Annotated in this window: 105 protein-coding genes and 4 tRNA genes (2 of these 109 cut by a window edge); 43 read left to right on the top strand and 66 right to left on the bottom strand. The window is 34.4% G+C overall.

Features of this window, described 5'->3' with window-relative positions; translation table 11 throughout:
* The 5 genes from asnB to ACNO7W_RS04360 form a co-directional block, all read right to left on the bottom strand.
* Positions 1 to 1,377, bottom strand: partial view of an asparagine synthase B gene (gene asnB, locus ACNO7W_RS04380; protein WP_417937164.1) — the 5' portion only. It extends 300 nt beyond the left edge of the window; only the first 1,377 of its 1,677 coding nucleotides appear in the window; the start codon lies at positions 1,375 to 1,377; the stop codon falls past the left edge of the window.
* 239 nt (positions 1,378 to 1,616) lie between these two features.
* Positions 1,617 to 2,066, bottom strand: coding sequence for a hypothetical protein (locus tag ACNO7W_RS04375; protein ID WP_417937163.1), 450 nt, complete (start codon positions 2,064 to 2,066; stop codon positions 1,617 to 1,619).
* Between the two features lie 136 nt (positions 2,067 to 2,202).
* Positions 2,203 to 4,014: a TonB-dependent receptor gene (locus ACNO7W_RS04370; RefSeq protein WP_417937162.1), complete on the bottom strand. Its 1,812-nt coding sequence runs from the start codon at positions 4,012 to 4,014 to the stop codon at positions 2,203 to 2,205.
* A 66-nt stretch (positions 4,015 to 4,080) separates the two neighbouring features.
* A complete protein-coding gene (locus tag ACNO7W_RS04365) occupies positions 4,081 to 4,944 on the bottom strand; it encodes a PhzF family phenazine biosynthesis protein (RefSeq protein WP_417937161.1) in 864 nt (287 codons plus the stop codon).
* An 82-nt stretch (positions 4,945 to 5,026) separates the two neighbouring features.
* Entirely contained in the window at positions 5,027 to 8,041 is a 3,015-nt protein-coding gene (locus tag ACNO7W_RS04360; protein ID WP_417937160.1) for a tetratricopeptide repeat protein, read from the bottom strand.
* A 258-nt stretch (positions 8,042 to 8,299) separates the two neighbouring features.
* Here ACNO7W_RS04360 and ACNO7W_RS04355 point away from each other — a divergent pair, with 258 nt between their 5' ends.
* Both ACNO7W_RS04355 and ACNO7W_RS04350 read left to right on the top strand, forming a co-directional pair.
* Positions 8,300 to 8,983 carry a cell division ATP-binding protein FtsE gene (locus tag ACNO7W_RS04355; protein WP_143387748.1) on the top strand — a complete coding sequence of 228 codons (684 nt, stop codon included), beginning with the start codon at positions 8,300 to 8,302 and terminating at the stop codon, positions 8,981 to 8,983.
* Positions 8,983 to 9,864 carry a glycosyltransferase family 2 protein gene (locus ACNO7W_RS04350; protein WP_417937159.1) on the top strand — a complete coding sequence of 294 codons (882 nt, stop codon included), beginning with the start codon at positions 8,983 to 8,985 and terminating at the stop codon, positions 9,862 to 9,864. The genes ACNO7W_RS04355 and ACNO7W_RS04350 overlap by 1 nt, the downstream gene beginning before the upstream one ends.
* A gap of 5 nt (positions 9,865 to 9,869) precedes the next feature.
* Here ACNO7W_RS04350 and ACNO7W_RS04345 read toward each other — a convergent pair whose 3' ends face one another.
* From ACNO7W_RS04345 to ACNO7W_RS04330, 4 genes are all read right to left on the bottom strand, one after another.
* Positions 9,870 to 10,793 (bottom strand): glycosyltransferase, encoded by a 924-nt coding sequence (locus tag ACNO7W_RS04345; protein ID WP_417937158.1) that lies wholly within the window; start codon positions 10,791 to 10,793, stop codon positions 9,870 to 9,872.
* 106 nt (positions 10,794 to 10,899) lie between these two features.
* Positions 10,900 to 12,032 (bottom strand): IS630 family transposase gene (locus ACNO7W_RS04340; RefSeq protein ID WP_417937157.1). Its coding sequence is split into 2 segments (ribosomal slippage): positions 10,900 to 11,615 and positions 11,615 to 12,032, totalling 1,134 coding nucleotides; the frame shifts between segments, so codons are not numbered across the junction.
* Between the two features lie 53 nt (positions 12,033 to 12,085).
* Entirely contained in the window at positions 12,086 to 12,616 is a 531-nt protein-coding gene (locus ACNO7W_RS04335) for a hypothetical protein (RefSeq protein ID WP_417937156.1), read from the bottom strand.
* A 35-nt stretch (positions 12,617 to 12,651) separates the two neighbouring features.
* Positions 12,652 to 13,254 (bottom strand): trimeric intracellular cation channel family protein, encoded by a 603-nt coding sequence (locus ACNO7W_RS04330; protein ID WP_143387735.1) that lies wholly within the window; start codon positions 13,252 to 13,254, stop codon positions 12,652 to 12,654.
* 178 nt (positions 13,255 to 13,432) lie between these two features.
* Between ACNO7W_RS04330 and ACNO7W_RS04325 the strand changes: the two genes are divergently transcribed.
* The 6 genes from ACNO7W_RS04325 (at position 13,433) to ACNO7W_RS04300 (ending at position 20,097) form a co-directional block, all read left to right on the top strand.
* Positions 13,433 to 14,218, top strand: coding sequence for a TrmH family RNA methyltransferase (locus ACNO7W_RS04325; protein ID WP_417937155.1), 786 nt, complete (start codon positions 13,433 to 13,435; stop codon positions 14,216 to 14,218).
* A 219-nt stretch (positions 14,219 to 14,437) separates the two neighbouring features.
* Positions 14,438 to 16,660: a RelA/SpoT family protein gene (locus tag ACNO7W_RS04320; RefSeq protein ID WP_417937154.1), complete on the top strand. Its 2,223-nt coding sequence runs from the start codon at positions 14,438 to 14,440 to the stop codon at positions 16,658 to 16,660.
* Between the two features lie 119 nt (positions 16,661 to 16,779).
* Positions 16,780 to 17,235 (top strand): Fur family transcriptional regulator, encoded by a 456-nt coding sequence (locus ACNO7W_RS04315; RefSeq protein WP_035670620.1) that lies wholly within the window; start codon positions 16,780 to 16,782, stop codon positions 17,233 to 17,235.
* A gap of 59 nt (positions 17,236 to 17,294) precedes the next feature.
* Positions 17,295 to 18,566 carry an adenylosuccinate synthase gene (locus ACNO7W_RS04310; RefSeq protein ID WP_143387729.1) on the top strand — a complete coding sequence of 424 codons (1,272 nt, stop codon included), beginning with the start codon at positions 17,295 to 17,297 and terminating at the stop codon, positions 18,564 to 18,566.
* Between the two features lie 61 nt (positions 18,567 to 18,627).
* Positions 18,628 to 19,209, top strand: a complete 582-nt coding sequence (gene nudK, locus ACNO7W_RS04305; protein WP_143387728.1) for a GDP-mannose pyrophosphatase NudK — start codon at positions 18,628 to 18,630, stop codon at positions 19,207 to 19,209.
* Positions 19,210 to 19,215: 6 nt separating this feature from the next.
* Entirely contained in the window at positions 19,216 to 20,097 is an 882-nt protein-coding gene (locus ACNO7W_RS04300; RefSeq protein WP_143387726.1) for a DMT family transporter, read from the top strand.
* 92 nt (positions 20,098 to 20,189) lie between these two features.
* Here the strand turns inward: ACNO7W_RS04300 and ACNO7W_RS04295 are convergent, their stop codons facing one another.
* The 3 genes from ACNO7W_RS04295 to ACNO7W_RS04285 form a co-directional block, all read right to left on the bottom strand.
* Positions 20,190 to 20,828, bottom strand: a complete 639-nt coding sequence (locus ACNO7W_RS04295; protein ID WP_417937153.1) for a peroxiredoxin — start codon at positions 20,826 to 20,828, stop codon at positions 20,190 to 20,192.
* Positions 20,829 to 20,910: 82 nt separating this feature from the next.
* A complete protein-coding gene (locus tag ACNO7W_RS04290) occupies positions 20,911 to 22,134 on the bottom strand; it encodes an MFS transporter (protein ID WP_417937152.1) in 1,224 nt (407 codons plus the stop codon).
* A 26-nt stretch (positions 22,135 to 22,160) separates the two neighbouring features.
* A complete protein-coding gene (locus tag ACNO7W_RS04285) occupies positions 22,161 to 23,072 on the bottom strand; it encodes an AEC family transporter (protein WP_417937151.1) in 912 nt (303 codons plus the stop codon).
* A gap of 145 nt (positions 23,073 to 23,217) precedes the next feature.
* Between ACNO7W_RS04285 and ACNO7W_RS04280 the strand changes: the two genes are divergently transcribed.
* From ACNO7W_RS04280 to meaB, 3 genes are all read left to right on the top strand, one after another.
* Positions 23,218 to 23,625, top strand: a complete 408-nt coding sequence (locus ACNO7W_RS04280; RefSeq protein ID WP_144064741.1) for an RrF2 family transcriptional regulator — start codon at positions 23,218 to 23,220, stop codon at positions 23,623 to 23,625.
* Between the two features lie 57 nt (positions 23,626 to 23,682).
* Positions 23,683 to 24,330 carry an NAD(P)-dependent oxidoreductase gene (locus tag ACNO7W_RS04275; protein WP_417937150.1) on the top strand — a complete coding sequence of 216 codons (648 nt, stop codon included), beginning with the start codon at positions 23,683 to 23,685 and terminating at the stop codon, positions 24,328 to 24,330.
* Positions 24,331 to 24,425: 95 nt separating this feature from the next.
* Entirely contained in the window at positions 24,426 to 25,514 is a 1,089-nt protein-coding gene (gene meaB, locus ACNO7W_RS04270; protein ID WP_185963440.1) for a methylmalonyl Co-A mutase-associated GTPase MeaB, read from the top strand.
* A 34-nt stretch (positions 25,515 to 25,548) separates the two neighbouring features.
* Here the strand turns inward: meaB and ACNO7W_RS04265 are convergent, their stop codons facing one another.
* From ACNO7W_RS04265 to ACNO7W_RS04250, 4 genes are all read right to left on the bottom strand, one after another.
* Positions 25,549 to 26,274: a hypothetical protein gene (locus tag ACNO7W_RS04265; protein ID WP_417937149.1), complete on the bottom strand. Its 726-nt coding sequence runs from the start codon at positions 26,272 to 26,274 to the stop codon at positions 25,549 to 25,551.
* A gap of 451 nt (positions 26,275 to 26,725) precedes the next feature.
* Positions 26,726 to 26,956, bottom strand: coding sequence for a hypothetical protein (locus ACNO7W_RS04260; RefSeq protein ID WP_039110009.1), 231 nt, complete (start codon positions 26,954 to 26,956; stop codon positions 26,726 to 26,728).
* A 76-nt stretch (positions 26,957 to 27,032) separates the two neighbouring features.
* A complete protein-coding gene (locus ACNO7W_RS04255) occupies positions 27,033 to 27,941 on the bottom strand; it encodes a prohibitin family protein (RefSeq protein WP_417937148.1) in 909 nt (302 codons plus the stop codon).
* 68 nt (positions 27,942 to 28,009) lie between these two features.
* A complete protein-coding gene (locus ACNO7W_RS04250; protein ID WP_417937147.1) occupies positions 28,010 to 29,392 on the bottom strand; it encodes an MATE family efflux transporter in 1,383 nt (460 codons plus the stop codon).
* A gap of 228 nt (positions 29,393 to 29,620) precedes the next feature.
* On the opposite strand from ACNO7W_RS04250, the gene ACNO7W_RS04245 reads away from it, so the two are divergent.
* Positions 29,621 to 30,172 carry a hypothetical protein gene (locus ACNO7W_RS04245; protein WP_417937146.1) on the top strand — a complete coding sequence of 184 codons (552 nt, stop codon included), beginning with the start codon at positions 29,621 to 29,623 and terminating at the stop codon, positions 30,170 to 30,172.
* Between the two features lie 396 nt (positions 30,173 to 30,568).
* Here the strand turns inward: ACNO7W_RS04245 and ACNO7W_RS04240 are convergent, their stop codons facing one another.
* Positions 30,569 to 31,450: a PPK2 family polyphosphate kinase gene (locus tag ACNO7W_RS04240; protein WP_417937145.1), complete on the bottom strand. Its 882-nt coding sequence runs from the start codon at positions 31,448 to 31,450 to the stop codon at positions 30,569 to 30,571.
* A gap of 197 nt (positions 31,451 to 31,647) precedes the next feature.
* Here ACNO7W_RS04240 and ACNO7W_RS04235 point away from each other — a divergent pair, with 197 nt between their 5' ends.
* Together ACNO7W_RS04235 and ACNO7W_RS04230 are read left to right on the top strand one after the other, a co-directional pair.
* Complete coding sequence (locus tag ACNO7W_RS04235; protein WP_417937144.1) at positions 31,648 to 32,484, top strand: DUF6929 family protein; 837 nt, start codon at positions 31,648 to 31,650, stop codon at positions 32,482 to 32,484.
* Between the two features lie 2 nt (positions 32,485 to 32,486).
* A complete protein-coding gene (locus ACNO7W_RS04230) occupies positions 32,487 to 33,203 on the top strand; it encodes a 3-ketoacyl-ACP reductase (RefSeq protein WP_143388465.1) in 717 nt (238 codons plus the stop codon).
* Positions 33,204 to 33,821: 618 nt separating this feature from the next.
* Here ACNO7W_RS04230 and mtaB read toward each other — a convergent pair.
* Positions 33,822 to 35,150, bottom strand: a complete 1,329-nt coding sequence (gene mtaB, locus ACNO7W_RS04225; protein WP_417937143.1) for a tRNA (N(6)-L-threonylcarbamoyladenosine(37)-C(2))-methylthiotransferase MtaB — start codon at positions 35,148 to 35,150, stop codon at positions 33,822 to 33,824.
* Between the two features lie 159 nt (positions 35,151 to 35,309).
* Between mtaB and ACNO7W_RS04220 the strand changes: the two genes are divergently transcribed.
* Positions 35,310 to 37,343, top strand: coding sequence for an alpha/beta fold hydrolase (locus tag ACNO7W_RS04220; RefSeq protein WP_417937142.1), 2,034 nt, complete (start codon positions 35,310 to 35,312; stop codon positions 37,341 to 37,343).
* A gap of 117 nt (positions 37,344 to 37,460) precedes the next feature.
* On the opposite strand, the gene ACNO7W_RS04215 is transcribed toward ACNO7W_RS04220, so the two are convergent.
* From ACNO7W_RS04215 to hisS, 9 genes are all read right to left on the bottom strand, one after another.
* The gene (locus ACNO7W_RS04215; RefSeq protein ID WP_314896499.1) at positions 37,461 to 38,258 is read right to left on the bottom strand and encodes a Cof-type HAD-IIB family hydrolase; all 798 of its coding nucleotides are present in this window, start codon (positions 38,256 to 38,258) and stop codon (positions 37,461 to 37,463) included.
* Between the two features lie 23 nt (positions 38,259 to 38,281).
* Complete coding sequence (locus ACNO7W_RS04210) at positions 38,282 to 38,500, bottom strand: DUF2007 domain-containing protein (RefSeq protein WP_035670567.1); 219 nt, start codon at positions 38,498 to 38,500, stop codon at positions 38,282 to 38,284.
* A gap of 17 nt (positions 38,501 to 38,517) precedes the next feature.
* Complete coding sequence (locus tag ACNO7W_RS04205) at positions 38,518 to 39,249, bottom strand: DEAD/DEAH box helicase (protein WP_417937141.1); 732 nt, start codon at positions 39,247 to 39,249, stop codon at positions 38,518 to 38,520.
* 96 nt (positions 39,250 to 39,345) lie between these two features.
* Positions 39,346 to 40,509: a sigma-54-dependent transcriptional regulator gene (locus ACNO7W_RS04200; protein WP_417937140.1), complete on the bottom strand. Its 1,164-nt coding sequence runs from the start codon at positions 40,507 to 40,509 to the stop codon at positions 39,346 to 39,348.
* A gap of 135 nt (positions 40,510 to 40,644) precedes the next feature.
* Entirely contained in the window at positions 40,645 to 41,961 is a 1,317-nt protein-coding gene (locus ACNO7W_RS04195; protein WP_417937139.1) for an ABC transporter permease, read from the bottom strand.
* Positions 41,962 to 42,058: 97 nt separating this feature from the next.
* Entirely contained in the window at positions 42,059 to 42,979 is a 921-nt protein-coding gene (locus tag ACNO7W_RS04190) for an ABC transporter ATP-binding protein (RefSeq protein ID WP_143388456.1), read from the bottom strand.
* Between the two features lie 143 nt (positions 42,980 to 43,122).
* Positions 43,123 to 44,238 carry a molecular chaperone DnaJ gene (gene dnaJ / locus ACNO7W_RS04185; protein WP_417937138.1) on the bottom strand — a complete coding sequence of 372 codons (1,116 nt, stop codon included), beginning with the start codon at positions 44,236 to 44,238 and terminating at the stop codon, positions 43,123 to 43,125.
* A 106-nt stretch (positions 44,239 to 44,344) separates the two neighbouring features.
* Positions 44,345 to 44,920: a nucleotide exchange factor GrpE gene (locus ACNO7W_RS04180; protein ID WP_143388454.1), complete on the bottom strand. Its 576-nt coding sequence runs from the start codon at positions 44,918 to 44,920 to the stop codon at positions 44,345 to 44,347.
* 304 nt (positions 44,921 to 45,224) lie between these two features.
* Positions 45,225 to 46,595 carry a histidine--tRNA ligase gene (hisS, locus tag ACNO7W_RS04175; protein ID WP_417937137.1) on the bottom strand — a complete coding sequence of 457 codons (1,371 nt, stop codon included), beginning with the start codon at positions 46,593 to 46,595 and terminating at the stop codon, positions 45,225 to 45,227.
* 296 nt (positions 46,596 to 46,891) lie between these two features.
* On the opposite strand from hisS, the gene ACNO7W_RS04170 reads away from it, so the two are divergent.
* The gene (locus ACNO7W_RS04170) at positions 46,892 to 48,136 is read left to right on the top strand and encodes an ABC transporter permease (RefSeq protein ID WP_417937203.1); all 1,245 of its coding nucleotides are present in this window, start codon (positions 46,892 to 46,894) and stop codon (positions 48,134 to 48,136) included.
* 74 nt (positions 48,137 to 48,210) lie between these two features.
* Here ACNO7W_RS04170 and prmC read toward each other — a convergent pair whose 3' ends face one another.
* Both prmC and ACNO7W_RS04160 read right to left on the bottom strand, forming a co-directional pair.
* A complete protein-coding gene (prmC, locus tag ACNO7W_RS04165; RefSeq protein ID WP_143388452.1) occupies positions 48,211 to 49,071 on the bottom strand; it encodes a peptide chain release factor N(5)-glutamine methyltransferase in 861 nt (286 codons plus the stop codon).
* Positions 49,072 to 49,131: 60 nt separating this feature from the next.
* Positions 49,132 to 49,617, bottom strand: a complete 486-nt coding sequence (locus ACNO7W_RS04160; protein WP_417937136.1) for a GNAT family N-acetyltransferase — start codon at positions 49,615 to 49,617, stop codon at positions 49,132 to 49,134.
* Between the two features lie 118 nt (positions 49,618 to 49,735).
* Between ACNO7W_RS04160 and ribD the strand changes: the two genes are divergently transcribed.
* Genes ribD through ACNO7W_RS04145 form a run of 3 tightly spaced genes read left to right on the top strand, consistent with a single transcriptional unit; the run spans position 49,736 to position 52,043 of the window.
* Positions 49,736 to 50,812, top strand: a complete 1,077-nt coding sequence (ribD, locus tag ACNO7W_RS04155; RefSeq protein WP_417937135.1) for a bifunctional diaminohydroxyphosphoribosylaminopyrimidine deaminase/5-amino-6-(5-phosphoribosylamino)uracil reductase RibD — start codon at positions 49,736 to 49,738, stop codon at positions 50,810 to 50,812.
* Positions 50,805 to 51,407, top strand: coding sequence for an HAD family hydrolase (locus ACNO7W_RS04150; protein ID WP_417937134.1), 603 nt, complete (start codon positions 50,805 to 50,807; stop codon positions 51,405 to 51,407). The genes ribD and ACNO7W_RS04150 overlap by 8 nt, the downstream gene beginning before the upstream one ends.
* Before the next feature lie 6 nt (positions 51,408 to 51,413).
* Positions 51,414 to 52,043, top strand: coding sequence for an IMPACT family protein (locus ACNO7W_RS04145; RefSeq protein ID WP_417937133.1), 630 nt, complete (start codon positions 51,414 to 51,416; stop codon positions 52,041 to 52,043).
* 29 nt (positions 52,044 to 52,072) lie between these two features.
* On the opposite strand, the gene ACNO7W_RS04140 is transcribed toward ACNO7W_RS04145, so the two are convergent.
* A complete protein-coding gene (locus ACNO7W_RS04140; RefSeq protein ID WP_417937132.1) occupies positions 52,073 to 52,477 on the bottom strand; it encodes an acyl-CoA thioesterase in 405 nt (134 codons plus the stop codon).
* A 184-nt stretch (positions 52,478 to 52,661) separates the two neighbouring features.
* On the opposite strand from ACNO7W_RS04140, the gene dnaA reads away from it, so the two are divergent.
* The 6 genes from dnaA to ACNO7W_RS04110 all read left to right on the top strand — a co-directional run bounded on the left by dnaA (position 52,662) and on the right by ACNO7W_RS04110 (position 58,717).
* Positions 52,662 to 54,089: a chromosomal replication initiator protein DnaA gene (gene dnaA / locus ACNO7W_RS04135; protein WP_035674283.1), complete on the top strand. Its 1,428-nt coding sequence runs from the start codon at positions 52,662 to 52,664 to the stop codon at positions 54,087 to 54,089.
* Positions 54,090 to 54,097: 8 nt separating this feature from the next.
* The gene (locus ACNO7W_RS04130) at positions 54,098 to 54,565 is read left to right on the top strand and encodes a low molecular weight protein-tyrosine-phosphatase (RefSeq protein ID WP_417937131.1); all 468 of its coding nucleotides are present in this window, start codon (positions 54,098 to 54,100) and stop codon (positions 54,563 to 54,565) included.
* Positions 54,566 to 54,679: 114 nt separating this feature from the next.
* Positions 54,680 to 55,402: an SAM-dependent methyltransferase gene (locus ACNO7W_RS04125; RefSeq protein WP_143388445.1), complete on the top strand. Its 723-nt coding sequence runs from the start codon at positions 54,680 to 54,682 to the stop codon at positions 55,400 to 55,402.
* Positions 55,403 to 55,919: 517 nt separating this feature from the next.
* Positions 55,920 to 56,438 (top strand): hypothetical protein, encoded by a 519-nt coding sequence (locus tag ACNO7W_RS04120; RefSeq protein ID WP_417937130.1) that lies wholly within the window; start codon positions 55,920 to 55,922, stop codon positions 56,436 to 56,438.
* A 191-nt stretch (positions 56,439 to 56,629) separates the two neighbouring features.
* Positions 56,630 to 57,757: a methionine aminotransferase gene (locus ACNO7W_RS04115; protein ID WP_417937129.1), complete on the top strand. Its 1,128-nt coding sequence runs from the start codon at positions 56,630 to 56,632 to the stop codon at positions 57,755 to 57,757.
* Positions 57,758 to 57,835: 78 nt separating this feature from the next.
* Positions 57,836 to 58,717: an SDR family oxidoreductase gene (locus ACNO7W_RS04110; protein ID WP_185963099.1), complete on the top strand. Its 882-nt coding sequence runs from the start codon at positions 57,836 to 57,838 to the stop codon at positions 58,715 to 58,717.
* 239 nt (positions 58,718 to 58,956) lie between these two features.
* Here ACNO7W_RS04110 and ACNO7W_RS04105 read toward each other — a convergent pair whose 3' ends face one another.
* The 4 genes from ACNO7W_RS04105 to ACNO7W_RS04090 all read right to left on the bottom strand — a co-directional run bounded on the left by ACNO7W_RS04105 (position 58,957) and on the right by ACNO7W_RS04090 (position 61,336).
* On the bottom strand, positions 58,957 to 59,268 hold the full coding sequence (locus ACNO7W_RS04105) for a hypothetical protein (protein WP_235890160.1): 312 nt from the start codon (positions 59,266 to 59,268) through the stop codon (positions 58,957 to 58,959).
* A 76-nt stretch (positions 59,269 to 59,344) separates the two neighbouring features.
* Complete coding sequence (locus ACNO7W_RS04100; RefSeq protein WP_143388441.1) at positions 59,345 to 59,875, bottom strand: YceI family protein; 531 nt, start codon at positions 59,873 to 59,875, stop codon at positions 59,345 to 59,347.
* A gap of 36 nt (positions 59,876 to 59,911) precedes the next feature.
* Positions 59,912 to 60,664 carry a pirin family protein gene (locus ACNO7W_RS04095; RefSeq protein ID WP_417937128.1) on the bottom strand — a complete coding sequence of 251 codons (753 nt, stop codon included), beginning with the start codon at positions 60,662 to 60,664 and terminating at the stop codon, positions 59,912 to 59,914.
* Between the two features lie 90 nt (positions 60,665 to 60,754).
* On the bottom strand, positions 60,755 to 61,336 hold the full coding sequence (locus ACNO7W_RS04090) for a Crp/Fnr family transcriptional regulator (protein ID WP_417937127.1): 582 nt from the start codon (positions 61,334 to 61,336) through the stop codon (positions 60,755 to 60,757).
* A gap of 153 nt (positions 61,337 to 61,489) precedes the next feature.
* Between ACNO7W_RS04090 and udk the strand changes: the two genes are divergently transcribed.
* The 5 genes from udk (at position 61,490) to ACNO7W_RS04065 (ending at position 67,151) form a co-directional block, all read left to right on the top strand.
* The gene (udk, locus tag ACNO7W_RS04085) at positions 61,490 to 62,098 is read left to right on the top strand and encodes a uridine kinase (RefSeq protein WP_143388438.1); all 609 of its coding nucleotides are present in this window, start codon (positions 61,490 to 61,492) and stop codon (positions 62,096 to 62,098) included.
* A 172-nt stretch (positions 62,099 to 62,270) separates the two neighbouring features.
* Positions 62,271 to 62,591 carry an FtsB family cell division protein gene (locus ACNO7W_RS04080; protein WP_417937126.1) on the top strand — a complete coding sequence of 107 codons (321 nt, stop codon included), beginning with the start codon at positions 62,271 to 62,273 and terminating at the stop codon, positions 62,589 to 62,591.
* A gap of 126 nt (positions 62,592 to 62,717) precedes the next feature.
* Positions 62,718 to 64,085 (top strand): methylmalonyl-CoA mutase subunit beta, encoded by a 1,368-nt coding sequence (locus ACNO7W_RS04075; protein WP_417937125.1) that lies wholly within the window; start codon positions 62,718 to 62,720, stop codon positions 64,083 to 64,085.
* A gap of 57 nt (positions 64,086 to 64,142) precedes the next feature.
* Positions 64,143 to 66,281 carry a methylmalonyl-CoA mutase gene (scpA, locus tag ACNO7W_RS04070; protein WP_417937124.1) on the top strand — a complete coding sequence of 713 codons (2,139 nt, stop codon included), beginning with the start codon at positions 64,143 to 64,145 and terminating at the stop codon, positions 66,279 to 66,281.
* A 354-nt stretch (positions 66,282 to 66,635) separates the two neighbouring features.
* A complete protein-coding gene (locus tag ACNO7W_RS04065) occupies positions 66,636 to 67,151 on the top strand; it encodes a hypothetical protein (protein ID WP_314896522.1) in 516 nt (171 codons plus the stop codon).
* 80 nt (positions 67,152 to 67,231) lie between these two features.
* Here ACNO7W_RS04065 and ACNO7W_RS04060 read toward each other — a convergent pair whose 3' ends face one another.
* From ACNO7W_RS04060 to dapF, 5 genes are all read right to left on the bottom strand, one after another.
* Positions 67,232 to 67,873: a peptidoglycan-binding protein LysM gene (locus ACNO7W_RS04060; protein ID WP_417937123.1), complete on the bottom strand. Its 642-nt coding sequence runs from the start codon at positions 67,871 to 67,873 to the stop codon at positions 67,232 to 67,234.
* Between the two features lie 97 nt (positions 67,874 to 67,970).
* Positions 67,971 to 68,888 (bottom strand): DUF2279 domain-containing protein, encoded by a 918-nt coding sequence (locus ACNO7W_RS04055; protein ID WP_417937122.1) that lies wholly within the window; start codon positions 68,886 to 68,888, stop codon positions 67,971 to 67,973.
* Between the two features lie 2 nt (positions 68,889 to 68,890).
* Entirely contained in the window at positions 68,891 to 69,931 is a 1,041-nt protein-coding gene (gene mltG / locus ACNO7W_RS04050) for an endolytic transglycosylase MltG (RefSeq protein ID WP_417937121.1), read from the bottom strand.
* A gap of 14 nt (positions 69,932 to 69,945) precedes the next feature.
* Positions 69,946 to 70,506 carry a GNAT family N-acetyltransferase gene (locus ACNO7W_RS04045; RefSeq protein ID WP_417937120.1) on the bottom strand — a complete coding sequence of 187 codons (561 nt, stop codon included), beginning with the start codon at positions 70,504 to 70,506 and terminating at the stop codon, positions 69,946 to 69,948.
* Positions 70,507 to 70,677: 171 nt separating this feature from the next.
* Entirely contained in the window at positions 70,678 to 71,460 is a 783-nt protein-coding gene (gene dapF, locus ACNO7W_RS04040) for a diaminopimelate epimerase (RefSeq protein ID WP_143388429.1), read from the bottom strand.
* Positions 71,461 to 71,595: 135 nt separating this feature from the next.
* Here dapF and ACNO7W_RS04035 point away from each other — a divergent pair, with 135 nt between their 5' ends.
* Both ACNO7W_RS04035 and ACNO7W_RS04030 read left to right on the top strand, forming a co-directional pair.
* Positions 71,596 to 72,996, top strand: a complete 1,401-nt coding sequence (locus ACNO7W_RS04035; protein WP_417937202.1) for a S1C family serine protease — start codon at positions 71,596 to 71,598, stop codon at positions 72,994 to 72,996.
* A gap of 154 nt (positions 72,997 to 73,150) precedes the next feature.
* A complete protein-coding gene (locus ACNO7W_RS04030) occupies positions 73,151 to 74,593 on the top strand; it encodes a glyceraldehyde-3-phosphate dehydrogenase (protein WP_417937119.1) in 1,443 nt (480 codons plus the stop codon).
* 479 nt (positions 74,594 to 75,072) lie between these two features.
* Here the strand turns inward: ACNO7W_RS04030 and ACNO7W_RS04025 are convergent, their stop codons facing one another.
* Positions 75,073 to 75,531 (bottom strand): Lrp/AsnC family transcriptional regulator, encoded by a 459-nt coding sequence (locus ACNO7W_RS04025; RefSeq protein WP_417937118.1) that lies wholly within the window; start codon positions 75,529 to 75,531, stop codon positions 75,073 to 75,075.
* A gap of 200 nt (positions 75,532 to 75,731) precedes the next feature.
* Here ACNO7W_RS04025 and ald point away from each other — a divergent pair, with 200 nt between their 5' ends.
* Complete coding sequence (gene ald, locus ACNO7W_RS04020; protein ID WP_417937117.1) at positions 75,732 to 76,844, top strand: alanine dehydrogenase; 1,113 nt, start codon at positions 75,732 to 75,734, stop codon at positions 76,842 to 76,844.
* Positions 76,845 to 77,189: 345 nt separating this feature from the next.
* On the opposite strand, the gene ACNO7W_RS04015 is transcribed toward ald, so the two are convergent.
* Positions 77,190 to 78,596 carry an APC family permease gene (locus ACNO7W_RS04015; protein ID WP_417937116.1) on the bottom strand — a complete coding sequence of 469 codons (1,407 nt, stop codon included), beginning with the start codon at positions 78,594 to 78,596 and terminating at the stop codon, positions 77,190 to 77,192.
* Positions 78,597 to 78,997: 401 nt separating this feature from the next.
* Between ACNO7W_RS04015 and ACNO7W_RS04010 the strand changes: the two genes are divergently transcribed.
* The 6 genes from ACNO7W_RS04010 to ACNO7W_RS03985 all read left to right on the top strand — a co-directional run bounded on the left by ACNO7W_RS04010 (position 78,998) and on the right by ACNO7W_RS03985 (position 82,493).
* Positions 78,998 to 79,579, top strand: coding sequence for a Crp/Fnr family transcriptional regulator (locus tag ACNO7W_RS04010; protein ID WP_417937115.1), 582 nt, complete (start codon positions 78,998 to 79,000; stop codon positions 79,577 to 79,579).
* Positions 79,580 to 79,739: 160 nt separating this feature from the next.
* Positions 79,740 to 79,988, top strand: a complete 249-nt coding sequence (locus tag ACNO7W_RS04005; RefSeq protein WP_417937201.1) for an ester cyclase — start codon at positions 79,740 to 79,742, stop codon at positions 79,986 to 79,988.
* A 134-nt stretch (positions 79,989 to 80,122) separates the two neighbouring features.
* Positions 80,123 to 80,386, top strand: a complete 264-nt coding sequence (locus ACNO7W_RS04000; RefSeq protein ID WP_417937114.1) for a nicotinamide mononucleotide transporter — start codon at positions 80,123 to 80,125, stop codon at positions 80,384 to 80,386.
* A gap of 3 nt (positions 80,387 to 80,389) precedes the next feature.
* Positions 80,390 to 80,707, top strand: a complete 318-nt coding sequence (locus ACNO7W_RS03995) for a cupin domain-containing protein (RefSeq protein ID WP_417937113.1) — start codon at positions 80,390 to 80,392, stop codon at positions 80,705 to 80,707.
* Positions 80,708 to 80,735: 28 nt separating this feature from the next.
* Positions 80,736 to 81,518, top strand: a complete 783-nt coding sequence (locus ACNO7W_RS03990) for an alpha/beta fold hydrolase (protein ID WP_417937112.1) — start codon at positions 80,736 to 80,738, stop codon at positions 81,516 to 81,518.
* 108 nt (positions 81,519 to 81,626) lie between these two features.
* Entirely contained in the window at positions 81,627 to 82,493 is an 867-nt protein-coding gene (locus ACNO7W_RS03985; protein WP_417937111.1) for an alpha/beta fold hydrolase, read from the top strand.
* Positions 82,494 to 82,768: 275 nt separating this feature from the next.
* Here ACNO7W_RS03985 and ACNO7W_RS03980 read toward each other — a convergent pair whose 3' ends face one another.
* Entirely contained in the window at positions 82,769 to 82,996 is a 228-nt protein-coding gene (locus ACNO7W_RS03980) for a CDGSH iron-sulfur domain-containing protein (protein ID WP_417937110.1), read from the bottom strand.
* A 410-nt stretch (positions 82,997 to 83,406) separates the two neighbouring features.
* Here ACNO7W_RS03980 and ACNO7W_RS03975 point away from each other — a divergent pair, with 410 nt between their 5' ends.
* Positions 83,407 to 84,459, top strand: a complete 1,053-nt coding sequence (locus ACNO7W_RS03975; protein WP_417937109.1) for a glycosyltransferase family 9 protein — start codon at positions 83,407 to 83,409, stop codon at positions 84,457 to 84,459.
* A 44-nt stretch (positions 84,460 to 84,503) separates the two neighbouring features.
* Entirely contained in the window at positions 84,504 to 84,962 is a 459-nt protein-coding gene (locus ACNO7W_RS03970) for a VOC family protein (RefSeq protein WP_417937108.1), read from the top strand.
* Positions 84,963 to 85,034: 72 nt separating this feature from the next.
* Here ACNO7W_RS03970 and ACNO7W_RS03965 read toward each other — a convergent pair whose 3' ends face one another.
* From ACNO7W_RS03965 to ACNO7W_RS03935, 7 genes are all read right to left on the bottom strand, one after another.
* On the bottom strand, positions 85,035 to 86,570 hold the full coding sequence (locus ACNO7W_RS03965; RefSeq protein WP_417937107.1) for a LysM peptidoglycan-binding domain-containing protein: 1,536 nt from the start codon (positions 86,568 to 86,570) through the stop codon (positions 85,035 to 85,037).
* Positions 86,571 to 86,980: 410 nt separating this feature from the next.
* Positions 86,981 to 87,196 (bottom strand): hypothetical protein, encoded by a 216-nt coding sequence (locus ACNO7W_RS03960; protein ID WP_417937106.1) that lies wholly within the window; start codon positions 87,194 to 87,196, stop codon positions 86,981 to 86,983.
* Positions 87,197 to 87,320: 124 nt separating this feature from the next.
* Entirely contained in the window at positions 87,321 to 87,641 is a 321-nt protein-coding gene (locus tag ACNO7W_RS03955) for a panthothenate synthetase (protein WP_417937105.1), read from the bottom strand.
* 200 nt (positions 87,642 to 87,841) lie between these two features.
* Positions 87,842 to 90,109: an aconitate hydratase gene (locus ACNO7W_RS03950; protein ID WP_143386203.1), complete on the bottom strand. Its 2,268-nt coding sequence runs from the start codon at positions 90,107 to 90,109 to the stop codon at positions 87,842 to 87,844.
* 128 nt (positions 90,110 to 90,237) lie between these two features.
* The gene (locus ACNO7W_RS03945; protein ID WP_417937104.1) at positions 90,238 to 93,009 is read right to left on the bottom strand and encodes a bifunctional aconitate hydratase 2/2-methylisocitrate dehydratase; all 2,772 of its coding nucleotides are present in this window, start codon (positions 93,007 to 93,009) and stop codon (positions 90,238 to 90,240) included.
* A gap of 356 nt (positions 93,010 to 93,365) precedes the next feature.
* A complete protein-coding gene (locus tag ACNO7W_RS03940; RefSeq protein WP_144065065.1) occupies positions 93,366 to 94,319 on the bottom strand; it encodes an AAA family ATPase in 954 nt (317 codons plus the stop codon).
* A gap of 78 nt (positions 94,320 to 94,397) precedes the next feature.
* Positions 94,398 to 95,825, bottom strand: coding sequence for a peptidylprolyl isomerase (locus tag ACNO7W_RS03935; protein ID WP_417937103.1), 1,428 nt, complete (start codon positions 95,823 to 95,825; stop codon positions 94,398 to 94,400).
* A 1,036-nt stretch (positions 95,826 to 96,861) separates the two neighbouring features.
* On the opposite strand from ACNO7W_RS03935, the gene ACNO7W_RS03930 reads away from it, so the two are divergent.
* Positions 96,862 to 98,304, top strand: coding sequence for an alpha-amylase (locus ACNO7W_RS03930; RefSeq protein WP_417937102.1), 1,443 nt, complete (start codon positions 96,862 to 96,864; stop codon positions 98,302 to 98,304).
* 218 nt (positions 98,305 to 98,522) lie between these two features.
* Entirely contained in the window at positions 98,523 to 100,112 is a 1,590-nt protein-coding gene (locus ACNO7W_RS03925; protein ID WP_417937101.1) for a peptide chain release factor 3, read from the top strand.
* An 86-nt stretch (positions 100,113 to 100,198) separates the two neighbouring features.
* Here the strand turns inward: ACNO7W_RS03925 and ACNO7W_RS03920 are convergent, their stop codons facing one another.
* The 17 genes from ACNO7W_RS03920 to ACNO7W_RS03840 form a co-directional block, all read right to left on the bottom strand.
* Positions 100,199 to 100,558, bottom strand: a complete 360-nt coding sequence (locus ACNO7W_RS03920; protein ID WP_417937100.1) for a hypothetical protein — start codon at positions 100,556 to 100,558, stop codon at positions 100,199 to 100,201.
* A 341-nt stretch (positions 100,559 to 100,899) separates the two neighbouring features.
* A complete protein-coding gene (locus ACNO7W_RS03915) occupies positions 100,900 to 101,211 on the bottom strand; it encodes a DUF3467 domain-containing protein (RefSeq protein ID WP_143386194.1) in 312 nt (103 codons plus the stop codon).
* A gap of 3 nt (positions 101,212 to 101,214) precedes the next feature.
* Entirely contained in the window at positions 101,215 to 105,528 is a 4,314-nt protein-coding gene (rpoC, locus tag ACNO7W_RS03910; RefSeq protein ID WP_417937099.1) for a DNA-directed RNA polymerase subunit beta', read from the bottom strand.
* 280 nt (positions 105,529 to 105,808) lie between these two features.
* Positions 105,809 to 109,621, bottom strand: a complete 3,813-nt coding sequence (gene rpoB / locus ACNO7W_RS03905) for a DNA-directed RNA polymerase subunit beta (protein WP_417937098.1) — start codon at positions 109,619 to 109,621, stop codon at positions 105,809 to 105,811.
* Positions 109,622 to 109,744: 123 nt separating this feature from the next.
* Positions 109,745 to 110,113 (bottom strand): 50S ribosomal protein L7/L12, encoded by a 369-nt coding sequence (rplL, locus tag ACNO7W_RS03900; protein ID WP_143386191.1) that lies wholly within the window; start codon positions 110,111 to 110,113, stop codon positions 109,745 to 109,747.
* Positions 110,114 to 110,206: 93 nt separating this feature from the next.
* Positions 110,207 to 110,719 carry a 50S ribosomal protein L10 gene (gene rplJ, locus ACNO7W_RS03895; protein WP_073203487.1) on the bottom strand — a complete coding sequence of 171 codons (513 nt, stop codon included), beginning with the start codon at positions 110,717 to 110,719 and terminating at the stop codon, positions 110,207 to 110,209.
* 22 nt (positions 110,720 to 110,741) lie between these two features.
* A complete protein-coding gene (gene rplA, locus ACNO7W_RS03890; RefSeq protein WP_143386190.1) occupies positions 110,742 to 111,431 on the bottom strand; it encodes a 50S ribosomal protein L1 in 690 nt (229 codons plus the stop codon).
* Positions 111,432 to 111,444: 13 nt separating this feature from the next.
* A complete protein-coding gene (rplK, locus tag ACNO7W_RS03885) occupies positions 111,445 to 111,882 on the bottom strand; it encodes a 50S ribosomal protein L11 (RefSeq protein ID WP_066082293.1) in 438 nt (145 codons plus the stop codon).
* Between the two features lie 68 nt (positions 111,883 to 111,950).
* On the bottom strand, positions 111,951 to 112,502 hold the full coding sequence (gene nusG / locus ACNO7W_RS03880; protein ID WP_039109060.1) for a transcription termination/antitermination protein NusG: 552 nt from the start codon (positions 112,500 to 112,502) through the stop codon (positions 111,951 to 111,953).
* A 10-nt stretch (positions 112,503 to 112,512) separates the two neighbouring features.
* A complete protein-coding gene (secE, locus tag ACNO7W_RS03875; protein ID WP_039109059.1) occupies positions 112,513 to 112,710 on the bottom strand; it encodes a preprotein translocase subunit SecE in 198 nt (65 codons plus the stop codon).
* A gap of 18 nt (positions 112,711 to 112,728) precedes the next feature.
* A tRNA-Trp gene (locus ACNO7W_RS03870) sits at positions 112,729 to 112,799 on the bottom strand.
* A gap of 58 nt (positions 112,800 to 112,857) precedes the next feature.
* Positions 112,858 to 114,045, bottom strand: a complete 1,188-nt coding sequence (tuf, locus tag ACNO7W_RS03865) for an elongation factor Tu (RefSeq protein ID WP_417937097.1) — start codon at positions 114,043 to 114,045, stop codon at positions 112,858 to 112,860.
* A gap of 54 nt (positions 114,046 to 114,099) precedes the next feature.
* Positions 114,100 to 114,171 (bottom strand) — tRNA-Thr (locus ACNO7W_RS03860).
* 69 nt (positions 114,172 to 114,240) lie between these two features.
* Positions 114,241 to 114,321 (bottom strand) — tRNA-Tyr (locus ACNO7W_RS03855).
* 132 nt (positions 114,322 to 114,453) lie between these two features.
* A tRNA-Thr gene (locus tag ACNO7W_RS03850) sits at positions 114,454 to 114,527 on the bottom strand.
* A gap of 91 nt (positions 114,528 to 114,618) precedes the next feature.
* A complete protein-coding gene (gene hpf / locus ACNO7W_RS03845; RefSeq protein WP_143386188.1) occupies positions 114,619 to 114,921 on the bottom strand; it encodes a ribosome hibernation-promoting factor, HPF/YfiA family in 303 nt (100 codons plus the stop codon).
* 34 nt (positions 114,922 to 114,955) lie between these two features.
* A protein-coding gene (locus ACNO7W_RS03840) for a tyrosine-type recombinase/integrase (protein WP_417937096.1) crosses the window boundary here: on the bottom strand, positions 114,956 to 115,343 show its 3' end. 509 nt of this gene lie beyond the right edge of the window; the window shows 388 of its 897 coding nt (coding positions 510-897); the start codon falls outside the window, past its right edge; its stop codon occupies positions 114,956 to 114,958.

Below are 115,343 nucleotides of genomic sequence, written 5' to 3'. Positions count from 1 at the left end.
TCCTACTCCATCACTAAATTGTTCTTTTTGCCTCCAAGCTACACTTTCCGGCAACATGTCTTCAAAAGCCTTACGAACCACCCATTTTTCCATTGGATGCTCTTTATTTATCATTTTATCTTGTGGGTTGATTCGCATCGCCACATCCATAAATTCTTTATCCAAAAACGGAACACGTCCTTCGATACCCCAAGCCGCTAAACTCTTGTTGGCACGCAAACAGTCATACATGTGCAATTTACTTAATTTACGTACGGTTTCTTCATGAAATTCTCTTGCGTTTGGTGCTTTGTGAAAATACAAATACCCACCAAATAACTCATCTGCACCTTCACCTGACAATACCATTTTAATCCCCATTGATTTAATAACTCTCGCCATTAACCACATTGGAGTTGATGCTCTAACAGTAGTCACATCATAGGTTTCCAGACTATAAATCACATCACGAACCGCATCTAAACCTTCTTGAATGGTGAATTTAATTTCATGGTGAATGGTTCCAATATGTTTTGCTACTACTTGAGCCGCAGCTAAATCAGGAGAACCTTCTAATCCTACTGAAAAAGAGTGCAATTGTGGATACCAAGCATCAGCAACATCTCCTGATTCAATACGTTTTTGTGCGTATTTTTTGGCTACAGCCGAAGTAATTGAAGAATCCAAACCTCCTGAAAGCAATACTCCGTAAGGAACGTCACTCATCAATTGTCTGTGAACCGCTGCCTCCAATGCTTCTTTAATAGCTGAAATACTAGTTTCGTTATCCTTTACCGCATCATAATCGGTCCATTCTCTTTTATACCATTGTACAAATTCTCCATCTTTACTAGTCAAATAATGTCCTGGAGGAAACAATTCGATTTTTGTACAATATCCTTCTAATGCTTTCAATTCTGAAGCAACATAAAAAGTTCCGTGTTGATCCCAACCGATGTACAATGGAATAATTCCCATGTGGTCACGAGCAACAAAATACTCATCTTTTTCTACATCATAAATGGCAAATCCAAAAATCCCGTTCATTTCATCTATAAAATGAGGTCCTTTTTCTTTGTAAAGCGCTAAAATAACCTCACAGTCACTTTCAGTTTGAAAGTTGTATTTCCCTTCAAATTGTTTACGCAATTCTCTGTGGTTGTAAATTTCACCATTTGCCGCTAAAACAAGTTGTTTATCTTCACTGAATAAAGGTTGTTTCCCTGAAGCCGGATCAACGATTGCCAAACGCTCATGAGACATAATAGCTTTATCATTACTAAAAATTCCGCTCCAGTCTGGTCCACGATGACGGATAATTTTAGACATTTCTAATACTTGCGGTCTTAAAACTTCCGCTTTTTGTTTCAAATCAAAGGCACATACTATTCCGCACATAACTATATATTTTTATTATTTTATTTATTTTGACAGGGCAAAGATGCGACAACAGTTACATTCATAAAACACTAATAGTTATTTTAGTTATAAATCAAAAGCAAATACTGTGTTTTACACTTAAATTGTAATCGAAAAACAACAAAAATAGTTTTGAAGTTGAAAAATTTAATTTAATCCCAATCAAAACTGCTTTATTAAAACCTAACGTATCCAAAACAAGCTAAATCAATTGTATTTTATAGAATCTCTTTTATCAAATACTTCGTACCATTAATCTCGAAAGTAAACCCGATTGAATTCCCCATTAGTTTATTTCCTAAAGGCGATTGTGGTGATAATGCGATAATATTGATTCCTTCTATACTAATTTTAGGGAGTGCCACACTCAGGTACAAATAAATCCCGTTGGCTTTTACTAAACTTCCAACAATAATAGTTTGTGCAATCGTAGTGGCATCTATTTTGTCTAAAACAGCTTTTTGAGTCATCACTTCCCTAAGCTTACTATTGAGTTTCTCTTGTTCAATATGCATCATGGACAAGGCGGTTTCGTGTTTATCCCCCGCAGAACCTTTGGCATCGTTCTTAGAATCTTCGGTGAGTGCAACTATCATGTCTTTGAAAACATCGATTCGATCCTGAACTAATTGCAGATAATGGGTATGTATTTTTTGTTTGAAAGTCATAGTTAAATGGGAAAATAAAAAAATCACCACAAAAGGCACAAAGGAATTAAAAAAGACACAAAGATTGTTTCGTTATTTTGGATTATCCTTTTGCGTCTTTTGTGTTAAACTTTGTGCCTTTTGTGGTTAAAAAAAACTAAAAATCAAATTTATAGTTCGCTCCTAAAATCACTTGAAAACCTTGAACCGGATAATTCAACCATTTTTCATAGGCTTTATTGGTAATATTATTTGCTCTTAAAAAAGCAGTCAATCGGTCGCTATATTTGAATCCAACATTTGCATTTACATCAAAATAAGAGGATAAAGTAACAGGCGTTGGCTGAACCACATAAACCAAATCCCTATTAATTTGAAAATCTTTACGCTCGCCTACGTAAAACACATTTGCACCAGCGAACCATTTTTCAGTTATATTAAAATCCAAACTTGAATTAATTTTCACAGCTGGTAAATTCCAGGCTTCTTGTTGAAAATCGTTTGTAAAACTGCTGAAAGTTCCATTGATTCCAAAAGACACATCTTTAGAAAAGTCAGCTTTCAATTCCCCATAAAAACTCAATGTTCTCATATCGTCATACACTACTTGAAAGGAATTCCCATAAGCATAGTCCCGATTGCTTGTGTTTTCATTATAATCATTGCTTTTAAATAAGGCTTTATTTCTTTCATTCACATACGAACCTCTAATATTATAACTTACATTATTAGTCAATTTCCCTTTTAATCCGGCATAAATATCATATTGCTGATCCGTTGGCGCAATATTTAATGTTGGAGACAGAAACGGATTGTCGTCGACAAAATCCTGATAGGAATTTTGTTCCAAATTCCCTTCGGCTCCCGCGTAGAAAATCATCAAATCACCAACGACTTTGTAAGAAGCGTTGATTTGTGGATACACAAAAAACGTATTATTACTATTCTCATTGTCTAAACTATAGAATAAACCAGCTCCAATATTCAGCGTCCAATCATCTTTCTGCATTACAAAACTTGGTACTATACCAAAATTAGTGAAACCATATTTTATAGGTTCTATATTTGTATTTGAATAATTTTTCTTAAAGCTTCCACCAACATAATCAACAATTATATCTGTTTTCACAGCACTATCCATGATATCAAATTGCACTGTTGGCTTAGCATAAAATCTATTTTCTGAAGACTCAAAAGTATCCGAAAAATGACTGAATTTAAGGCTCATTTTATTAAAAATACTTTCGTTAAACGCTACATTCCCTCCTAACGATATTGTGCTATATACTTGCTGTGGTTTTATACCGTTAACTAGAATCAACCTGGCCTGAGTTGACAAAGCACTACCAAAACCAGCTGGCAATCCATACCAGTTGTAAATTTGATTTTGGTATCCCAAATCTACATTCCAGGAAAGATCGTCTTGGTTTGAACCATACATCAAATCAATCGATGTGTCATAAAAACGATCATCTAATTCTACCTTTTTAATCCCTCCTTGTGACGAATGGTGACGAAACATTCCACCTACATAATCTGTATTATTAAGATCATGATTTACGAACAATTCACCGATAAAAGTTCCGTAATTCCCAACTCCAAAAGTGGCATAGTTTTTAAATAAATGTTCTTGTTTTTCTTTCTCCACTCCTTCTGCTTTTCCTTTAGACGGAGTAAAAGTCGATGCTACCGGAAAAGAGAAAATGGTATATTTTACTGTTTCTTTTTTAGTGTTTCCTTCTTCATCAAGCGAAGGCGTTTCCTTCACTTTGAAAGCATCCGAAATAGTTGGCGTATAAGGCTTCACAACATTTACTGTTTCTGTTCCAATTTGATCCTTTTTTTGTGCAAACGAAAATTGAAAGAGGAAGAAGAACAAAATCCCCACCCCAACCCTCCCCGAAGGGAAGGGAGTCGAGAACGTTACGATATTATTTATAAACGATATTACTTTATTTTTAAATGTCATGTTTTATTTTTTTACTTCTATCTTCATACTTCTGATCTTTTTACTTCTAACTTTTAACCTTGTAATTTAAACTTCCCATTCGCCTTTTGCGATAAATTGCGTTTTTCCACCAATTTTTATATCAAAATGATCATTAGCTAATTTTCCATCGAAATAAATTTGAGAAGATCTATTAATAAAATCTCCCTGATAATTAATCATTCGAATTTCAGAAGAATGATATTTTAAAAGAAAAGCTTGTAAACAAGTACTGGCACTACCTGTGGCAGCATCTTCTTTAAGCTGATTCTCTTCCACATACAACATTCTGCTAATAAGCTTTGTTTCTTCTAAATAATAAAAATACAAGGCTCTATGATTTGTTTTACAATGCCCATGCAACCATTCATTCATTTTAATCTTGTCAAGAATTAAATGCTCCAATGCTTTTTTATTTCTGAGAGGAACAATCACAAAAGCGCTTCCTGTAGTAACTTCCTGAATGGGAAATTTATCATCAAAATCAGTACTACTTAAATTGCTGAAGGATAAAAAATCTTCCGCTGAAAAAACATCCAAAAAATCCGGTTGAGCCGCCTGCAACCATACCAAATCTCCCGATTGATGAATTGGGATTTCACCAATTGGAACCGATAACGTAATCTTTTGAGGTTGATTTTCAAATATTCTATTCATCAAAACCCAAGAAGTTCCAATGATTGGATGTCCCGCAAACTGCATTTCGTGTTCTGGAGTAAAAATTCTAATTTCCGCGACTTTATTTTCTGGTTCAAGCTTAGTAATAAAAGTGCTTTCCGCAAAGTTGATTTCGCGGGCAATTTTTTGCATCTCTTCGGCACTTAAGGCATCTGCCCCTAAGAAAACAGCCAATTGATTGCCTGCATATTTTTTCTCTGCAAAAACATCAACGATGTAAAAAGGTATATTCATTCCATTTATTTTTTGGCTTTCAATTATTTTAAAAATTTCACGCCTATTTTTCTTGTTTTCTGACTTCCAATCTCTGACTTCTTTATTTAATAATCGATGAGTTTGTTTTGGATTCTTCAGTTTTAATGTAGTCCAATTCTGTTTGTGCTTCTGAGATAACATCTGGAAAATCAGTGAAATTTTGGATTACATTTTCTAAAATATATGTGGCCTGATAACTGTCCTTCAGTCCGTAAAAGTTTTTCGCCATCAAGATTAATCCTTTGGCTCCAAAATATTTATAGCTCGAATAATTCTTTGCCAATTTTTGAACTGCAGTATTAGAAGCTTCAAACTTTTCGTCTTTATTTTTAAAATAGGCATCATAATACAAAGCTTCGGCTGCCAATTCTCCTTTGGCAATCGTCATAACTTTTGCGTAAGCAACTCGCGCTTTGTTTTCATCCCCCGTTTGCATTGCCGCACGTGCTATTATAATTTGCGCGTCACTTTTTACATTATCATCCGTTTTTGGATTCATCAAAACTTTCTCCGCATAAATTACCGAATTTGGATAATCTTTTTTATCATAGTATAATTTCATCAGATTGGACTGTGCAAATGTTTTATTCTGGGAAATATCAGCTTCATCTTCTAAACGAGATAATACCGGAATTGCTTTGTTGTAGTCTTTGTTTTTAAGAAAAATTTGCGCCAATCTCGACAAAGATTGTTCTGTAAATTCACTTCTGGGTTGATCAACCACATATTCATAATTTGGAATCGATTTACTTTCAGATCCTTCAGAAAAATAGGATTGCGCAAGGTAAAAATTAGCATGTAAAGCATGAATTCCTCTTGGAAAACTAGAAATATAACCACTAAATCCTGCAATAGCCTGCTTGGTGTTATTTTGTTGAAATTGTTTTTCAGCAGCTTCATATGTATCATTATCAAGTTCTGCATCTGTAACGGCAACAAAATCTAAAGTACGCACCCAATTAGCATATTCATCTACTCTTCCATTGTCTACATAAATCAATCGCGCGGTGGCAACGGCTTCTAATGCTTCCGGAGTTCTAGGGAAATCTGCGGCTACTTTTTTAAATTTCAATAATGCCTGATCATCTTTATCTGAATTATAATAAATTAATCCCTGACGCAAAATAGATTTTGAAGTAAAAGAACTCTTTTTAAATTCGAGATTCAATCGATCGTACGTTTTTATCGCAAGGTCATTTTTATTCTCAGCTACGTAAGTATTTCCAAGTTCAAAAAGCGCATCATCACGATAGGCTGACTTTGGATACAATTGTAAGAAAGCATTTAGCTCATCAATTTTCTTATCATTTTTAGAAATAAAACCATAGGAAATTGCTTTTTGGAAATACGCATAATCCGCATCAACACTTTTAGATTCTATCACTTTAGAATATGCGTCCATTGCCGGTCCGTATTTTGAAGTTACAAAACGACAATCCGCTAAACGCAAATACGAATCATTCAAACGTACTTTGTCATCCTTCACTTTTTCTATTTGGCTTTGGAAATAATTCCCAGCCTGATCGTACTCTTTCAATTTGAAATACGTATAGGCAATATTATAATTGTGGTTTTTATATTCTGGTGTTGTTGTGGCTTGAGCCAAACCTGCAAATTGTTTAAAACTCAACAGCGCCTCTTTAAAATCATTTAAAACATATTCGGTTTCTCCTTTCCAGAAAGTGGCTCGTGCAGTAAAAACAGCATCTTTTTGTTCGTTTATAGATTTGGTGAACATTTTCAAAGCTTCCGGATAATTTCCATCCGTATACAATTCCAACCCTCTGTAAAATGTTACTTTTTGATACGCTAATTTATTTTCGGGAGTTTTATTTTTTTCCAATAAAGCAAACGCTTCCTTGTAGTTTTTAGACGAAATATATGAATCAATCAACAATCTTTCAATCTCTGAACGGTTTGCGTTATCAGGATATTTTTTCAAAAAAGCCTGTAAAACTGCCGGTACACTTTGATAAGAATTCCCTAATTCGTAACTCAATTTCGCATAATTCAAACTCGCGTCTTCCTGAATTGCGGCGTCAAACTCCATTTCAGAAGCATTTTTAAAAGCATTCAAAGCTTGTTGTTTTTTATCAGTATTCAGGTAACTTTCTCCCAAATGATAATAGGCATTTTGCGCCACGAAATCTTTTCCGCCTATAATTTTATTAAACTGAGAAATTGCGTTTTCATAGTCTTTTTGTTTGTAATAAGCATAACCCAATTGGTAAAAATCAGTGTTATTCCATCTTCCTTTTTTCCCTTTATAAGCAACTAAATACGGAATTGCTTTATCATATTTGTTTAAATTAAAATAGCTTTCACCAATGATTTTATTCAATTCTGATTTTTCTAAAACAGTGGATTTAGCCATCGCTTTTTCGCCCAAATCAATTGCTTTTTGGAAATTTCCCAATTTGAAATTCATGTCGGCTTGATAATACGAAAGCTTTTCTTTGTACTTTTCTTCACCTGAAACTTCGTCAAAATATTTTGTGGCTCGCTTATAATCATCTCCTTCGTATGCCATGAATCCCAAATAATACTTGGCTTGTGAACCATATTCCGCTGAATTCACCACTTTATTCAAATAGACCGCGGCTTCTTTTTTCTTTTTGGCATTAAAAAAACTATACCCTTTCTGGAAATTGAATTTATCCTGGTCCTTTCTGCTTAAACTGCTTTCGTCTACTTTATCAAACCATTGCAACGCTTGCGGATAATTCCCCTGATTAAAATGATAATGCGCTACTTCAATATAAGCTTGGTTTTGTTTTACACTCGTAGGATAATCCGAAACAAAACGTTCCATCAATTCATCAGCGTTAGATTGATTGGTTCGAATAGCACAATTAGCGGCATAATACGCACAATCCGATTTTAGTTCTTCAGTAGTCGCCGTCTCTTTTACTTTATTAAAAATAATTTGTGCTGATGCATATTGTGCATCTTTAAACAACGAAACTGCTTTATTAAAATCTTTTGAATCGTGAGTGTAAATGGTAGACTTTTGTGCCGAAATGGTAGCAGTTATAATAAAAAAGAAAAAGAAGTAGCCCCAGGAAATTTTACGCATTGCAATTTTATTTTAAGAATTCAAATGTATCATATTCTGAACTCTATAACGAATCGCAATTCGTTTTTATTATGAACATTTTTTTAAACACTGTAAAATTTAACTTTCATTGCAATACATTCATACAATATTTATCGTCGTAAACTATATGACTTACGTATATTATTTGTAATTACCCGAATTCTATTTAATTGAATAGAATTTATTTTGAATAGAACCGTTATCTTATTACTTTTACCCCATAAACAAATGCAAATTATGTCACAATCCGTACTGTCTTTAAAAAACGTTACCATTTATCAAGAAGAAAAAACTATTTTATCTGAGGTAAACTTGGATGTAAAACATGGTGAATTCCTTTACATCATTGGAAAAACAGGCTCCGGAAAAAGTAGTTTAATGAAAACCTTATATGGCGATTTACCTTTGACAGAAGGTGAAGGAAACATTGTAGATTTTGATTTAGCCACTTTAAAAGAAGATGACATTCCGTTTTTGAGAAGAAAGATTGGAATTGTTTTTCAGGATTTCAAATTACTTCCAGATCGTACTGTAAATAACAATATGTTGTTTGTACTTAAAGCAACAGGATGGACAGACAATGTAGAAATGCAAACAAAAATCGATGAAGTTTTAAATAAAGTCGGCATGAAAGAATTTGGCAATAAAATGCCACATCAACTTTCTGGTGGTGAACAGCAACGTGTGGCGATAGCCAGAGCTTTGCTTAACGATCCAGAACTAATTCTTGCTGATGAACCTACCGGAAACCTTGATCCACAAACGAGTGCCGAAGTATTGGAAGTATTAAAAAAAATTAATGCCAACGGAAAAACAATCATTATGGCAACGCACGATTACGCATTATTGATGAAATTCCCTTCAAAAACATTGAAATGTGAAGATGCCAAAATTTTTGAAGTAGTTCAAAGAACTGCATAATGATTTCCATTCTTGTTCCAATATACAATTGCAACGTTTATCCTCTTGTTTTAGAGTTGCACAAACAATGTTCGGATTGCGGAATAAATTTTGAGATTTTATGCCAGGATGACGCTTCACAATCGAGTTTGAATATATTCAATAAAAATGTAAATGCGTTATCGGATTGCAGTTTTGTTTCATTAAAAGAAAACATCGCCCATCGCGAAAACAGAAATTCCCTTGCCGAACAAGCAAAATATCAATATTTACTTTTTATTGATGGCGACTCCATTATTATTGACAACAATTATATAAAAAAACACATCGACAATCTTCCTGATTTTGATGTTATTTATGGAGGCCGGTTGCATCCCGAAAATTGCCCATCCGACAATCAAAAACTACGTTGGAAATACGGAAGATTCATTGAAGATAAAACTTCTGAAAACAGAAGAAAAAAGCCCTATAAATCATTACTATTCAATAATACCGTAATTAAAAAAGACTGTTTCAACAAAGTAAAATTTGATAAAAACATAAAAAAATACGGTCATGATGACACCCAACTTTCGTATCAATTAAATTTATTACAAGTCAAAATAAATCATATAGAAAACCCAGTTGAACACGGAGATATTGACACTAATTTAGATTATTTAAACAAAACAAAAGAGTCGCTAGAAAATTTGATTTCGTTATACCAAGAAGAGAAAATTGATGTTGAATTTGTACGATTGATTCAACTGTATTATTTAAAAAAAAAAACAAAATCAGCTTTTATTATTTCGAAATTATATGCTGTTTTTGAAAAATCATTATTAAAAAATTTGACAGGAAACAATCCTAATTTATTAGCTTTTAATATGTTTAGAGTCGGGTATTTGTGTACGATAAATTAGAAAATCTAACTCTTTTTGATTCCAATAAATAGTTGATTCCAGGTTTGCATAATTTCGTCAATATTGTATTTTTCACTAGACAACTTTGCCTTTTTTCCCATTTCTTTTCTTAATGTCGCATTTTCGATTAAAGTCTCAACTGCTTTGATATATTCCGTTTCGTTTCTATTTTCAATTAAAAAACTGTCTTCGTTTTGAGACAAAACGCCTCTTGGTCCACACGGACAATCGTAAGCAACACAAGGTAATCCCGAAGCCATCGCCTCAATTAAGACCATTCCAAAACCTTCAAATCGAGATGTCATCAGATAAAAAGAAGCTTCTAAATATTTTTCGTCAATATTTTGGATCGGTTCGTGAAAAACAACATTATTCGAAACATTTAGGTTTTCAGCCAACAATCTTAAATCAATATTTTCATTTGATTTTCCGTAAATTTCCAATATCCAATCCGGATGTTTGGCAACTACTTTTTTCCAGATTTGCAACATTCTGTCAAATCCTTTTTCATACGTATGCCGTCCAACAGCAATTACTTTTTTACTTTCTAAATCACTGGATTTTTCTGAAGCAAACCATAAGGGATTCGGAATTACAATTGTATTATTTATGTTCCATTCTGAAATGCTTCCGCTCGTTTCAACGACAAATCGATCGTATTTCTTTATTCCTATTCTTTTAAAAAGATGAATACAATTAGACGCTACTTTCGTCAAAATATTTTTTTCTGATTCTCTTTCCTCGATAAATTTAGAACTGTGTATTTCTAAAATAAGAGGGGTTTTATTTTTTAAAATAAAAGGAATAGAATATGCCTTTAAACCATTATCACAAACAATAATAACATCCGGTTGTATTGTTTTAATTTTACTTTTTAAGGCTTTTGCAAAAGAATTAAAAAACTGAAAGACATTGCCTTTCAAGATCATATCGTGAAAAATAATATTGGAATTAAAAGAATAAAACAAAGGGGAAAAACCTTCATTTTGAGTCAAAATATGGACTTCATATCCTAATTTTTCAACTAGTGTTATGTTAATTATGAAATGACGGATAAAGCCTTTTGAGTTTTACCCTTGCATCTTTAGTTGTAAACTGCCAATTTATTTTACTTGTTCTGTTATTCCGATGGTCTTGCCATGCATCAACTTCTTCTTTTATTTTGGCCATATTATCAATATGCCGATTTAGACATTGTCCGTTTAATACATGCAATTCAATTTCCGCCATATTTAGCCAGCTTCCGTGTTTAGGTGTGAAAACAAATTCGAACCTATCCCACAATCGTTTTGCTTGCGAAGGCTCAAAAGCTTCGTAAAAAGCGGATGGAGAATGAGTTTTAAAATTATCCATCACCAAAATGATTTTTTCAGCCTTTGGATACATTTCATCTGCTATTCGTTTCACAAATAAAGCCCAATCCTTCTTTGTTTTTGTTTCGGTTACTTCGGCTAATCTTTTGCCATTTAACGGCTCGTTTGCCATGAAAATATTCACCACTCCATGTCGGATATACTCATAATCAACTCTTAAATCTTGTCCCGGTTTGGCCGGAATGCTCGGTTTACCTTCCCCTATTAGTTGTTTTGGAGATTCATCCATACAAACAACAGGAAATCGCTCATCATAGGGTCTTTTGTAAACGTCCAATACATTTTCCATGTTGGCAACGAACTCGCTATTTTGATGTGGTGGGATGACCCAACCTTTTACTTTCCAAGGCTTAAGTTCATTTTTTTTAAAACATTGCCAACGGTGACATAGGAAATGCTTTCTATGTAATTCAATTCCACCATTTTGTCTGCCAAAAGTCTCAAAGACCATTTCGCAAATCCCTTTGGAGGCTCGCTACAACACAAAGAAATTAATTTTGCCTCAATATCTCCGTCAACTTTAGGGGTATAGACCCTACTTGTGGGTCTTCTCTCTAAAACATTTTCGAAGCCTAATTCGATAAATTTCTTTTTAACCCTATCGATGGTTCTCATTCCGATTTTCAATATTTTGCTTATTTCCTCATTGGTAACCTTGTCTGAAAACTCTCCCTCGTCACAATTTAGAAGAATATAAGCAGTTCTAAATGTCTGTGAGGAATGTGAACCTTTACTTATTATTGCATGTAATTCCTCAACCTCTGTTTTTGTTAGTTTAATTGTATATTTTATCATTTCCTTTTTTTTCAAAGGTAATGATTATTTATTATTAATACGTCATATTAAACTTAACTTAACACTAGTTGTAAATCAAGCCCTTCAATTTTTCTAAAATGCTTTAATTTACTTTTTGAAATCGCTAAAGGCATCACTAGATTAATAGCTAAATTCATTTCTTTTTTGTCCAAAAAAGCTCCTTTTTTAAGCACGAAAAAATCCATTTCAGCGTTGCCTTTTGAAGAATAGAATAAAGGAATTGGTTTAAAATAAAATGATTTTATCAAATTTTCTTTAAAAAAATTTAAAAGAGAGTCTAAAATCCCTTCTACTCTTTCTCCATTAATTTTATGGGAATAAACCAACCCTCCATAGGTCAATCCTTGATGTGAATAAATTGCATCTCCAACCCTATTTGCCGGTAAAACTGCAACCAACTTTTCAGTCTCAAAAATCATCAACGAGAAATCCTCAAATCGATCCTTGTGATATTCCATAAAATCACGATGGAATAAGAAAGTAGCATTTTTGGCCTGACCAATAAAGGCATTCCAATTCGTATAATCACTTTTCTGATATTGCTTGACAAAGTACTTATTCACTATTCGATTTTAAACTTTGTGAAAGTAATCAATTTTTATTTATGTTCTAAAGTGGGCAAATACCATTTGAATTTCACGGCCATCAAGCGAACCGAAATGATAACCAGTGAAGTTGTTAAGTATAAAACATCGTTCTCCAAATTCAATTTTCGAAGTAGAAAAAAAACAATTCCGCCCAAAATGCATATTGTGGCGTAAATTTCTCTTCTGAAAATAACAGGTATTTCGGTACATAAAATATCGCGGATAACGCCTCCAAAACAGGCCGTCATTGTTCCTAATGCAATACAAATAACAGGATGAAGTCCAATATTTATTCCTTTTTCAAGACCAATTAAAGTAAAAACACCCAATCCAATGGTGTCAAATAAAAACAAAGAAGTTCGTAATCGGTCGAATTTTTTTCTAAAAATAATGGCCAGGACAAAGCCAATAATGATTACATAAACGTACTTCAAGTCCAGCATCCATCCCACGGGCGTTCTGCCAATCATGATATCCCGCAACGTTCCTCCACCAACAGCCGTAACAAAAGCAATGATAAAAACACCAAAAGGATCCAGTTTTTTACTCATGGCGGTCAATGCGCCTGACATGGCAAAAGCCATCGTACCGATGATGTCTAATAAATGAAACATTCGAATTGGGATTTTTGAATTTCGGATTTTGACAAAAATAAAGAAAATACTCGTGAAACCGACCTGAAACACCTATAATTAATCGACGTATTCCCGACAAATAAATATTCGAATCGAATAAGAAAAACTGAATTTTCTCTATGTATCTTTGTAACTATTAATTAAATAGTTGAAAGTCTTGAAACAAATCACTTCGATACAAAATCCATACATAAAATCTTTAGTGCAATTGCAGGAAAAAGCGAAAGCACGTAAACAATCCGGAACATTTTTAATTGAGGGAAAACGTGAAATTTCAATTGCCATTAAAGGCGGTTATGAACTGGAAACGCTATTGTTTTTACCTGAAATTTGTTCCGAAGCCGAAGCCAGACAATTATCTAAAAATGCTGAACTGATAGAAATCAACAAGGAAGTGTATCAAAAACTGGCGTATCGGGATACTACTGAAGGTGTTTTGGCTGTAGCCAAAACCAAATCGTTACAATTATCCGATTTGGAATTATCTGAAAACCCATTGATTCTTGTTGCCGAAACGCCCGAAAAACCAGGCAATATTGGGGCTTTATTACGAACTGCCGATGCTGCTAATCTGGACGCCGTAATTATTGCCAATCCAAAAAGCGATTTATACAATCCAAATATTGTGCGTTCCAGCGTGGGTTGTTTGTTTACCAACCAAATTGCTACCGGAACAACATCGGAAATTATTGCTTTTTTGAAAGAAAGAAAAATCAATTTTTATTGTGCGACTTTGCAAAACTCCACTTTCTATCATACGCAAGATTACACGACACCAACTGCTTTGGTCGTGGGAACTGAAGCCACTGGATTGACTGAAGAATGGAGAAAAGAAGCAACCCAAAATATTATTATTCCAATGCAAGGCGAAATCGATTCTATGAATGTTTCGGTTGCTGCAGCGATTTTGATTTTTGAAGCCAAAAGACAAAGAGGGTTTTAGATTTAAGATTTTAAATTGCAGAAAATAAAAAAATAAATTAACCTGAAAATGAGTCCAATACCTGAATCAACCGATTTCAGTTATGATTTTCAGGATTTGGATTTCAAAAGAGTCCAATACAAATCTTAATGATTTTATTTCGGGTTTTAGCCTCAGAAACCTTTTTTACTTGCATATCTCCTAACTAATTTCTATTTTTAGGAATTGAACCATGCCGTTATGATTGAAATAGATATAGAAAAAGAAAACAAAGCAATTGCTCAAGAATACAAAGAGCTACTCCGTATAAGCTATCAAACTCTAAGTGATGAAGATAAAAAACTAATCCGTAAAGCTTTTGATGTTGCCGTAGATGCTCATAAAGATCAACGAAGAAAATCAGGCGAAGCCTATATTTTCCATCCCATTGCTGTCGCAAAAATTGTTGCTTCCGAAATCGGTTTGGGAGCCACATCCATTGCTGCTGCACTATTGCACGATGTCGTTGAAGACACGCTCATGACAGTGCAAGATATTGAACGATTATTCAATCCTAAAGTAGCACAACTTGTTGAAGGATTGACAAAAATCTCAATGGTGCAAAAGGATTTAAATGCCTCAATACAAGCGGAAAACTTCCGTAAAATGATATTAACCCTCAATGATGATGTACGTGTAATTCTTATAAAATTAGCCGATCGTTTGCATAATATGCAAACGATGGATTCGATGCAAGAAGACAAACAAACCAAAATTGCATCTGAAACTTTATACATATATGCACCACTTGCTCATCGATTGGGTTTATACAACATTAAAACAAAACTCGAAGATTTAGGATTAAAATATACAGAACCTGCTATTTACAATGAAATTGTAAGCAAAATAAAAGAGACTAAAGAAGAACAGGATGCCTACATAAAAGACATTTCAGATGTGCTAAAAACAGCATTGGATGCTGAAGGAATCGATTATATCATAAAAGGCCGTCCAAAATCTATCTATTCCATTCGTAGAAAAATGAAAGCGCAAAACGTAGGCTTCGATGAAGTTTATGATAAGTTTGCACTTCGCATCGTATACAAATCAACTCCACACGAAGAAAAATTCCTTGCTTGGAAAATCTATTCCATAGTAACCGATTATTACAGACCGAGTCCAAGTCGTTTACGGGATTGGATTTCTTCGCCTAAATCCACTGGTTATGAAGCCCTGCACATTACCGTTATGGGACCAAAAGGCCGCTGGGTAGAAGTTCAGGTACGAAGCGAACGTATGGATGAAATTGCAGAAAAAGGATACGCTGCACATTACAAATATAAAAATGGAGCTACTGAGGAAAGTGAACTGGATGTGTGGCTGAATTTACTAAAAGAAGCCTTAGAAAGTTCAGAAACCAACGCGGTAGATTTTGTGGAAGATTTCAAAATGAATTTATATTCAAAAGAAATCTTTGTCTTTACTCCAAAAGGGGAAATAAAATCATTACCTAAAGGAGCAACTTCACTAGATTTTGCTTTCAGCATTCACTCCGAAATAGGAATTCGCACCAGAGGAACGCGTGTCAATGGGAAATTAGTTCCTTTGAACTTCGAATTAAAAAGCGGGGATCAAATTGAAGTTATCACCTCACAACATCAAAAACCGACTTCTAACTGGCTCGATTATGTAACGACTTCGAGAGCAAAAACGAAAATTAAAAACGTTTTAAACGAAAACACCAAGAAAATTGGCGAAGAAGGAAAAGAACTACTTACCCGAAAGTTAAAACATTTAAAAATAACTTTAAACGAATCAGTTGTTAATGAATTGGTTAACTTTTTCAAATTAAAAACGAGTTTAGATTTATTTTACAGAGTGGGAATTGGCGCCATAGAAAATCAGCAACTCAAAGATTATGCTGCTCAAAAAAGTAACACTTTTATTAATTTTTTCAAAAATAAAATAAAACGTTCCGCAAGTAGTACAGCCGATGAAGATATTCATAAACCAATAATAAGCAGTAACTATGATTTACTTGTTTTTGGAAAGGAACATGACAAACTGGATTACAAATTATCCCCTTGCTGTAATCCGATTCCTGGAGATGATGTATTTGGATTTGTAACCATCAACGAAGGGATAAAAGTGCATAAAAAAGATTGTCCAAATGCCATTGGAATGCAATCCAACTATGCTTACAGAATAATGACTGCCAAATGGATTGACTCTTCACAAGAAGAATTCAAAGCCATAATAAACATAACTGGAATGGATGTTTTAGGGCTTACGAACCAGTTAACAAAAGTGATTTCAAACAATATGCATGTTAATATTCAGAGCATTTCGTTGAGTACAGATGCAGGAATATTTCATGGTCAAGTGACGGTAATTGTTCAAAATAATACAATTTTGAAAAAAATGATCAATAATATTAAAAAAATTGACGGAATCGATAAGGTCACAAGAGTTTATAAAACTTAGAAAAGTTTCGAGTTTTTTTGTTTCAGGCTTCAGATTACTCGCTTGAGACTAAAAAAACTTAAAACTAAACAAACCTGAAACTTTAAACTTTAAACTAAAAAATTTATCTTTGCCAGCATATGACACTCATTTCCACAGATAACACCAAAAACCAAGAAATTGTAAAAAATGTATTTACAATGTATCTTGAAAAAAAAGGACATCGCAAAACTCCTGAGCGTTATGCTATCCTTCAGGAAATATACGATAGTGAAGAACATTTTGATGTAGAAAATCTTTATATCAAAATGAAAAATAAAAACTATCGTGTCAGTAGAGCAACGCTTTACAATACTATTGAATTGCTATTGGACTGCGCTTTAGTCCGTAAACACCAATTTGGACAAAATCAGGCACATTACGAAAAATCATACTTTGACAAACAGCACGATCATATTATCATGACCGATACTGGCGAAGTAATCGAGTTTTGTGATCCTAGAATTCAAAGTATCAAAAAAACAATCGAAGAAATATTCGATATAGAAATCACAAACCATTCCTTATATCTATATGGAATAAAAAAGCAAAAATAATACGGACAGCTTATTAGTTGTCCTTTGAATAATATAACTAACTACAAATAACAGATAGAATGACCGTAGATTTATTACTAGGATTACAATGGGGAGATGAAGGAAAAGGAAAAATTGTTGATGTTCTTACTTCAAATTATGATATTATTGCTCGTTTTCAAGGAGGCCCAAATGCAGGACATACTTTGGAATTTGATGGAATAAAACATGTTCTTAGAACTATTCCTTCAGGTATTTTTCATAAAACTGCCGTAAATATCATTGGAAACGGAGTAGTAATCGATCCTGTTGTTTTTCAAAAAGAAATCGAAGGTCTTGAAAAATTTAATTTAGACATCAAAAGCAAATTAATCATTTCAAGAAAAGCGCATTTAATTTTACCTACGCACCGTTTGTTAGACGCAGCTTCAGAAGCTTCTAAAGGCAAAGCTAAAATAGGTTCTACATTAAAAGGTATTGGTCCAACTTATATGGACAAAACAGGAAGAAATGGTCTTCGTGTGGGTGATATCGAATTGGAAGATTTTGCAGATCGTTACAGAGCTTTGGCTGACAAGCACGAAGCCATGATTAAATTCTACGATGTTGCTATCCAATATAACTTAGAAGAATTAGAAAAAGAATTTTTTGAAGCTATCGAAGAATTAAAAAAATTAGATTTTATTGATAGTGAAGAATATTTACACCAAGCACAAAAAGCTGGAAAATCAATATTATGTGAAGGAGCTCAAGGTTCATTATTGGATGTTGATTTTGGAACGTATCCATTTGTAACTTCGTCCAATACAACTGCCGCTGGTGCTTGTACTGGTTTAGGAATTGCTCCAAATAAAATAAAAGAAGTGTACGGAATTTTCAAAGCTTACGTAACTCGCGTAGGAAGTGGTCCATTCCCAACTGAACTTTTTGACGAAGATGGTGCAACTATGGCTCGTGTAGGAAATGAATTTGGATCTGTTACAGGAAGACAAAGACGTTGTGGCTGGTTAGACTTAGTAGCACTTAAATATGCTGTTCAAGTAAATGGCGTAACACAATTAATGATGATGAAAGGCGATGTCCTTTCAGGATTTGAAACTTTAAAAGTGTGTACAGAATACAACTATAAAGGAAAAAACATCTCTCACTTCCCTTATAACATCGAACCGGAAAATGTAACTCCAGTGTATCAGGATTTCAAAGGATGGCATCAAGATTTAACCGGTATGACTACTTATGATGAATTACCAAGCGAATTGAAAGAATACATTGAATTCATAGAAAAAGAAGTGGAAGTTCCTATCAAAATAGTTTCTGTAGGACCAGACAGAAAGCAAACTATTCTAAAATAAGATTACTAAACGCTCTGAAAATTCAGAGCGTTTTTTTTAGTTCATAAACCAATCCCAACGAATGAAAAACCCAGCTATTAAAATACAAAAAACCGAATTACTTTCTGATAATTGGTACATCTTAAACAAAGTAACTTTTGATTATCAAAAAAAAGACGACTCCTGGATTACCCAAAAAAGGGAAGTTTATGATCGAGGAAATGGTGCTGCCATTTTACTTTACAACGCACAACAAAAAACAGTTATTCTAACGCGTCAGTTTCGCTTGCCAACTTACCTTAACGGAAATGAAACTGGAATGATGATTGAAGTTTGTGCAGGACTTTTAGACGAAGACCATCCCGAACAATGCATCATTCGAGAAACCGAAGAAGAAACAGGATACCGCATTACTAAAGTTGATAAAGTAATGGAAACGTATATGTCTCCCGGAGCAGTAACCGAAATCCTATACCTGTTTGTTGGAGAATATGACGAATCCATGAAAGTCAGTGACGGTGGTGGAGTCGAACACGAAGAGGAAAATATAGATGTCATCGAAATGTCCTATGACGAAGCCTACGCAATGATTGAATCTGGGGAAATAAAAGATGCCAAGACCATTATGTTGTTACAGTACGCCAAAATAAAAAATCTCGTTTAATTAACGATGAACAATCAAACTAAAGGGGTATTTTTTGCCTTATTAGCCACTTTACTTTGGTCAGTAAATATGGTAATTGCCAGCGGTATTAAAGGGCACATTCCTCCAATTGGATTGGCTTTTTGGCGCTGGACAATTGCTTGTATCGTTTTGGCTCCATTAGCAATTAAAAGTACTATTGAAAGTTTTACCATTATAAAGAAACACATTCGTTATCTTATGCTTACGGCGGTATTAGGCATCACTATTTTTAACACGTTAATCTATTTTGCAGGAAAAACAACAAGTGCAGTCAATTTATCTTTAATAGCCATTTCGATTCCGCTATTTATTGTCGTCCTCTCCAGAATTGCTTTTAAAGAAAAAGTGTCCACTATAAAAATAATTGGAATTGTAACCATAATTACAGGAGTTTTGGTTCTTATTACCAAAGGTTCCCTACAAGCATTGCTGCATATTAACTTTACAATTGGAGATGTATTGATGCTCGTGTCTTGTTTCTTTTTTGCCTGTTACACCATATTAGTCCGACAAAAACCAGATGGGTTAACCCCAAAAGTATTTTTATTTAGTGTTTTTGTAATCGGTACTATTATGCTGTTTCCTTTTTATATTTGGGAACATATTCTCTATAAAAAGGTGATTTTTGATTCTAAAACAGTACTGATTACCACGTATGTTGGCATCTTTGCTTCCCTAGTTTCTTTCTATTTATGGAATGAAGCGATTCGGTTGATAGGGACCTCGAAAACAGCATTGATTTATTATTTAATTCCTGTATTCAGTGGAATTTTAGCTTATTTTTTTCTGGGCCAGGCTATTGTAATAACGCAGATTATAAGCATGGGAATCATTATTAGCGGTTTATTGATAACCAATCGGAAGTAACTGTTTCATGGCTCAATAGAAATAAAAAAAGTGCAATGAAAATATTCTCATTGCACTTTTTTTATGCTCAAATTAGTATTCCAGAAAAATAATTACCTATTAGGCTGCGGAGTCATTCTTAAATACGGTTTTACTCTTTCATATCCTTTTGGGAATTTTTCGGCAATATCTTCATCTTTAACAGCTGTTGAAATAACCACTTTTTCTCCATCTTTCCAATTTGCAGGGGTTGCAACGCTATAATGTGCTGTCAGCTGTAAACTATCAATTACACGAAGTAATTCATCAAAATTTCTTCCGGTTGATGCAGGATAAGTGAGCGTTAATTTTATTTTTTTGTCAGGTCCAATTATAAAAACGGAACGAACCGTAAAGTTCTCATTGGCATTGGGATGAATCATATCATACAATTTTGCTACATGCTTATCTTCATCAGCAATAATTGGAAAGTTAACTGTGGTGTTTTGAGTTTCGTTTATGTCTTTAATCCATTCCATATGAGAATCTAATCCGTCAACGCTCAACGCGATCACTTTTACATTTCTCTTTTCAAATTCAGGATAATAATTAGCGACAGTCCCTAATTCAGTGGTACAAACAGGTGTAAAATCAGCAGGGTGCGAAAATAACACGCCCCAAGAATCACCTAGCCATTCATGAAATTTTATTTTTCCTTGAGTAGTTTCTGCCTCAAAATCTGGAGCTATATCTCCTAATCGTAATGTTGCCATGAGTTTTTGTTTTTATCTTTTAAAATTAAATAAAAAAACAATAGCACCTACAATGAAAATTATAAATAAAGTATAAATTAACTTAAGCAACTTTCTTTTTCATATTGGGCAAGAAATAAGTAAAAACGCCAATCAGCGGCAGAAAAGAACTTAATTTATAAACGTATTCAATACTGGTTTGATCTGCAACATAACCAAGAATTGCAGAACCTAAACCTCCCATTCCAAAGGCAAAACCGAAAAAAAGTCCGGAAATCATTCCAACTTTTCCTGGCATTAATTCTTGTGCAAAAACTAAAATTGCTGAAAACGCTGAAGCGATAACGATTCCGATGATAACCGATAATACTCCTGTCCAAAATAAATCAGCATAAGGCAATAATAAAGTGAATGGCGCAGCTCCAAGTATCGAAATCCAAATGATATACTTTCTGCCAAAACGATCTCCCAAAGGCCCACCAATCAATGTTCCTGCAGCTACCGAAGCTAAAAACAGAAACAAATGAAACTGCGATTCTTGTATCGTAAGCCCAAATTTATGCATGAGATAAAAAGTAAAATAACTTGACATACTCGCCATATAGAAAAACTTGGAAAATATCAACAACAATAAAACCGCTAATGCAATATTAATTTTTCTTTTGGATAAGGGGACAGCAAATTCTTCAGCAACTATTTTTTTTGCAGCTCGAAGATTCAAATGATTTTGATACCACAGCGCAATTTGGGACAAAATAATGATTCCTAAAATACCCACTATTACAAACCATATTATATTCGATTGTCCAAAAGGAGCAACAACCAGTGCTACTAATAAAGGACCAATTGCACTTCCTGAATTCCCACCCAATTGAAAAATAGATTGTGCCAAACCTCGCTTTCCTCCTGATCCTAAATAAGCAACACGAGACGCTTCCGGATGAAATATGGAAGAACCAATTCCTACAAATGCAACTGACACCAACAACATCCAAAAAGAAGTTGAAATCGATAAAAATCCCAATCCAGTAATAGTAAATAACATCGCAATTACTAAAGAATACGGTTTTGGATATTTATCCGTATAAAAACCTATAAAAGGTTGTAAAATAGAAGCTGTAAGTTGGAAAACGAATGTTATTAATCCAATTTGAGTGAAACTAAGATTAAAATTTTCTTTTAATATTGGATAGGTCGAAGGGATAACCGACTGCATTAAATCATTTAACAAATGTGCAAAAGCTATTGAAAATAAGACAGAATAAACTGTTTTTTGAACAATTGGAGCGTTGATGGTTTGTGATACTGTTGCTGAGGAAATATTCATATTCTAATAATAAAAGGTGCTGAAAATTAAATAAACTGTGCCACGAAATACCAAAACACCAATGTTACGAAAGATAATGGTATGCCAAAACCAATCATCATGCTACTCAATCTGGGTTTTAAACCATGAGAAGTGGCTAGAATACTTGCTGTAATCATTGGAGCCATAGCAGCTTCCATTATGGATACTTGAATCGTTTTTGAATTTTGTTCTAAAATTACAACATACAATAAATATATTAGAGCCGGAGTCAACATTAATTTATACAAAAGTCCCAATCCTAAAAATTTCCAATGTTGGCTTTTCCTATCAAATCGTAATTGCAATCCAACGGAAAGCATTGCCAAGGGAGTCATTAAACTTCCAGTTTTTTGTAAAACAAATTGAATATATTCGTGGAAATCAAAATTGAAGACATTCATTAAACAAGCCAACAGAAAAGTAATAAATGGAGGGAAGAACACTATTTTTTTTGCAATATGAAATCCACTTGGACTTCCAGAAGAATACAAAGTTGCCACAAGAATTCCTAAGGTTGAAAGCACTACAAAAGTACCCGGCTGATCTACCAGAATTGCGGTCTTTAAACCTTCTTCGCCATATAAAGCTTGGATAATTGGAAACCCTAAAAATGAAGTATTGCCTAAACCGGCAGTTATAATTAAACAACCCGTAAGTTTTTTTGACCAACCCAATTTATTTCCTAAAAAGCTAAAAAACAAATACGAAACTATAAAACCAATCCATGTTACGCCGATTGGATACAACAGCTTATTATTCCATTCAATTTTTGGAATATAATATAAGGCTAAGGCGGGAAGACAAAAATAAATAACCACATTATTTAACACCTTGTAAGTATTGGACGGAAAACGTTTCACCTTTTGCAATACGATTCCAAGAAATAAACAAACGAAGATTAAAATAATGTTATTCATAGTGTAGAATTGAATGCAAAAATACCACTTAAATTTATTTAGAAAAGAGTGAAATCATCATTTTGATTTTTCCATTATGTTAAAAAAATAAAAAACTTGGTAATTCCATTTTTAATTGTAAATTTGTAATATATTTTATTACAGTATGATTTCAGGTAAATTTGCAATAACAATTCACATCCTTACTTTACTCTCTAAATTTCCAGACGAATATTTATCTTCTGAATTTATAGCGGGAAGCATGAATTTACATCCTGTTTTGGTAAGAAAGGAAATAGCAAACTTGAAGAAAAACAATATTGTAGAAAGTAAAGAAGGCAAAAATGGCGGAACAAGATTGTTGAAATCCGCCTCAAATATTTCATTGGATGCCATTTTTAAAATGACTTTTGACACGGTTACTTTAGGTTTTTCTAAAAACGAACCCAATCCAGATTGCCCTGTTGGAAAACAAATCAATAAAAACTTAGAAAACTTATATGAAAACATCAACGAAAAAATCAGTTTGCAATTAAGTGGTATTTCCTTGGAAGATTTTTCTAATAAATTTTAAAACTATTTTTTTGAATTAAACTGTAACATTTTTTATTACTTTTAAATACATACAATTATGAAAATCGCAATTATCGGAGCCACAGGATTTGTAGGTTCAACCATTTTAAATGAATTAGTAAATCGTAATCACGAGGTTACTGCCATAGCAAGAAATCCTAAAAATGATGAAAACGCAACTGTCAAACGGGAGAAAGCAGACATAAATAACGTTGAAAAACTATCTAAAATTATTGCAGGAAATGATGTGGTAATAAGTGCTTTCAATGCTGGATGGACCAATCCAAATTTATACACTGATTTTCTTGAAGGTTCAAAAGCGATTCAAGAAGCGGTTAAAAAATCAGGAGTCAAACGATTTATTACCATTGGCGGTGGAGGAAGTTTGTTTGTTGCTCCAAATCTACAAGCAGTAGACACACCCGATTTTCCAAAAGAATATTATGCAGGAGCAACAGCAGCAAGGGATTATTTAAACATCATTAAAGAAGAAAAAGATTTAGACTGGGCATTTTTTAGTCCGGCTTTTGAAATGCACCAAGGAATTACTACAGGAAGAACCGGGAAATATCGTTTGGGATTAGACAATCCTGTTTTTGATGAAAATCAAAGAAGTATTTTATCTGTAGAAGATTTAGCAGTTGTTATTGCTGATGAAGTTGAAAATCCAAAACATCATCAAGTACGTTTTACAGCAGCATACTAATTCGCATCCTAATTCTAAATAAAACAGTTTCATAAGGCAATCGCTTTTTGAAACTGTTTTTGTTTTCACTACTTTTACTTTTCAAAAAAATAGTTTTGTCGAATAAAAAAAATCACCCTAGCGCCTTACACGAAAAACCTGGAATTTCTCCCCCTGAAATTATCAGTCCAATTGCTGTTGAGAACATCAAAAAAATTAGAAAAGTTCAGCCTTCTTCTCAAGAATTGGTCGGTGGAATTTTAGCAGGAAACATAACAGCGTTGAGTCGAGCGATTACACTGGTTGAAAGCACAAATAGCAATCATTTGGCGAAAGCCAATGAAGTAATAAATGCTTGTTTACCTCATGCCAATAAATCCGTAAGAATAGGAGTTACAGGAGTTCCAGGTGTTGGAAAAAGTACTTTTATTGAAGCTTTTGGAAAATATTTGACCAGTTTAGGCAAGAAAGTGGCTGTTTTGGCTGTTGATCCCAGCAGCACCATATCGCATGGAAGTATTTTGGGTGACAAAACCCGAATGGAAGAATTGGTCAAAGATGAAAATGCTTTTATTCGTCCTTCGGCATCAGGAGAAACATTGGGTGGTGTTGCCCGAAAAACCCGAGAAACGATTACCCTTTGTGAAGCAGCAGGTTTTGACACGATTATTATAGAAACCGTTGGTGTTGGACAAAGCGAAACTGCGGTCCACAGCATGGTTGACTTTTTTTTATTATTAAAAATCTCTGGTGCTGGTGATGAATTGCAAGGCATCAAACGCGGCATTATGGAAATGGCGGACGCCATTGTCATCAATAAAGCAGATGGTGACAATATTAGAAAAGCCAATTTAGCAAAACTAGAATTCAACAGAGCACTGCATCTTTTTCCCGCAAAAAAATCAGGTTGGATTCCCACAACTGCCACTTGCAGCGCGATTACTCATGAAGGAATAAGTGATGTTTGGAAAACTATTGAGCAATTTCTTGAGCTGACAAAAGAGAACAATTATTTCTTTGAAAAACGAAAAGAACAAAACCAATATTGGATGTTAGAGACCATCAACGAGCAGTTGAAATTGAATTTTTACAATCATCCCCAAATTCACCAATTATTGGATTCAACTAAAAAAGCGGTGCAAAATGATGAAACTTCACCCTTTGCAGCCGCTAAATTATTATTGGAAAAGTATTTTAAATTTTAGTCACGAATAGCTCAAATTTTAGAAATATTATTTTTTAACGAATGTTACCCACGGAATTTTTAGCCGTATCATGTTTCGTTTTTAAAACCCCATTTTCTATAGTAAAACCAACGCGAACCTGAGTTTTTAAGGTGTCTTTTAATCCAGAAGTCGCTTTTTCAACTATAACAAATGATAATTCAAATTCACCATCTTGCAATTCCAACATCGAATCACTACTACCCTTATCTTCCATTTTCCAAACCAGTTTACCGGTTCTTGCATAGGAGGCTGCAGCTGCACCACCCCCGACCCCTCCTGCTAAATTACCCACACTCGAAACTACAGCCGAAATAATAGCACCACCAGGCAAAGCCCCACCCAATAACGAAGCACCTTGTGATAGCGCACTACCAGCAGCATGTAACCCTTGATTTACTTTTTCACCAAAAGCGAGACTCTCATTTCTCGACAATTCAACAATGCTACTATTGGCTGTATTAATTTTGTATCCTGTAGCAGAAGGAAATAAAACGACACAACCTCCCTCAATTAATGCAACATTTATTTTACCAGCATTTACTTTTTCGCCAAATGTTGCGCCTTGTGTTTGTTTTGGGACGGTAACATTCATCGAAATCCTATTTGGCATCCCCCCATTTATGTTGTTTATATTGCTTTTACCATTTACTATCGTTCCTCCTTTTACCTGAGCAAAACTATTTTGCGTCAACAAAAGCAGAACGATAAGAACTTTTGAAATTGTTTTTGTATGTATCATCGTAATTTAATTTTAATGGTTTATAGTAGTATATCAATAAAGATCCATTTTTGTTACCCAGAGTTTTATTTTTTTATCCAAAAAAAATAAAACGAAACTATCTCAAAATTAAAACATTAAAGTTAAACTAATAATCTGAGTTCGATTATTAAAGTATTGATTTTTATTACCGTTTATAATCCTGCAAGGTTTCCAAAACCTTGTAGGTATCATTTTTTAGATTTACATACCTACAAGGTCAAAAAAAGACCTTGCAGGAAAACCAGTTAACCGCAAATTAATGATATACAATTTATTAGTAGTAAAATAATAATCGAATTCAGGTTAATATTATTTATAACTAGAATCATCAAAAACAAAATTAAACGAAAATAAAAAAACGGTGCAAATGATGAAATTTCATCCTTTGCAACCGCCCCCACTATTATTGAAAACATATTTAAAAACAAACTTACTCTTTTTCGTAACGTTCCATTTCCCTATCGTAAAATTCATTCGCTAGAACAATCAATCCTTCCATTTCAGCATTCAATTCGCCTTCATCAAGATCTTCCGCTTCTTCCATGAACTCAACTTCGTCATCTTTCAGATTGATTATAAATCGAGGATAATCAAGGTGTATGATGAAAATATCTTCCGGAAAATCAGTATTGTCGCCTAGTAAAAATTTTGGTAATTCCATTTTTTTATGTTTAATCGGTTAATCGTTGTTTTTGTTTATCCGATTAAACAAATAACCGAATAAACTTTTTTAAAATCTATTTATCAGAAAGTATAACTGGTGTATTTCCTCTACCATTCATAAAAATGATTTTAGTATTAGGAGAAGCAGCTAGTTCTTTTTGTGCTTTTATTTGTTCGTATTGCAATTGTTTATCTGATAAGCCAGTTGAAATAATTCTTTGATAATCCGCAATACCTTGCGCTTCCACTCTTTTTCGTTCTGCTTCCTGTTTTTCTTTTTGAAGTACAAAAGTCATTTTTTGTGCATCTTGTTCGGCATTTATTTTACTTTCAATAGTTGTTTTTACAGAAGTAGGAAGATTGATATTTCTAATTAATAATTGCTCTAAAACTAATCCTCTAGTTTTAAAATCGGCCTCAATAGTTTTGAAAATTCGTTGTTGAAATTCATTCCTTTTGGTAGAATATAAGGCTACTGCATCATAATAAACCGCGTTATCACGAATACGGGTTCTTGTTACGGGACGAACAATTTTATCCGAATAATTTACCCCAATTTGTTTGAAAATTTTCGGCGCTGATTCTGGTGAAACACGGAACAAAACTGTCAAATCAATCACCACTTCCAGACCGTCATTTGACAAAACACGAATCGCATCATCACCTTCTTGAACACCTTCTCCGTGGACTGCTGACATGGTGTAGTTTTGGGTTTGAATATCAAATTCAGTAACATCCAATAATGGATTTATTAAATGTAAACCACTTTCCAGAACATCGGGCTGTACACTTCCGTACAGCGATTTAACTCCCACTTTACCAGCATCAATTTGTTTAAACATTGAAGAAAAAAGTCCCAAAGCGATTAGTAAAACTCCAATAATTTTAAGAGTATTCGCAAATTTAGAAAACGGATTTACATTGCTTTTTAATGTAAAACTTAAAATTAATAAAATTATTCCAAGAATAATAAATAGTATCATTTTTTTGTTTGATTGGTTTGTACGCTTATTATACGAGTAAAGAAATTAGAAATTACATAAGAACAATATTAGTTTTTATGATTCTTTAAAACCAATTTTCTTGTTAATCCCGCAAAGCGAATATACAAAAATAAAGCGGCTGCTGTTAATCCTGCTAAAAGTCCTATCCAAATCCCCACCGCTTTCAGTTCCGTGTATTTTCCTAAATAATACGAAATTGGAAAACCTATAATCCAATACGCCACAAACGTTATATACATTGGTATTTTTACATCTTGCAAACCACGTAATGCACCCAGAACAACGACTTGGATACCATCGGAAATTTGGAAAATAGCTGCTATCAAAAGTAATTTTGAAGTTATGATGATAATTTCTTTGTTGTCTGCCATTTGAGCTGAATCGGACATATTTAGGAACAAATGCGGTAAAAAATTATGGAATACCACAAAAATTATTGCAAAAAAGGTTTCCAGAATAATGGCTAATAGAAAAATAGATCTCGCTACTATAATCAAATTTTTATAATCATACATTCCTTTGGTATGACTTACTCTGATCATTGCCGTAACGCTCAAACCCATAGCTACCATAAAGGTAGATGATGCCAGAATAAGTGCAATTTGATTGGCTGCCTGACTGTTTTTTCCTAAAGAACCTGAAAGCCAAATCGCAGCTGTAAACAAGGTTACTTCAAACAACATTTGCATCGCCGAAGGCAAACCAAGATTGATGATTTTTTTTAAAACTGATTTTCGTATTTCTTTAAAACTAAAATTCTTAAAATATTTTTCCAACACTGCATTTCTTTTCATAAGATAATGCATAAAAACTACCATCATTATCCTTGACAGTACTGTTCCTAATGCTGCACCTAGAATCCCTAATTTGGGGAAAATCCAAATTCCGTAAATCAGTACATAATTAAAAAATACGTGCACCACATTTGCCATAAAAATAGCGTACATCGAATATTTTGTTTTGGCTAAGCCATCAGCAAATTGTTTGTACCCCTGATACATAATCACTGGAATTAAAGAAAACGCAACCCAATCAATATAAGGAGCAGCGAGATCAGCCACTGCTTTGGGTTGGTGCATTAAGTACATGATTTGTTTGGATAACACTGTCAAAATGAATAGTGCAACTCCTAGAACCGTACACAAAAGCAATCCATGATGAAAAGTAGAACGAATTTTTTTATCATCGTTTTCGGCATCAGCCTCAGCAGTCAACGGAGTGATTGCAGTAGAAAATCCTATTCCTAAAGATAAAGCTATGAATATAAAGCTGTTACCCAGAGAAACGGCCGCCAACTCCGTAGAACCCAATTTCCCAACCATAAAATTATCGACTATTCCTATCAAAGTATGACCGAGCATTCCTAAAATAACAGGATATGCTAATTTAATATTATAAGAAAACTCTTTGGTATATTGAGATAAATTCACTTTTGTTTTTTTGTAGGCAAAGATAATTAGAAGCTTTCAATTCTATCGATACTATTGCATATATAACACCCCTTTTTTATTGGTTTTTTGAACAAAAAAAGGAATTCTATAACAAAACCAAATAATTCTGTAACATTTCGAGCAATTGCGGGCTATACATTTGTAACGTTGTTTTGTGCCAATTAAAAAATCAGAATGACGACAAAAATTATTTAAAAAAAAACAATTATGGAAATCGCAGGAAAAATTAAAACAGTATTTGTATTAGCAATCTCAATGATGTTTGCTAGCAACGTAGAAGCACAAGAAACAACAGAAGTTGAAAATTACGATCAAGGATTCCGTTTAGGATTTGGTGTAAATGCAGGATATTCAGTTAATGATCCATACAAATTGGCACTAGGAGCTGATGCAAGAGTTCAATACGATTTGTCAAAAAGATACTCTTTAACTTTGACAACTGGTTATAGTAACTTATTTGTAAGTAAAGCAGACGGTAATGATTTAGGATTTATTCCAGCTAAAGCAGGTTTTAAAGCTTTCGTATGGAATGACCAATTTTATGTAATGGGAGAAGCTGGTGCTGCTTTTGCAGTAACTAATGATTACAACAAAACGTCTTTATTATTAGCACCTAGTGTTGGTTACGCTTCAAAATACATTGACGTATCATTGCATTATGAGCACTATTCTGACTTTGTAAAATTGAACAATAATGGTTCTATAGGAAAAGGTGTTGGACAAGTAGGAGTTCGTGTAGCTTATGGTTTCAAACTATAAAACATATAATTTTAAATGCTTGTCCACAATGTCACCTAGCAACAAAAAATAGCACACAGATTGTACAGATTAAACGGATTAGCACAGATTTTTTTATTATTTTTATTTAAAATTGGTGCTGATTTGTGTAATTCGTGGCGAAAAAAAATTTTAGGTATTATTACGGACAAGCATATAAATTTAAAAAAATGCCCTGAATTTTCACGAGGGCACTGAAAAAGTCCTTAAAGAATTAGATTTCATTAAAAGAGTAGAAAAATAAGATTTTCTACTCTTTTTTTCATCCTGAAAATGAAATACTTAAGCAAAACTCGAATTTTCCTTAATTGCCTTAAAATGTCTAATTACTAAAAAGAGATACTTTTTCAGTGGCCTCATTTTCACTCAGGGCATTTTCTATTTCTCTTTCTTCAACATTTCCTTATACATTTCAATATTCTCCCTGATTTTTTCATCCATTTCAGGTTCCTGAATATCAGTGTGTTTTTGCATTTCTTCCCAAATAATTTCGGCTACAATATAACGAGCCATTTCCTTATCGTCAGCAGGAATAATATACCAAGGCGCATATTCAGTAGATGTTTTATTAATTGCTTCTTCGTAACAATGCATATAATCACCCCAACGTTCTCTCTCTTTCAAATCACCAGTAGAGAATTTCCAGTTGTGCTTTTGTTCTTCCAGTCGGCGTAACAAGCGTTGCCTTTGCTCTTCTTTACTCATGTGCAAAAAGAATTTCAGCATGATAATTCCATTTTGAGTAATGTGCTTTTCAAAATTATTGATTTGTTCCATTCTATTTTCCCAAAACTGTGGCGTAATAGCGGAAACATTTTCAATTCCCGGCAAATTTTCATTCAGTATATATTCTGGATGTACACGTGTTACCAAAACATTTTCATAATGCGATCTGTTAAAAACCGTAAATTTTCCTTTTTCAGGCAAAACCAAATAATGCCTCCATAAATAATCATGTTCTAATTCACTTGGGTTAGGCGTTTTAAAACTATGTACCACGACACCGCGCGAATTAAATTCCTTAAAAACTTCCCGAATCAAACTATCCTTTCCTGATGTATCCATGCCTTGCAAACAAATCAAAACGCCATACCGATTGTGAGCATACATCACATCTTGTATTTCACTCAATTTCACTTGAACTTTATCTAATTTATCTTCCTTTTCATCATCACTGTTCCCATTAAATAGGTTAGTAGGAATGCTGGACAAATCAATTTTGCCAACCACTTTAAAATCATCTGGATTTATGGACTTCATAAGAAATAATTTATCTTTGTTAACTCAAATATAACAAATAATAAGGAGCATTTTCCAGCTATTCGTTTCAATTTTTTATTATTTTAAAGAAAAATAATAAAAAGATTTCCACTGCAAACGGAGTTTACTGAACTCCGATGAAAATAGAAATTAAGTGAAGTAATCTGGGCTAGGCACTCGTTTACAAAACAAATACAATGGAAAAATTCACACTCGAATTACTATTTCAAATCATCGGAATTGGTTCTGCTTCAGGACTCATTTACAAAGACAATACCCTTCTGATTATTGGGGACAACAGCGGTTTTCTTTATGAATATTATGTTGATTCCGGCGATTTAAAACGACATCCATTAATAGAAAATCCTTCTGAAAACATTCTTAAAAAAGAAAAACCAGATTTTGAGTCGATTACGCATTTCGGTGATAACCTGTATGTTTTTGGTTCCGGTTCCACCGAAAAAAGAAACAAAATGGTGCAAGTTAACTCCGAAAATAAAAAAGTAATTACCACAACTGATTTGGCTGACTTGTATTTAGTCATGCAAAGTTTCGGAAAAATAAAACCCGAAGATTTTAACATCGAAGGCGCAATTTATAATGGCGAAAGCTGGTTTTTATTCAATAGAGGAAACGGAAGCTCAAATAAAAACGTCCTTTTCACTATCGAAGGAGAAAATTTGATAAACGATTTCAATATTCTTTCAAACGAATATAAACTCCCTAAAATAATAGGAGTTCGCAGCAGTTTTACAGATGCGGTTTTAGTGGATAATAAAATTTATTTTTTGGCGACAGCCGAAGACACTCAATCCACTTATGATGACGGCGAAGTTTTAGGAAGTCTTATTGGTAGTATTAACCTGAAAACCATGGAAATCGATTTTACTGAAAAAATCAGTAGCACCCATAAGTTCGAAGGATTGACTTTATTCAAAAACTCCAATGAAAAAATCGAGTTCCTGCTCTGTGAAGACAAGGATACTGATGTATTAGAAACGGATATTTATAAATTAACATTAGATAAAAAATGAAAATGAACGACTTAAAAAATAAAAATGCCCTGATTACTGGCGCAGGGAAAGGAATTGGAAAAGCAGTTGCCATTGCTTTGGCAAAAGAAGGTGTAAATGTTATTTTATTGGCACGAACGCAAGCTGATTTAGATGAAGTAGCTCAAGAAGTAAATGCTTTGGGAGTAAAATCATTGGCATTAACCGCCGATGTTGCTGATATCAATTCTGTAAACTCAGCTGTTGAAAAAGCGTTAGACGATTTCAAAACCGTTGATATCTTAATCAATAATGCAGGAATTGCCGCTTTTGGAAATTTTTTAGAATTAGAGCCAGCTGCTTGGGAACGCATCATTCAGGTAAATTTAATGGGAACGTATTATGTAACACGTGCTGTTTTGCCTAATATGATTGAAAGACAAACAGGGGATATTATCAATATTTCCTCAACAGCAGGATTAAGCGGAAATGCTTTAACCAGTGCCTATAGCGCCTCAAAATTTGCCGTTTTAGGATTAACGGAATCGTTGATGCAAGAAGTGCGCAAACACAATATTCGAGTAACGGCTCTAACGCCAAGTACGGTTGCCACTGATATGGCCAAAGATTTAAAATTGACCGATGGAAATCCCGAAAAAGTAATGCAATCAGAAGATATGGCCGAATTAATCATCGCACAACTCAAATTAAACCGACGCGTTTTTATAAAAAACAGCAGTATTTGGTCTACGAATCCTTAAATTATTTACCGTTTTTTGAATCTTTAAAAATATTTTATTTACTTCTAAACCATTGAAATAAATTAAGAATATTAAGCACTTAATGATTAAGTCAAATACTTTTAGATCTTTTTTTGAATGAAGTAGAATTATAATTTTTTTTCTGCGTAAATCTGTAAAATCTGCGTGAAAATTGCACGCAGATTTTACAGATTTACGCAGATTTCAATCTAAAAAAGAATGAATCAAAACTATTATTTATATTTAGATAACCCGTTGGGTGCAATTATTCAAAACGTCAGTTCGAGTGTTTTTTGTGGAGTAAAACGGAACAAAAAATGTATCGAGAACCGTTTTTAATAATAATTTTCTAGTTCTCGATATAATTTTCTGATGAAAATCACTGAACTGACGAAAATTAAAATTAAAAACTAATTACACCCAACAGGTTATAATATAAAAATAAGTTTACTGTCTTTTTTGTGTACCGGCAAACGGAACACTAAAAAAAGAGACTTAACTAGTTAACCATATAAGAAATATAAGTTCATTTAAGTATTGACTTAAATGAACTTATATTTCTTATATGGTTAAAATTGTATTTAAACTATAGAATTACGAAATTCGTGTTTAATTTTTTTAAACTAAAACATTTACAAAATCCATTCGTACACTTCCATCTTCATCAATTTTTGTCAAATTAATTTCATGCAAGGTATTTACTAATTCTGGATTCCAAGGTGTTTTTACTTTCACGTAATTTTCAGTAAAACCGTGGATATACCCTTCTTTGTTTTCGCTTTCAAACAAAACTGTTCTATTGGTTCCTACCTGACTTTCATAAAAAGCACGACGTTTTTTAACAGACAAACCACGCAACATTTTGCTGCGTTTCGCACGAACATTAGCGGGAACAACACCTTCCATTGCTGCAGCTTCCGTATTATCACGTTCCGAATACGTAAAAACATGCAAATACGAAATATCCATATCATTCAAGAAATGATAAGTTTCCAAGAAATGTTCGTCAGTTTCACCAGGAAAACCAACAATCACATCCACACCAATACAAGCGTGTGGCATTACCTCCCGTATTTTATTCACTCTTTCGGTATATACTTCCCGTTGGTAACGACGCTTCATCAACTTCAGAATATCATTGCTTCCGGATTGCAACGGAATGTGAAAATGCGGTACAAAAATTCTGCTTTTCGACACAAATTCTATGGTTTCATTTTTCAATAAATTCGGTTCAATCGACGAAATTCGCAATCTTTCGATTCCTTCCACTTTGTCTAATTCCTGAACCAATTCCAAGAAAGTGTGTTCGTGTTTTTTATTTCCAAATTCCCCTTTACCATAATCTCCAATATTTACTCCAGTAAGAACAATTTCTTTAATATTTTGTCCCGAAATATCTTTAGCGTTTTTCAACACATTTTCGAGTTCATCACTTCGCGAAATTCCTCTCGCCAATGGAATCGTACAATAGGTACATTTATAATCACAACCATCCTGCACTTTCAAGAAAGCACGTGTTCTATCCCCAATCGAGTAACTACCCACATAAAAATCGGCTTCAGCAATTTCACAAGAATGCACTTCCCCAAAATCATTTTTAGACAAATCATTGATATAATCCGCCAATTTAAATTTTTCAGTTGCACCAAGAACTAAATCCACACCATCAACTGCCGCTAATTCTTCCGGTTTCAATTGTGCATAACAACCCACCGCCGCAACAAAGGCCTTATCATTCAATTTCATTGCTTTTCGCACCACTTGCTTGAATTGCTTATCTGCATTTTCCGTCACTGAACACGTATTAATAACATACATATCAGCCACTTCCTCAAAATCTACACGATCAAAACCCTCGTCTTGTAAATTACGAGCAATCGTAGAAGTTTCTGAAAAATTCAGTTTGCAACCAAGCGTATAAAAAGCAACTTTTTTTCTGTTTTCCATAATGGTAATCAACTACTTACATAATTTATTATTATATTTATATCCATGTAAGTATAGTTTGCAAATTTACAAAGAAAACCCTAGAAATAAAAAGATAAAATTTTGTAACTTTTTTTTTACAACAGTGACTAACCTTTAAACCATTTAAAACTTTATTTTATGAAAAAACAAACCTTATGCCTCTTTGTATTCCTAATCACTATTAGTAGTATGATGGCTCAAACCGAAACAAATCAAACAACAATTCCAGTTTTAGACAGAGAATTATTTTTTGGTAATCCCGAAATTTCTGGCGGACAATTAAGCCCAGATGGAAAATGGATTTCTTTTATGAAAGTATATGAAGGGATAATGAATATTTGGGTTAAAAAATTTGACGAACCTTTTGAAAAAGCACGTCCGCTTACCAATAGCAAACGTCCAATGTATGGCTATTTCTGGTCGAACGATGGCAAATATATCTTGTACGTAAAAGATGAAAATGGCGACGAAAACGTTAATGTCTTTGCCGTTGACCCAATGACAACAGCAGAAGTAAACACGGTTCCTGTTTCTAGAAATCTAACCCCCTTAAAAGAAATTACAGCACAAATAAACTTGGTTAGCAAGAAAAATCCAGATTTGATGATGGTTTCTTTAAATGATAGAGATAAGGCTTGGCACGATTTATACCAACTTAAAATTTCTACAGGCGAACTTACTAAAATATACGAAAACAAAGACAGGGTTACAGGTTATGACTTTGACTGGGAGGAAAATTTAAGAGTACTTTCTAAAACCGATAACAAAGGAACTACAACAATATTTAAAAAAGAAGGAGATAAACTCACTCAGATTTATGAAACATCAGTAACAGAACAAGCTTATATCGCCAGCTGGACACCTGACAACAAACAAGCCTATTTTGTAACCAATAAAGGGGATTTAAATCTTTCAACCCTGTTTTTAATGGATTTGGACACTCAAAAAATGACCAAAATAGAAAGTGATCCGAAAAACAGAGTCGATTTCGGAAATCTAAACGTTAGTGAATTAACCCGAAAATTAATTTCTACATCCTATACCGATGACAAAACCGTTTATAGATGGAAAGATAAAAAATGGAAAGAAAATTACAAATTCTTACAATCAAAATTTCCAGGTAGAGAAGTAGATTTTCAAAGCAAAACTAAAGACGAGAAGAAATTTTTGGTAGCAGTTTGGGGAGACAAATATGCGCCTGAAGTTTATTTTTTTAATTCAGAAACCAAAGAATTACTTTCACAATATGTACCAAGACCTGCTTTAAAAAAGGCTGAACAATATTTAGCTCCAATGAAATCGATTCGTTATAAAAGTAGCGATGGTTTAGAAATTACAGGATATTTAACTTTACCCGTTGGAAAAAGCAGTATGAATTTACCAACAGTAATTTTAGTTCATGGTGGACCAAAAGGACCAAGAGATACTTGGGGTTATGATGCCGAGGCACAATTTTTAGCCAATAGAGGATATGCCGTTCTACAACCTAACTTTAGAGCTAGTGGCGGTTATGGAAAAGAATTTTTAAATGCTGGTGATTTACAATGGGGGAAACTGATGCAGGACGATATTACTTGGGGTGTTAAGCGTTTAATTTCTGAAGGTATTGCAAATAAAGACAAAGTGGCTATTATGGGAGGAAGCTACGGAGGTTATGCTACTTTGGCTGGTTTAGCTTTTACTCCAGATTTATATGCATGTGGTATTGATATTGTTGGACCAAGTAATATCTTCACATTATTAGAGTCAATACCAGCTTATTGGGAATCTGGCAGAGCATTTTTATACGGAATGGTTGGTGATCCAAATACAGAAGAAGGTAAAAAAAGAATGCATGAAGCAAGCCCTTTATTTAGTGCCGATAAAATTGTAAAACCACTACTAATTATTCAGGGGGCAAACGACCCAAGAGTTAAAAAAGCAGAAGCAGATCAAATTGCTATAGCTTTGAGAGACAAAGGAAAACAAGTTTCCTATCTTTTAGCCGATGATGAGGGTCATGGATTTGCAAAACCGATAAACAGAATGGCAATGTATGCCGAAACCGAAAAATTCTTAGCAGGAGTTTTAGGTGGGCAATTTCAAGAAGAAATGCCTGAGAAAGTTGCAAAAAGATTAAAGGAAATTACTGTTGATATTAACATGGTAACTTACGAATCTAAAAAGGAATAAAATCTTTTAAATTAATCAGCAAGAAGGAGTTATTATTTGGTACAACTCCTTCTTCTTTTTAATTATACTAATCCAATTGCGTGTAGTTAAAATCAGGTCATTTAGTATAAGAAATTTTTAGTTTAAAATAAATCGGCGTACTACTTCAGCCACGCCATGATTATTATTTGAGGCAACAATAACATCTCCTTTATCTCTCAATTTCGGATCTACATTATCGACCCAAACACCCAATCCTGCATATTGGATCATCGTTAAATCATTACCCGCGTTTCCGACAGCTATAATTTCACTTTGAAGAATGTTCAGTTTTTCTGCCAAAAATTTTATACTGGCTCCTTTATCAATCCCATTTTGTGCTACTTCAAGAAAAAAGGGTTTTGACATACTTACACTAAGATGTGGCATGGCAATTTTCAAATCTTCCTCTACTTGTTTTAGATAACTTGGCTCTTCTAATAAAATACATTTTACAGCTGCGGATTTAACCTCATCTTTAAAACTAAGCACTTTATTATGTTCTAAACCTGTGATGTTTTTTTCAATTTCAATATATTCAGAATCAGTTTCGCTGACAATTTTCCCATCTAAATAAGTAATAATATGTGTTTTACTTTTTAAACTGTAATCGTATAAATCATGGATTTGTTCCTGAGTCAAGGTTTGCTCGAAAATGACTTTATCTTCTTTTAGATCCGTAATAACAGCTCCATTATAAGATATCATATACGAATTATGCAGTTGTAATTCTTTGGCATAAGCAGTCATTGCCGGTGTTGGCCTACCGGAAGCCAGAATAACATGCACACCCAATTCCTGTGCTTTAAGCAGCATTTCTTTATTCTCGTTTGAAATGGTATGGTCATCGGTTAACAAAGTGTCATCCATGTCCAAAACTAACATTTTATATTTCATTATATTTTTTATTGCGAATATCTTTAAATACTCATTCTGAATTCTTCAATAACTGGATTCACTTTTGCAAATTCCGTTTCCTGAACGAATAATTCTACTGCTAAATCTGAATTTCCAAAACCTCCCAATCGAGCTGATTGTATGTTGTTTTTTAAAACTGTATCAACTCCTATTGCTTCAATTCTCTGTTGTAACGCTAAAGCTAAAATTTCACTTCCCGAAAACACCTTCATTAATCCCATCTTATTGTATATTAAAATTATTTATTACCATTTTCTTCATCACCTTCCTGTTCCTCGAAATCATCTCCAGCTTCAGGTTCAAAATTTTCTTCCTCCTCAAAATCTTCTTCTCCGTCTTCGTCTTCCTCTTCTCCGTCTTCATCAATTTCGAATAGAAAAGGCTCCACCAACATTTTTTCTGCAAGGATTTCTATTCTTTCAGTTAGTTGTTCCGAAAAAATAATGCGTTGCGTTTTAGTAATACTATTCGAAATACGCATGATTTTAGTTTCATGACGCAATTTCAAAATTGGATCTGCATCATCCAGAATAAACATTTTTAGTCGGTTTACATTAAAACCTGCAGTAGTAAACATTTCACTTAATTTATTTGGAGTACCAATCAACACATCGATTCCGGTTGAAATATAATTCTTATCGTATTCCATATCCCCTTTGTCATGCACACCATACACACGCAAATCAGTATAATTTCCAAACTTTTCAAAAAGTTCTTCCATTTCCAATACTTTGGTTTTGTCTTCGACGATTATCAAAGCACGAGGCGATTCTTCTCCTTCACAAACCAATTGTTGAATTACATTCAGCACAATTGTGGTAGATTTCCCACTTGATTTTGGTGCAATAATAATACAATCCGAACCGCTTTTTAGTGTCGAAAAGGTTTCTTGTTGCATTGCATTGGCCTCGGTTAAACCGTTTTCAATGAGAGCCTGTTGTAACTTTTCGTTTATTTTTTTTAGTTTCATTTCTTATGATTGAAAGATTAAAAAATGAAAAGATTGAAAGATTAAAACAGATGCCAAATCTTTAAATCATTAAATTTTTAAATCATTAAATTAGTTTTATTTACTTGCGAATAACTTCACATCATTTTCGGAAATTTCGTTTCCGCCAAGGATAATCAAACGTTCTACCACATTTCGTAATTCACGGATGTTCCCTGTCCAATCGTAATCTTGTAATAAATGGATCGCTTCTTTTGAAAACTTTTTTATAGCATTTCCTTGCTCTGATGCAATTTTATCTGCAAAATACGAAATCAACATCGGAATATCATCTCGTCTATCATTCAATGATGGAACTTTTATCAAGATAACTGCCAAACGATGGTATAAATCCTCCCGAAAACGACCTTCGGCAATTTCTTTTTTCAAATCTTTATTAGTTGCCGCAACGACACGGACATCCACTTTGATGTCTTTGTCTGCTCCTACTCTGGTAATCATACTTTCTTGTAAAGCACGTAATACTTTGGCTTGCGCCGAAAGACTCATATCACCAATTTCATCCAAGAAAATTGTGCCTTTATCAGCTGCTTCAAATTTTCCTGCGCGGTCTTTTACCGCCGATGTAAAGGCGCCTTTTACGTGACCGAATAATTCGCTTTCTATCAATTCTGATGGAATAGCAGCACAATTCACCTCGATTAATGGGAAATTAGCTCTTTCGCTTCTTTCGTGTAATTGATGGGCAACGAGTTCTTTTCCGGTTCCGTTTGGCCCCGTGATTAAAACTCTGGCTTCAGTTTGTGCCACTTTGTCAATCATCAGTTTGATATGATTGATAGCTTCGCTTTCGCCAATCATTTCGTAGTTTTTACTGACTTTTTTCTTCAGAATTTTATTTTCAACTACGAGTTGTTTTTTGTCTAAAGCATTACGAACCGTATTCAATAATCGATTCAAATCTGGTGGTTTTGAGATATAATCAAATGCACCCAGACGCATCGTATTGATAGCGGTTTCCATATCCCCATGACCAGAAATCATAACCATAGGAATTTCAGGTTTGATTTTTTTGACTGCTTCCAAAACTTCGACACCATCCATTTTTGGCATTTTGATATCACACAAAACCAAATCGTAATCGTTATTTTTTATTTTTTCATAACCCGCAGCGCCGTCTTCGGCTTCTTCAACCTGATAGGTGTCATTTTCTTCGGTGAGTATTTTTGTGAGTACTCTACGAATAGCGGCCTCGTCTTCTATGATTAGTATTTTTGACATATTTTTATTTTTTAGCCCCGCTTATAGTGGAAATCCTTTTTATTTTTCTTTAAAAATAAAAAGATTGCAACGGAAAGCGGGAAATAGCTCCATAAATTAATTAAATTTTAACGGATACTGAAACAACCCAAGTTATTAATATTTCAACCATCGGTACAATTCGTTCCATGTTGGTTTTTTGCCGTACATGAGTATTCCTACTCGATATATTTTGGCGGCAAACCAAACCACTGAAAAGAAGGTACCGAATAATAATGTTACTGATATTGCAATTTGCCACAAAGGTACGCCAAACGGAATTCGCATCAGCATTACGATTGGGGAGGTAAGCGGAATCATTGAAAAGATAACGGCGATTGTCCCGTGCGGATCATTTATAACTGTAAAAAATCCTACATAAACACTCAACATTAATGGCATGATGATAGGTAACAGAAATTGTTGTGAGTCGGTTTGATTGTCGACTGCAGCCCCAATTGCCGCATAAAATGAACTGTACAGAAAATAGCCGCCTATGAAATAAATCACAAATCCAATCAAGATGCTTGCAATGGGTAAATTCCATAATTCCTTGATATACATTTGGGCGGTTCCTGCAAATTCTTGTTGGGCGGTATGCATTAATTCGGGTGAAATTCTGGCTGTTGGCCCCACATTTACGCCAAAAAACACCGAAGCAGCAAACATTAATGATAGTCCGATTATTGCCCAAATAAAGAATTGCAGCAATCCTGCTAATGCAGTTCCTATAATTTTTCCCATCATCAGTTGAAATGGTTTTACTGAGGAAATAATGATTTCTACAATTCGACTGGTTTTTTCTTCGATGACGCTGCGCATCACCATGTTTCCATAGATGATAATAAACATCATAATCAAATATCCAAAAGCTCCGCCAATGCCTATTTTGATTTCGTTAAGTCCTTTTACACTTTCTTCGCCTGATGCTTTTGTCAAACTAATATTCACTTTAGATTCTGCATTTTTAATAGCTAGTGTATCCAGATGTGCATTTACCAAATTGGTTTTGGTGAGTTTACTTGCAACTATATCCTGAATATTTTCAATAAATGAAATACTTGGGCTGTTATTCGAAATAAATTGGATTTTATTTTCAAAATCCTTCGTGCTGTTGGCTTTTGGGATATATAGCAATCCTTGATAACTTTCGTTTGCAATACTGTCTTTCAGGAATTTTAAATCTATTAAAGACAAATCAAGGTATTTGTACTCGCTTTTTACATCATTTTTAGAAGTAAATTCTTTGACAAACAAACCCGATTCATCATGGATGGCTATTCGTTTGGCATCGGCTTTCATAGAGCTTAAATAACCTACAAACGCTGCTATTCCCACAAATAGTAACGGACTTAAAAAAGTCATAACAATAAAAGATTTATTACGCACCTTGGCAATAAATTCTCTTTTTATGATTAATGAAATGATGCTCATTTTTTAGACTGCTTAGATTTTTAGATTACTTAGATTATTTAGAACAATTAGATTAGAAGATTACAAAAAAGCCTAACAATCTAAGAAGTCTAACAATCTATTGTGTTACTGTTTGGATGAAAATATCATTTACACTTGGTATTTTTTCTACAAAGTGCGTTACTTGTCCACGTTGTGTAAGGATATTCAACAACTCATTTGGCGTGGCATTTCCTAGTTGAATTTCCAGTTTTAATTCGTTGTTCAGTGATTTAAAATTAGCCGGTCCGACAGTGAATTTTTGTGTAATAGCATACATCAAACCTTCTACATTATCCGATAAAATGCCCACTTCAAAACTATTGGCTTTAAATTGTCTTTTGACATCGTCCAGTTTTCCTTCAATCAGTTTATTCGATTTATGGATCAGCGCAATATGATCACATAATTCTTCTACACTTTCCATGCGGTGTGTCGAGAAAATTATAGTAGCTCCTTCTTCTCTTAACGCCAGAATTTCATCTTTGATAATAGTAGCATTTACAGGATCAAAACCCGAAAATGGTTCGTCAAAGATCAACAGTTTTGGTTTGTGCAAAACACAAACTACAAACTGAATTTTCTGTGCCATTCCTTTAGAAAGTTCCTGAATTTTCTTGTTCCACCACCCTTGAATTTCTAATCTATCAAACCAATATTCGAGTTGTTTCTTGGCTTCAGCCTTAGAAAGTCCTTTCATTTGAGCCAAATACAAGCATTGCTCTCCTACTTTCATAGTGTTGTACAATCCTCTTTCTTCGGGTAAATAACCTATGTATTGAACATGTTTGGGTTGCAGTTTTTCACCGTCCAGAATAATTTCGCCACTATCAGGTAAAGTAATTTGATTTATTATTCGGATAAGTGATGTTTTTCCTGCTCCATTTGGACCTAAAAGCCCGTAGATACTCCCTTTAGGAACAGTTAATGAAACTTCGTTAAGCGCCACATAATCACCGTATTGCTTCACGACTTTATTAACTTCAAGTATGTTACTCATGCTCATTTTTTAATTTGTGTAAAAGTAAATAATTAGTACCGAAATACTTAGAATTGTTTCATAAAAAACCCATCCTTATTTTAACAAGGATGGGGATTATATTTCTTAATCAGACGCGATAAATCGCATCTCTACGTGTTTTATTATGAAAACATATCTTTTACTTTCTCGAAAAATGATTTGTCTGATTTTTCAGGATTTGGAATAAAATTCTCATCGGTAAGATTTTTTTCAAAAAACTGTTTTTGGTCTTTGTTTAGTATTTTCGGTGTCCAAACATTAACATGTACCAGTAAATCTCCGTTACCATATCCGTTTAAACTCGGAATTCCTTTTCCTTTAAGTCTTAGAATTTTACCCGACTGAATTCCTTCTTCCAGTTTAATTCTGACTTTTCCGTTTATGGCTTCAATATCTTTTGAAATTCCTAATACTGCTTCAGCAAAACTGATGTATAAATCATAATGCAAATTCTCCCCTTCACGTTTCAAAAATTCATGCTCAATCTCTTCAATAGCTACAATTAAATCTCCTGGAATACTATTCCCCGGAGCATCATTCCCTTTATTGGAAACTTTTAATTGCATTCCGTCAACTACACCTGCAGGTATTTTTATTGAAACGGTTTCGTCTTCAAGAATCATCCCTTGTGAATCCGAATTTGCTGGTTTTTTATCTAAAATTTGACCTGAACCACTACAAGTTGGACAAGTTGAAGCGGATTGCATTCTACCTAAAATCGTATTGGTAACACGCATTACCTGTCCTTGACCATTACAGGTAGAACATGTTTTATAAGCAACTCCAGGTGCTTGAACCTTACGTTTTACTTTTACTTTTTTCTCTACTCCATTAGCAATTTCTTCCAATGTCAATTTTACTTTGATACGAAGGTTGCTTCCTTTAGCACGACGAACTCCGCCGCCTCCGCCACCTCCGAAACCACCAAAACCGCCTCCGAAAATATCACCAAACTGACTGAAAATATCATCCATATTCATTCCGCCGTGACCGCCTCCACCAAAACCGCCTGAACCATCAAAAGCTTGATGACCGTATTGATCGTATTTGGCTTTTTTCTGAGGATCACTTAGTATTTCGTATGCCTCGGCTGCTAATTTAAATTTTTCTTCTGCCGATTTGTCTCCAGGATTTTTGTCAGGATGATGTGCTATTGCTTGTTTTCTATATGCTTTTTTAATTTCGGCTGCATCAGCATTTTTTGAAATGCCTAATATTTCGTAAAAATCTTTTTTCATTTTTAATTTTTTATGAAACAGACACGTGATAAATCGCGTAACTGCCCTATATTAAGACGCGGTAGATTGCTTCTTTCCTAAACTTAAGACATGATAAATCGCGTCTTTATTGTCCAATAACAACTTTTGGAAAACGAATGATTTTGTCTCCCAATTTGTATCCTTTTTCAAGAACATCAACAATTTTACCTTTCATCTTGGCTGACGGCGCAGGAATTTGAGTTATTGCTTCGGCAAAATCCGCATCAAAAGGATCTCCAGCTTTAACCTCAACTTGTTCTAATCCTTTAGAAACTAATGTGTTTTTTAATTTCTCATGAATAAGCTCCACCCCTTTCAATAAAATTTCATCTTCGGATTTGCTTATTTCCACAATAGCTCTGTCAAAATCATCTAAAACAGGCAACATAGCAAGTAAAACTTCTTGATTTGCTGTTTTAAACAACTCAATACGTTCTTTAGAAGTTCTTCGTTTGTAATTTTCAAATTCAGCAAATAATCGTAAATACTTATCTTTTTCTTTGGCTAAGTCTTGAGTTAATTGCTCTTCAACACTTAATTCCTCAATAATAAGCTGCTCACCATTCGCATTTTTTTCTAATGTTACTTCGTCTATTTCTTGATCGATTTCTGTATTTTCAGTAGTCATATTACTTGTATTTTTAAAAAAATTCTTAAACATCGTTTTTATTCTTTTCTTTGGATTGCAAAAGTACTGCCAAATCTTATAAAATGTCAAATTGTCATCTTAATATTGAAACACTCTTTTATTTTTAATTAATTACAACAAAATAATTTTAATGCGTCGCGCTAAAAATTTAATATAATTTTAAGACTATCTCGATATAGATTACATAAATTTGTTAATGTTTTTTTGAAGAAAACACAAAAGGTTGCCCACTAAAAAATTATTAATTCATATTACCCTATATTAAAAAAAGCTTCGTTTTATAAAACGAAGCTTTTTTTATGTTTTAAATCTCACTTTATGAAAGTGCGTTTTTAAGACCTCCAAAATCCAGCAAAACCTGTTCTCCTGTCACTAAATTTTTAAGCGAAAAAGAATTAGAATCCATTTCTTGCTCCCCTACAATTACAGCAAAAGGAATTCCTCGTTTATCCGCATGTTGAAACTGTTTGGCCACCTTCGCATTATCCGGGTACAATTCAACTTTTATTCCGGAAGCTCTTAATTTTTGTATGGCTTGCAATCCATAAAAAGCTTCTGTGTCACCATAATTAATAAACAACGCTTTGGAAGTTGCCGTTACGGTTTCAGGAAATAAATTCAATTCTTCGATAACCAAATAGATTCGGTCCAATCCAAAAGAAATTCCAACACCGCTCATGTTTTTGAGCCCAAAAATTCCAGTCAAATCATCATATCTTCCACCGCCGCCAATAGATCCCATGGCAACTGATTTTGGCGGAGCCACTTCAAAAATAGCTCCTGTATAATAATTTAAACCTCTCGCCAGTGTCACATCCAAATCTAAAATGGAAGTGTTTAATCCAAGTTTCATTACGTTATCACAAATGAAACGCAACTCTTCTACGCCTTTCATTCCTTCACTGGATTCAGCAAGCAAAACAGAAAGTTGGTTTATTTTCTCCGAAATGGTTCCGATAAAATTAAATAGCGGTTGTACTTTTAGAATGGCTTCTTCAGAAATGCCTTTCTCTATCATTTCCTTTTTCACACCATCCTCTCCTATTTTATCTAGTTTGTCCAACGCAACAGTGAAATCTATTAATTTATCTGACGCGCCAATTACCTCGGCAATACCCGAAAGAATCTTTCTGTTATTAATTTTGATAGTTACTCCACTCAATCCCAAAGCCGTAAAAACAGTATCATATAATTGCACCAACTCTACTTCCTGCCATAAGGATTTAGAACCCACCACATCAGCATCACATTGAAAAAACTCTCTGAAACGTCCTTTTTGTGGACGGTCAGCTCTCCATACGGGTTGAATTTGGTATCTTTTGAATGGAAATTCAATTTCGTTTTGATGTTGTACTACATAACGAGCAAACGGAACAGTTAAATCATAACGCAAGGCTTTTTCAGAAATACTTGGCGTCAATTTAGTACTGTCTTTATTTTCTAAATGAGTTGCATTGGCTTTCGCCAAATAATCTCCGGAATTTAATATTTTGAAAATCAATCGATCGCCTTCTTCTCCGTATTTTCCCATTAAGGTTTCGGAATTTTCGAATGAAGGCGTTTCTATAGGTTGGAAACCAAATTTCTCGAAATTACTTTTTATAATCTGAATGATATATTGACGTTTTGCCACCTCAGTTGGTGAAAAATCTCTAGTCCCTTTTGGAATGCTCGGTTTTGATGCCATTTTTTGATTATTGGATTTTTAGATTTTCAGATTTAGGAATTGTTGAAAAATTCCAAATTCTGATTCTTTGCAAATATCTTATTTTTAAAATAAATCTGTTTACAAATTCCCGCATTTTATTGCATAATGACTAGCCCACAGTGAAGCGAAAATATAGAAGTAAAAAATAATATTGTTTTTACTGACAGATTGTAGTGAAAAGCTGGAAATAGATCCAAGGAAAAAGAGATTGGAATAAATTAGAATTTTTGAAAAGAAAACTTGTAACAAAAATTGTATTTTCGTGTCAAACTCGTATGATGCTAAAATTATTCAAAGAAAATATCCGAATTGCCTTTGGTTCTATCAGAACACAATTGTTACGAACCATACTTACAGTGCTGATTATTGCGATTGGAATTACCGCTTTAGTCGGAATCCTAACCGTTGTTTCTGCTTTAGAAAATACTATTTCATCTGATTTTGCTTCGATGGGAGCCAATACTTTTAATATCAATCAGTATGAAAACGAAATAAGAAATCGCGGTGGACAGGAACGTGAAATTATAAATCCAATCATTTCCTATCCCGAAGCTGTTGCTTTCCAAAATAAATTCAACTATCCTTTTACCGAAACCTCAGTTTCTTTTACGGCAACTTCTACTGCCGAAGTGAAATATGAAGCCACAGAAACCGATCCCGAAATTAGCATCTTAGGTGTTGATCAGCATTTTATTACTAATTCCGGTTTAGAAACCAATTTGGGACGAAATTTTACCGGATTTGATATCGACAACAATTCTTATGTTTGTGTTGTGGGGTCTGATTTTGAAAAAGGATTGTTGAAAGATGTGAATCCTATTGATAAAACAATTTCTATTCGTGGCGCTAAATTTAAAGTTATCGGCGTACTGAAAGAAAAGGGATCAACCTTTGGAAACAGCCAGGATTTAAGAGTTTTAATTCCCATTCAGGTAGCTCGTTCCTTGTTTACGACACCTAACATCAATTACACGATGAGCGTTATGGTTGCCAAAAAAGAATTATTGGATCAGGCGATTGACAACGCAACAAGCACTATGCGCAGAGTTCGTAAATTAAGTCCTGTGAAAGACAATAATTTTGGAGTCGTCCGTAGTGATGACTTGATCAATAGAATCCTTGGAATTACTAAATATCTTGGACTTGCATCCTGGCTTATTGGTATTATCACCGTTCTTGGTTCTTCGATCGCTTTGATGAATATCATGATTGTTTCGGTAACGGAACGCACTAGAGAAATTGGAGTTCGAAAAGCCTTGGGAGCCAAAAAAACTACGATTGCTTTTCAGTTTTTCATAGAAACATTACTTATCGGCCAATTAGGCGGATTGGTCGGAATTATTTTTGGAATCTTAATTGGATTTGGAGTCGCTACCGCAATGAGTTTTGTGTTTGTAATTCCGTGGGGCGCTATTATGGCAGCTTTTATTACAAGTTTTATCGTGGCAATCGTTTCTGGTTTGTATCCCGCGGTAAAAGCAGCTAGACTTGATCCTATTGAAGCGTTGCGATACGAGTAGTTCGCAGTAGTCAGTCTCTAAAACTTAAAAAAAAGTAATCAGCGATTCGTTTTCAATTTATAAATACTGAATACTTAGAACTGATCACTTCCTTTAATCATCCTGTCATTTCCGTAAATATCTTTTCGTAATTCGATAGTTGCGAAATTTAGTTTTTCGAGTAAATCAACCATCTCTTTGCCTAAATACTGATTGATTTCAAAATACAATTGTCCGTTTGGCAAAAGATTTTTTTGAGCCAATTCAGCTATTTTTTTATAAAAAATCAAGGCATCATTATCTTCGACAAAAAGAGCCAAATGCGGTTCATTGTCCAAAACATTTTTCTTGATTTCCTCTTTTTCTAGATTCCGAACATAAGGAGGATTGGAAACGATAATATCAAATTGCTGTTGCAAATCCTCGGTTCCAAGAATATTTTGATTGACAAAAGTAACATTCACTTCGTTGATTGCTGCATTTTTTTTGGCTGTAGCCAAAGCCTTTTCGGAAACATCAATTGCATACACTTGGGCATTGGGGAGATTTTTCGCCAATGAAATAGCAATGCAGCCGCTTCCGGTTCCAATATCTAAAATCTTTAAATTTTTAAATTTTTCAATCTTTAAATTACTTTTAATAATCCATTCGACTAATTCTTCCGTTTCCGGTCTTGGAATCAAAACGTTTTCATTGACTTCAAAATCTAACCCATAAAAACTGGTTTTCCCCAACAAGTATTGAATTGGAATTTCCTGTTGCAATGGTTCCAAAATAGAATTCCAAACCGCAATTTCCTCTTCCGAAAAAACCAAATCAGGATGCAACGCCAAGTCAATTCTTTTTAATTGATGTTTCTCCTCTAAAATTAGATAGAAAAAACTCTCGGCTTCACCCGCATCATAAATCGGAGTGAGTTCTTCAATAAATTGGGTTCTGTATTCTTTTATTTTCATTTTAATAGGATCTGGATTGTCTGAATTAATGCTGTCAATTCATAACTCATAATTCAAAACTTATAACTCTTTCAACATCCAAACGGGACAACTTGTATGACCGGTGCTTCCCATTGGAGAACAAATATATTCGAAACCTACTTTTTTGTATAATTTCTGGGCATCATGCATAAATGGCATGGTTTCCAAGTAACATTTTTCAAAACCAAAATCCTTTGCACTCTGCAAACACTTAGCCATCATTTTACTGCCAATTCCAAGGCCTCGAGTTTCCGGAAGGAAATACATTTTTTGCAATTCACAAATAGTTTCGGCTTCGTTTTCAAGTGGAGCAACGCCGGCAGAACCAATGATTTTCCCGTTTTTCTCAACAACATAATAAACTGATTTAGGTTTATTATACTCTTCAAACATTAAATCCAAATAAGGATCTTCATAGGCAGTTCCTACTTTTGGGATGTTCAATTCATCAAAAACGGCTCGTATTAGTTGTGCAACTGCTTGATTGTCTTCTTTTTTTATTTTTCTAATGCTATAATCTTCCATTTTCTTTCAGAAACTAATTTTACATACAAAAGTAGAAATTGTTTATTGTTATTTTCGAAAGTTTCAAAACTAATCCTGAAGTTTCGGGGCTAAACTCAAAAATAACTACTTTTGTGTTGTGAAAACACATGAAAAATATATAAAACGATGCATCCAGTTAGCCAAAAATGGTTTAGGAACAACCTATCCCAATCCTTTGGTGGGCAGTGTAATTGTTTATGAAGACCAAATAATTGGCGAAGGCTGGCATAAAAAAGCAGGAGAACCACATGCCGAAGTAAACGCCATAAATTCAGTAAAAGACAAATCGCTGTTGAAAAAAGCGACTATTTATGTGAGTTTAGAGCCCTGCAGTCATTTTGGAAAAACACCTCCTTGCTGTGATTTGATTATAAAAAATGGAATCCCAAATGTAGTTATCGGAACTGTTGACCCTAACGAGAAAGTGGCGGGGAATGGCATCAAAAAATTACTTGAAGCCGGAATACATGTTACGGTTGGGATTCTTGAAACGGAATGTAACGAACTGAACAAACGCTTTTTTACTTTCCACGAAAAGAAAAGACCTTATATTATTCTAAAATGGGCCGAAAGTCAGGATGGTTTTATCGCACCCGATGAGACGCTTCGTAATCCCGAAGCTTCAGGACAGAATGACAATGAAAAAAAACCGTTCTGGATTACAAATTCCTATTCGAGACAGTTGGTACATAAATGGCGAACCGAGGAGCAAGCTATTCTGGTAGGAACCCAAACCGTTATTGATGACAATCCAAAACTAAATGCACGGGATTGGTCTGGAAAAAATCCAATCCGATTGATTATAGACCAAAATAATCGGATTCCGGAAGACAGTCACATATTTGACAAACAGGTTAAAACTATCCTATTTTCGAAATCGAAAACAACAATTGAAAAAGAAAACACTATCTTTGAAGTAATTGATTTTGAACAAAACATAGCAAAACAAATAATAAAAGCGCTGTATCAACATCAAATTCAATCCGTAATTATTGAAGGCGGACGACAAACAGTACAGACTTTTATTGATGCCAATCTTTGGGACGAAGCAAGAATCTTTGTTGGAAACGTTCAATTTACTGCAGGTACAAAAGCCCCAATACTAGATAAAAAACCGTTCGAAAAATATTCGATTAGCAATGATGAACTTATAATTTCTAGAAACCATGATTAATGCCATTATTTTTGATTTTGGGGATATTTTTATCAATTTAGATAAACAAGCCACTATGGATGCCTTAGAAAAACTAGGCTTATCTGAGTGGAATAAAGACTTAGATCATTTGAATATTCAATTTGAAACAGGTCAAATCTCACGTGAAAATTTCCTTCTCGGCATTCAAAAGCACGTTCCAAATGCTTCTATAAAAGAAATTTTAGCCGCATGGAATGCCATTCTTCTTGATTTCCCATTGTACCGGCTTGAATTTCTTCAAATGCTTTCCAAAAAATACCGATTGTTTCTCTTGTCCAATACTGATTCCATTCACATAGAAACTTTCGAACAAAAAAACGGAATTTCATTTTACAGTGATTTTTATCAATGTTTTGAGAAAGTATATTTTTCGTTTGAAGTGGAAATGAGAAAACCAAACCCAGAAATTTTCAATTACTTGGCAAACAAGCATGATTTAGCTCCAAAGCGTACTTTATTTATTGACGATAAAAAAGAAAATACGGATGCTGCACTTGCATTAGGATTTCAAGTTTGGAATTTACAAGTTGGAAAAGAAGATGTCGTCAATTTATTTGACAAAAAAATAATTTAGAACCTTTTGGAATTTAAAGACACGTACAATACCATTGAATTTCCCTCTTCAGAAATACTATTCAAAGAAAAAAACAGCAAATTCTTTGGTTATGCTTACCCTATTCAATCTGAAGATGAAGTAAAACCCATCATTGATAGTTTAAAAAAACAACATCCCAATGCAGGGCATTTTTGTTACGCCTATCAATTAGGAACTGACACAATAACCTACAGAGCTAATGACGACGGAGAACCAAGCAACAGCGCTGGAATGCCAATTTATGGACAAATTCAGTCGTTTTCTATCACCAATGTATTAATAGTAGTGGTTCGGATTTTTGGTGGCGTGAAATTAGGTGTTGGCGGATTGATATCCGCTTATAAAACGACCGCACAAATGGTTCTTGAAACTTGTGAGATAGTCGAAAAAACCATAAATATTCATTATTCAATCACATTTGATTATAAAAACATGAATAAAGTAATGCGAGTAATTAAGGAGAAAAGATTGGAAATTGTGACTCAAAAAATGGAAATAAACGAAGATTCAGGACTTCCTATTGGCAAAATAGAGCTGAAAACCCGAAAAAAAAATGCCGAAATGGTGTTCGACATTTTTAATCTGATGTTTGAAATCGATATAAAACGACTCTAATTTTTACTCAAAATTGCTGTTTTTATAATTTATTCTATCGTTTTTAACAAATCTAAAATATAATCTGGAGGAGCTGTTGGACGACCCGTTTTTAAGGACACAAAAACCAAAATAAATTGGGCAGTTGTTAATAACTCATCAGATTCATTATAAATAACACAATCAAATTCTATCTTCACTGAACTCTGACTTTTGAAAGTAGTATGAACGGTAAGCAACTCATCATAACGAGCCGATTTTTTATAATTTATATTCATAGAAACAATCGGCAACGCGATACCACTTTCTTCCATTCTTTTATATGAAATCCCTTTGTTTCTAAGCCATTCCACCCTACCTATCTCAAAATAGGGAACGTAATTACCATGATAAACTACTCCCATTTGGTCTGTTTCTGAGTATCGTACCCTAACGTCTATTTTATGATCTTTCATTAATTATGTATTAAAAATTTAAAATTTAAAAAGTTACTTACAACAATAATTTGTAAAATTATTACCCAATATATTTTTTTTTACAGAAATTTGTTCACATATTTGTTACCCCGAAAAACAATAAAATTTCACTCTTTTTTTAGTAAGATAATAATTACCGAATAAAAATAATTTAACAGAATATATGAACAAAACTGCTCAATCAGTATGGGAAAACTGTTTGTCTTTTATAAAAGACAACATTCAGGATCAAGCTTACAAAACTTGGTTCGAACCAATCAAATCAGTTGAGCTAACCGACAATGCATTATATATTCAAGTTCCAAGTAAATTTTTCTACGAATGGCTAGAAGAACACTATGTAAAATTATTAAAAGTGGCACTTACCAAAGAACTCGGAAAAAACGCAAAGTTACTCTATAAAATCAGAATGGAAAACACTTATGGCAACAAACAACCGTTTACGGAACAATTGCCAAGTGCTAATAGAGTTCCTATGAAGCCACAAGAAGTTGATGCTCCATTTAAAAACTTAAACCCGGAATTAAAAAATCCATTTGTAATTCCAGGAATTCGTAATTTAAAAATTGAATCTCAACTTAACGCAAATTACAGTTTTGACAATTTTCTTGAAGGAGACTCCAATAGATTAGCTCGTTCTGCTGGTATGGCTGTTGCCAATAAACCTGGTGGAACTTCATTTAATCCATTATTAATTTTTGGAGGAGTTGGTCTTGGCAAAACACACTTAGCGCATGCTATTGGTGTGGAAATAAAAGATAAATATCCCGAAAAAACTGTTTTATATATTTCGGCAGAGATTTTCACTCAACAATATATTGACTCGGTAAAAAAAAATAACCGAAATGATTTCATCCACTTCTATCAATTAATTGATGTTTTAATTATTGATGATGTTCAATTCCTTTCTGGAAAATCAGGAACTCAGGATGTATTTTTCCATATTTTCAATTATTTGCATCAAAATGGCAAACAGGTTATCTTAACTTCGGATAAGGCTCCAGTTGACATGCAAGATATTGAACAAAGATTGTTATCTCGTTTCAAATGGGGATTGTCTGCAGAATTGCACCAACCGGATTATGAAACCAGAATTTCAATACTTAAAAACATATTGTATAGAGACGGTGTAGAAATACCTGAAGAAATAATTGAATATGTAGCCCGTAACATCAAATCGAATGTAAGAGAATTGGAAGGAGCTATTATTTCCTTGATTGCACAATCGTCTTTTAATAAAAAAGAAGTTACTTTAGAACTTGCTAAAAGTGTTGTTGAAAAATTTGTGAAAAATGTAAAAAGAGAAATTTCTATCGATTACATTCAAAAAATTGTTTCTGATTATTTCCAATTGGATTTAGAAACACTTCAATCAAAAACTCGAAAGAGGCATGTTGTACAAGCGAGGCAATTAGCAATGTTTTTTGCTAAAAAATTTACAAAAGCATCTTTGGCGAACATTGGTTCACAAATTGGAGACAGAGATCACGCTACAGTATTACACGCATGCAAAACCGTTGACAATTTAGTTGCTACCGACAAACAATTCAAAAAATTTGTTGAAGATATCAATAAAAAATTAACGCTATAAAAAGCATCATGTCCATAAAAATTTTAATGGTTTGTTTAGGAAATATTTGTCGGTCTCCCTTGGCCGAAGGCATATTAGCTTCAAAACTCCCTAAAAATAAATTTGCAGTTGATTCTGCAGGAACAGGTTCTTGGCACATTGGACATTCGCCTGATGTTCGTTCTATTGCGGTTGCAAAAAACAATAAAATAAATATTTCAAATCAAAAAGGGCGACAATTTAGCAAATCTGATTTTGACTCTTATGATTATATTTTTGTGATGGATAATTCTAATTATGAGAACGTAATTGAGCTAGCTGAAACTCAAGATCAAAAAGAAAAAGTACAACTTATTTTGAATGAATTATTTCCAAATGAAAATGTAGATGTACCAGATCCTTATTTTGGTTTACCCAACGGATTTGAAATAGTTTACAATATGCTTGACGAAGTTTGTGAACTAATTGCAAAAAAATTAATAGCAAAACACCAATAAACTTTCGGTTAAAATTTATTTTCGAGGAACTTATTGTTCATTAAAAAAAGTAATTCTATTCCTTACAAGTAAAATTTAGCGCACAATTTACTTTAGAAACATAAAATCACACCAATGAAACCAACCCCTTTTTTAGGAAAACTCTATTTAATACCAACTACATTGGGAGATAGTGATCCTATGGATGTCTTACCACAAACCATAAAAAGAAGTATTGATTTTATTGATTATTACATCGTTGAAAACGAAAAAACAGCACGAAAATCCATCAAAGGTGTTAATCCTGAAAAGAAACAATCGGAACTGAACCTTTTTGTTTTAAACAAACATACTGAAACCAAAGAACATTTAGACTTCATAAAACCTTTATTAGAAGGAAAAAATATGGGCTTAATGAGCGAAGCAGGTTGTCCTGGCGTTGCTGATCCCGGCGCAGTAATTGTAAAGCTGGCACATGAAAAAGGAATACAAGTTGTACCTCTAGTAGGCCCTTCTTCAATCCTTTTGGCGATGATGGCTTCAGGAATGAACGGGCAAAGTTTTACTTTCAACGGCTATTTACCAATTGAAAAAGGCGAAAAGAAAACGGCTCTGAAAAACCTGGAAAAACTATCTCAGGACAAAAACCAATCTCAAATTTTTATAGAAACACCTTATAGAAATAATAAAATGTTAGAGGATATTTTACAGGCTTTAAATCCCGCAACATATCTTTGTATAGCAACGGATATTACTTTGCCAACAGAATATATCAAAACTATGCGAGCTTCTGATTGGAAAAAAACACAAGTGGATTTGCACAACCGCCCTACTATTTTTATAATTCATAAAATGTAGCATCCTGATTTTTGAATTTAAAATCAGAACAAAATAGCTTTGGTATTAGATTAAAAAAACTTCCGCTTATAATAGGTAATTTAAAAAAACCAGAAAAAATTCTTTCTAACTATAGTCTTACCTCCTTTTGCCAACAGATTAAAATAGTAAGTGAATTTACAAAATGTTGATTGTTGAAAAATTATTTTTTCATTGAACAAAAAATCACAGTTCTCCCTTTTATTTATGGTTACAAGTGGATTTTCTTGCTAAAAACAGGCACAAAACTCCACTCATATTAACTTTATTTATAGAAAAAATTAACTGCATCACTTTGAAAAAAACACTAATTTTACTAGTGCCCAATATCCTTTTTTGATTTAAAATTCAAAAAAACAAAACCTCTAATGTTTTAAACTATTATGATTTAAATAACCTACAAAAAAAACAAAAAAAGGGGAAGAAAATTATAAACCTTGACAAATATATTTTAATCATAATAGTAGCCTGACTTGATTATAATTTAAAAACTAATGTCATGAAACGTTTTATTATTGTTTTGTTATTTTTAAGCATAACCACTGCATCTTATTCGCAAGATATGGATGGAAATATAAGGATGGAAGAATTACCGGGAGTTGTAATTAAAAGTGCTGGAAAAGACTTTTCTATATATCTACCAGATAAAAATCCAGATAAAGACGTAAGAGCTCTGCAAGAAGAGTTTATAGCTTATGATTTGGGGAAAGATTACGAAGGATATGAAACATATTTAGTGGTTATGGAAACCAGCAAAGGCTCTTTATCAGCTACTTACAATGAAAATGGAAAATTAACTAGTGTTGTAGAAAATTATAAAAATGTAAGACTTCCCAGTAGTGTAATTTACTCTGTTTACAAAGCTTTTCCAGGATGGAAAATTGTAAATGATAAATATTTATATTCTCAAAAAGAAGGTGACGTAATTAAAAAAGAATATAACCTCAGAATAAAAAAAGATAAAGAAATTCGAAAATTAGTTGTCAATGCAAATGGGGATATTGTAAAAGGAATCTAATCACAAATAACTATAAATTAAAAGCTATCATTCGGGTAGCTTTTTTTTTTTGGAACATATCCAAATATTTATCTTGAAGTTTAGAGAAATCTAAACAGTAAACAACTATTTTTCTTTGATAATAATAATTCAAAAAAATCAAAATTATGATTAAACCAGTACATTTATAACATAATAAATAAAATTATTTTATGAGTAAACTACCAAATATCAGCACGAGTATTTTTACTGTAATGTCTAAAATGGCAACCGAGCATAACGCAATCAACCTATCACAAGGTTTCCCAAACTTTCCTGTTAATGAAAGATTAACTGACATTGTCGCCAAACTCGCTAAAGAAAATGTACATCAATACCTGCCTATGTCGGGATATCCACCGCTATTATCAAAAATAGCTACACTTGTCGATGACTCATACGGCAGAATAATTCAAGCTGAAACAGAAATACTGGTAACTGCCGGTGCAACTCAGGGAATTTTCACTACCATACTGACTTTGGTAAAAACCAATGATGAAGTGATTATTCTGGATCCATGTTATGATTGTTATGAAGCACCTGTATTATTATGCAACGCAAATCCAGTTCGGGTGGCGCTAAACGATGATTACACTCCAAATTGGGGAACTATAGAAAAAGTATGCTCTTCTGAGACCAAAATGATTATTATTAATAATCCGCACAATCCAACGGGGAAAATTTTAACGAAATCAGATTTTGAAGCTTTGGAAATCCTACTGGAGAAATATCCTGATATCCTACTTCTTTCGGATGAAGTATATGAATACATCACTTTCGAGGAAAAACATATTTCAGCACATACACGGGAAAAACTACTCCATCGTTGTGTGATAGTTTCCTCTTTTGGAAAATCGTTCCATGTTACCGGATGGAAAGTGGGCTATCTGGTTGCTCCCGAAAACCTAATGAAGGAAATCAAAAAAGTTCATCAATTTTTAGTTTTTAGCGTCAATAGTATTTGTCAAGTAGCCATTAGTGACTATTTGGATTTGGTTTCGGTAGATGAAATCGGAAAACTATATCAGGAAAAACGAGATTATTTTAGACAATTATTAAAAGAGAGTCGCTTTGAACTCATGCCTTGTGAAGGAACTTATTTTCAGGTTGCTTCCTATGCTGCTATTTCAAATGAGAATGATGTTGATTTTTGCAAACGTCTCATCATTGAACATGGTGTGGCTGCTATCCCTATTTCTACTTTTTATGCCGATGGGAAAGACCTGAAATTAATTCGTTTTTGCTTTGCCAAAGACAATGCAACTCTGGAAGAAGCCACTAAAAGATTGTGCGCCATTTGAAAGCATTGATTTTATTTTTTTATTATGCATGCATACTATTTAATTTTATTATATTTACAATAAAAAAATATCAAAAATATGAGTTATACAGATAAAATGTTGCGTGACAATGCCTTAAAAGGCAAAGTGATTGTCGTGACTGGAGGCGGAAGTGGTTTAGGAAAAGCAATGACTAAATATTTCTTGGAATTGGGTGCGCAAGTTGCCATCACATCAAGAGATTTAGAAAAACTAAAAAATACAGCTGCGGAACTGGAAGCTGAAACAGGCGGAACATGTCTTCCGATTCAATGTGATGTGCGTCATTACACCGAAGTGGAAAACATGCTGCAAGAAGTTTTGAAAGCTTTTGGTAAAGTAGATGTTTTGCTTAACAATGCTGCCGGAAATTTCATTTCACCAACCGAAAGATTATCTGCTAATGCTTTTGACACCGTAATTGATATTGTTTTAAAAGGCACAAAAAACTGTACCCTTGCTTTTGGGAAACACTGGATTGACACCAAACAAAAATCGTCCACGATTTTGAATATCGTAACAACTTATGCATGGACTGGTTCTGCTTATGTCGTGCCTAGCGCTACTGCAAAAGCAGGAGTTCTGGCTATGACGAGAAGCCTCGCTGTAGAATGGGCTAAATATGGTATTCGTTCTAATGCGATTGCACCGGGACCTTTCCCAACCAAAGGGGCATGGGACCGATTATTACCAGGAGATTTAGCCGAAAAATTTGATATGGCAAAAAAAGTGCCGTTAAAACGTGTGGGAGATCATCAGGAATTAGCCAATTTAGCAGCTTATTTAGTTTCTGATTTCTCCGCTTATATAAATGGTGAAGTGGTTGTTATTGATGGTGGCGAATGGTTAAAAGGTGCCGGACAATTTAATATTCTGGAAGCTATTCCTGAAGAACTTTGGGATCAGCTAGAAATGATGATTAAGGCAAAGAAAAATAAATAATAGTTTTGCATAAACTAAAAAAAAGAGAGTTCAATAAAGGAGGGCACTGAAAAAGTCCTTAAAGAATTAGATTTCATTAAAAGAGTAGAAAAATAAGATTTTCTACTCTTTTTTTCATCCTGAAAATGAAATACTTAAGCAAAACTCGAATTTTCCTTAATTGCCTTAAAATGTCTAATTACTAAAAAGAGATACTTTTTCAGTGGCCTCCAATAAAGAGGCTCTCTTTTTTGTTTCTGTTAATTTCTATTACATTCCAAGGCAAGTAGAATTTCGCTTTTCAGCAAACCACTTCCGCCTCCATAATGCTGCACAATAATTATATTTGGCTTCCGTATTTTGAAAAAAGAACACAAATTGGTTTCACTTTCTCTCTGAATTCCGGAACCCAACAACACAATGGAGAAATCTCTCTTTTGAAAAATTTCTTTAGCCACCTCATCATTCATAGCACCTACTCCATTCCAGTTATTATTAGAATTTATTAATCGGACAACAGTTGCCAAAATTTCGAGATGCTTTCCTATGTAAAGAATATTTGTGGTTTCCATCATTCAACTTTTATAAAATACAATGCCTCAAAGATTTATAATCCTTTGAGGCATTGTATTTCTTGTTATCTGAAATTTATTGTTTGATAAATTGCAATTCAATATTCAATCGAACTTCTTCGCTAACCAAAACTCCTCCTGTTTCAAGAGCTGAATTCCAATTCAATCCCCAATCTTTTCTATTAATTTTTCCTTCTAATGAAAGCGCCATTTTGGTATTTCCCCACGGGTCTTTCATTAATCCTCCATATTCTGTTGCTAATTTTACTGATTTAGTAACACCGTGTAAAGTTAAATCTCCAACCAGTTCGTATTCACCTTCATTAATTTTAGTAAACGAAGTTGCTTTGAATTTAATTTCTGGAAACTGGGCAGCATCAAAAAAATCTGGACTTAATAAATGGGTATCTCTATCTGCATTTCCTGTTGTGATAGAATCGATTGCTCCGGTAAATTCAATTTTTGCGTTTTCAAAATCATTGTTTTCTGATTCAATTGAAGCATCAAATTTTAAAAATTTTCCTGAGACATTGGTAAACATCATGTGTTTCACTTTAAAACCAATTTCTGAGTGTGTTGGGTCTATTACCCATTTAGTTGTTGACATATTATTATTAGTTATTTCTATTATTCATTTATCTGATTACAATTTCATTGGCACTTCCATCAAAAGGATTTCGGCATCAGCAGAATTAGCAGTGATTGTGATTTCATTTGTATCCCAAATTCCTAATCCGTCACGTTCATTTAAAGCGATGGTTCCAATGGTGAAATCGCCTTTCAAAACAAAAGCATAAATTCCGTTTCCAGCTTTTTTCAATTGATACGAAGTAGAAAAACCGTTGTCTAATTTCCCAATATAAAACCAGGCATCCTGATGAATCCAAACACCTGCGTCTTCTGGATTTGGTGATAAAATTTGTTGTAATTTATTGTGGCGATCCTTCAAGTCCAAAGTAATTTGGTCGTAACGAGGCGTTACATTTTTTTGATTCGGATAAATCCAAATTTGTAAAAATTTAACCAACTGATCTTTATTCTTATTGTATTCGCTGTGAAAAATTCCGGTACCGGCACTCATGACTTGAATATCTCCTTCTTTAATCACGGTAGTATTTCCCATACTGTCTTGATGTTCTAAATCACCTTCTAGCGGAATGGAAATAATTTCCATGTTATCATGCGGATGTTTCCCAAAACCCATTCCCTGATTTACCCTGTCATCATTCAAAACTCGCAAAACACCAAAATTCATGCGCTCTGGATTGTGATAATTAGCAAAGCTAAAAGTGTGATAGGATTCCAACCAACCATGGTTCGCATGACCTCGGGTATTGGCTTTGTGCAAAATGTAATTAGTAATTACTTCTTCTTTTGTACTATCTTTATTTTCCATTTTCGTGTTCTTTACTATTATGATACAAAGTTGCGTCAAAAAACAACCTTACGCATTGAACTGGGACAAGAAATGAAAAATAATGAGAATTTACTGTTTGGCGATTTTAGTTCTAATTTTGCTTAAAAACTCAGCAGAAATACCAAGATAGGAAGCAATGTAATGCTGGGCAACACGTTGTGAAAGTGTAGGATAGTGTTCTAAAAATTCTAGATATTTCTCTGTGGCGGTTTTAGAAATAGTGTTAAATAAGCGGTCTTGAGTAACTGCTAGATTGCGTTGCATTAATATCCGGAAAGCGCGTTCAAACTTTGGTGCTTTTATAAATAAAGCTTCTTTTGTTTCAGGACTAAACATAAAAAATTCACAATCTTCCAATGTTTCAATGAATACCCGGCTCGGTTTATCTTCATAAATACTAAAAGAAATATCGCTTACCCAAGCATTTTCGATAGCAAATTGAAGAATGACTTCAAAACCATTAGCATCAATATAATATTTCCGTACGCAGCCTTTGATAACAAAAGCTTCAAAATTGCACATCTCCCCTTCATGAAGCAGAATGGTTTTCTTGGGAACGGTTTTGTATTCCAATAAAGAATTGAAAATTTCCAGTTCTTCTGGTTCAAAAGTGACATACCGACTGATATTTTTATTGATTTGTGAATACAAAGTTCTTCTATTTTTAGAAAACTAAAGGTAGAAAAAAATGCTAATTAATAACGGCCCATAAATATATTAAATTAGCAACATTTCCTCAAAAAACAAAAACCACTCGCAATTAAATTCCTATTTTTGCTTTGATAAATAAATAATACATATTTTATGCTCATTATAGGAATTGCAGGTGGAACAGGAAGCGGAAAAACAACCGTAGTTCATCAAATTATGAATGAATTACCGGAAACCGAAGTAGGTATTATTTCACAAGACTCATATTACAAAGGAAATCATGGACTGTCATTCGATGAAAGAGCACTCATCAATTTTGATCATCCACGCGCTATTGATTTTGAGTTATTGGTAGCACATCTTAAAGAATTAAAAGAAGGAAATAACATTAATCAACCCGTTTATTCCTTTGTAACGCACAATAGAACGGACGATACCGTTTTCACGCATCCCAGAAAAGTGATGATTGTGGAAGGTATTTTAATTTTGGCAAATCCCGAATTAAGAGATTTATTTGACGTAAAAATATACGTTCACGCAGATTCTGACGAACGATTAATCCGCCGTATGAAGCGCGATATTGCGGAACGTGGCCGAGATATGCATGAAGTTATCAATCGCTACCAAACCACATTAAAACCTATGCATGAGCAATTTATAGAACCTACAAAAGCATTTGCGGATATTATTATTCCTAATGACAAGTACAATACTGTGGCTATAGACGTTGTCCGTGCGGTAATAAATCAAAAAATTCTATAATTTAGTTGTAATTTTAATCTAATCAATTATTAGGAGCTATTTCCCGCTTTCCGTTTCAATCTTTTTATCCGCCGAAAAGGCGGATAAAAAGGATTTTCACTACAAACGAAGTTCACTGAACTCCGATGAAAAATAGAAATTAAGTCAAGTAATCGGGGCTAAAAAAATAAAAATGACAAATCCGTATAAAGACAAATCTTGGTTTAAATTTTTGAGTAACAAATACGTTTGGGTATTGTTATTTTTTGCTACCTGGATGATTTTTCTGGATAACTATTCGTATTTCGACCATCGTTTTCTGGACAAGCAAATTATTGAACTTGAGGACAATGCCGCTTATTATCAGGAAGAAATAAAAAAAGACCAGGAGAATATCAAACAATTAAAAAATTCAGAACAAATAGAAAAATACGCCCGCGAAAAATACTATATGAAAAAAGATAGTGAAGATATTTATATCATTGAATTCGAAGGCGACACGATTAAAAAATAAAATCCCATCCCCAACCCTTCCCAAAGGGAAGGGAGATAAAATTAATAGTAATTATTGAAAATAAAACACCAAGTTTCGGCTCCCTCTCCTTTGGAGAGGGCTGGGGTGAGGAAAACAATAAACAAAATGACAACAAACCTTTTCGATGATTTCAATCCCATTTCTTCCAAACAATGGAAACAAAAAATCCAATTTGAACTCAATGGAGCTGATTATAATGAGACCCTAATTTGGAATTCCCCCGAAGACATTCAGGTAAAACCTTTTTACCACAAAGATGAATTCACGAAAGCTTTTCCGGTTACTACAAAAGCTACCCAATTCAAAATTTGCCAAAACATATTTGTTTACGATTTTGAAAAATCAATCGAACGAGCACTGGATTCATTAAATCGTGGTGCGGACAGCCTTCGGTTTACAATAGAAAATGAATCGATTGACATCACAAAACTACTGGAGAAATTACCTTTAGAAAAAGTTACCGTTTACTTCCATTTGACTTTTATCTCAATCGATTTCGTTAAAAAAATTAACGCATTTGCAAAGAAAAATAATACTACAATTTTCTGTAATCTAGATCCTATTGGGCAATTAGCCAAAGATGGAAACTGGTTTGTAACTACAGAAAAAAATAATTTTGAAACGCTGAATTTACTTTCGGCAGCAACAACATCTGTATCTCTAATAAGCATTAATGCCGCTTTGTATCAAAATGCAGGTGCTAACATGGTGCAGCAAATTGCCTATAGTTTAGGACATGCCAATGAATATTTCAACCGAATTGAATCTATAAATCGACCTATCGTTTTTGAAGTTTCAGTTGGGACTAATTACTTTTTTGAGATTGCAAAACTGCGCGCTTTACGATTGCTTTTTAATCTGATAGCCAAAGAATACAACCATAATCTGGATTGCAACATCATCGTTTCACCTACAAAACGCAACAAAACCTTATACGATTATAACGTAAACTTGTTGCGTACCACAACTGAATGTATGTCAGCAATTATTGGTGGAGCGGATAGTATTGCGAATTTACCTTATGATGCTTTGTATCATAAAGACAATGAATTTGGAGATCGGATTGCCCGAAATCAATTATTAATTCTCAAAAACGAATGTTATTTTGACAAAGTGAATAATCCGGCTGACGGAAGTTATTATATAGAAAACCTTACCAATCAATTAGCCGAAAAATCTTTGGCTTTATTCAAGGATATTGAGTCCAATGGTGGTTTCCTGAAACAACTTAATGATGGAATTATCAAACGAAAGATTCAGGAAAGTGCTGACACGGCGCAAGAATTATTTGATAGCGGTAAGGAAATTTTACTTGGAACAAACAAACATCCAAACAAAGAGGACAAAATGAAACACGATCTAGAATTGTTTCCTTTTGTAAAAGTCAAACCGAGAAAAACCTTGATTACACCAATAATTGAAAAACGTTTGGCTGAAAAAATGGAACAGGAAAGATTGGAGAAAGAGTGCTAAGAGTTTAGTGTTCCGTTAAAAAATATTTACAAAATATTATAATTCGTTACTAAAAAAATGAAAAGAAAAAATCTTCAACATATTCAATTAAAAAGTCAAAAGTCAAAAGTCGAAAGTGAAAATTTATTGACTAATGCATTTCTCACAGCCGAAGGAATCGAACTTAAAGAAACCTACACAGAACAAGATATTGAGAATCTCAAGCATCTTGATTTTGGGGCTGGTTTTGCACCAAATTTACGCGGACCATACGCTACAATGTATGTTCGCCGGCCTTGGACCGTGCGACAATATGCCGGATTTTCCACTGCTGAAGAAAGCAATGCTTTTTACAGACGAAATCTAGCTGCAGGTCAAAAAGGACTTTCAATCGCTTTTGATTTACCTACACATCGCGGGTATGATTCGGATCACGAACGCGTAGTGGGTGACGTAGGAAAAGCGGGAGTAGCGATTGATTCCGTGGAAGATATGAAAGTATTATTCGACCAAATTCCGCTGGACGAAATGTCAGTTTCCATGACAATGAATGGTGCTGTTTTACCCATTATGGCTTTCTATATTGTCGCTGCTGAAGAACAAGGCGTAAAACCCGAATTACTTTCAGGAACGATACAAAATGACATTCTGAAAGAGTTTATGGTGCGTAACACCTATATTTATCCGCCAACTCCTTCGATGAAAATCATTGCTGATATTTTTGAATTCACCAGTAAAAAAATGCCCAAATTCAATTCGATTTCTATTTCGGGATATCATATGCAAGAAGCAGGAGCTACTGCTGATATTGAATTGGCTTATACGTTAGCCGATGGATTGGAATACATTAGAACGGGATTAGCCACCGGAATGAAAATAGATGAATTCGCTCCAAGATTATCATTTTTCTGGGCCATTGGGATGAACCATTTTATGGAAATTGCCAAAATGCGTGCAGGAAGAATGATCTGGGCAAAACTGGTAAAACAATTTGAAACAAAAGACGATAAATCATTAGCGTTGAGAACCCATTGCCAAACTTCGGGTTGGAGTTTAACAGAGCAAGATCCTTTTAATAATGTGGCTCGAACCTGTATTGAAGCAGCAGCAGCCGCTTTTGGAGGAACGCAATCTTTACATACGAATGCTTTAGATGAAGCTATAGCCTTACCAACGGACTTCTCTGCAAGAATTGCCAGAAACACGCAGCTTTATTTACAAGAAGAAACTAAAATCACTAAAACTGTAGATCCTTGGGCTGGGAGTTATTATGTGGAAAGCCTAACCAATGAAATCGCCGAAAATGCTTGGAAACTTATTGAAGAAGTGGAAGAACTAGGCGGAATGACCAAAGCCATTGAATCTGGAATTCCAAAACTTCGAATAGAAGAAGCGGCGGCCAGAAAACAAGCGAGAATAGACAGCGGGCAGGATATCATTGTTGGTGTTAATAAATACCGATTAGAAAAAGAAGATCCTTTGCAGATTCTGGATGTGGATAACCAAATGGTACGCAAACAACAATTGGAACAATTGGACCGAATTAAAGCAACCAGAGATACCGAAAAAGTAAAAAAATCACTTGAAAAATTAACGTTGTGTGCACAAACAGGCGATGGCAATTTACTGGAAATAGCCGTTGAAGCTGCCAGAAACCGAACTACATTAGGAGAAATTAGTGATGCTCTGGAAACGGTTTTTGGAAGATATAAAGCACAAATTAAATCCTTTAGCGGTGTGTATAGTAAAGAAATAAAAGACGACAAAAGCTTTGAAAAAGCAAAACAAATGGCCGATGCCTTCGCGAAACAAGAGGGACGTCGACCAAGAATCATGATTGCCAAAATGGGGCAAGACGGACACGATCGTGGCGCAAAAGTGGTGGCTACAGGATATGCCGATGTTGGTTTTGATGTTGACATTGGTCCTCTTTTTCAAACACCAGCCGAAGCGGCCAAACAAGCCGTTGAAAACGATGTGCATATTCTGGGCGTTTCTTCTCTAGCGGCAGGTCATAAAACTCTTGTGCCTCAAGTAATCGAAGAACTTAAAAAATACGGTCGAGAAGATATCATGGTGGTAGTAGGCGGAGTAATTCCTGCACAGGATTACCAATTTTTATTTGATGCGGGTGCGGTTGCCGTTTTTGGACCCGGTACAAAAATCAGTGAAGCAGCCATTAAGATATTAGAGATTTTGATGGAAAGTTTCGAGTAGACGAATCCTACTTTAACCCCTAATTTTAGAAACATCAATCGAAAGGTTGGTGTTTTTTTTTCAAAAATATGATCCTTTTTGATCCAAATTACATATAACTATTCCTATTAAAAACTGGCATTGCATAGCAGTTTATTTTAACATAATTTATAGAAAAAATTAACCTAAAGAGCTAAATAAATGAGCTAATTTTACAAGAGATATCTGATTTTAACAAATAAAAATTTAAATAATTTTTTATTTAAAATATTGATATATAATTAATTACAATAATAAAAAGAAAAACAGTAAGCCTTAGCGTTTATTTGTTCATTAAAATTACATCTATTTAATATTAATTTAAAACCAAATATCATGAAATCATTAATTATTATTTTGTTGTTTCTCGGTTTAACTGTACCGTCTTATTCACAAGATGAGGGAAAAATGAAAATCGAAGAATTACCGGGTGTTGTAATCAAAAGTGCGGGAAAAGATTTTTCAGTCTATCTCCCGGATAATAACCCAGACCAAACCGTTAGAGCGGTAGAAGAAAAATTTATCGCCTATGACCTAGGGAAAGACAATGAAGGATTTGAAGAATACCTTTTGGTTATGAGTACCAAAAAAGGAACTTTATCTGCAACTTATGATGAGAATGGGAAATTAATACGTGTAGTTGAAGAATATAAAAATGTAAGACTTCCCAGTGAGGTAATTTATTCCATTTACAGAACTTATCCAGGATGGGCAATTGTAAATGATCAATTCCTATATACCCAATCGGAAGGGGATGTTATTAAGAAACAGTATAATGTTAAGATTAAAAAAGACAAGGAAACTATTAAATTAGTAGTTCGTCCTGATGGCGAAATTATAAAATCAAAATAATCCGATTTAGGGTAACAGAAAAAAAATAGGCTGTCAGAAATTACTATCCTGACAGCCTGTTTAATTAGTGAATTATTACCTTATATATTTTTCACAGTTGCATTGATATCAGCAACGATAAATGACGTATCATAGCCTCCAAACGCTTTCATGTAACTTCTTATGGATGTACCATAAGCATCTCTAAAATATCTTTTACCTTTATTTTTGAAATATTTCCTTACAGAACCTGCACCTCCAAGGTGTGCAGCAGCCAATATTCCGGATTCTGTTATGTGAATTCCGTTCATTATTGTACCCGCATATTTTTCAATTTCTTTTTTTAACTCCCACTTGTTTTTTGCCAAAAGAGCAATAAAAGCTTTTTCTTGCATTTCAGGGCTATTCAAAAAAGCGGAACTATTGTGTACCCCAACTGTTTTTAGAGTTTCTATACCAAACTGGTATTTACCTAAATATCCGAGTGAATTAATTTTTTTGTATTTGCTTTCAGATTCTCTGTATCCGATTGCTTCTTTGAAACCAATAAAGAAATTTCCTGTAAAAGGGATATTCAAACTGGTGTAATCTTCTTGTTTTTCAGATGGAAATAAGTAGTGTGATCCATCTTCTTCATGTACTAGAAACCAAGAGTTGGTGTCTAAATTAAAGGGTTTAAAACCCGAGCTTAAAAAGGCAATAATAATTGTCAAACCTGTATAAAAATACCATTTCTTTATCATAAATTGTTTTTCTTCAAAACGCTGTCCCGTTAAGAAATTTCTACGTGCAAATATACGCAAAAAATAATTATACTGATAATCAATGAGTTAAAGTTTACTAAAAATAGATTAAGTGTAATTTAACATCGTTGAAGTGCACCATTTCAATCGTTGGAGCAGGTATTTTTACTGTATTTAAAACTGAAAAAAGAGTCTTTAAAAAGTGTGATTGGGTGTTAATTTTAGTCAAATCAACATCAAAACTCAGGTAAAATTGTCTGTATCTTTGTGTATTTAGAGTCGAAAATGGAGCCTCATTTTGTCTATTTCCGGTTATCATTCCTTCGGCTCCATAACCCAATGCAAGATTCAACCATTTTGGTATTTTTGAGCCTTTAGCAAAGGAATGTAAATTGATTGAAAGCCAATAGGTTTGTCCGTTATAATCTTTTAGAATTTGTTCTGTAAATGAACTTCCTAAAACTTCCGGTCTTTGATTCGCATATTGGGTGGTATGAAAAGAAAATTTGGGAGTTATGCGTTGTTCTTTCCATATTAATTCTTGTGAAACATATAAAGCCGTTCCAGAAGCATTTGCGATTATATCGCCGGATGAAGCACCCCATTCAGAAGAATATCCATCCATAACCTCAACAGCCGTCAAAAAAGCAAATCCCAAACCAGCTCCGTAAACCAATTGGTCCTTTTTACTGGCTCCACTCCATTGTAACATTTCGGCACCAAACCTGCCTAAATGGTACGAAGAAAAAGAATGTCCCAGTTTATCCATTTGAAGCCATTCGGAATTATCATTTATAAAATGAAATTCAGACTTGGGATAATCGGCATACCAAAGTTGGTTTAAGCCTACCAAAACCCCTGATGCAAATACCGCCTCAGAAATCACAACGGTTTGTTGCCTTTTTTTATTTAAAGAATCCGATGGTGTAAGAAAATCATCAATTGTATTTTGCGAAAAACCAGTTTGATACCCAATCAGAAGCAAGAATAAAAAAAGCAGTTTTTTAAATTTCAAAACTATCTTTTTACACCTTGGCTGTTGATCCAATCCGAATATTTTTTGGCGTTTTTGTTATGTTCTTCTAAAGTAGCGGCAAATTCATGATACCCAAAACGATCCACACTGGCACAGAAATAAATAAAATTATTTTTCTCCGGATTTAAAACTGCTTCAAGTGCCGTGATATCAGGCATCGCGATAGGTCCCGGAGGAAGTCCTAAATTCACATAGGTGTTATAAGGAGAACTCATTGTTAAATCATTATAAAAGACTCTTTTGATGACCTGATCAAAATCATTTGATTTCTTTTTTATCGCATAAATAACTGTTGGATCAGCCTGAAGTGGCATTAAAGCTCTTAAACGATTCAAATAAACACCCGCAATTCGAGGTCTTTCATCTTTTTTTACTGATTCTTTGTGCACTATGGAAGCGAGAATAGTTGCTTCAATTGGGGTCAATCCCTGTTTTTTAGCTTTTTCTACACGTTCCTTATTCCAAAAATTTCTATACTCTTTAATCATTTTATCTCGGAATTTTTCAGCCGAGGTATTCCAATAAATTTCATAAGTATTAGGAATGAACATCGCCAAAACATTTTCTTCGGTAAAACTATTTTCTTTCAAAAAAATAGAATCTTTAAATGAAGTCAACAATGATAAACTGTCAGCTTCAATTTGGGAACCCACACGCCCTGCAAAATTCTCCAATCGTTCCTGGTTATTGAAAGCCAAATTCACCGGCACATTGATTCTCAAAGCCTTCACCAGTTCATAACTGTTCATTCCTTTTGTGAATAAAAAACGGCCTGGTTTTACATTTTCAGCATAATCTCTTTTGTTTACAACCGTTTCAAAACGATCCATATTTTCGATATAAGGAGCAATTATTTTTTTGACATCTTCATATTCAGAATCTGTTGGAATGAATACATAAACCTCTTTGTCTGCAAATTTTGTATTAGCCGAAAAAATCTGACGCAACAAAATAAATCCGTAAATCATTAATACGGATATCAAAACAACAGATACGATTGTTATAATTTTCTTTAAGTTCAAAATAATTATTTTTTTTAAAATTGCTGCGCCAGTTCGCTGACGCTCGTGTGATTATTAATTAATTGAAAAACAGCTTCATCTTTGTAAACGCCACTGACTAAATTCCAATCTTTTTTTATTCCTATACTTTGAAAACCAAATTTAGTAAAAAGAGCTATACTAGCTACATTTTCAGTGCCAATATTTGCATATAATTGATGCAGATTAAGATGATGAAAAGCATATTGAATTAATAGCCCCAAAGCCTCCGAACCAATATTCTGATTGCGATTTTCATTCCCCTGAATTACAATCCCAACTCCTGCCCTATTATTCTTTGGATCAAAATCAAATAAATCAATTAATCCCAGAGCCGGGAAATCCTGATCCTGACAAATAGCCAATCGCAATTGCTTGGCTTCATAAATATCCTGATGCGCATTTTCCAGATATTGTTTCACCAAAAAACGACTGTAAGGTGTATGTGTATTGCTCACTTCCCAAATACTCTGGTCATTTTCTATGGCATACACAAACTCCAAATCATTGGGTTCCAATGCACGGATGTAAATGTTATCGCCTTTTAATGTTATCATTCTTGAGGTTAGAAGTTATAGGTTAGGAGTTAAAGGCTTGAGGTGCCAAATTGACTCCTCAAGTTATCAAACTCGGATTGATTAAGTCCAATTATGGAATTCTCTTAAATTATAGACCGACAATTTCTGAATTAATATGAAAATCAATCCCGAAGCTTCGGGACTAAAATCTTAAATCTCTATACTTCCTTTAAAAACAAATTCTGCGGGTCCTTTCAAGAAAACATTGGTAAACTGTCCGTCCTTTTTATCAAAAGAAACGACTAATTTACCTCCCTCAACATTCAAATCAATGGAGTTAGCTTCAGTTTTTCCTAATGCATTCATCGCAATTGCAGCTGCTGTAGCACCGGTTCCGCATGAAAGTGTTTCATCCTCTACGCCTCTTTCATAGGTTCTCAATGAAAAAGTAGTCGCATCAACTTGTTTTACAAAATTGATATTGCTTCCTTGTTTTCCATACAATTCACCATATCGAATACTAGCTCCGTTTTCTTTGACATTATAATGTTCTAAATCTTCCACCAATTGCACATGATGTGGCGAACCGGTATTCAGAAAAACATGATCTGGAGTGATTTTTACATCCGCAACATCTATCATTTGTAAAGAAACTAGCCCATCATCCGCTATTGTTGCGTGATGCAAACCATCCGTAGCAATAAAAGTAGTGCTATTTTGAATTACGTTTAGCTTTTTGGCGAAAGCCACTAAACATCTTCCTCCGTTCCCACACATGGAACTTTGATTCCCATCCGAGTTGTAATACACCATTTTGAAATCGGTTTCAGGATCATTTTCTAATAAAATAAGTCCGTCTCCGCCTATTCCAAAACGTCTGTCGCATAAGTGGGCTATGAGTTGAATATTGTCTTTTGGAAAAATCCCCTGACGGTTATCAATCATCACGAAATCATTTCCTGTTCCTTGGTATTTATAAAATTCTATTTGCATTTTCTTTGAATTGAGAGATACAAAAGTACGAACTATTAATGAAATGTTAATCATTGTTAAAGAGCGTTAAACTGTTTTTCAAAAAAACAATTTAACCCTATTTTTACCTTAAAATAATTTAAAATGAATTCTAATATGAAACGATTTTCAACACTGTTTTCAATATCATTGCTGAGCGGAGCCGTGACATTAGGCTCTTATAAATTATTATTTGACAATGACGGCTATTTTTCGGGCAACAAAAACCCAATCGTAACCGCTGCCTCAGATTCGTATGGAAAAAGCGTAGGACTATCCGCTGAGAATGTTGATTTTACCGAAGCTGCCGAAAAGACCATCCACACGGTAGTTCACGTAAAAAATGTATCCCGTAAAACCGTCACCAACCCAATGCTTGAATATTTCTATGGTTATGGCGGCCAACAGCAACAAGAACAAGTTGGAACGGGTTCCGGTGTAATTATTTCTGAAGACGGTTACATTGTAACTAATAATCATGTGGTAAAAGATGCTTCGGAAATTGAAATCACCTTGAATAATAAAAAATCATATCCCGCAAAATTAATAGGAACCGATTCTAAAATGGACATCGCGCTATTGAAAATCGATGCTGATGAAAAATTACCTTATACCGCTTTCGCCAATTCTGATTCGGTGAAAATTGGGGAATGGGTTTTGGCAGTGGGAAATCCGTATAACTTAACCTCTACGGTAACCGCGGGAATTGTTTCGGCTAAAGCCAGAAATCTTGACACTAGTGGAATCCAATCTTTCATACAAACGGATGCTGCCGTAAATCCAGGAAATAGTGGTGGCGCATTGGTAAACACCCGCGGAGAACTAATTGGCATCAATACGATGATTTCTTCCATGACAGGTTCTTATGTTGGGTATTCCTTTGCGGTTCCATCAAATATAGCTCGAAAAATAATTGAGGATATTATGGAGTTTGGTAATGTACAAAGAGGTATTCTTGGGGTTGAAGGAGGCGAATTAAACGGAACTGCTTCGAAAGAATTGGGCATTTCCCAAACACAAGGATTTTACATCAATAGAGTTACCAAAAATTCCGGTGCCGAAAGATCAGGGCTTCAAAAAGGAGATATCATCGTACGATTAGATGACCAAAATGTGGCAACTTTTGCCGATCTATCGGGTTATATAAATACCAAAAGACCGAATGATAAGGTTCAAGTAACTATTTTAAGAGACGGAAAAAATAGAATTGTGCCCGTAATTTTGAGTAAAAATGAATTTTTCAGTACAGAATTCAAAGGATTGGAATTAGAAAACATAGATGCAGCTGACAAAAAGAAATTCAATCTGGACTATGGGGTAAGAATTAGATCCATTACCAATGAAAACCTGAAACAATATGAAGAAGAACTCAAAGGAAATATTGTTTTGAGCATTGATAATGTAAAAGCAAAAGATATCGAAACGGTGTCTAAATTCTTAGACAAAAAAGAGGAAAGTCAAAGTATCCGAATTGAAATGATAAATAAAAACGGAGAAATTATAAAAATTATTATCTAATATTTATAATCTCAAAAATGGAAGCCATCTTGTAAAACCAAGGTGGCTTTTTTATTTTAAAAATAAATCAGAAAATAGGCTACGAAATCGATTGAAATGGGTAATTTTGCGCAAAATTTAAAAAAATCATTAATTTATTTTACAAATTTTCAACATGAGTATTACATACGAAAAAGAAGTTTCTTTTCAAGCCGACAGACGACGTGCAGGAGTAGAATTGATCAAAATCATCAGTGATTTATGGTATGACAAATCAATTGAAATGGTTTTATTTAGAAATCAACTAATTGACAAAAACGTAAGCGAAATCATCAACTTGCATGATTATGCGGGTGAATTTGTGGGCAAACCAATTTCTGTATTTGATTCAGTAGAAATTGCCAGAGCTGTTTTAGAATTGGATTTACCGCCTTCAAAACTGGATATTGGTAAACTTACCTATGAATATCGTTTGGAAGATGAAAAATATCCTGACACAAGGCATTTTGTAATAGACAAATTAAAAGACGCTAAAAACTCTGAGGAAATTCAACCTAAAGATGTAGTGTTATATGGTTTTGGCAGAATTGGAAGATTATTAGCACGTGAGTTACTTTCGAAAACAGGAAAAGGAAATCAATTGCGATTGAGAGCCATTGTAACTCGTGATAAAAATGACGCCACTTCTCTAGAAAAAAGAGCTTCATTATTGCGTTATGATTCTATTCACGGCGATTTTCAAGGTTCTGTAATAGCTGACACAAAAAATAATGCTTTGATAATTAATGGCACAACCGTTCACATTATCACTGCAAACGGACCTGAAGAAATTGATTATACCTCATATGGAATTGACAATGCTTTGGTTATTGATAATACTGGCGCTTTCACTACCCATGAAGCTTTAAGCAGGCATTTAGTTTCAAAAGGAGTAGATAAAGTCTTGCTTACCGCCCCTGGAAAAGGTGTTCCAAATATCGTTCATGGCGTCAACCAAAATGAATACAATCCGGATGAAATAAACATTTTTTCAGCTGCGTCATGTACAACGAATGCGATAACACCAATCCTAAAAGCTGTCGAAGACACTTTAGGCGTTGTAAAAGGACATTTAGAAACCATTCATGCGTATACTAACGACCAGAATTTGGTCGATAACATGCATAAAAAATACCGTCGTGGTAGAGCCGCTGCATTAAACATGGTAATTACCGAAACGGGTGCAGGAAGTGCTGTTGCAAAAGCATTACCATCGCTTGAAGGGAAATTAACGTCCAATGCGATTCGGGTGCCGGTTCCTAACGGTTCACTGGTAGTTCTGAATCTTGAAATTTCAAGAACAACTTCGATTCAGGAAATTAATGCCATCATGAAAAAATATGCTTTGGAAGGGGAACTGGTCGAGCAAATCAAATATTCGTTGAATAACGAGTTGGTTTCTTCGGATATTGTGGGTACTTCGGCGCCATCAATTTATGACAGCAATGCAACGATTGTTTCCAATGACGGAAAAAATATCGTCTTGTACATTTGGTATGACAACGAATATGGCTACAGTCACCAAGTCATCCGATTGGCAAAATATATTGCTAAAGTAAGACGTTTTACGTATTACTAGCATTTAGATTACAGGTTGTACGTTGCCGTTTTTAGTTTTAGTTTTAGTTTTTTTTTAGATAAAAGCAACCCAACCTGAATTAAATAGAAAATCCGTCCCGATAAATCAGGACGGATTTTTTTTATTCAAATCAATTATGCCTATCACTCCAAACCGCTTAAATGAACTTTAATTTCTTATATGTTTTAAAATCATGTTGTCATTTAAAACAAAAAATGCCATTTAATGGCTACCGTCTGGACACATCTGAAAATAGAACACAGATAACACGGATCTAACAAATTAACACAGATTTAAATTTGTTCTTTTCTATTCTAATTAAAAAAGTCGTGTCCCGAAGTGCCATAATCATGTTGGCTTTTTCATGTTATAATCAAAAAATTCTGTGGCAATCCGTCTAATCTGTCAAATCCGTGTTCTATTCTAATGTATAAAAAATTGTACCCACACGGTAGGATTTAATGATTTCTTTTAGTGAGTTAAATCGGCAAAACAGTGGTACTCTTTACTTCCGAAATAATAAAAAAGCTATTAATTAAAGAAACCTCCGGCAAAACCGACAATTTTTTCTGATGAAAATAATGGTAACTTTCCATATCTGGCAATACGATTTTCAACATATAATCAAAATTCCCAGAAACAAAATTACATTCTACCACTTCTGGCATATTTAGAATCGCCTGATTAAATCCTTCTGAAATATCATAATTCTGTTTTACGAGTGTCACCTGGCAATATACCGTCAGGTTTTTACCCAGTTTCTTTTTATTCAAAATCGAAACATACTTCTCAATAATGCCTTCTTTTTCCAAACGCTTTACCCTGTCATGAACCGGTGTCAGCGAAAGATTGATTTGATTGGCAATATCTTTCAGGGTCAAATGCGCATCTTCCTGAAGAAGACGTAAGATTTTTTTGTCGGTTTCGTCCAGTATCATAATTTGTTGATTCTTTTTTAAGATATAAAAGCAGTTTTTTTTTCTTTTTAGAAATATAAAAAAAGGCTGTATCAGAAATATTTCATGCTAAATTACTAAATAAAATGAATATTTTCTTAATTTAATACCATATAGCAATAATATTTTCTTTATATATAAATTTGTAATGCAATTAAACTCAAACATTTAAACACATCACTATGATAATCGGAATTCCTAAAGAAATCAAAAATAACGAAAATCGTGTTGCACTTACACCTGCAGGTGTAGCTGAATTCAAAAAACAAGGTCATATCGTTTATATACAAGCAAGTGCTGGTGAAAATAGTGGTTTTAGCGACAAAGCATATGCTGAGGCTGGAGCAGAGTTATTGCCAACAATTGAAGCCGTTTACAGCATTGCTGAAATGATAATCAAAGTAAAAGAGCCTATTGCTTCTGAATATCCTTTGATCAAAAAAGACCAATTATTATTTACCTATTTCCACTTTGCATCATCTGAACCATTGACTCATGCTATGATTGAGCGTGGCGCAGTATGTCTTGCCTATGAAACTGTTGAAAAAGCAGACCGTAGCTTGCCTTTATTAGTACCAATGTCAGAAGTGGCAGGCCGTATGTCAATTCAGGAAGGTGCTAAATATTTAGAGAAACCATTGAAAGGAAAAGGAATCCTTTTAGGTGGTGTTCCGGGAGTTCCACCTGCAAAAGTATTAGTTTTAGGTGGTGGAATCGTAGGAACTCAAGCCGCTAAAATGGCCGCTGGTTTTGGTGCTCAAGTAACCATTATGGATGTAAGCTTACCACGTTTGCGTTACCTATCTGATGTGATGCCAGCTAATGTGACTACTGTTATGTCAAACCATTATAACATCCGTGAAGCAATTGCTACAGCTGATTTAGTTATTGGAGCTGTTTTAATTCCAGGTGCCAAAGCACCACACTTAATCACTCGTGATATGTTGAAATTAATGAGCCCGGGAACTGTAGTTGTTGACGTAGCTGTTGATCAAGGTGGCTGTATCGAAACTTGCACACCTACAACTCATGAAGATCCAACCTTTATCATTGATGATATTGTTCATTATTGCGTAGCGAACATGCCAGGTGCTGTTCCTTATACTTCAACTTTGGCCTTGACAAATGCAACTTTACCTTATGCTTTGCAATTAGCAAACAAAGGATGGAGAAAAGCATGTGTAGACAATGAAGAATTGAAAAAAGGATTAAACGTAGCCAACGGTAAAATTGTCTATAGAGGAGTTTCAGATGCTTGGAACTTACCATTTAGTGAAGTGGAAACTGTATTGTAAGATTCGAATAAAGAAGCAAGAAAAAAGACTTGCCGCACTTAAATAGAAAATCCGTTTCATTAATTTGAGACGGATTTTTTTATTAGGAGCTATTCCTGCTTTCCGTTGCAATCTTTCTAGTCCTGAACTTGTTTCAGGATCCTGAAACAAGTTCAGGACTAGAAAGGATTTCCTCTGCAATCATGGCTAAAAAAGAAGCAAGACGCCAGAAACGAATCGTTTTAAAATAGAAAATCCGTCAAGTTACTACAACGAGACGGATTTTTTTATTTCTCAGCTTAAAACTGAGACTGATTACTGTAATCTACAATCTGCTAACTGAGACTGAACACTGAATACTGAACACTATTCCTTAGGCTTTGTCAAATAATAAACAGGAATTCCAATCAGCATAATCAAAACACCCCAGCCGCTTGTACTTGTTTTAGTATATAATAAAGCAAGACAAATTGCACTTGCAATAACAATATAGAGTCCCGGTAAAAACGGATATCCAAAAGCTTTATAAGGTCTTTCTACATCTGGCATTTTCTTGCGAAGAATAAATATCCCTAAGATGGTCAGAATATAAAATATCAAAACGATGATCACTACAAAATCCAATAAATCACCATATTTCCCTGTCAAACACAAAGCCGAAGCCCAAAAACATTGCATCCATATAGACCATGCAGGAACACTGGCTTTATTCAATTCGGCTGCTTTCTTGAAGAAAACACCGTCTTGAGCCATCGTATAATAGACTCTGGCACCCGCCATAATCAATCCGTTGTTACAGGCAAAAGTCGAAATCATAATCATCACAGCAATAATCAAAGTCCCAATGGATCCAAAGATATTTTGTGAAGCTACAACAGCCACACGGTCAGACTCGGCCGTGGCAATGCCTTGCAAAGGCACAACAGCCAAATACATAATATTAGCCAAAATATAAATAACACTAACGATTAAGGTTCCTAAGAACAAACTCAATCCCACATTGCGTTTTGGATTTTTAATTTCACCTGCAATAAAAGTCACCCCTTCCCAAGCCACACTCGAGAACAACGAACCCACTAAAGCTGCCGAAATTGCTGAAATCAGTGCCGTTCCGCTTATAGGCATCCAAGATCCGTTAGTCACATCCATAGATTGTGAAACCCAAGCATTAGTCCAGTTCGCATCCCATACTTCAGCTTTTGCAGCCATGAAACCAAAAATAATTAAACCTCCCAACGATAGAATCTTGATTACGGTAAGAACCGTTTGTAAGATCTTAGAGTTTTTTACTCCACGGCTATTGATGTAACTCAATAAAATAATGGTAACAATAGAAACAATCTGGGCAGCATTAAGTTTGAAATCGCCGATCTCATACAAAATATTTTTATCGCTTAGAGGCGGGTACAAATAGGCGGAAAATTTAGCAAAAGCCACCCCCACGGCAGCAATTGTTCCAGTTTGTATCACCGCAAAGAAACTCCAACCATATAGAAAACCCACTAATTTACCATACGCCTCTTTGATATACACATATTGCCCTCCGGCTTTAGGAAACATACCACTCAATTCACCATAACTGACGGCGGCAATCACTGTAATTACACCCGTAAGCACCCACATAGCAATTAGCCAACCGGCCGAGCCCAACTGGCGCACCATATCTGAGCTTACTATAAATATTCCCGAGCCTATCATCGATCCCACCACAAGCATGGTTCCGTCTAGTAATCCGAGTTCTCTTTTAAAATCTTCTGGTTTATTGTCTTCCATATTTTGGTTTAAGTTTTTGGTTTAAGTTGGCTAAAGATATACTTTTTTTGGAAATTTAAGAAAATAGCCGAAGAGATGATAAATAAATAGATGATTGAGAAAGAAAAAACTATTTATTTGGGCGTGACCCTCCGTAAAAACTTTGGGTCGGGCTGTGCGCTGTATCTTTATTTTCTTAAAGAAAGAAAATAAAGGATGCCGCTTCCATCCCTCACGCAGACCGAAATAACTATGGCATTTATCCATTTCAAGAAAATTTTAATATATTTGAAAATATAGAACGAAAGAAACTTTCGCCAATCCACCCAAATAGGGTATGCTTTGCGAAAGTTTGTTTCGGGTATATACAAGTTAGCGGCAAGCTTAGTGCGACACCAAAAGTAATTAAACAGACAAAAAAATTGACAGTACAACCACTAATTGAATATTTTAAAAACTATCTTCCCTTAAACGACGAAGAAATAAGCCTGCTGACTTCAAGAGTAACACAACGACAGATAAAACGCAGACAAATGATTTTGCAGGAAGGCTTTGTTTGCAAACATTACACGTTTGTAGAGAAAGGTTGCTTTAAAATGTACGGCATTGACGAAAAAGGAACGGAACACAATTTGAGATTTGCAGCAGAAAATGACTGGATTGCTGACTTAGGAAGTTTCTATTCCGAAAAGCCAAGCAAGCTTTTTATTGAAGCAATTGAACCTTCTGTAATCCTACAAATTGAAAAGAAAGATTTACTTTTTTTGTTTGTTAATGTACACAAGTTTGACAGAAACTTCAGGGTAATTGTGGAAGAAAAATTTATCGAACTTCAAAATCGGTTATTACAAAACTTTAGTTCAAATGCACATCAACGTTACTTAGATTTTTTAGAGCAATACCCAGACCTGTCATTGAGGTTACCCAATACTCAAATAGCATCCTACCTTGGCATTACACCTGAATTTCTTAGTAAAATACGAGGTGAAAAATTAACTAAATAATTCTTACCCTTAAACTATATTAAGACTATTTCTTAAACTTGTTTATTGGATGGTGAGACAATCGCAAAGCATCTTTGCATTGTAAAACAAATCAGTCTTACAATTTAAAAAACAGAAAAATGGAAACAACAACAACAGAGTTTTTTAAGCAGTTTGTACAATTCATAAATACAGCAGACGAGAATTTATCTCAGCAATTAATAAGTCCAGTGGCAAATTTTATGTCCCGGGACAAATTGAACCACTTCAAGGCCAAAAAGGTTATCTAACAATTATTGCAATGATGCGTAGTGGGTTTCCAGACATTCAATGGACAATCGAAGATATGATAACAGAGAACGACAAAGTTGCTGTAAGGTTCACTATGAAAGGCACACATCAAGGAGCGTTTTTTGGTACCAGCGACTGAAAAACCTATCATAGTTCAAGCTATGAACTTTTACCGCTTGTCTGGTGACCAAATTATTGAGGAATTCGGACAACCCGATATGCTTGGCTTATTAAAACAAATTGGAGCAGTAGCACAACTATAAAATTCAAACAATGGATGCGTTTTTGAAATATTACGGCTTAGATTGGATAGCTATGGCAGCAAGCCTTTTAGCCGTTTATTTAATTGGCGATAAGAACCGAATGGGTTTTGTGAGTTACATCATTGCCAATGTCGTCTGGATTTATCTTGACATTTTCAAGATGCAGAGTTTGGGCATCAGCGTTGGCAATGTTTTCTTTTTTATGATGAACCTTCGAGGTTTTTTGAAATGGAAAAACCAATCGAACATTACGGATAATACAAATGAAATTTAGAACATGATAAAAATAGAACAATTACCCCAAAAGGAAATTAAGAAAGGCTTCAAAGCACGTTTTGTGCATACTCTTCATACCACTCTTGGTTTTTGGGAAGTAGAAAAAGGAGCTGTTTTGCCAATGCACAATCATATACATGAGCAAAGCACACAGGTACTGGAAGGGAAATTTGAAATGACCATTGGCGATGAAACCAAAATTTATGAAAAAGGCGATTTAGCCGTCATCCCACCCAATGTAATACATGGAGGAGTGGCTCTAACCAATTGCCAACTTTTTGATGTTTTCAGCCCCGTTCGGGAAGATTATTTAAAATAACAAACAAGAAAATCATCAACATAAAATAATGAGGTTAGAAGAACATGTTGAAATTAAAGGAAAGAAACTGTTTGTGCAATGTATTCAAGCATATTCAGGCAAGTCATTTATCGTATTCTTGCACGACTCATTGGGTTCTATTCAACTATGGAGGGACTTTCCCGAAAAACTTGGGCAAGCAACTGAATGTAACATTTTAGTTTATGACCGTTTGGGTTATGGCAATTCAGACCCAATGCCAACACATAAAAGACCGATAAATTATTTAGAAAATGAAGCAGACATTTTAAATGAACTGCTAATAAAGTTGAATGTAGAAAACGCTATTTTATTTGGACATAGTGACGGTGGTTCAATTTCTTTAATTATGGCAAGTAAATATTCAAACAGAATTAAAGCAATCATTTGTGAAGCTGCTCATATTTTTGTTGAAGATATTACTCTAAACGGAATTTATAATGCAATGGAAGCGTTCAAAACTACAAACCTGCGAGAAAGATTAATTAAATATCACGGTGGCAACAAAGTAGATAGTGTATTCAAGGCTTGGACTGAAACTTGGACGATGGAAGAATATAAAAATTGGAATATTGAACCGTTTTTGCCAACTATTAAGTGTCCTACATTGGTGATACAAGGCGAACAAGATGAATACGGCACAATTAAACAAGTTGACGGAATTGTAAATCAAATATCAGGAATTGCTAAAAAAATACTTTTGCCAAATATTAAACATACACCACATAAAGAGGCTCCCGAATTTATTTTAAAAATTGCTTCAGAATTCATTTCAAATCTGATTGATGGATAAAGCCTGCCGCTAACATTGGTATTGCTGCAAATTTAGGACAGCCTACTAATCTCAAACAACAACAAATCATTAATAACAATTAAATTTTTAGAAACTATGATTTTGAAAATGAAGTACAGATTATTTTTATTTGCGTTCGTTGTTTTGTGCTTCGACAGCCAAGCACAAACACCAATCCATCTTAAGCATTTTTTTCAAACAAAACCATCGCCTGCAAATGAAGTGCCGTATGGTGCTAATCCCAAAGCAGGTCATTATGCCAACGCTGGTGACGCAAAGATTTATTATGAGGTGTATGGTAAAGGAAAGCCTATTGTTATTCTTCATGGTGGCATTTTTGGTTCTACCTATGAAATGTTTCAACTTATTGACAGCTTAAAAAAGAAATATCAAGTCATCGCCGTTTCGACCCGTGGTCATGGGAAATCAGAACTTGGAACAGAAATCATTACCTATGAACAAAAGGCAAATGATGTTCTATCAGTTATAAATGCTGTTACGAAAGACAGCGTAACCATACTTGGTTTTAGTGACGGAGCATATACCGGATATAAAATAGCAAGCATGTATCCAAACAGGGTAAAGAAACTAATTGCTATTGGTGCTACTGAATTGCATCCGGGCTTGCGTGACTTTACATTCAATGCGAAACAAGGAGTTTCTCTGGACACAGCTTATTGGAAACAGCAGTTTCAATTAATGCCACAACCAGACAGACTACAAGAAATGTTTACCAAACTTGGTAACATGTATAATAACCTTACACTTGATAAAACATTTTTTGAAACCATAAAATGTCCTGTACTAATTATGGCAGGAGACAGAGACCCAGGCAATCCGCCAGAAAGAGTTGTTTCAACAGCACAAATGATACCGCACTGCGAAATAAGTATTATCCCCAACTGCACACATCCTGTTTTCTTGGAAAACTTTCAGGCTGTTTGGTTCAGTGTCGTGCCTTTTTTGGCACAATGAAACATTTGACCTGTTCGCCCAACCATACTTACAATCTCGTTGAACGAAAGCCTGCCGCTAACAGCTAGAGTTTGGCAATATGGCGGGTTTAGGCTAAATTTGAAGCAGGTTTTGTACTTGAAAATCTGTGTTTAACCGAAAGTTTGGGCTTCCTTAATCCGCTACATTGCCAAGCTGCCAAACGTTATACACAAATTAAAAACGAAGAAAACAAAAAAGCTACATCTGTAAAGATTTAGCTTTTTTTATTGATTGCAAGGAGAAAACGGTATTCTTTAATTGGTTTTCATTGGCGGCAAGTCAAATGCTGCTGCTTCATGTTTAAAATTGTTGGGGTGGGAACCGTCACAAAAAGGCTTGTTGGATGATAATCCACAACGACAAAGACCCAATGCGGTTCTTCCCTCCAGTCCATAAACTTTACCTTCGAAGTCCATTATTTCGAAATCACCTTCTATTTTTATAGATCCGTTGCGATTAATTATTAGTTTTGTCTTACTCATAATGCTATTTAATTTTTTTGAGTCCAAAGATTGCAAAATATATCCTGACAGCTTAGAAATAGCGATTTTTTTATGATGCAAAAGACTAATTTACATTAATTCTATATTATGCAAAAGGTAAATTATGAAGCAACAGTAACCAACTGAAACAAATCAGATCGGACACCAAATCGATTATAACCACACTTCCCTTCTATACAAAGGAGACTTCACACAGAGTATAAATTCTGATTCTTAGTTCCTTTTTATTTTATCGTATAAGCCAAATGATTTCCATCTATATTGTACATTTGTCAAGTACGTAGTACATTTTGGGTTGTGTTTGATTATTTTATGTTTTGTCGCATGAATATTCACAACCTTTTTAATTTTAACTAAAGAAGCATTCAATACCATATAATATTAAAAGCATGAGTATCTTAAAAAAAGTAAATGAATATAGAAGGATAATAACACACAGCCTGACTAAAAACATTGGTAGTTCACAAAAGAATCAAAAAATTGATTTGACTCAAAAAATTGAAATTAAAAGAGTTTTAATTTCAAGGCCAAATCATAGATTAGGAAACCTTTTGTTGATTACGCCGCTAGTGCAAGAAGTTATCGCCACTTTTCCAGAGTGTAAAATTGATCTATTTGTAAAAGGAGGTTTAGCTCCCATTGTTTTTCAAAATTATGAAAACATAAATTACATTATTGAACTCCCTAAAAAACCTTTCAAACATTTAATAGATTATTTTCAAGTATGGATAAAAATCAAAAAACAACACTATGATATCGTTATCAATGTAGATAAAAACTCTTCATCCGGAAGATTGTCAGCGCAATTTGCTAATGCAAAATATAAATTTTTTGGCGAGGTTGATCAAGATATTCAATTGAAATATACCGATTATGAACACATTGCAAAATATCCGGTGTATGAATTTAGAAATTTTTTAACCAAATTAGGGTTTGAGAAAAACGAGAATCCAGTTCCACCATTAGACCTCAAGTTAAGCCCTTTAGAAATTGCTGAAGGCCGAAAAATAGTAGCAAAAATAGTGACTGACGAGAAAAAGACTATTTCCATTTTTACTTATGCCACTGATGACAAATGCTATTCAGAATCTTGGTGGGAAGAATTTTACGAGCGATTAAAAACGGAATACCCAAATTACAATATTATTGAAGTTTTACCCGTTGAAAATATTTCACAAATTGGATTTAAAGCACCTACCTTTTACAGTAAAGACATTCGTGAAATTGGGTCGGTGATTGCAAATACCGTAATTTTCATTGGTGCCGACAGCGGCATTATGCACTTGGCCAGTGCTTCGCAAACCCCTACCGTTGGTTTATTTTCACGTCCTAATCTAAACATGTATGCGCCTTACAACAATAATAGTGTGGCGATAAACACCAATAACAGTAATACGGATGATTGTATTAAAATCATCAATCGCATTCTTACTGCCAACTGATTTAGCATTACCTTTTCCTTATGAAAAACAAAATTAAATAACCAATGAAAAAAACACTCTTTTTGCTTCTTACACTTGTATTTACTGGATCAATTTGGGCACAGGACACCAACTCATTTTCTTTAACTATGGATCATGCGGCGCTTTCGGTAAAAGATTTGGATCGTTCGGTTGATTTTTACACAAACGTTTTGAAACTTCAAGAAATTACTAACCTCACTAGAAAAGAAGGTATTCGTTGGATTTCTTTGGGAGATGGAAAAGAATTGCATTTAGTTTCTACTATTAAAGAACCCGTTACAATAAATAAAGCCGTGCATCTTGCTTTTAAAGCTATCAACTTTGATGGACTGGTAAAAGTATTGGAAAACCTAAAAATCACTTATTCTGACTGGCCGGGAACACTTCATAAAATCAACGTTCGCGCTGATGGTATCAAACAGATTTATTTTCAGGATCCAGATGGTTATTGGATTGAAGTAAATAGTGTGAAACAAGATTAAAAATCAAAATACCTTTAAAAAACGAAAACTCCCCAGACAACTAGGGAGTTTTCGTTTTTTATAAGGGTAAAATTACTGCACCACTCTATTTATTTGGGTAAAATTTCTCTCATAATACTTTTCTTTAGTTGAAGAAATAATCACTCCATCATGTACTGAGGCGTGTATGAATTTTATTTCTCCCTCGCATACTTCCACTACCATACCTACATGATTGATTTGGCTTCTGCCATTGGTCTTAAAGAAAATCAGATCGCCTTTTTGAGCTTCTTCGGTATTGATTTTTGTCCCATAATCGGATTGTTCCCGTGAGGTTCTTGGCAACTTAATATCAAAAGCTTCAAAAGTGGTACACATTAAACCGGAACAATCAAATCCTGCTTTTGAGGTTCCTCCTGTACGGTATCGCGTCCCAATATTTTCTGAAGCGCGTCCAATCAATTGATCCAGAAATTCATTGCTAAAAGTTGGCTTTATAAAATTTTTGATTTCTCCATTGTTACTTTCGTCCATTGCATTTTGAAATCGATAATTTCCAGTATTTCTAGATTCATCATTTCTGTTTTCAGTGTTTAAAAATGCTGCACGATCACTTGAAGAATCACCTTTGCGAATATTTAATTTATAACCTAACGGAAGCGTATTTTTAATTTCTGGGTTTTGTTTTTCTAATTCCTGAACCGTGATTCCGTATTGTTTTGCAATACCATATTTAGTTTCTTTAGGCAATATTTCCCGAACAATCACTTCTGGTGTTGAATTTGAAGTCTCATTTGCTTGAGGAACAACAACTAATTCTGTTTTTGGTAAATCAATTTTCGGTTGAAGAATAACCGCTTCTTCAATTTTTGGTAAAACCGAAGATGTATTAGGAATAACCGCAAGTGTTTCTTTTGGCACTTCTTTGTTTTGTTGCGCAACAACAGCCATTTCATTTATTACAGATGCATTACCGGGAATATTGATTTTTTGACCCACTCTAAGTGATTTAACGCCTATTGTTGGATTAGCTTTATCAAATTCCTTGATTGTGATTCCGTATTGTTTCGTGATCGAATACTTAGTTTCTTTTGGCAAAACTTCCCGTGAAAATGTTTCTGAAGTTGGGATTACAGTTTCACTCACTTGAGACTCAGCATCTGATTCTGTTTTTGCTAAGGCTTTTTTTGATTGGGGAAGAACTGTTATTTCTGTTGAAGATGCGTTTTGGGGAATGGTAATTTTTTGACCTATTTTCAATCCTGAAGATTCTAAGGTTGGATTGGCTTCGTTTAATTCTTTTACTGTAATTCCGTATTGTCTCGCGATTCCGTAAAGTGTTTCTTTGGCAAGTACTTCATGTTCTTTCTCGGAATAATTTGTTGCAATTTTAGATTTGGTATTGGTATTTTTTGGAGCAGTAACAGGAATTAATAATACTGAATTGAGTTTTAATAGATTCTTGGCTTTTGGATTTAATTTATAGATTTCACTTTGTTTTACATCATATTTCTCCGCAATACTCGAAATAGTTTCCCCTTTTACGATGGTATGTTTCTTGGTGCTTTCCTGAGAAAAAAGTACAATACTATTAAATAAAAACAATGTTACAACTAATCTTAAACTCATATTCATTTATTTCAAATTACTTACCCCATTTTTATTCTCCTTAGCGATTTCGGGATATAATTATTAAATCTCGCCAGGGTTTGTTTTCAACTATTTCTTATTTTAAAAAAATCATAAAAAAATCTTATCTCTTTTTAAAAAGAGGGCAAGAAGGATTCATTTTAAAATCTAATTGAATTTTTGTTCGAATTGCAAAAGCAACTTAAACAGTAACGCAGTACAATCCAAATGTATTGTTGCGCTGAAAATAAATATTCTGATGAAGAGATAATTGTATGTACAATCAAAAAAAAGCTTCGCTGAAAAATTTATCTACAAAAAAGCTAATTTAAGTTATAAAATTTAAAAAACAATGTTTTTTTTTGATTTTAACGTGTTAAAAAAAAGAAAACGCCTATTTTTCAGCATTTTTAAGGGCTTTTTAGAACAAAAAATTCCATTTTATTTAAAATAACACTATTCACTTCTTTTTTTAAATCGTAAAATCCAGAGAAATTCGCCTTCCCGATTTGTAGCCCTGATGAAAGTGGAAAGCCTTTTGAAATGGAATTGTATTTTTTTCCTGAGAAAAAAGAGCGACCAAGCCTCATCACCCCCAGCCCCTCTCCAAAGGAGAGTGTAGCCAAAAAGCTCCTTTTTTATCTTGAAAAAAAGCAATTCGATTAAAAAGCTTGAAGCGGTCAGCAGGAAATAGCTCAAAAAAACCACCTCATTTTATATGAAGTGGTGCTTTTAGTTCTTTCACTTTCTTTACACTACATGCACATCATGCCATTTTTCTGCAAGTTTACTGAGATTAGCCCGCATTAAATCATCAGGAGTCATCGCTATCCTAAATTCGCAATTGGCTTCAAAATTTAAAAACCAAGGTTCAGCAATAGATGGAATAGCAGAGGCATCAGGAACTTCAACTACCATAATAGCACCTCGATGACCATCTTGTTCGGAAAAATAAATACTCTCTGGTTTGATATCATCAATCACTCGACTGATGATTTCGCCAGCTGTACCATTTCTAGCCATTGAGTTGAAAGGCTCAATAGGAAAGATAACATTAACTAACATTCTCATTGCAATTGGATTTAAAATTAATATTGACTAAAGATACAAAATAACGCAATCACCTTAAATCTTAAATAACTTATTATCAATATTTTAACTTCAAGTTAATATGACCTCAGATGAGAAATCTCGTTCTTCGAAGAAAATCCCCATAAAACAAAAAACTCCCAAGTTACCTTGAGAGTTTTGAATATAAATATTTAATTTACTTATGCTTTTCCAGCAGCAGCAATCAAGTTTAATGCTGAACCAGCAACGAACCAACCAATTTGTCCTTCGTTGTACGTATGGTTTGCCAAGATAATATCTTTGGTTCCATCTGCGTGAACGAATTCTAAGGTTAAAGGTTTTCCTGGAGCAAAATCTACTAAATCTGTGATGTTGATACTATCATCTTCTTGGATTTTATCGTAATCTGCTTCGGTAGCAAATGTTAATCCTAAAAGACCTTGTTTTTTAAGGTTTGTTTCGTGAATACGAGCAAATGATTTTACTAATACTGCTTGAACACCTAAGAAACGAGGCTCCATAGCAGCGTGCTCTCTAGAAGATCCTTCTCCATAATTGTGATCTCCCACAACAATAGATGGAACTCCAGCCGCTTTGTAAGCACGTGCTACTGCAGGAACTGCATCGTACATACCAGTCAATTGGTTTTTAACCGAGTTGGTTTTATCATTAAAAGCATTAACTGCTCCAATCAACATATTATTTGAAATGTTATCTAAGTGACCACGGAAACGCAACCATGGACCAGCCATAGAGATATGGTCTGTAGTACATTTTCCGAAAGCTTTAATCAATAATTTAGCTCCTGAAATATTTTTACCGTCCCAAGGTTGGAATGGTGCCAATAATTGCAAACGATCTGAAGTTTCGCTAACTGCAATTTGAACTCCTGATCCATCAGCAGCCGGTGCTTGAAAACCTGCATCTTCCACAGCAAATCCTTTTTTAGGTAATTCATCACCAAAAGGAGCGCTTAATTTTACTTCTTCACCTTTATCGTTAATCAAAGTATCTGTCAAAGGATTGAAATCCAAACGACCCGAAATTGCTAATGCAGCAACCATTTCTGGTGAAGTTACAAAAGCATGTGTATTTGGGTTACCATCCGCACGTTTAGAGAAATTACGGTTAAAAGAGTGAACGATTGTATTTTTCTCTCCTTTATCTGCTCCTGCTCTATCCCATTGTCCGATACATGGTCCACAAGCATTTGTAAATACTTTGGTTCCCATTTTTTCGAAAGTAGCGATGATTCCGTCTCTTTCGATTGTATATCTAATTTGTTCAGAACCTGGGTTAATTCCAAATTCAGCTTTTGGGCTAATTCCTAATTCAACAGCTTGATTCACGATAGACGCCGCTCGAGCCATATCTTCGTAAGAAGAGTTTGTACAAGAACCGATTAATCCCCATTCTACTTTAATTGGCCATCCATTAGCAGCAGCTTCTGCTTTCATTTTAGAAACTGGTGTACCTCTGTCTGGAGTAAAAGGACCATTGATGTGTGGCTCTAATTCAGAAAGGTTAATTTCGATAACTTGATCAAAATACGTTTCTGGATTTGCATACACTTCAGGATCGGCAGTTAAGTAAGAAGCTACCTTATCAGCAGCATCTACTACATCTTGACGACCAGTTGCAGAAAGGTATCTTCTCATCGACTCGTCATAACCAAATGTAGAAGTGGTCGCACCAATTTCGGCTCCCATATTACAAATAGTTCCTTTTCCAGTACATGACATTGAAGTAGCTCCTTCTCCAAAATATTCAACAATAGCTCCCGTTCCACCTTTTACAGTAAGAATATCAGCTACTTTAAGGATAACATCTTTTGGTGCAGTCCAACCAGAAAGTTTTCCAGTTAATTTTACACCTATTAATTTTGGAAATTTTAATTCCCATGACATTCCTGACATTACATCTACTGCATCAGCTCCACCAACACCAATTGCTAGCATCCCTAATCCACCTGCATTTACAGTATGTGAATCGGTTCCAATCATCAAACCTCCAGGGAATGCATAATTCTCCAAAACGATTTGGTGAATAATTCCTGAACCCGGTTTCCAAAAACCAATTCCGTATTTATTAGAAACTGAAGAAAGAAAATCAAAAACTTCTTTTGATTGTGTGTTCGCTACAGCTAAATCGCTTGAAGCTCCTACTTTTGCTTGAATCAAGTGATCACAGTGAACCGTTGTAGGAACTGCAACAGTTTTCTTTCCTGCATGCATAAATTGCAATAATGCCATTTGAGCTGTTGCATCTTGACAAGCAACTCTGTCTGGAGCAAAATCAACATAATCAACACCTTTTGCAAAAGCTTTAGATGGAGTTCCATCCCAAAGGTGGTTATATAAAATTTTCTCTGTTAAAGTAAGTGGACGACCAACTATCTCACGTGCTTTATCAACACGAGATGTCATATTTGCGTACACTTTTTCAATCATTTCAATATCAAAAGCCATAAGATTTATATAATTGATTATTTATTCTATTTAAAACATCACAAGATACAAAAAAATTGAGTAGCAATAAAAAAAAAGCCCGAGTTTATAAACTAGGGCTTTTGAATTATGATTAACGAATCATGTGATTATTTTATTAACAACTTATGAGGAGGTGCAAATTTAGTCAGATTGATACCTTCCACTGCCGTTTTATATTCCTCTATTGTAGGAGTTCTACCAAGAATTGTTGACAGAACCACAACCGGTGTAGATGAAAGCAATGACTCTCCCTTTTTACTCGCAGAATCTTCTACTACTCTTCCTTGGAAAAGACGAGTTGAAGTTGCTATCACTGTATCTCCTTTAGATGCTTTTTCCTGATTACCCATGCAAAGGTTACATCCCGGGCGCTCTAGATATAGCATGTTTTCATATTCTGTACGTGCAGCAGCTTTAGGAACATTATCGTCGAATTCGAAACCAGAGTATTTCTGTAAAACTTCCCAGTCACCTTCAGCTTTAAGTTCATCTACGATATTATAAGTAGGTGGTGCTACTACAAGCGGTGCTAGAAACTCTACCTTACCTTTTTGGTCTTCAATGTTCTTAAGCATTTGAGCAAGGATTTTCATATCTCCCTTGTGAACCATACAAGAACCAATAAATCCAAGATCAACTTTTTTATCTCCTCCATAGAAAGATAGAGGTCTGATGGTGTCGTGAGTATATCGTTTAGAAACATCAATATTATTCACGTCAGGATCAGCAATCATTGGTTCAGCAATCTGATCAAGATCAACAACAACTTCAGCGAAATACTTCGCATTTGCATCTGGAGTCAGAGCTGGTTTCTCACCTGATTTAATCTCGGCGATTCTCTTATCAGCTATATTAATCAATCCCTTCAGTACTTGTGTAGCATTATCCATACCCTTATCAATCATGATCTGGATTCTACTCTTCGCAATCTCTAGTGATTCAATCAAGGTATCATCTTCAGAAATACAGATAGAAGCTTTTGCCTTCATTTCTGCAGTCCAGTCAGTAAACGTAAATGCTTGGTCAGCATTAAGAGTTCCAAGGTGAACCTCAATGATTTTACCTTGAAATACGTTCTCTCCTCCAAACTTCTGAAGCATCTGAGCTTGTGTAGCATGAACCACATCACGGAAATCCATATAACCCTTCATATCTCCTTTGAACGTCACCTTCACTGATTCAGGAATTGGCATTGAAGCTTCACCAGTAGCAAGTGCAAGAGCAACTGTTCCTGAGTCAGCACCAAAAGCAACACCTTTAGACATTCTTGTATGAGAGTCACCACCGATGATGATAGCCCACTCGTTTACAGTAATATCATTAAGTACTTTGTGAATTACATCAGTCATTGAGTGATAAACACCTTTCGGGTCACGAGCAGTGATCAAACCGAAGTCGTTCATAAATTTCATCAGTTTTGGAATGTTAGCCTGAGCTTTCTTATCCCATACTGAAGCAGTGTGACAACCAGATTGGTATGCACCGTCAACGATTGGCGAAATTACCGTAGCAGCCATAGATTCCAATTCTTGAGCAGTCATAAGACCAGTGGTATCCTGTGAACCTACGATATTAACTTCTACACGAACATCCGAACCAGCGTGTAACACTTTGCCTGGAGTCGTACCAACAGCGTTTCTATTGAATATTTTTTCTACTGCAGTAAGGCCTTGTCCCTCATGAGAAATCTCCTTTGATGGAGCAAATACAAGAGGAGGATCGATGCCTAGAACCTTCGCAGCGAATGTCTGGAGCTTTTTACCAAATACAATAGCGTATGACCCACCAGCCTTTATAAATTCCATTTTCTGAGGAGTAAATGCCTTAGAAATATCAATCAGCTCTTTGTCGCCATTATAAAGTTTCTTTTCCTTTATATTGATTGTAAGAACAGTGCCAGTAGCAACAGAGTAGGCTTCCTCGAGAATAGGGTCACCACTTTCATTGCGAACAGGATCACCATTCTCATCCAGTTTTTTTACCCAGTTTTTAAGATCAAGACCAATACCACCAGTAACATCAACAGTTGTAAGGAAAATTGGAGAAATACCATTTGTTCCTGCAACAATCGGAGCAAAATTAACAAATGGAACATAAGGACTTGCTTGTTTACCAGTCCAAAGAGCCACGTTATTTACACCTGACATTCTTGATGAACCCACACCCATAGTACCTTTTTCAGCAATCAACATCACGCTTTTGTCTGGATGTTGTGCTTGAAGTGCCTTTATTTCCTCTTGTGCTTGAGGAGAAATCATACATTTACCATGAAGTTCACGATCAGATCGCGAGTGAGCTTGGTTACCTGGAGAGAGCAAATCAGTCGAAATATCTCCCTCACCAGCAATATAAGTAACAACTTTAATTTCGTCAGCTACTTCTGGCAGTTTTGTAAAGAACTCAGCCTGTGCGTAACTTTCTAGAATCTCTTTAGCGATTTCGTTACTGTTTTTGAATGCCTCCACTAAACAATTTGTATCCGCCTCGTAAAGGTAAACTTGTGTTTTAAGAACCTTTGCAGCTTCTTTTGCAATAGCAACATCATTACCTAAAGCTAAATCAAGCAACACCTCAATCGAAGGCCCACCCTTCATGTGTGATAATAACTCAAAAGCAAAAGCAGGTGTAATTTCTTTTACTACAGATTCACCAAGAATGATCTCCTTTAAAAATTCAGCTTTCTCACCAGCTGCACTAGTAGTTCCAGGTATAGTGTTGTAAATAAAAAAATTAAGAGAATCCTCTCGATATTCGCTATCTAAATCTTTAATTTGCGCAATGATTTCGCTTAACAATTCGGCACCATCAATTGGCTTCGGGTGAAGTCCCTGAATTTTTCGTTCTTCGATCTCCTTGATGTAATCGTTATAAGTGTTCATAATGATGTCTTTTCAATGTTAATGGCAGATTTCCTTGATTATTTTAAAATCAAAAAGCCATAATATTTAGTTTTTTTTATTTATTTGTGGTGCAAATTTAAAGAATTTATGATGAGAATTAAAAAGAATTTAGCAGAAGATACGAACTGAAACACTATAATTACAAATAAATGAAATTATGTGATTTTTATTAAAAAATTCTAAGTATCCCAATGATTATTTATCTAATTACCACTTAACAAGACAAAAAAATCGACCCGTTTTTGATTCGTTTGCTTCAATTCTGAAATTACAATACTAAATATGTGATTTTGCAATCATCAAAAAAAACAAATTACACGTAAAAAAACAAATACTTACATCAATTTATCAATAATCATTTCTTCTGTAATTCCTTCCGCATCAGCCTTGTAATTTTTTATAATTCTATGACGCAAAATTCCGGTTGCCACGGCTTTTACATCTTCGATATCCGGTGAAAACTTTCCGTTGAAAGCGGCATTGGCTTTGGCAGCCAAAATTAAATTTTGTGAAGCTCTTGGTCCAGCTCCCCAATCCAGATAGTTTTTTACAAATTCATTGGACAGCGGATTATCCGGTCGTGTTTTACTTACCAGCGTTACCGCATATTCTATAACATTATCAGCGACAGGAATCCTACGAATCAAATGTTGGAAGTCGGTAATTTCCTGTGCCGTAAACAACGGATTTATCGTATTGTTCAAATCGGAAGTCGTACGCTTTACCACTTGCACTTCTTCTAAAAAAGAAGGATATTCGAGTTTTATGGCAAACATGAATCGGTCCAACTGCGCTTCAGGCAAAGGATAAGTTCCTTCCTGCTCAATAGGATTTTGAGTTGCCAAAACAAAATACGGCAAATCTAATTTATAATTCTCACCTGCAATAGTAACAGAACGCTCCTGCATGGCTTCAAGTAAAGCTGCCTGCGTTTTGGGCGGCGTCCTGTTGATTTCGTCTGCCAGAATAATATTCGAAAAAACGGGTCCTTTTATAAATTTAAATTTTCGGCTTTCATCTAATATTTCACTCCCCAAAATATCCGATGGCATCAAATCCGGAGTAAACTGAATTCTTTTGAAATCTAGACCCAAGGCTTGCGCCAAAGTATTTACCATTAATGTTTTCGCTAACCCAGGAACTCCTACCAACAAAGCATGACCACCAGAAAAAATACAAAGCAAAATTTGATCCACCACTGCATCCTGTCCTACAATGATTTTTGCTATTTCGTTTTTTAGTTCATTTCGTTTTTGAACTAAATTATGTATTGCTGCTACGTCAGACATTTTGAAATGTATTTTAAATTAAAAAGAGTTAGCTTTATGAATTCATAAAGCTAACTCTTTTTATTTATTTTATAAAAATTATTTTTTTAACCAGTTGTTTGTAAAAGTACAATCTCTGTATTCCCCTATAATTTTAATGTAGGTTTCTTTAATTTTCTCATCAAACCATTTTCCGATGGCTTTGATTTGTTTTTCTTTCAATGCCAAATCTTTAATTTTAATGTAATCCTTAGCATAATCAGCCGTATGTTCGTTTATTCTATTGGTCACGGTAATCAACTTGAATTTTTTCTTTCCTTGCTCATCTTCCATGAATGGCGCTGAAATTTCATTTTCTTTCAAATTTGAAACCTGGCTGTATAAACTAGGATCCATTTTTGTTAATTCAAAACGGGCATCTTGTGTTTTTGGATTGATTAAAGCTCCACCGTTTGCTCTGGTTTCTTTTTCGTCAGATAACGTTCTTGCTGCTTCCGCAAAAGTGATTTCCTTATCCACAATTCTTTTTCGAATTAAAGCAATTTTTTCTTTCGCCTCGTTCAACGATTCTTCAGACACAGCTGGAGTCAATAAAATATGACGCAATTCTATTTCTTGTCCTTTTATTTTTTCTACATATATAATGTGATACCCAAAATCCGTTTCAAAAGGAGCTGATATTTCTCCTTCGGCAAGACCAAAAGCTACATCTTTAAATTCTTTTACGAATGGCGTTTTACGATTCATTTTATAAAAACCGCCTGTTGCTCTCGAGCCTGGATCTTGTGAATACAAAACTGCTTTTGTGGCAAAACTGGAACCTTCTTGAATTTCTTTTTTGAAACCATTGAGTTTGTCTATCACTTTCTGTTTCTCTGCATCAGAAACTTTAGGAGTAATCACAATTTGCGCTACTTCCATTTCGGCACCAAAAAGAGGAAGCTCAGCTACGGGTATTGTTTTGAAAAAATTACGCACTTCTTCAGGCGTAATTTCTACTTCATCAATAATTTTCTTCATCATTTCTGAAGTAAGCCTCTGTTCTTTCAAAATATCAAAGAAATAAGTTCTGAATTCTTCTTCAGAATTTTTCTTGTAATACTTCACCACTTTATCCATAGATCCTAATTGCTCTGCCATATAGTTCAATCGATCGTCCATCATGCTTTTAACTTCAGAATCCGTTACCTTGATACTGTCTTGTATCGCTTGATGCGCATACAATTTATCTTCCAGTAATTTTCCTAACATCTGGCATCTTGTAATATCTTTTACAGAACCACCTTGACTTGAAATTTCCAAATAAGATTTATCAATATCTGAATCTAATATGATGTAATCACCAACTGTAGCAATAACACCGTCAATTTTTAATTTTTGATTAGATGATGTTTTAACAACAGTAACAACTGCACTGTCTTTTATGATCTCCTGAGCACTCATAATAGCACTTAAAAAAAACATAAAACAAAAAGTAAGTACAATTTTATTATTTATGAATCTCATTTGTATTGTTTTTAATGGCATTTTTTAAATTTATTTTTATCGTAAACTATCGTTATTTTTCTGTCTTCAAATCTGTTTTGATAAGACCTTTTTAATTTTGGCCAAATATACACTTTAAGAATCAAGAAACGAATTGAATTCACAATACAATTACTTACATTTCTTTAAACTTAAAACGAACAAAAATAACAATTCAATTACATAATACAAGTTTCCTTACTAGTATTAACAAAAATTTATAAACGCATTTATTTATTGCCTTGATTACTTTATAAATCTAATGGAAGCTGTGCTTTACAGATAAAATGATTTAAAATCCTGTTCAATTTTTACAAATACAACTATTTAAATGGACTCGCTTTTATTTTTTTAGCTTTTGATCTTTTCCAGATTATTTATTCTCCAACACCTTTTCGATTGGATTCTGTATTATCCCTTAGAATTATCAAACTACTTTTTATTTTATGACAGTCCGCAATATGTTCCAAAGGATAAAATATGGTACACAGATAACACGGATTGAACGGATTTTGCACAGATTTAAATAACTGTTTGATTCACCAAGTAAAAAAATCCGTGTAAATCGGTATAATCTGTACAATCTGTACAATCTGTGGGCTAATATTTATGCTTTATAAATGTACAAACGACGAAAATTATATTCGAAATGATTTTAGTCCGCATTACGGATAGTCATATTCTATTTAATACAGAAAAAATGATTAAACAATGACCTCAAAAAGCTACTAAAATTCTCATTTTAAGGACCGTATTCAAAAAGTTCTCAACACTACAACGTTTTCGCAAAGAATTAAAAGAGTTCCCATGTGGGTCGTGTAAGAATTTGCATAAATTAGCTAAAAAAGTGCCATTTTATATAAAAAATGAATATAAAAATAAATTTATGTTATTTTTTTAATTCATTTATTTCGATTTTAATAAAAACAAAATTCATTTCAAATTTTACAACAAGCAGATAAACAAAAAATCAACCCTAGAATTTAAATCGCATTCTATTTTTAATTGCTACTATTATCTAACCTAAATTATTCATTTTATGAAAAAACAAAATTTTAAAATTTATCTATTATCCGCTTTACTCGTTGGCTTGTACTCGTGTAATTCAAATGACGATCTGGCAACCGATTCCGCAGCAGCAGCTTCACAATTCAAAGTAATTGACGTAACCCATCATGATGGACATCCATTCAGCACTGGAAAAACGACTACTTCATTAACAGGGAAATATGTCGCAAATCCTGGGGGTGGCGTTATGATGCAGGCATTTTATTGGGATGTGCCTTCGGGCGGAAACTGGTGGAATACCGTCAACACCAAAGTAACCGAATGGTCTAATGCAGGTATTGGATCTATTTGGCTTCCTCCGGTATCAAAAGCACAAAATGGAGCATTTTCTATGGGATATGACCCTACTGATTATTTTGATTTTGGTGATTACAATCAAAATGGTTCTGTAGAAACCAGATTTGGTTCCCGTACTGAATTGGAAAGTCTGATAACAAAAGTACATACTGAAAACATGCAAGTATATGCTGATATTGTAATTAATCACAATAGTGGCGGTCAATTAGAAAACAATCCCTTTACAGGAACACAAACTTGGACAAATTTTACTGGTGTAGCTTCAGGAAAATTCCCTAGAACCAGCGCTGATTTTTATAAAAACTCCTATGCCAATAATGACGAAGGAGCTTTTGGAGGATTTCCAGACTTAGCGCATGTTGTACCAAATGTACAAGATTGGCTTTGGAAAAGAGCAGATGGCGTGGGAAAATATTATAAAAACACCATGCATTTTGATGGCTGGAGATTTGACTACGTAAAAGGTTTTGGTCCTTGGGTAGTGAAGGATTGGAATACCAATGTTGGCGGCTTCTCTGTTGGAGAATATTGGGATTCAAACGTAAACACATTGGAATGGTGGGCGAATAATGCCAATAGTTCAGTTTTTGATTTTGCTTGTTATTATAAAATGAACGACGCATTTGACGGAAACAACCTTAATCTTTTGAATGATGACATGATGTGGAAAAGAAACCCGTACAAAGCGGTTACTTTCGTTACCAACCACGACACCGATGAAATTTGGAAAAAAGAGTTAGCCTATGCTTATATTTTAACGCATGAAGGGTATCCTACTATTTTCTACAGAGATTATGAAGAATGGTTGAATAAAACAAAAATGAACAACCTAATTTGGATTCACAATAACAAAGCTACAGGAACCACTTCTATTTTATATACCGATACCGATGAATATATCGCCAGAAGAAATGGCTATAATGGAAATCCAGGATTAATAGTTTATATTAATAACTCATCAACTTGGCAAGAAAGATGGATTCAGACGAACTGGGCTAATGCCCAAATCAAAGATTTTACAGGTAATTCAACTTGGTTTCCTACAACTCAGGGAGATAAATGGGTTAAAATTCAATGTCCACCAAATGGGTATACTGTTTGGTCAATAAACATGTAATAGTTTGTTTGTTTTTGTTTTTTATATTTGAGGCTATCCTAACACGATAGCCTCTTTTTTTATTAAAACTATAGACCGAAACAAAATTAATACTCATAATTCTAGGACAAAAAAATACTACACTAGAGGCAAAGACATTGTAAAGGTATTTTTAGGTAATACATTTTTTTTAATTGGCATTTATAAATAGTACTTTTGCAAACTATTTTACATTAAATATGAGCTTTTTAAAAGAAATACAACGCAGAAGAACTTTCGGGATTATCTCACATCCTGATGCCGGAAAAACAACACTTACTGAGAAACTCCTCCTTTTTGGTGGTGCTATTCAAGAAGCGGGTGCTGTAAAAAACAACAAAATCAAGAAAGGCGCTACCAGTGACTTTATGGAAATTGAACGCCAAAGAGGAATTTCGGTTTCCACATCCGTTTTGGCTTTCAATTATAAAGACAAAAAAATAAACATACTCGATACTCCCGGACACAAGGATTTTGCTGAGGACACTTTTAGAACCTTAACAGCTGTTGACAGCGTTATTGTTGTAATTGATGTTGCCAAAGGTGTTGAGGAACAAACAGAGAAATTAGTAGCAGTTTGTAGATTGCGTAAAATTCCAATTATCGTATTTATTAATAAATTAGATAGAGAGGGAAAAGATGCTTTTGACTTAATGGATGAAGTGGAGCAAAAACTGGGCTTAACCGTTACTCCGCTAAGTTTTCCTATAGGAATGGGCTATGATTTTCAAGGAATTTATAATTTATGGGAAGAAAACATCAACTTATTTAGTGGTGACAGCCGCAAGAATATCGAAGAAACAATTGCTTTTTCAGATGTTAAAAATCCAGAATTAGAAAAGATTATTGGTGAAAAACCAGCATATAAACTACGTGAAGAATTAGAACTGATAGATGAAGTATATCCTAAATTTGATCGTCAGGATTATTTAGACGGGAAATTACAACCTGTATTTTTTGGTTCGGCATTAAATAATTTTGGAGTAAGAGAATTATTGGATTGTTTTGTTGAAATTGCTCCATCACCAAGACCTAAAGAATCAGAAACACGATTAGTTGATCCGAAAGAAGAAAAAATGACTGGATTTGTTTTTAAAATCCATGCCAATATGGATCCAAAACACAGAGACCGTTTGGCCTTTATAAAAATTGTTTCGGGAACTTTCGAAAGAAACAAACCCTATTATCACGTTCGTCAAAAAAAGAATTTAAAATTCTCCAGTCCGAATGCTTTCTTTGCCGAAAAGAAAGAAATCGTAGACATCTCTTACCCTGGCGATATTGTAGGTTTGCATGATACTGGAAATTTCAAAATTGGAGATACTTTGACAGAAGGGGAAATCATGAGTTTCAAAGGAATACCAAGTTTCTCTCCGGAACATTTCAGATACATCAATAATGCCGATCCAATGAAAGCCAAACAACTTGACAAAGGAATTGATCAGTTGATGGACGAAGGTGTCGCGCAGTTATTTACACTGGAAATGAACAACAGAAAAATTATTGGAACTGTTGGTGCGCTTCAATATGAGGTTATTCAATATCGCTTAGAGCATGAATACGGCGCAAAATGTACGTATGAAAATTTCCCGGTTCACAAAGCATGTTGGGTGAAGCCAAATGACCCAAAAAGTGATGAGTTTAAAGAATTTAGAAGGATTAAACAAAAATTCTTAGCACATGATAAATACGGGCAATTAGTATTTCTAGCTGATTCAGATTTTACCATTCAAATGACACAGAATAAATATCCAAACGTTAAATTGTATTTTACATCAGAATTTGAGTAAATTATATCCTTATAAAATATTTGCATAAAAAAACGCTAATTTAAAAATTAGCGTTTTTTTTATATCAATTAAAAATTAATTTAAGATTAAGCAATCATACTTTCTAGATCTACTGCTTTTTTCAAAAAAGCTTTTATCAGCAAACGGTTTGGAGCCGTTCCAGAAGTAATCACTTGTTTTTTTGTATTTGTTCCTTCTGTAGAAATTGCACTGTTTGGATCTTGTTTCGAACCCATAAACCATAGTACAAAGTTCATATTATTAGAAGAAGTACTTGTTGAAACATTTTCTTGTTTTGTATTACCGTTAACTTGAATTGTAGTTATATCAACCACATTTTTTGTAGCTTGAGCAAAAACAGAAGTATTTGATACTAAAATAAAAACAAACAAAATGACACCGTTCATAACGGATTTTTTATTTGATTTTAAAGAAAAATATTTCATAACAATTTGTTTTTATTAAATTTAATAAGATGTTTCCCTTATTCTTAGACGAAACTAAATCATTAAATTTTCAATAAAAAATATTTTCGATGAAGCACCTTAATAATCGTTTAAAGCACAAATTTGTAATTCATGCATGAGATTTAATGGTCAGTTACTATCAATTTGTAAATAAAATTTAAGAAATAAAAATTGTGTGTTATAACAAGGACAATAGGGATTACAAAAGAAGAAACCATATAAATTCCCTATTATTGATTTTAAAAAACAATAGTAATATCCAAATTTACATTTTGATAAAATAAAAAAGGCTCCAGAAATGGAGCCTTTTTTAAAGAATATTATGCTTGTCCCGCAGGACCAAAATTAAGCGGAATTGGTGCTTGTTCAGTGTCTTTTATTTCGCCATTAGCGACTTCAAAACGGTGAATGTTTTCTCCAATTGCTTTCAACAATCTTTTAGCATGTTGTGGTGTCAAGACAATTCTTGATTTTACCTTAGCTTTAGGAATACCGGGCATGATGCTTACAAAATCTAAAACAAACTCTGATGAAGAGTGATTTATTATTGCCAAATTGGAATAAATTCCTTCGGCAATTTTTTCGTCTAACTCAATGTTAATCTGTTCTTGTTGTTGATTTGAATTACTCATATCTTAATAAATATATTCCTCTTTGTTAGCCATCATATCATTGTAATCTTCTTTTGAACCTACAATCGTATTGTCATATTCTCTCATACCTGTTCCGGCAGGGATTCTATGTCCTACAATTACATTTTCTTTCAATCCTTCTAAGTAATCGATTTTACCTGCAACAGCAGCTTCGTTCAATACTTTAGTCGTTTCTTGGAAAGATGCGGCAGATATAAACGATTTCGTTTGAAGTGATGCTCTTGTAATACCTTGTAAAACTGGTGTTGCAGTTGCAGTAACAACATCACGAGCTACAACAAGATTTTTATCTGTACGTTTCAAAAGAGAGTTTTCATCACGCAACTCACGAGGCGTAATAATTTGTCCTTCTTTTAAAGCACTAGAATCTCCAGCATCTTCAACTACTTTCATACCATATAAGTTATCATTTTGAACGATAAAGTCTTTAGTGTGAATTAATTGATCTTCTAAGAATAAAGTATCACCTGGATCTTGCACTCTTACTTTACGCATCATTTGACGTATTACTACTTCAAAGTGTTTGTCGTTGATTTTTACCCCTTGTAAACGGTATACTTCTTGAATTTCATTAACCAAATACTGTTGAACAGCTGCTGGTCCTTGGATTCTTAAAATATCGTCCGGAGTAATTGCACCATCAGATAAAGGCACCCCTGCTCTTACGAAGTCATTTTCTTGAACTAGAATTTGGCTTGATAATTTAACCAAGTATTTTCTAACATCCCCAAATTTAGATTCGATAACAATCTCACGGTTTCCTCTTTTGATTTTTCCAAAAGAAACAACACCATCGATTTCAGAAACAACAGCTGGGTTTGAAGGATTACGAGCTTCTAACAACTCTGTAATTCTAGGTAAACCTCCTGTAATATCTCCTGATTTAGAAGAACGACGTGGAATTTTTACCAATACTTTACCTGCTTTAATTTTCTCACCGTTTTCAACCATCAAGTGGGCTCCAACTGGTAAGTTATAAGAACGAATTAATTCATTGTCTTTACCGTAAACCAATAAAGTTGGAATTAATTTTTTAGCTCTAGATTCAGAAATTACTTTTTCTTGGAAACCAGTTTGCTCATCAATTTCAACCATGAATGATTGACCTTGCTCTAAATCTTCGTAAGCAATTTTACCAGTAAACTCAGAAACGATAACTCCATTATATGGATCCCATTTACAAATCACGTCTCCTTTAACAACAGACTGACCGTCTTTAACGAAGATACTGGAACCGTAAGGAATATTATTTGTACTTAATAAGATACCAGTTCTTTCATCGATTAATTTCAATTCAGATGAACGAGATACTACAATATCAACTGCATTACCTTCACTATCTTCCCCTTTAACCGTTTTTAAATCTTCTATTTCTAGTTTACCATTAAATTTGGTAACAATACTAGACTCTTCAGATATACCACCCGCAACCCCACCAACGTGGAATGTACGTAATGTTAACTGTGTACCAGGTTCTCCAATAGATTGTGCTGCAATAACACCAACTGCTTCACCTCTTTGTGTCATTTTACCAGTAGCTAAATTTCTACCGTAACATTTTGCACAAATACCTTTCAACGCTTCACAAGTCAATGGAGAACGAACTTCAACTTTCTCGATAGGAGAAGCATCAATTGCTTTCATTATAACTTCAGTGATTTGCTGTCCAGATCTAACTAAAACTTCACTGGTTAAAGGATTAATTACATCTTGTAAAACAACACGTCCTAAAATTCTTTCTCCAAGAGATTCAACTATTTCCTCATTCTTTTTCAATGCTGAAACTTCAACACCTCTTAATGTACCACAATCTTCGATATTAACAATAACATCTTGAGATACATCATGCAATCTTCTTGTTAAATATCCTGCATCGGCCGTTTTCAAAGCTGTATCCGCAAGACCTTTACGCGCACCGTGAGTAGAGATAAAGTACTCAAGGATAGAAAGACCTTCTTTAAAGTTAGAAAGAATCGGGTTTTCAATAATTTCACCACCACCAGCAGTAGATTTTTTTGGCTTAGCCATCAAACCACGCATACCGGTTAACTGACGAATTTGTTCTTTGGAACCCCTCGCTCCAGAATCAAGCATCATATACACTGAGTTGAAACCTTGTTGGTCTTCTCTAATGTTTTTCATTGCTAACTCTGTAAGTTGAGCATTCGCTGAAGTCCATACATCAATAACTTGGTTGTAACGTTCGTTATTAGTGATAAGACCCATGTTATAATTAGCAGAAATACCTTGAACTTGTTCTCTGGCGTCTGCAATTAATTTTGGTTTTTGATCTGGAATTCTAATATCTCCAAGAGAGAATGACAAACCACCTTTGAAGGCAAATTTGTAACCCATGTCTTTCATGTTATCCAAGAAAGCCGCAGTTGTAGGTACATCAGTAGAACTCAAAACGTGACCGATAATGTCTCTAAGGTTTTTCTTAGTCAATACATCATTGATATATCCAGCTGCTTCCGGTACTACTTCATTAAATAATACACGACCCGCAGTTGTTTGGATAATTTGATACACTAATTCCCCAGCATCATTAAAATCTTTAGCTCTAATTTTCACACGAGCATTCAATTCTAATCTTCCTTCATTCAAAGCAATATTTACTTCTTCAGCAGAATAAAAAGTGATTCCTTCACCTAAAATCTTAAGCTCAGGAGTTGACAAACGTTCTTTGGTCATATAATATAGACCCAAAACCATATCCTGAGAAGGTACCGTAATTGGAGCTCCATTTGCAGGGTTCAGAATATTGTGAGAACCCAACATTAATAGTTGTGCTTCCAAAATAGCTTCTGGTCCTAAAGGCAAGTGAACTGCCATTTGATCCCCATCAAAATCCGCATTAAATGCAGTACAAACTAAAGGGTGCAATTGGATTGCTTTTCCTTCAATTAATTTTGGTTGGAATGCTTGGATACCTAATCTGTGCAAAGTAGGAGCACGATTCAGTAATATTGGGTGACCTTTGATTACATTTTCAAGGATATCCCAAACTACAGGCTCTTTCTTATCTATTATTTTCTTAGCTGATTTAACCGTTTTTACAATTCCTCTTTCTATCAATTTACGGATAACGAAAGGTTTGTACAATTCTGCTGCCATATCTTTTGGGATACCACATTCAGATAATTTCAATTCAGGCCCAACAACAATTACCGAACGAGCAGAATAATCCACACGTTTTCCAAGTAAATTTTGACGGAAACGCCCTTGTTTACCTTTAAGGGAATCAGATAATGATTTTAATGGTCTGTTTGATTCTGTTTTTACTGCAGAAGCTTTACGCGTATTATCGAAAAGTGAATCTACAGATTCCTGCAACATACGTTTTTCGTTTCTTAAGATAACTTCTGGAGCTTTAATCTCCATTAATCTTTTCAAACGGTTGTTACGGATGATTACACGACGGTATAAATCATTTAAATCTGAAGTTGCAAAACGACCTCCATCAAGTGGCACAAGTGGACGTAATTCTGGTGGAATAACTGGTACCACTTTCATAATCATCCATTCCGGACGATTCTCACGGTTCAAGTTAGACTCACGGAAAGATTCAACAACTTGTAATCTTTTTAATGCTTCAGTTTTACGTTGTTTAGACGTTTCATTGTTAGCATTATGTCTTAATTGGTAAGACAATTGATCCAAATCAATTCTTGCTAATAAGTCCATAATACACTCTGCTCCCATTTTGGCAACAAACTTATTAGGATCAAAATCATCAAGATACTGGTTGTCTGCAGGAAGAGTATCTAAAATATTTAAATATTCTTCTTCTGTCAAAAAGTCTAATCTTTGTACTGATTCACCTTCTGCATTTTTAGCAATACCTGCTTGGATTACTACGTATCTTTCGTAGTAGATAATCATATCTAATTTCTTAGATGGAAGTCCAAGTATGTAACCAATTTTATTAGGAAGAGAACGGAAATACCAGATGTGAGCAATTGGTACAACAAGATTGATGTGACCTACTCTGTCTCTACGTACTTTTTTCTCAGTTACTTCAACACCACAACGGTCACAGATGATTCCTTTGTAACGTATTCTTTTGTATTTACCACAAGCACATTCGAAATCTTTAACAGGTCCGAAAATACGTTCACAGAAAAGACCATCACGCTCAGGTTTGTGCGTTCTGTAGTTGATAGTTTCTGGCTTTAATACTTCACCTCTTGATTCTTTCAAGATAGATTCAGGAGAAGCAAGGCCTATTGAGATTTTATTAAACCTTTTTACAGGGTTTTTATCTTTATTATTATTATTTCTATTATTCATCATAGTTTTTACTATTGATTTATTTGCAATTAAAAATTGATTTTAGATTTATGATTACTTTTAACTATTAAGCGAATCGCTCAAAAAAAGATTTAAATCATTAAACTACTACCTCGAATTACTTCTCTAAACTTCAAATAAAAATTTTGAAGTGCTATTTATAAAACCTATTGGGTCTAAATAAAAAATCGGAACGGGTTACGGGTATAAATCCTAAAAACTTTTATAAATGCCAAAGTAGAGACGTTGCAATGCAACGCCTCTACCAGTGACAAATTATTATTTATTCTTCTAAACGAATGTCAAGTCCAAGACCTTTCAATTCATGCATCAATACATTGAATGATTCCGGTAATCCTGGTTCTGGCATAGATTCACCCTTAACGATTGCTTCGTAAGTTTTTGCTCTACCGATAACATCATCAGACTTCACGGTCAAGATTTCTCTAAGTGTACTTGATGCTCCATAAGCCTCAAGTGCCCAAACCTCCATCTCTCCAAAACGTTGACCTCCAAATTGAGCTTTACCTCCAAGTGGTTGTTGCGTAATCAACGAGTATGGACCTATAGAACGTGCGTGCATTTTATCGTCAACCATGTGTCCAAGTTTCAACATGTAGATAACTCCTACTGTTGCTGCTTGATGGAAACGTTCTCCTGTACCACCATCATATAAATGTGTATGTCCAAAACGTGGTATTCCAGCTTCATCAGTCAATTCATTGATTTGATCAAGAGTTGCTCCGTCAAAAATTGGTGTAGCAAATTTTCTACCCAAGTTTTGTCCTGCCCAACCAAGAACAGTTTCATAAATTTGACCAATGTTCATACGTGAAGGTACACCAAGTGGGTTCAACACGATATCAACTGGAGTTCCATCTTCAAGGAAAGGCATATCTTCATGACGAACGATACGAGCAACAATACCTTTGTTACCGTGACGTCCCGCCATTTTATCCCCAACTTTCAGTTTACGTTTTTTGGCAATATATACTTTCGCTAATTTCAAGATTCCTGCTGGCAATTCATCTCCAACTGTAATAGTGAATTTCTCTCTACGTAATGCCCCTTGTAAATCGTTCAATTTAATTTTATAGTTATGAATTAAATCATTAACCATTTTATTAGTTGCATCATCAGCAACCCATTGACCTTTACTTAAGTGAGCAAAATCTTCAACTGCATAAAGCATTTTTTGAGTGTATTTTTTACCTTTTGGTAAAACTTCTTCACCCAAATCATTCATTACACCTTGAGATGTTTTTCCGTTAACGATTAAGAAAAGTTTCTCTACTAATTTGTCTTTTAATTCAACAAATTTAGTTTCGAATTCCATTTCTAAAGCGCCTAAAGCATCTTTATCTTGAGTACGTTTGCGTTTATCTTTTACTGCTCTTGCGAACAATTTTTTGTCTAAAACAACACCATGTAAAGAAGGAGACGCTTTTAATGAAGCATCTTTTACATCACCTGCTTTGTCCCCGAAGATTGCACGAAGCAATTTCTCTTCCGGAGTAGGATCCGATTCCCCCTTTGGAGTAATTTTTCCGATAAGAATGTCACCAGGTTTAACCTCGGCTCCAATTCTGATCATTCCGTTTTCATCTAAATCTTTAGTAGCTTCTTCAGAAACGTTTGGTATATCATTCGTTAATTCTTCGTTACCTAATTTAGTATCTCTAACTTCTAATGAATAATCATCAACGTGAATAGAGGTAAAAATATCGTCACGAACTACTTTTTCAGAAATTACAATCGCATCCTCAAAGTTGTAACCTTTCCATGGCATAAATGCAACTTTCAGGTTTCTACCTAAAGCTAATTCACCATTTTGAGTAGCATAACCTTCTGACAATACTTGTCCAGGAACCACTCTATCCCCTTTTCTTACGATAGGTTTTAGATTGATACTTGTACCTTGATTGGTTTTTCTAAATTTAATTAGATTGTATGTTTTTTCATCAGGCTCAAAACTTACCATTCTTTCTTCCTCAGAACGATCGTATTTGATAGTGATAATATTTGCATCTACATATTCAATAACTCCATCTCCTTCAGCATTAATCAACACTCTGGAATCAGAAGCTACTTGACGCTCTAAACCAGTTCCAACAATTGGAGCTTCAGGACGAATTAATGGTACGGCCTGACGCATCATGTTAGATCCCATCAAGGCTCTATTCGCATCATCATGTTCTAAGAAAGGAATCAAAGAAGCTGAGATAGAAGCAATTTGGTTTGGCGCAACATCGGTATAATCTACTCTTGTTGGTTCAATTACCGGGAAATCACCTTCTTGACGTGCAATTACGTCTTCGGCAGTAATTTTTCCAGTAGCATCCATTTGAATGTTTGCCTGAGCAATCATCATTCCTTCTTCTTCTTCTGCGCTTAAATAAACTGGAGTAGACACTAAATCTACAGTTCCATTAGTTACTTTACGGTAAGGTGTTTCGATGAAACCCATTCCGTTTACTTTAGCATAAACACCAAGAGATGAAATCAAACCAATGTTTGGTCCCTCTGGAGTTTCAATTGGGCATAAACGTCCGTAATGTGTATAGTGAACGTCACGTACCTCAAAACCTGCTCTTTCTCTCGAAAGTCCACCTGGTCCTAGTGCAGATAATCTTCTTTTGTGTGTAATCTCGGCAAGTGGATTCGTTTGATCCATAAACTGAGACAACTGGTTTGTTCCAAAGAAAGAGTTGATAACAGATGATAATGTTTTAGCATTAATCAAATCTATTGGTGTAAACACCTCGTTATCTCTAACGTTCATACGCTCTCTAATAGTTCTAGCCATACGAGCTAAACCAACACCGAATTGTTGAGACAATTGTTCTCCAACTGTTCTAACACGACGGTTTGATAAGTGATCAATATCATCAATCTCTGCTTTAGAGTTGATCAATTCAATCAAATATTTTACAATGGTAATGATATCTTCTTTGGTAAGCACTTGCTTTTCCATTGGAATATCTAAACCAAGTTTTTTGTTCATTCTATAACGACCTACTTCACCTAAGTTGTAACGTTGGTCAGAGAAGAATAATTTATCTATAATACCACGAGCAGTTTCTTCATCAGGCGGTTCTGCGTTACGCAATTGTCTGTAAATATGCTCAACAGCTTCTTTTTCAGAGTTTGTCGGATCTTTTTGTAACGTATTGTGAATGATGGCATAATCACCTTGATTAGCATCTTCTTTATGCAACAAAATAGATTTAACGTTAGAATCGATGATTTCCTCCACATTATCTTTGTCGATAATTGTATCTCTATCAAGGATTATTTCGTTACGTTCGATAGAAACTACTTCACCAGTATCTTCATCTACGAAATCTTCATGCCATGTATTCAATACACGGGCAGCTAATTTTCTACCGACATATTTTTTAAGACCTGTTTTAGAAACCTTAATTTCTTCAGCAAGATCAAAAATTTCCAGAATATCTTTATCTCTTTCAAAACCAATTGCTCTAAAAAGAGTGGTAACTGGTAATTTTTTCTTTCTATCGATATAAGCATACATTACGCTATTAATATCTGTAGAAAATTCTATCCAAGAACCTTTAAAAGGAATTACTCTGGCAGAATACAATTTTGTACCATTTGCATGGAATGATTGACCAAAGAAAACACCCGGCGATCTGTGTAATTGAGATACAACTACACGCTCAGCACCATTAATAACAAAGGTACCGCTTGGTGTCATATAAGGAATTGTACCAAGATATACATCCTGAACAATTGTTTCAAAATCTTCGTGTTCTGGATCTGTACAATATAGTTTTAACCTTGCTTTTAAGGGCACACTATAAGTAAGACCTCTTTCTATACATTCTTGAATTGTGTAACGTGGTGGATCTACAAAATAATCAAGGAATTCCAATACGAAGTTATTTCTTGTATCAGTAATTGGGAAATTTTCCATGAAGGTATTGTAAAGCCCTTCGTCGCCTCTTTCGTCAGATTTAGTTTCTAATTGAAAAAAATCTTTAAACGATTTAACCTGAACATCTAGAAAATCCGGATAATCAGGAATATTTTTTGTTGAGGCAAAATTCAATCTTTCAGTCTGATTTGTTATCATCAATGGACAAAATTTTGATTAAAAAAAAAGTAAAATAAACGTATAAATTTATTATACGAAAAATGGTTTAGGTCTTTGGATGTGTATCCAAGACCTAAACCTAGTTCTCAAAACCGAGTTTAACTATTTAAGCTCAACTACAGCTCCAGCTTCTTCTAAAGATTTTTTAAGCCCTTCAGCTTCTTCTTTAGAAACACCTTCTTTAACGTTGCTTGGTGCGCTATCTACTACATCTTTAGCTTCTTTCAAACCTAAACCTGTAAGTTCTTTTACTAATTTTACAACAGCTAATTTAGAAGCACCAGCTTCTTTTAATACAACTGTAAATTCAGTTTGAACATCTTCAACAGCAGCGTCTCCACCACCTGAAACTACTACTGCAGCAGCAGCTGGTTCGATACCGTACTCGTCTTTTAATATTGTTGCTAATTCGTTAACTTCTTTTACTGTTAGGTTAACTAATTGTTCTGCGAATTGTTTCAAATCTGCCATTTTTTCTATCGTTTTAAAATGATTTGTAAAAATATAATTTATTTATTGTGCGCTTTTTTTTTAATAAAAACTAGAGTAAATCTCTATTTTTTATTATGCTTCCACTTCTTCTGTAGCCTCTTCGCTTTTTGCGAATTGGTTTTGAAGAGCAGAAATAACTCTTTGTGCTGGTGACTGCAATAATCCAATAAGTTCGCCAATAAGCTCTTCTTTAGATTTAATAGTTGCTAATGCATCTAATTGATCGTCTCCAATATAAATTTCAGCGTTAATATAAGCTCCTTTTAATACAGGTTTAGCTGATTTTTTTCTGAAATCTTTTATTATTTTACCAGGAGCGTTTGCTATGTCAGAAATGAATATAGCGCTATTACCAGTCAAAACTGAAGGTAAATCTCCATAATCATTAGCTGAAGCTTCCATTGCTTTTGCAAGCAAAGTGTTTTTAACTACTTCTAATTTTATACCTGCTTTAAAGCAAGCTCTTCTCAAGTTTGAAGTTGTTTCTGCATTCAGTCCAGAAATATCAGATACATAAACAATGTTTGTACCAGCTAACTGTGCAGTTAAAACTTCAATCGCGATTGATTTTTCTTCTCTAGTCATACTAAAAATTTTTAACTACCAATTATACTGCTTTAGGATCCAAAGCAATTGCAGGACTCATAGTGCTAGTTAGGTAAATACTTTTGATGTATGTTCCTTTAGCAGCAGTTGGTTTAAGTTTGATTAATGTTTGAATAATTTCGTGTGCATTGTCAACAATTTGCTCAGTTCCAAATGAAATTTTACCAATTCCTGCATGCACAATACCAGTTTTATCAACTTTAAAGTCAATTTTACCAGCTTTAACCTCTTGAACAGCTTTTGCAACATCCATAGTTACAGTACCTGTTTTAGGGTTTGGCATTAAACCTCTAGGTCCTAAAATACGACCTAATGGACCTAATTTACCCATAACAGAAGGCATTGTGATAATTACATCAACATCTGTCCAACCGTCTTTAATTTTTTGTAAATAATCGTCAAGACCTACATAGTCTGCACCAGCTGCTAAAGCTTCCGCTTCTTTATCTGGAGTAACCAATGCCAATACTTTAACGTCTTTACCAGTTCCATGAGGTAATGTCACCACACCTCTAACCATTTGATTCGCTTTTCTTGGATCTACGCCCAAACGAACTGCGATATCAACAGACTCATCAAATTTTGCAGAAGCAACTACTTTTATCAATGCCGCAGCATCTTTAAGAGAATATAGTTTGTTCTTTTCAATTTTTGAAGCAGCCTCTTTTTGCTTTTTTGTCAATTTTGCCATGTCTTTCTCTTAATTAAAAAGGAGCGTCTCCTGATACAGTTATACCCATAGATCTAGCTGTTCCAGCAACCATACTCATTGCAGACTCCATAGTGAATGCATTTAAGTCTGGCATCTTGTCTTCAGCAATAGCTCTAATTTGTTCCCAAGTAACACTAGCTACTTTTTTACGATTAGGCTCACCAGAACCAGATTTTAGCTTTGCAGCTTCCATTAACTGAACGGCTGCAGGAGGAGTTTTTACAACAAAATCAAAAGATTTGTCTTTATACACAGTAATTTGTACTGGGCATATTTTGCCGGGCTTATCTTGAGTTCTAGCATTAAATTGCTTACAGAATTCCATGATGTTTACCCCAGCAGCTCCTAAAGCAGGTCCAACCGGTGGCGACGGGTTCGCAGCACCTCCCTTAACTTGTAGTTTAACTACTTTACTAATTTCTTTAGCCATTTTTTAAAAAATTTAACACTACAATCATTGGAAGCGATTGTAATGGATATTATAGATGTAACAAAAAATTATACTTTTTCAACTTGCATAAAACTTAACTCCAATGGTGTTTTTCTTCCGAAAATTTTCACCATAACTTCTAGTTTACGCTTTTCTTCATTTATTTTTTCAACTGTTCCATTGAAACCATTGAAAGGCCCATCAACAACCTTAATAGTCTCACCAATATTGAAAGGTATAGAACGAGTATCTGTATTTACAGCCAACTCATCTACTTTACCTAACATTCTGTTAACTTCAGAAAGTCTTAATGGTACAGGCTCACCGCCTTTGATTTCACCTAAAAAACCAATAACACTTGTTATAGACTTAATAATATGAGGTATTTCACCTATTAGATTTGCTTCAATCATAACATAACCAGGAAAATAAACTTTATCCTTGATTATTTTTTTTCCTTCTTTTACAGTAACTACTTTCTCAGTAGGAACCAGAACTTGCGAAACATAATCACCCATTCCTAATCTTGCGATTTCGGTTTCGATGTATGCTTTCACTTTATTTTCTTGTCCGCTTACCGCTCTAACTACATACCACTTTTTAATATTATTATCTGCCATAACAAAAAAATTATGCTTTTATCCAGTTAAAAAATCCAGCCAAAGCTTTTGCGAAAATTTCATCTACTCCCCAAGTTGCCAAAGCGAATAATACCGAAAAAACAGCAACAACAATCGTTAGACGTTGCACCTCAGCCCAAGCCGGCCAAGTTACATTTGACTTTAATTCTTCAAATGCTTCTGATATGTAATTAACAACTTTTGTCATTATGATTTAGTTTATTTGCACGGGCGGAGGGATTCGAACCCCCATCAACGGTTTTGGAGACCGCTATTCTACCCTTGAACTACGCCCGTTTATTAAAAACCAGTAACAACCCAAGGCGTTACTGGTTTTAAAAATTATTTTATAGGATTAAGCTACAATCTCAGTTACCTGACCTGCACCTACTGTTCTACCACCTTCACGGATAGCGAAACGTAAACCAACATTTAATGCAATTGCACTAAGCAATACAACATCAATAGTTAAGTTATCCCCAGGCATAACCATCTCTACACCTGCTGGCAAAGTAATGATACCTGTTACATCCGTTGTACGTACGTAAAACTGCGGACGGTAGTTATTATGAAATGGTGTGTGACGACCACCTTCTTCTTTTTTCAAGATATAAACCTCAGCTTTAAAAGTAGCGTGTGGTTTAACTGAACCTGGTTTACAAATAACCATTCCTCTTTTGATGTCTTCTTTTTGAATACCTCTTAAAAGAATACCTACATTATCTCCAGCTTCTCCTCTATCAAGGATTTTACGGAACATCTCAACTCCTGTAATAGTAGAAGTCAATTTTTCAGCTCCCATACCAATGATCTCAACTGCATCTCCAGTATTAGCAACACCTGTTTCGATACGACCTGTAGCAACAGTTCCACGACCAGTGATTGAGAATACATCTTCAACAGGCATCAAGAAAGGTTTTGCAACGTCTCTTACCGGCTCTTCGATCCAAGCATCAACAGCTGCCATTAATTCAAGAATTTTTGGCACCCAAACTGGATCATTATTCAATCCACCTAAAGCTGAACCCTGAACAACAGGACCATTATCTCCATCATATTCATAGAAAGATAACAAGTCTCTGATTTCCATCTCAACTAATTCAAGTAATTCCTCATCATCAACCATATCCACTTTATTCATGAATACAACCATTCTAGGAATACCTACCTGACGACCTAAAAGGATATGCTCACGTGTTTGCGGCATTGGTCCATCAGTAGCAGCAACAACTAAAATAGCACCATCCATTTGAGCAGCACCTGTAACCATGTTCTTTACGTAATCCGCGTGACCTGGACAGTCAACGTGAGCGTAATGACGATTAGCAGTTTCATACTCAACGTGAGATGTATTAATTGTAATACCTCTTTCTTTTTCTTCTGGAGCATTATCAATTTGATCAAATGATTTTGCTTGACAGTAACCTGCATCAGACAATACTTTTGTAATTGCCGCAGTTAATGTCGTTTTTCCGTGATCCACGTGCCCAATTGTTCCAATGTTTAAGTGGGGCTTGTTACGGTTAAAATTTTCCTTTGCCATTTTACTTAATTTTTAATCTTAGTTATATATTAATTTCTATTTCCTACTTACTTGAGCCAATGTCGGGAATTGAACCCGAGACCTCTTCCTTACCAAGGAAGCACTCTACCCCTGAGCTACACCGGCAGAGAAATCTTCATTTCCAGTTCAATATTTCAAATTTACTAAAACTCGAAACTCTTAAACTTTATTTTGTGGGGAGAGCAGGATTCGAACCTGCGAAGTTTACACAGCAGATTTACAGTCTGCCCTCGTTGGCCGCTTGAGTATCTCCCCTTAACCATTAATTATCAATATTTCAAAAAAAGAGCCGGTGGAGGGACTTCCCTCGACTTCGCTCGGGATAAACTTCTCGTCCTTTCGGATTTTAAAGAATCTTCCTGCAAAGCATCGACATTAACTTTTTAGAGCCGGTGGAGGGACTCGAACCCACGACCTGCTGATTACAAATCAGCTGCTCTAGCCAACTGAGCTACACTGGCATTATCAATAAAAAAAGTCCGCTATTTCTAACGGACTGCAAATGTAGAGATTTTATCTCTCATTCAAAACATTTTTTTAAAAAAATTTATATTAAATGTGCGAACTTATTTTTTCTTTCCTTTTCACCAACAATCGTTCTAAAGATTCCGCACAAAGTTCCACTGCTTCTTCAAAAATTTTACACTGCTTTTTAACTACAAAATCATCTCCAGGGACATTAATTTTTATCTCGGCAATTTTATTCTCCTTATCACTTGTCTTTTCAACTTTCAAAAAAACATCTGCCGAGACTACTTTATCGTAATATTTTTCCAATTTGTCCATTCTTTCTTGAACAAAATCTACTAGCTTTTTGTCAACAGTAAAGTTAACTGCATGAACATTTACCTTCATAATCATTATTTTTTAATAGTTAAACATTTCCGAATTACTTCTGATTCCTTGGATGCGCATCTTCATATACTTTTTTTAGCTCTGATAAACTATTGTGTGTGTATATTTGCGTTGATGCCAGACTAGAATGTCCCAATAATTCTTTCACTGAATTCAAATCGGCTCCATTATTTAATAGGTGAGTAGCAAACGTGTGTCGCAATATATGTGGACTTTTTTTTACTTTCTCGGAGACAGCACTAAAGTAAGAATTTATTAATCGATACACAAAGGAATCATTTAATTTTAACCCTTTTTTTGTGAGAAAAAAATAATCACTATCTACAATAGATAACAAGCACGCCCTCTCTTTTAAGTATAAAGAAAATTGATCTATTATTATCGGCAAAATCGGCAATATCCGCTCCTTATTCCTTTTTCCC

Origin of the sequence: Flavobacterium sp. ZB4R12, assembly GCF_048276375.1 — a bacterium.
GTDB lineage: Bacteria > Bacteroidota > Bacteroidia > Flavobacteriales > Flavobacteriaceae > Flavobacterium > Flavobacterium gawalongense.
Note: the sequence above shows the minus strand (reverse complement) of the source record. Positions and strands in the feature narration are given on the sequence as shown.

Coding starts and splice junctions, on each gene's coding strand:
- ACNO7W_RS04060 (WP_417937123.1), bottom strand. CDS start 67,873: ATGATAAAGAAATGGTATTTTTATACAGGTTTGACAATTATTATTGCC.
- dnaJ (WP_417937138.1), bottom strand. CDS start 44,238: ATGAAAAAAGATTTTTACGAAATATTAGGCATTTCAAAAAATGCTGAT.
- ald (WP_417937117.1), top strand. CDS start 75,732: ATGATAATCGGAATTCCTAAAGAAATCAAAAATAACGAAAATCGTGTT.
- ACNO7W_RS04330 (WP_143387735.1), bottom strand. CDS start 13,254: ATGTTTCATTTATTAGACATCATCGGTACGATGGCTTTTGCCATGTCA.
- ACNO7W_RS04100 (WP_143388441.1), bottom strand. CDS start 59,875: ATGTCAACAACTAAATGGGTAATAGACCCAACACACTCAGAAATTGGT.
- ACNO7W_RS04130 (WP_417937131.1), top strand. CDS start 54,098: ATGTCCATAAAAATTTTAATGGTTTGTTTAGGAAATATTTGTCGGTCT.
- mtaB (WP_417937143.1), bottom strand. CDS start 35,150: ATGGAAAACAGAAAAAAAGTTGCTTTTTATACGCTTGGTTGCAAACTG.
- ACNO7W_RS03915 (WP_143386194.1), bottom strand. CDS start 101,211: ATGAGTAATTCAAATCAACAACAAGAACAGATTAACATTGAGTTAGAC.
- ACNO7W_RS03975 (WP_417937109.1), top strand. CDS start 83,407: ATGAGTATCTTAAAAAAAGTAAATGAATATAGAAGGATAATAACACAC.
- ACNO7W_RS04190 (WP_143388456.1), bottom strand. CDS start 42,979: ATGAGTAACATACTTGAAGTTAATAAAGTCGTGAAGCAATACGGTGAT.
- ACNO7W_RS04035 (WP_417937202.1), top strand. CDS start 71,596: ATGAAACGATTTTCAACACTGTTTTCAATATCATTGCTGAGCGGAGCC.
- ACNO7W_RS04065 (WP_314896522.1), top strand. CDS start 66,636: ATGAAATCATTAATTATTATTTTGTTGTTTCTCGGTTTAACTGTACCG.
- ACNO7W_RS04240 (WP_417937145.1), bottom strand. CDS start 31,450: ATGAAGTCCATAAATCCAGATGATTTTAAAGTGGTTGGCAAAATTGAT.
- ACNO7W_RS04310 (WP_143387729.1), top strand. CDS start 17,295: ATGACCGTAGATTTATTACTAGGATTACAATGGGGAGATGAAGGAAAA.
- ACNO7W_RS04115 (WP_417937129.1), top strand. CDS start 56,630: ATGAGTAAACTACCAAATATCAGCACGAGTATTTTTACTGTAATGTCT.
- ACNO7W_RS04350 (WP_417937159.1), top strand. CDS start 8,983: ATGATTTCCATTCTTGTTCCAATATACAATTGCAACGTTTATCCTCTT.
- ACNO7W_RS04205 (WP_417937141.1), bottom strand. CDS start 39,249: ATGAAACTAAAAAAAATAAACGAAAAGTTACAACAGGCTCTCATTGAA.
- ACNO7W_RS04300 (WP_143387726.1), top strand. CDS start 19,216: ATGAACAATCAAACTAAAGGGGTATTTTTTGCCTTATTAGCCACTTTA.
- ACNO7W_RS03980 (WP_417937110.1), bottom strand. CDS start 82,996: ATGAGTAAGACAAAACTAATAATTAATCGCAACGGATCTATAAAAATA.
- ACNO7W_RS04120 (WP_417937130.1), top strand. CDS start 55,920: ATGAAACGTTTTATTATTGTTTTGTTATTTTTAAGCATAACCACTGCA.
- ACNO7W_RS04375 (WP_417937163.1), bottom strand. CDS start 2,066: ATGACTTTCAAACAAAAAATACATACCCATTATCTGCAATTAGTTCAG.
- ACNO7W_RS04215 (WP_314896499.1), bottom strand. CDS start 38,258: ATGAAATATAAAATGTTAGTTTTGGACATGGATGACACTTTGTTAACC.
- ACNO7W_RS04095 (WP_417937128.1), bottom strand. CDS start 60,664: ATGGAAAATAAAGATAGTACAAAAGAAGAAGTAATTACTAATTACATT.
- secE (WP_039109059.1), bottom strand. CDS start 112,710: ATGACAAAAGTTGTTAATTACATATCAGAAGCATTTGAAGAATTAAAG.
- ACNO7W_RS03940 (WP_144065065.1), bottom strand. CDS start 94,319: ATGTCTGACGTAGCAGCAATACATAATTTAGTTCAAAAACGAAATGAA.
- dapF (WP_143388429.1), bottom strand. CDS start 71,460: ATGCAAATAGAATTTTATAAATACCAAGGAACAGGAAATGATTTCGTG.
- ACNO7W_RS03920 (WP_417937100.1), bottom strand. CDS start 100,558: ATGAAATATTTTTCTTTAAAATCAAATAAAAAATCCGTTATGAACGGT.
- rpoB (WP_417937098.1), bottom strand. CDS start 109,621: ATGATAACAAATCAGACTGAAAGATTGAATTTTGCCTCAACAAAAAAT.
- ACNO7W_RS04255 (WP_417937148.1), bottom strand. CDS start 27,941: ATGATACTATTTATTATTCTTGGAATAATTTTATTAATTTTAAGTTTT.
- prmC (WP_143388452.1), bottom strand. CDS start 49,071: ATGAAAATAAAAGAATACAGAACCCAATTTATTGAAGAACTCACTCCG.
- ACNO7W_RS04210 (WP_035670567.1), bottom strand. CDS start 38,500: ATGGGATTAATGAAGGTGTTTTCGGGAAGTGAAATTTTAGCTTTAGCG.
- ACNO7W_RS04075 (WP_417937125.1), top strand. CDS start 62,718: ATGACAACAAACCTTTTCGATGATTTCAATCCCATTTCTTCCAAACAA.
- ACNO7W_RS04150 (WP_417937134.1), top strand. CDS start 50,805: ATGATTAATGCCATTATTTTTGATTTTGGGGATATTTTTATCAATTTA.
- ACNO7W_RS04170 (WP_417937203.1), top strand. CDS start 46,892: ATGATGCTAAAATTATTCAAAGAAAATATCCGAATTGCCTTTGGTTCT.
- ACNO7W_RS04195 (WP_417937139.1), bottom strand. CDS start 41,961: ATGAGCATCATTTCATTAATCATAAAAAGAGAATTTATTGCCAAGGTG.
- ACNO7W_RS03935 (WP_417937103.1), bottom strand. CDS start 95,825: ATGCCATTAAAAACAATACAAATGAGATTCATAAATAATAAAATTGTA.
- ACNO7W_RS03950 (WP_143386203.1), bottom strand. CDS start 90,109: ATGGCTTTTGATATTGAAATGATTGAAAAAGTGTACGCAAATATGACA.
- ACNO7W_RS04365 (WP_417937161.1), bottom strand. CDS start 4,944: ATGAATATACCTTTTTACATCGTTGATGTTTTTGCAGAGAAAAAATAT.
- ACNO7W_RS04080 (WP_417937126.1), top strand. CDS start 62,271: ATGACAAATCCGTATAAAGACAAATCTTGGTTTAAATTTTTGAGTAAC.
- nusG (WP_039109060.1), bottom strand. CDS start 112,502: ATGGCAGATAATAATATTAAAAAGTGGTATGTAGTTAGAGCGGTAAGC.
- scpA (WP_417937124.1), top strand. CDS start 64,143: ATGAAAAGAAAAAATCTTCAACATATTCAATTAAAAAGTCAAAAGTCA.
- ACNO7W_RS04160 (WP_417937136.1), bottom strand. CDS start 49,617: ATGGAAGATTATAGCATTAGAAAAATAAAAAAAGAAGACAATCAAGCA.
- ACNO7W_RS03930 (WP_417937102.1), top strand. CDS start 96,862: ATGAAAAAACAAAATTTTAAAATTTATCTATTATCCGCTTTACTCGTT.
- tuf (WP_417937097.1), bottom strand. CDS start 114,045: ATGGCAAAGGAAAATTTTAACCGTAACAAGCCCCACTTAAACATTGGA.
- ACNO7W_RS03925 (WP_417937101.1), top strand. CDS start 98,523: ATGAGCTTTTTAAAAGAAATACAACGCAGAAGAACTTTCGGGATTATC.
- ACNO7W_RS03970 (WP_417937108.1), top strand. CDS start 84,504: ATGAAAAAAACACTCTTTTTGCTTCTTACACTTGTATTTACTGGATCA.
- ACNO7W_RS03985 (WP_417937111.1), top strand. CDS start 81,627: ATGAAGTACAGATTATTTTTATTTGCGTTCGTTGTTTTGTGCTTCGAC.
- ACNO7W_RS04220 (WP_417937142.1), top strand. CDS start 35,310: ATGAAAAAACAAACCTTATGCCTCTTTGTATTCCTAATCACTATTAGT.
- rplJ (WP_073203487.1), bottom strand. CDS start 110,719: ATGACTAGAGAAGAAAAATCAATCGCGATTGAAGTTTTAACTGCACAG.
- ACNO7W_RS04045 (WP_417937120.1), bottom strand. CDS start 70,506: ATGATAACATTAAAAGGCGATAACATTTACATCCGTGCATTGGAACCC.
- ACNO7W_RS04030 (WP_417937119.1), top strand. CDS start 73,151: ATGAGTATTACATACGAAAAAGAAGTTTCTTTTCAAGCCGACAGACGA.
- ACNO7W_RS04280 (WP_144064741.1), top strand. CDS start 23,218: ATGATTTCAGGTAAATTTGCAATAACAATTCACATCCTTACTTTACTC.
- ACNO7W_RS03990 (WP_417937112.1), top strand. CDS start 80,736: ATGAGGTTAGAAGAACATGTTGAAATTAAAGGAAAGAAACTGTTTGTG.
- ACNO7W_RS04245 (WP_417937146.1), top strand. CDS start 29,621: ATGGAAATCGCAGGAAAAATTAAAACAGTATTTGTATTAGCAATCTCA.
- ACNO7W_RS03945 (WP_417937104.1), bottom strand. CDS start 93,009: ATGAACACTTATAACGATTACATCAAGGAGATCGAAGAACGAAAAATT.
- ACNO7W_RS04290 (WP_417937152.1), bottom strand. CDS start 22,134: ATGAATATTTCCTCAGCAACAGTATCACAAACCATCAACGCTCCAATT.
- ACNO7W_RS04355 (WP_143387748.1), top strand. CDS start 8,300: ATGTCACAATCCGTACTGTCTTTAAAAAACGTTACCATTTATCAAGAA.
- ACNO7W_RS03995 (WP_417937113.1), top strand. CDS start 80,390: ATGATAAAAATAGAACAATTACCCCAAAAGGAAATTAAGAAAGGCTTC.
- ACNO7W_RS03955 (WP_417937105.1), bottom strand. CDS start 87,641: ATGAGAATGTTAGTTAATGTTATCTTTCCTATTGAGCCTTTCAACTCA.
- ACNO7W_RS04345 (WP_417937158.1), bottom strand. CDS start 10,793: ATGATCTTGAAAGGCAATGTCTTTCAGTTTTTTAATTCTTTTGCAAAA.
- ACNO7W_RS04315 (WP_035670620.1), top strand. CDS start 16,780: ATGACACTCATTTCCACAGATAACACCAAAAACCAAGAAATTGTAAAA.
- rplA (WP_143386190.1), bottom strand. CDS start 111,431: ATGGCAAAATTGACAAAAAAGCAAAAAGAGGCTGCTTCAAAAATTGAA.
- ACNO7W_RS04125 (WP_143388445.1), top strand. CDS start 54,680: ATGAAACCAACCCCTTTTTTAGGAAAACTCTATTTAATACCAACTACA.
- rpoC (WP_417937099.1), bottom strand. CDS start 105,528: ATGATGAATAATAGAAATAATAATAATAAAGATAAAAACCCTGTAAAA.
- ACNO7W_RS04275 (WP_417937150.1), top strand. CDS start 23,683: ATGAAAATCGCAATTATCGGAGCCACAGGATTTGTAGGTTCAACCATT.
- ACNO7W_RS04320 (WP_417937154.1), top strand. CDS start 14,438: ATGATTGAAATAGATATAGAAAAAGAAAACAAAGCAATTGCTCAAGAA.
- ACNO7W_RS04360 (WP_417937160.1), bottom strand. CDS start 8,041: ATGCGTAAAATTTCCTGGGGCTACTTCTTTTTCTTTTTTATTATAACT.
- rplK (WP_066082293.1), bottom strand. CDS start 111,882: ATGGCTAAAGAAATTAGTAAAGTAGTTAAACTACAAGTTAAGGGAGGT.
- udk (WP_143388438.1), top strand. CDS start 61,490: ATGCTCATTATAGGAATTGCAGGTGGAACAGGAAGCGGAAAAACAACC.
- ACNO7W_RS04015 (WP_417937116.1), bottom strand. CDS start 78,596: ATGGAAGACAATAAACCAGAAGATTTTAAAAGAGAACTCGGATTACTA.
- ACNO7W_RS04295 (WP_417937153.1), bottom strand. CDS start 20,828: ATGGCAACATTACGATTAGGAGATATAGCTCCAGATTTTGAGGCAGAA.
- ACNO7W_RS04370 (WP_417937162.1), bottom strand. CDS start 4,014: ATGACATTTAAAAATAAAGTAATATCGTTTATAAATAATATCGTAACG.
- ACNO7W_RS04235 (WP_417937144.1), top strand. CDS start 31,648: ATGGAAAAATTCACACTCGAATTACTATTTCAAATCATCGGAATTGGT.
- ACNO7W_RS04000 (WP_417937114.1), top strand. CDS start 80,123: ATGGATGCGTTTTTGAAATATTACGGCTTAGATTGGATAGCTATGGCA.
- ACNO7W_RS04025 (WP_417937118.1), bottom strand. CDS start 75,531: ATGATACTGGACGAAACCGACAAAAAAATCTTACGTCTTCTTCAGGAA.
- ACNO7W_RS04260 (WP_039110009.1), bottom strand. CDS start 26,956: ATGGAATTACCAAAATTTTTACTAGGCGACAATACTGATTTTCCGGAA.
- dnaA (WP_035674283.1), top strand. CDS start 52,662: ATGAACAAAACTGCTCAATCAGTATGGGAAAACTGTTTGTCTTTTATA.
- nudK (WP_143387728.1), top strand. CDS start 18,628: ATGAAAAACCCAGCTATTAAAATACAAAAAACCGAATTACTTTCTGAT.
- ACNO7W_RS04200 (WP_417937140.1), bottom strand. CDS start 40,509: ATGTCAAAAATACTAATCATAGAAGACGAGGCCGCTATTCGTAGAGTA.
- ACNO7W_RS04230 (WP_143388465.1), top strand. CDS start 32,487: ATGAACGACTTAAAAAATAAAAATGCCCTGATTACTGGCGCAGGGAAA.
- ACNO7W_RS03965 (WP_417937107.1), bottom strand. CDS start 86,570: ATGAGTTTAAGATTAGTTGTAACATTGTTTTTATTTAATAGTATTGTA.
- ACNO7W_RS04110 (WP_185963099.1), top strand. CDS start 57,836: ATGAGTTATACAGATAAAATGTTGCGTGACAATGCCTTAAAAGGCAAA.
- rplL (WP_143386191.1), bottom strand. CDS start 110,113: ATGGCAGATTTGAAACAATTCGCAGAACAATTAGTTAACCTAACAGTA.
- ACNO7W_RS04180 (WP_143388454.1), bottom strand. CDS start 44,920: ATGTTTAAGAATTTTTTTAAAAATACAAGTAATATGACTACTGAAAAT.
- ACNO7W_RS04140 (WP_417937132.1), bottom strand. CDS start 52,477: ATGAAAGATCATAAAATAGACGTTAGGGTACGATACTCAGAAACAGAC.
- ACNO7W_RS04105 (WP_235890160.1), bottom strand. CDS start 59,268: ATGGAAACCACAAATATTCTTTACATAGGAAAGCATCTCGAAATTTTG.
- hisS (WP_417937137.1), bottom strand. CDS start 46,595: ATGGCATCAAAACCGAGCATTCCAAAAGGGACTAGAGATTTTTCACCA.
- ACNO7W_RS04285 (WP_417937151.1), bottom strand. CDS start 23,072: ATGAATAACATTATTTTAATCTTCGTTTGTTTATTTCTTGGAATCGTA.
- hpf (WP_143386188.1), bottom strand. CDS start 114,921: ATGAAGGTAAATGTTCATGCAGTTAACTTTACTGTTGACAAAAAGCTA.
- ACNO7W_RS04265 (WP_417937149.1), bottom strand. CDS start 26,274: ATGATACATACAAAAACAATTTCAAAAGTTCTTATCGTTCTGCTTTTG.